Source organism: Paramagnetospirillum marisnigri (assembly GCF_001650715.1).
Taxonomy (GTDB): Bacteria; Pseudomonadota; Alphaproteobacteria; order Rhodospirillales; family Magnetospirillaceae; genus Phaeospirillum; species Phaeospirillum marisnigri.
This window is the reverse complement of the sequence record NZ_LWQT01000109.1, coordinates 114,917-216,460: the sequence shown is the minus strand read 5'-3', so window position 1 is coordinate 216,460 and position 101,544 is coordinate 114,917. Positions and strand designations below refer to the sequence as shown.

The window sequence follows — 101,544 nt, the reverse complement described above, 5'->3', positions numbered from 1 at the left end:
CTCCGTCGCCCCTGGCCAGGCAACATCAACCATGCTTCACTAACATTCGATCTGGAGCCGCCATTGGGGGCCGGTCAACCGTAAGGGGCATCTTGCGGCGCAGGAGGCGGGCCGTCCGGACGGCGATCTGGATGATCGAGGGCCAAACTCCGCCATGGTGATTGCGGGGCGGGGTCATCCAAGGCAACATCGATATCGGCGGCTGGGCGGATCTGGCAGGCCAGCCGCAAGCCCGCCGCGCGCTCATCGGCGGCCAGTTTGATATGTTCGGCCATGGTGAAGGGAAGATCAGGGCCGGCCAGTAGCCTCACCCGACAGGCGCCACAGCCCCCGGTCCCTCCGCAAGCCGCCCGCACACGGGCGTGCGTAAGGTCGAGAAGGTCTCGCACCGACGGACCCGGCGCGAAATCCATCCGCGTCCAGCCCTCCTCAGAACGAACTCGCAGTACCGGCATGCCGTAATCCAGAAATTAGGGCATAAACCCATAAATGGCGTGGTCGCGACACTGGCGTTTTTGGCTTCCGGACAGGCGCCCGGCCCGCCGTGGACTGGCGGTCCACCAGGGGCGGGCAACGTATCCGGGGGCCAAAAACACCGTGTCCGTTCCGGCTGCGGACAAAATGGCGGACTGGTGCGTCGAAACGCTCGTCCATAGTCCCACTATGCCCATCGCGTTTCTCCTGCCATTCCGCCATTTTCTCTAGCAGCGCGTCTCGCGCCATTTATGGGTTTACGCCCTAAATCGTCAATCTTGAACGGGGTCGCCGCGATCCAGTAGGACGGTATGAAACCACCACTCGTCCGCCACCTTGAGGGCGGCGATCATCTCGTCGAGGCCGACGGGCTTGGTCACATAGCTGTTCGCGCCAGCGGCGTAGGAGGCCTTGATATCCTTCTCGGCCTTGGAGGTCGTCAGCATCACCACCGGCAGCGTCACGAAGCGTTCATCGGCGCGCAGGCGGCGTATGCATTCCAATCCGTTCATGCGCGGCATGTTGATGTCCATCATCACCAGGTCAGGACGCGGATTTGCATTCAGGTATTCCAGGGCAGCAACGCCATCGACGACGTGATCAATCTCGGTAGCCGGAGCCGCCTCCGCAAGAGCGATCTTGATCAGGGTCGCGTCGGCAATTTGATCTTCGACGAGAAGAACCTTGTGGGTGATGTCCATTGCTGCCGCCAAATTTCATCCACAGATTATTCGCGAGGCCAATTTGGTTCGACCCATATCTCGCTAATGTCCAGGCCTCCACCGACACCATATCAGCTTGCATCGATCTCTGCGATCACGCCGATATTCCACTGAATGGTCTGGATGGTTGCCGCCCGCCTCTATGCCGGGCAGGGCGTGGATGCGCAGGCGCTGTTGGGGCGGATCAAGTTTCGGCGGAACGATCCTCATGACCTTGCCCTGGAAAAGTGGACACCGGGTTATGCGGCGGTTCGCTCGGCCTGATCCGGGGTGATGTATCCCAGGGCTGAGTGCAGACGCACGCGATTGTAGTAGCTCTCGATGTATACAAAAAGGTCCCGTCTGGCCTCGTCACGGGTGTGGTAGCGCTGTCCGTGGACCAGTTCGGTCTTCAGGCTGCCGAAGAAGCTCTCCATGGGGGCGTTGTCCCAGCAATTGCCCCTGCGGCTCATGGAGGGGGTGATCTTGTGGTTCTCCAGAAGCTTGGTATAGTCGCCGGAGGCGTACTGGCTGCCCAGACCTATCCTGGTGTCGCGGGTCAATCTGTGACCATCACGGACGCTGGTATTGCTGCGGCGGCCCATCGCGAGGGGGCTGACGCGACCCGGAAATATTTGCAACGTCGTGTAAACGGCCGCAAGGCGGATGCGCCGGCCGATCATGACCGTGACAGACGCATCGAGAAGCGGTTGCGGGATTTCGAGAAGGTCCCCTACACTCGCGGAAGTTGGTAGGCCGCGAGGGAAACGACATGGCGCGCAGGTTGCCTTTACTCCTGCTGCTGATGATGCTGCCTTTCTCCGGTCGGGCCGCCGAGGCGTCCGAGCGTGCAGTGGTGTTTAGCTCGGTCGAGACGGCCGAGCAGCGCGCCTTCGTCGACGCCTGGTTGCCGCTCCTGTCAGATGAGACGGCAGAGGCCTGGCGATCCAGACTGGAGCAGGGGCAGGTGCGCTGGGCCGAAATTGACATCGACCGTGACGGCACGCCAGAGCGGTTCGTCATGGGAACCGCTCCGCAGGATTGTGACCGCTACGGTTGCCAGACCTATCTGGTACGGCAGAGTGGAGAGCGCTGGTGGCGGGTTGATTCCGAACACATGTCCGAGGCAGACGTCGCCATCCCCGATGCCCGGCGGGGTCTGTACCATTCGCTGCGGCGAGGAACATTCGCCACCTTCTTTACCCTCGATGTCGGCAATGATGTTGTCTTTCGCCCGCTGGTCAACGAGACCGAGCGCGCTTTTGCCTTCGATTGGCTGACCAGCAACGCCAAGGACGACGAGCGGCCCGCCTTCTGGCGCAAGGCGGTCGACGAGAACCGTATCCGCATCGCCACCCTTGACCTGAACGGCGACGGGGCGGCCGAGCGCCTCCTGATGATCGCCGATCCCGGCTGGTGTGGTTCGGCTGGGTGCGACACTGTCATTCTACGCCCACAGCAAGGGCAATGGGTCAGTATGGGGCGCATCAACATGCACGACACTGTGAGGGTGCTGGAAGAAAAGCGGAATGGTTGGCATCGGCTGAACACCGGCACCGATCTCCTTACCTTCGGCCGTCGGGGCCGCATCACCGAGATCACCGACTTGGCGACAGGCGAGGTAACGCGCTGAGACTGGCCATGCGGCGAAGGTGACGGACGGCCCCGCCGCGCACTATAGTCGCCGGGGAAGACACCGATGAAGCCGCCTATGCGCACCCTTGACGACATCATGACCCAGCTTCGCGTCTTGCAGCCCGATTTGCGCCGCCGCTACCCCATCCGCTCCATGGGGGTGTTCGGGTCCTATGTGCGCGGCGAGCAGCGGGAAGACAGCGACGTGGACGTGCTGGTGGAGTTGGGCGACGGCATGGACCTGATCGCCTATGCCGGGCTTCAGATCGAACTCAGCGATGCCTTGGGCGTTGCCGTCGATCTGGTGGAGCGCGAAGCGTTGCGCCCTCGTTATGCACCGCATGTGCTGTCCGAGATCGTGCCCCTGTGACCGTCTATACGCCATTGACGTAATTACGCTATTGGCGCATGTTTTCGCTATGAGCAGCGCCCTCCACACCGTCGCCGAGATGCCGCAATACCTCAAGGACTGCGCCGCCGTCGGCATGACGGAGGAGGAGCGTAAGGGCATCGTCGATAGCGTGGCGTCCGATACCCCGACAGGGTGTCGAGATTCGGGGCTCGGGCGGGGTGCGCAAGATCAGGGTGGCCGGGCGCGGCAAGGGCAAGAGCGGCGGCTATCGGGTAATGCTGGCCTATATCGCCCCACACGTGCCGGTCTATCTGCTGGCGCTATTGCGCAAGGGGGATCGGGCCAATTTCACGGCGACCGAGATCGCGGGCTTCAAGGCGCTGACCACTTCGATCGGCCAGCATTGGCGGAAAGGACGGGAATAATGGGTAACGCAGCCGAACGGATCATGCAGGGACTGAGCGAGGCCCTGGACCACGCCCAGGGCAAGGCGGTGCCGGACTTGGTGCTGCACATCCCCGCCCAGGTGGACGTCTCGGCCATCCGCCACCGCACCGGCCTGTCCCAGGCTGCCTTCTCGCGGCGTATCGGCGTGTCGCCGGCGACCTTGCGCAATTGGGAACAGGGCCGCCGCACCCCGGAAGGCCCGGCCCGCGTTCTGCTGGCGATGCTGGAACGCAATCCTCGGATCGTCGAAGAAACGCTGGACCGGACATGACGCTGCCGGCCATCGACAACCTGCCGCAAATCCATCCTGATGAAATTCTCCAGGGTGAACTTGAAGCCCTGTCCATGAGTCCCGAGTCATTCGGTAATCCCCCCCGTTTTTTTAGGGGGTTCGAACATAGAACTCACGCGGCCAGTTTCAGTTTCTGGGCGGGTGTGATGCCGCCGATGGCCATATTGGGCCTGTCGTTGTTGTCGGTCCATGGCCAATCCGTGGCGTGATCTTGCACCTCCTGGATGGTTTCGAAGAGGAACTGGCCCAGCCATTCGTGGCGGACCGTGCGGTTATAGCGCTCCACATAGGCGTTCTGCTGAGGCTTGCCGGGCTGGATATGTTGGAGAGCAATCCCTCGTATTTTAGCCCGAATACATCAACGTGCCGCTGATGTATTCGGGCCCGTTGTCGACTCGGATGTCCTTGGGCTTGCCTCGCCATTCGATGATCTGGTTCAGGGTACGCACGACCCGCTCTGCGGGCAGCGAGAAATCTACCTCGATGCCGAGCCCTTCGCGGTTGCAGTCGTCGAGCACAGTTCCGATCCCCTTAATTCCAGGGGGGATTACCGGCTAAGAGATCCCGCCCTGGCGGAAGGGGCCGTCGCGCATCTGTTCGGCGATGTCCTCGGCGATGAGCGGGCGTTCGTGGTCGAGGAAATGAGCCACCGCGTCGCGCAGCCTTGGGTCTCGGATCCAATGCAGGCTGTAGGTGGGGGTGGGCAGATAGCCGCGGCTGACCTTGTGCTCGCCCTGGGCCCCGGCCTCGACCCGGGCCAGGCCATGGGCGATGGCGAAGTCGATGGCGCGGTAGTAGCAGGCTTCGAAATGCAGGAAATCGCGATGGGACCCGGCGCCCCAGGTGCGGCCATAGAGGGTGTCATCCCCCAGCATGTTGAAGGCGGCGCCCAGGGGCTGGCCGTCGCTGTCCTCCGCCCAGACCAGCACCACCTGGTCGGCGACGGCGGAGGCAGACAGCGCCTCGAAGAAGGCGCGGTTGACATAGGCTTTGCCCCATTTGCGGTCGACCACGTCCTGGTAGAAGCGGTGGAACACGTCCCAGTGGCGGGATTTGACATCGGCGCCCACCAGGGTGGACAGGCGGATATCCTGAGCCGCGACCGCCTCGCGCTCCCGGCGCACCGCCTTGCGCTTGCGCGACGATAGCGCCGCCAGGAAGTCCTCGAACGAGCCATAGCCGTCGTTGCGCCAGTGATACTGGCTGCCCAGGCGCTGGAGATAGCCCAGCGGCGCCAGTTGCTCGTATTCCTCGGCGGTGGGGAAGGTGATGTGGACCGAACTGGCGCCGCTCTGCTCGGCAAGCCGGGCCATGGCGGCGGCCAGCAGGGCGCGCAGGCCGGGCCCGTCTTCCCCCGGCCGGACCAGCAGGCGCGGCCCGGTCACCGGGGTGAAGGGAACCGCGCCTTGCAGCTTGGGGTAATAGCTGCCCCCGGCGCGGCGATAGGCATCGGCCCAGCCCCAGTCGAACACATATTCGCCATAGGAATGGCTTTTGAGATAAAGCGGCGCCACCGCCATCAGCCGCCCGTCGGGGTCGCGCACCGCCAAATGGCGGGGCAGCCAGCCGGTCTGGGCCGAGGCGCTGCCCGACTCCTCCAGGGCGCGAAGAAAGGCATGGCTGATGAAGGGATTGGCCGACCCGGCACAGGCATCCCACTCGACCGCCGGGATGTCGGCGATGGCTCCATGGGCGGTGATGGCGGGGGTGTCGGTTCCGTCTGGCATAATCCTAACATGGCAGGGTTGCGAGGGGTTTCAAGACCGGCATCGAAGATGCTATGGTCCGCGCCTTTCCCACCCCCCAATCCGGCGACTCCATAGTGGCGCCCCCAAATCCGGTGACCATGAGCGACACGCCCATCGACTTTTCCGCCCTGCCCCAGGCCGAACTGACCGACGACGGCGGCAAGGCCCTGGCGGCGCGGCTGTGCGCCACCTCCGACATCGCCCATGCGGTGGCCGAGGCGGTGCGCCAGAACTGGGCGGTGATGCCGGCCGGAGGCCTGACCAGCGCCATCGGCTCCTATGACTACACGCCCGAGGATGTGGCCGGTTTCCAGGGCGTGGTTGCCATCCGCCCCAAGGGCGCCCTGAGCGCCGAGATCGTCGATGCCGCGACGCCGCTGGAGGATTTGCGCACCCATCAGGTGGCCATCTCGGCGGAGCAGGGACTGATTTCCGCCGGGGCCGGGCTGACCTTCACCCAGGTCAACGCCGCCCTGGCCGAGATCGCCGGTCCCACCGCCCGGGTGCTGGTGGACCTGACCAGTATCGGCTCCGCCTTCGTCGGCGGTGTCATCGCCACCGGCGGCATGGGGCCGCTCCGGCTGCATCCCTCCAACCTGCTGGATGCGGTGGTGGTGGCCGATGGCGGCGCCCCCCGTCTGGTGAGCGGCGATGCCATCGCCGATATCGAGGGCATGCAGGGCTGGACCGGCATGGTGGCGGCGGTGCGCTTCCGCTTCGTTCTGGTTCCCGCCTCGGAATTCGGTCTGGTGCTGCCGGTGCAGGGCTCGGATACCGATACCATGGCCGGGTTGCTGAAATATCTGCGCCCCTGGACCCGCGTCACCCTGCCCGAGGCCGGGCAGTTGATCAGCGGCGAGGGCGGCGAGACGGTGCTGAACGGCATCGAACTGGTCAGCCGCGACTCGCTGGAAGCCTTCATCGAGCATGCCGAGGAACCGGCGCGGTCCAAGGCCGAAGGCCTGCTGCAATCCTGCGACTATGCCGGTTCCGACATGCTGGCCTGCCTGACCGGCTGGTCGGAACTGTCCATCGACGACGTGCTGATGAGCCTGCTCGACCCCGAGACCGAGACCATCGGCGGCGTCGGCATCGATTTCGGCGTCGGCTTCTCGTCGGGGGCGGAAATGGAGACCTTCCGCGCCATTCGCGAGGGCGCTCCCGATCTGGCCCGCACCAAGGCCCGGGTGGTGCAGCCGGGCAAGCTGAAGCCGTGGAGCACCTCGACCGATATCAACATGGTGCTGCCGGGCGACAGCTCGGCCATCGCCTCGGTGCTGGAGGCCTATGCCGACTACCGCACCGCCATCCGGACCCTGAAGCGGGAACTGGCCGGGGCGGTGGAGGTGGAACTGGCGGCCTATGGCCATCTGTCGCCCGCCGGGATCGATCCCCATCATCGCGTCACCCTGTTCGCCCCGGAAGGGGCCGAGGCGGCCCTGACCGGCGCCCGCCACGCCGTGGCGGCCCATAAGCGCACCCTGATCCATGACCTGCTGTTCGCGGCCCGCAATCACGATTGCGACGTCACCGGGGGCGAGAAGGGGGCTCCGTCCTTGGTGGAGATCGCCCGGGCGGCGGGCGGCGAGGGGCGGCTGCCCGAGGGGCTGAAGGCCCGCTTCCGCCGCGCCCGCGCCGCCGTGATGGCCGCGCCTGCCCATTTCGCCTTCCGCGCGCCGCCGGAGTTGAAGGCGGAATGAGTCTCTCGCTCAACGCCCTGGACTCCGGTCCCGACTCCGCCACGGATCGTCCGCCACTGGTGATCCTGCACGGGCTGCTGGGATCGGCCCGCAATTGGGGAGCGGTGGTCAAAGCCTTGGGCTGCGGCCGCCGGGTGCTGGCGCTGGACCTGCCCAATCACGGTTCCAGCCCCTGGACCGAGGTGATGGATTACCCCTTCATGGCCCGCGAGGTCGCCAAGGTGATCGAGAGCCTGGGCGGCAAGGCGGCGGTGCTGGGCCATTCCATGGGCGGCAAGGCGGCCATGACCCTGGCACTGACCCGGCCCGGCCTGGTGGAGCGGCTGGTGGTGGCCGATATCGCGCCGGTGTCCTACACCCATACCTTCGCCCCCTATGTGCGGGCCATGCGCGCCGTGCCGCTGGGCGAGATCTCCTCGCGCGGGCAGGTGGAGGGCATCCTGGCCGAGCATATTCCCGACCGGGGCGTGCGCGCCTTCCTGATGCAGAATTTGGAAGGCGGTCAGGCGGGCTATCGCTGGCGGCCCAATCTGGCGGTGCTGCAGGCCCATATGGACGACATCTTGGCCTTTCCCCGCTTCGGCGAGGAGTCGCGCTACGAGGGGCCGACCCTGTTTGTGGCGGGCGAGACCTCGGACTATATCCGGCCCGAGCACGAGGATGTCATCGCCGCCCTGTTCCCCAATTCCCGCACCGTGGAAATCGCCGGGGCCGGGCATTGGGTCCATGCCGACAATCCCGCCGCCTTCCTGGACGCGGTCGGCGCGTTCCTTTAAACCGGCGTCACCACATCGGGCAGATTGGCGGCCACCAGTTCGGCGAACAGCCGCAGTTCGGGGGCGCGCACGCTGGTGCGCCGCCAGGTCAGGTCGATGACCCGGCCGGGGGCGGGGGCGTCGAACGGGCGCATGACGATCTGCTCGTCGGCCAGGGCCTCGGCATCCACGTAGAGGGCGGGCAGGCAACTGGCGCCCAGGCCGGTGGCCACCATCTGGCGCAAGGTATCCAGGCTGGTGGCGCGGAAATCGGGATGCTCGCGGCAACCGGCGCGGTGGCAGAGCGCCAGGGCCGGTTCGCGCAGCCCGTCGCCGAATTCCAGCAAGATCAACTGCTCGCCCGCCAGATCGGTGGGGGACAGGCTGGGCTTGGCCGCCAGGGGATGGCCCAGGGGCAGGGCCGCCCACAGGGATTCATGGAACAGCGGTGTCACCGTCAGGTGGCGGTCGTCGCGCGGTGCCCCCGACATCAGCACCAGATCCAGCTGCCCGGCCGCCAGTTCCCCCAGCAGCCGGTCCTCGGGCTCCTCGCGCAGGTAAAGCCGCAGATCGGGATAAAGGCGGCGCATCTCGGGCAGGAAATGGGGCAGCAGATACGGCCCCAGGGTGCGCAGAACGCCAAGCCGCAGCATGCCCGATAGCGGGGCGCGGGCGCCCTGGGCCATCTCCTCCAGGTCGGCGACGCTGCGTAAGATGGCGTTGGCCCGTTCCGCCATGTCGCGGCCCATGGGGGTCAGCAGCACCCGGCGGCGCGACCGTTCCAGCAGGATTACCCCCAGGATGTCCTCCAACTGGGCGATCTGGGCCGATAGGGCGGGCTGGCTGATATGGACCCGTTCGGCCGCCTTGCGGAAATGCAGGGTATCGGCGACGGCGACAAAGCATTGCAGGTGGCGAAGCGTGATCATGGTCTAGGGCGTAAACCCATAAATGGCGTGGTCGCGACACAGGCGATTTTGGTTCCCGGACAGGCGCCCGGCCCGCCGTGGACCGGCGGTCCACCAGGGGCGGGCAACACAGCCGGGGGCCAAAATCGCCGTGTCCGGATCGGCTGCGGACAAAATGGCGGACTGGTGCGTCGAAACGCTCGTCCATAGCCTCACTATGCCCATCGCGTTTCTCCTGCCATTCCGCCACTTTCTCCAGCAGCGCGTCTCGCGTCATTTATGGGCTTACGCCCTTCTTCATGGTCCGGCTGCAGCCGGGGTATCGGTGGCCTGGCCGCCGGTCAGCATCAGCCGGCTGGGATCGACATGGGGCAGCGTCCGCAGATGGTCGGCGCGCCATTCGACATCAAGTCGCGACCCCCAAACCCTCACCCCGACCCTCTCCCGCAAGCGGGAGAGGGAGAAGGCGGACCTTTTGCCTTCGAGCGATTGCCGTGACCAGGCGATCCGCACCATTGAAGCTCTCCGCCGCTCCCTGTATTTCATAACCCTATCGCGTCGCGCCATCCTGTCCCAGCATTTAAACGAAAGTCATCCCATGCCCAATTCCACCCTGCGCTATTTCAAGGGTTCGGCCATCTTCACGGTGGCCTGTCTGGCCGCCGGTTGGGGGCTGGGCTATTCCGGCGAGCAAAGCCACCCGGCGGCGTTGTCCACCGTGTTCATCGTGGCGGTGCTGGCGGTGCTGGAAGTCTCGCTGTCCTTCGATAACGCGGTGGTCAACGCCAAGGTGCTGGCCACCATGGACCCGGTATGGCAGCGGCGGTTCATCACCTGGGGCATCATCATCGCGGTGTTCGGCATGCGCATCGTGTTTCCGCTGCTGATCGTCGGCATCATGGCCGAAATATCGCCGTGGCAGGCGCTGAAGCTGGCGGCCAGCCAGCCCGATGAATATGCCCGGCTGATGACCGAGGCCCATGTCTCCATCGCGGCGTTCGGCGGTTCCTTCCTGGCTATGGTGGGGCTGAAGTACTTTTTCGACGTTCACAAGAACGTCCACTGGGTGCGTGCCGTCGAGGAGCCGCTGACCAAGCTGGGCAAGATCGAGGCGGTGGAAATCGCCCTGGTGCTGGTCACGCTGTACCTGATCACCAAGGCGCTGCCGGACGCGGATGATCTGCCATTCCTGCTGTCTGGCATGCTGGGCATCGTCACCTTCGTGCTGGTGGAAGGCGTCTCGGCCCTGATGGGCGTCGAGGACGAAGGCCCCAAGCTGGTGGGCAAGAGCGGCTTCGCCTCGTTCCTGTATCTGGAGGTGCTGGATGCCAGCTTCTCGTTCGACGGCGTCATCGGCGCCTTCGCCCTGACCAACAATCTGTTCGTCATCGCCCTCGGCCTGGGGGTCGGCGCCATGTTCGTGCGATCCCTCACCATCATGCTGGTGGAAAAAGGCACGCTCACCGAATACCTCTATCTGGAGCACGGTGCCTTCTGGGCCATTCTGGCCCTGGCCGCCATGATGCTGGCGGGCAGCTTCATGCACATTCCGGAAGTGGTCACCGGCCTGATCGGCGCGGTGCTGATCGGCCTGTCCTTCCTCAGCTCGGTCCGGCACAATCGCCAAGAGGTTCTTGATAGGCATTAGCTATCAAACCAAATATCAGGATCGATTGGAGTTATCTATAGCGGACCGCTAGGGTATTGGTCAGTGAAACCAACCCGCAAGGTTTGCCATGACGCTCCCCCTGACTCCTTCCCGCCAGCAGGCTCCCGCCAAGGATGCCATGCTTTCGCTTGAGGACGAGGTCGCCCTGATCCGGGCCTGGCGCGAGACCCGCGACGAAAAAGCCAAATCCCGCCTGATCACCGCCCATCTGCCGCTGGTTCTCAAGGCGGCGGGGCGATTTCGCGGCTATGGCCTGATCGCCGATGATCTGATCGCCGAGGGCAATATGGGTCTCATCCGCGCTCTGGACGGCTTCGAGCCCGAACGCGGCCTGCGTTTCGCCACCTATGCCCAGTGGTGGGTTCGGGCCTGCATGTATGACTATGTGCTGCGCTTCTCGACGCCGGTCAGCTTTTCCATCACCGCCGAGCGCAAGCGCATCTTCTTCAAGCTGAAGGCGCTGAAGGCCAAGCTGCTGGGGGCGCGCGGCGGCCATCTCTCCCCCGATGACGCCGCCTCCATCGCCCGCGACCTCAAGGTCAGCACCAAGACGGTGGCCGAGATGGAGCGTCTGATGTGTCAGCCCGCCCGCTCGCTGGACGCGCCCCTTGCCGCCGGTCAGTCCACCAGCCTGGGTGACATCCTGCCCGACGAGCGCCCCGATGCCGAGACCCTGTTGGGCGATCGCCAGGAATTGACCTTGCGCCGCGACGCCCTGGCCCGGTCCTGGCCCAGCCTGACCGAGCGCGAACAGACCATCCTGGCCGAGCGGACGCTGCGCGAACGGCCTCTGCGCCTGGAAGACCTGGCCCAGCGCTTCAACATTTCGCGCGAACGGGTGCGTCAGATCGAGGGCGAGGCCCTGCGCAAGCTGCGTCGCCTGATGTTGCCGGGCGAGCCAATCCCGGTTTGATTGTGCTGGCAGGATGCCCGCGCTCCGCGATGGGAGCAAGAATTCCGGAGCGCGGCCGTCCCGGCCGCATCCTCGAACTACGGGCGACCGGCCCCGGCGGGGTTGATCACCGATGGGCGGCTCCCGCCGCCAGGGCGCGCAGGATTTCGGCATTGCTGCGCGCCATCTCGGGCGGCAGGTCCTGGCGCGCCATTTTCTCCGCCTGGGCGGCGTCGCCCTTGAGCGCCAGCAGCAGCGCCAGATTTTGACGGATTTGCGCATTGGCGGTGGGCAGGTCGGCGGCCCGGCTCAGGGTCGCCACCGCCTCGTCCAACTTGCCCGACAGCGCCAGCGATAGTCCCAGATTGTTCAGTATCGCCGGATTGTCGGGTGACAGCGCCAAGGCTCGGCCATAGGCGGACTGGGCCTCGTTGGCTTGGCCCTGGGCATCCAGCACCACCGCCAGCGCCATATGGGCATCCCAGCGTCCGGGCTTGACGGCCAGCGCCTGCTCCAGCGCCTTGGCCGCAAGGCCCAGCCGGTCGGCGGCCAGATAGGCCTTGCCCATTTCCACCAAGGTGTCGCCATCGCCGGGAAAGCGGATCAACTGCGCCTGCATCAGGTCGGCGGCCGCCTGGGCCTGGCCGCCATAGCGCAGGTTGCGGGCCAGGGCGACGCCGATGTCGCGGTCGTCCTCGCGCCGTTGGTACAAGGTGGTCAGGTGCTGTACCGCCCCCTTGTAATCGCGATTGGCCTCGGCGGCGGCGGCGGCGGCGCGCAGCGATGGCTCCACCGCCTGGGCGACGCTGCGCTCCTCCTGGCCGAAGCCAGAGGAGCAGGCTGCCAAGGCGAGACAAAGTAGAACGGCGGAACGGATCGGCATGACTGCTCCCGGTCTTTGAAAATTATTCGTAATTGTCCGCAAATTGAATATTTGTTTGTGATTGTGGTGACTGTGTCGTGATTGATCGAAGACTGATTTGCCGCTATCATTGTAGCGGTAAATTTCATCCGATGGAATGGTCGCAAGATGACACGCCCTGGACTTTCCACCTTGCTGGTTGTCGCCGCCCTGGCCTCCGCCCCCGCCTTGGCGGCGGAAAGCGTCGAGGTCGCCCTGGGCGGTGCCACCCAGCTCAAGCTGTCCGCCGCCGCCCGCCAGGTGATCATCGGCAACCCGGCCATCGCCGACGTCACCATGCAAAATGCCCGCAGCCTGACCCTGTTCGGCAAGTATCCCGGCGGCACCAGCCTGTCGGTGCTGGACGGCGCCGGACGGGTGGTGCTGGATGCGGTGGTTGTGGTCACCGCCGGTGGCGCCGAGTCTGTCACCGTGCGCTATGGCACCGGCAAGACCTGGGTTCCCGGCGGTGTCACCACCGTGGTGGACTGTTCACCCCAGCGCTGCGCTCCGGCGGTGTCCCTTCCCAGCGAAAGCCCCTACAAGGCCGGTGCGGCAGCCCCGGCTCCGGCGCCCGCCGCGAAGTAATCCAATGTCAGAGGATTTGACCTCATCTTCAGCGTGAAGATGAGAATACGCCGATTCTTCATTCTTCATCATGGCCTTATTCGCTGATTCTCAGATTGCTGAGCTGCACGGCGATGGCGGTGAAGGCGTTCTTCAGGTCGGTCTGGCTGGGGGCGTCGAAGTATTTGGTGGTGTCGGAGGCGCAGGCCGAATACAGCGCCTTGGTGGAAGCATCGACCGTGCCGGTGAAGACGATGGTATAGACCACGATGCCCTTGGCCTTCATGGCGGTGCATAGCGAAGCCAGCCGATTGTCGACGATGGTCTTGGCTCCGCTGATGGAGGAGGAGCCCACCCGGCCCAACTCGTCCAGTCGGCCATAGGCGGTGTAGTCCGAGTTGACGGCGGTGTTGACCTTGTTGGAGCCCGAGGTGCTGGTCAGCTTGTACACCTGATTGACGCCATCAGTCATCATGATCACCGCCTTGGTCAGGTTGGCGGTGCCCCAGGCGGCGCCCTCGGTGAAGGGAGCTTCCGGCGACAGCACTCGCAAGCCCCAGGCCATGCCGATATCGCCCAGGGTGCCGCCTCGGCTCCAGGCCGCCATGGCACTGATGGCGGTGGTCAGGGTGGACTTCACATTGGTCAGCGGCGTGATGGCGGTCGGGCAGCCCAGATTGGGGCCGGTGCTGGAATTGCCATAGGAGGGATCGGCCTTGATGGTCGAGGCATTGCCCGCCGTATAGGAATTGTCGATGGCGGGCGCCCAGGCATAGCGGGTCCACAAGGCGGTACCCGCCGTTGTGTCCGCATGGGTATTGGGCGAGGCGCGCTCCACCACGCAGCCCTTCCAGCCGGTGACGTCATTCGGCGCGTAGGCGGCGCCGCTTCCCACCAGGGAACTGGCCACCGAGCCGGGGTTGACGGCGGCGGAGTAGGGGACCAGGGCGATCTTCAAGGTCGGGTGGGTGGTATAGCTGCCGAACAGGATGGTGACCAGTTCGTTGGCCGCCTCGCGCAGGGTGGCGATGTTGTCGTTGGTGGTCATGGAGCCGGTATTGTCCAGCACCATGGCCAGTTCCAATCCCTTGATGCGCCGGATCACCTTGCTGCTGGCATCGACGGTCATGGTATCGACGCCGACGGCCTTCATGAACACCGTGGGCAGCGCGGCGGTGGCGGTGGCGGTGATGACGTCGCCACTGACATCCACATGGATGGTGGGGGTCGCCCCCAGGGCGCCGCTGGGATAGTTGGCGTTGAAGAAGTTCTGCGCCATCTGCTGCAACTGGGCATTGGTGCCGGTGCTGGAGCCCACCGCCAGGGCGGCGGCGTCCAGGGCGGCCGACATGCGGCTTTTCACCGCATAGGCGCGGGCGACATCGACGCCGAGGCCGATGCTGGCGACGATGGGCAGCAGGCTGACCGCGAACATGATGGCGACATTGCCCTTGCGGCAGCGAAGCAGGCGGGAGAGGGGATGATCGGTCATGGCGTTTACCCCGTACTGCCGTTGAGGGCGATCTTGCGCACCAGGCGCGGCCGGGAATAGGAAACCTCGCGGAAGGTTTTCTGCGGCACGATGTCGTGGATCAGCGGCACGCAGGTATAGGTCAGGGTGACCATCACCACGCTCTCGCCCATAACTCCCAGTCCCTGGGCACCGCTGAGCGGGCTGGTTTGGGCATTGCCCCAGGCATAGCGCCACAACTGGATCGGTTTATTGGTGGCGTCGAAGCCGACGCTGACTACCTCGACTCCCAAGGTGGTGGCGTCGCTGACCAGGGGATCGAGCACCCGTTGGGCGGCGGCGACGATGCCGGTCATGTCGGCGGTGGTCAGGGTGGCGGACTGGCCTGTCAGGTCGGCGACGGTCTGTGAGGCCGAGACCGTCTTGGAATAGGAATTGACCAGATTGGAAATCTCCACCGTGCCCAGCAGGGCCAGCAGCATGACGGGCATCAGGAAGGCGAATTCGATCACCGCCAGCCCGCGCTGGTCGCGCCACAGGTCACTGATGCGGCGCGGCATCATTGGTAGGGCTCCGTCTTGAACACGGCGGTGGCGGTGACGGGCACGCTGTTGCTGGCGCCGCCACCCATGATCGAGCCCACCAGCGGCGTGCCGAAATTATGGCGATGAATCACCCGCACCGTGGTGACGGTTCCGGCGCCGCCCGGCTGGAACACCGTGTTGCTGGGCATGCCCGCCGCATCGAACTGCACTGTGGGCAAGGAGATCGCGTCGAAACTGGGAAAGGTGCGGACGTCGAAGCGGAAGCCATCGCAATCATAAAGATTGAACAGATTGGCGCAGAAGGTCGTGCGGAAGGTCCCCATGGCGTCGCCGCTGACCTGGGCGGCGCCGGTGCGGATGCGCCGCGCCGCTTCGCGCGTCGCGCCCTCCACCACCGAGCGGTCCAGGGTCATCAAGCCGATCTCCACCATGCCCAGCATCAGCATGAAGGCGGGCAGGGCCACCAGGGCGAATTCCACCATGGTGGCGCCCCTGCGGTCATGTCTCAGTCGATGGAGGAAACTCGGTGCCATGGTCGCGGCCTCAGGTGAAGTCCTGATGCGATCCTAGACTTTGGCATGCGGTCTGTCGGTGGCGGCGCTCACAGATGGCGGCAGGGTCACGGTGACGATGGTTCCCCGGCCGGTTTCCGAGGCCAGGGAGATGGTCCCGCCCAGCAGATCGACAATGCGGCGACAGATGGCCAGGCCCAGGCCGACACCGCGCGCCGGATCGGCCCGAAGGGGATCGACCCGCTGGAAGGGCTCGAAAATGCGCCCCAGCTTGTCCGCCGGGATGCCGCAGCCGCTATCGCGCACCACCACCTGGCCGCCGCCATCGGCGGTGGCGGCGGCCTCCACAGTGATGGAGCCACCGAAATCGGTGTATTTGACGGCATTGGCCAGCAGGTTGATGAGGATCTGGCGTAGCGCCCGCTCGTCGCTATGAATGGTGGCCGTCGCTTCGGCCGATACGGCGAGGTTGATCTCCTTGGCGTTGCATTGCGGCCGCATCATGGCGGCGCATTCCTTGGCCAACTGGCAAAGGTCCATGTCGAACGACGCGATGCGGAAGCTGCCCAATTCGATGCGGCTGATATCGAGCACCTCGTCGATGATGGACAGCAGGTGGCGCCCGCTGGACATGATGGTCTCGACATAGTCGGCATAGACGGGCGGCAATGGGCCGGCGATCTGCACATTCATCATTTCGGCGTAGCCCAGCACGGCGGTCAGCGGTGTGCGGAGTTCGTGGCTCATATGGGACAGGAAGACAGTCTTGGCGCGATTGGCCTCCTCGGCGGCCTGCCAGGCGGCCATGATCTCGGCCTCGGCCTGCTTGCGCGCCGTGATGTCCTCCTTCACCGCCAGATAATGGATGACCTCGCCGCTGGGCGAGCGGATGGGCGAGATGCTGGCCCGTTCCCAGAACATGTCGCCGCTCTTCCTGCGGTTGCGCAGGTCGCCTTCCCAGGTTGCGCCCGAGGTGATGGTCTGCCACAGATCCCTATAGGTGTCGTCTGGCACCTCGCCGGATTTGAGGATGCGGGGATTGAGCCCCTTGACCTCGTCCAGGCCATAGCCGGTGATCTCGACGAATTTTGGATTGACGTATTCGATATTGCCCGCGGGATCGGTGATGACCACCGAAACCGGGCTTTGCTCCACCGCCCGCGACAAGGTGCGCAGATCTTCCTCGGCCCGCTTGGCCTCGGATATGTCGGTATGGGCGATGACGAAGCCGCCCTCGGGCAGTGGATTGACCACCACTTCCAGCACCTTGCCATTGGTCGATATCCGCTGGGACAGATGGGGCTGGTCGCCGGTGAACATGGCCAGGCGTTCCGTCGCCAGGATACCGGGATCGCCGGGGCCGTATTCGCCGCGCCGCGCCAGTTCCAAGAGGACGGCCGCCAGCGGTGTTCCCACCCGCGCCAGGTCCGGCGGCAGCGACAGCAGGTCCGCGAAGTGGCCGTTACAGGCCACCAGCCTCAGATCGGCACCAAACAGGCTGATGCCGTGGCTGACATTCTCCAGGATGGTTTCCAGGGTATTGGATTTGCTTTCCAACTCGCGGCGGCTTTGGTCCAGATCGGCGGTGCGGCTCCGGACCCGGTCTTCCAGGGCGTCATGCGCCTCTGCCAGTGCCCGGCGGGCGGTTTCCCAACGGCCGGCCATATGGCTGGCGATGGCAAAGCCGATGACCCCCACCACCAGCAACAGGCCTGCGGCGATCAGGGAAATGCGCGCGATCTCGGGGCGGGCCTGCTCCAGGAAGGTGGAGCGGCCCCGCGCCAGGGCCATCGCCCAGCCGGATTTCAGCGTCACCAGCGCCGCGACCATCTCGTCGTTGCGGTCCGGGTCCAGCACGGTTCGGATGGTGGCGTGACCGGGCTCGTTGGATTCGGCCTGAAACCGGCGCAAGGCAGCGGCCAGGGAATCCCAGGACGGCGGACGGACGCTGGGGTCGCCCGATCCGGCGATCACCGCGCCCTTGCGATCCACCAGCAAAGCGACATCGAAGCGGTCGGTGACGGTGGTTCCGAACAGCTCGGTCAGTCGCCGCAGATGGATGACTCCGCCCAGATGAAACACCACTTGCCCGGAGTCGTCCAGGCGGGGCACGTCGATGACGACAGCGGGTTCGCCATCGGCGCCGATGAAGGAATCCGACACCGTCGGCAAACCCGTCCTGGCCGCCTCGCGGATATAGGGGCGGTCGGCGAGGTTGAAGCGCGAAAGACGCGTCTGGACGTCGTAGGGATGGCTCAGATAGTGGTCACCATTAGGCTGCAGGATGAACAGGACCGAAAAAGCGCCTTCCTCCAGCACCGTGTCCAGAACCCGGCGTTTTTCCATATCCACGCCCAGCGGGATGCCATTGAGGCGACGCTCGACCCGATTCTGGAAACCCAGGCGGGTCATGGGGGGGGTCGCCACCGCCAGCCGCAAATCGCCGGTCAACTCCTTGATGGTTTTGTCGAGCGCGGTGGCCAGGGAACCGGCATCGGCCAGACGTTCCTGCTGCCACTGCGCGAGAGCCGAGCGTTCCAATGCCCAATGAAGGTAGCCCAAAACCAGGATGGAGGAGGCAAGGCAAATAGTCCCAATCGCCATTGCGATTCGGGGACGCAATCCCAGATGTTCGGCTCCCTCGGTCATGGCCCTAGTTTTCCTAAGGGTTCTTGACCTTGATTTGGCGCCAAGTTTTGTTTTCGCGCAAGTCCCTGCGAGAATGCCGCCCCTGATGCGTAGTCTAGGATTGGCGGACTCCCTGATTGCTTGTCCTATGGACTCAGGTAAGCGGATCGCGTGCTTTGGAGATCATGCGGAACAGCGGAATGTCGATCTCGGCGTCATGCTTGGCCAGTTCGGAATTGAAGGAGCGCAATTGATCCTTGGCGGCTGCCTTGTCACCCTTGGCCATGGCGGCGCGGATCTGGGTCAACAAGCCCAGCAGGCGGGCATGATCCTCGTGCAGGATGGCAGCGGCCTCGGAATCACTTTTCCGCGCCGAGCTTTCCTCCAACTGAAAATGCAGGCGCATCCGCTCATGCAGAATATCCGCGGCCTCCACATCCAGGCCGATACCGGAGTCATTGGCGACGACGGCGTTCAGGGATGCCACCATCTGATTCAGCTTGCGGTGCTCGGCATCCATATCCGGATTGCCACTTTGCCAGTCGGTTTGGTTCCAGATGGTCATGCCGCCCTCCTCGCCGGTGAATGTCCATAGATGGGAAGCGCGAGTGACCGCGTCCAGGGGGGCTAGGACGGCGGTTCATCTTTCGCAATGGTGGAAAGCAGCCTATGATGGCTGCACACCATAAGGCTGGCTTCGCCTTGGCGAAGACACGGCCATCCAGGGACGGCGCGCGCGAGATGCGGGACGATATCGGTTCTGCCGAGCATAAATGGCGGCATCTGATCGAGGCGGTCGAGGAACTCGGCCAGGGCTTCACCGTGTTCGATGGCGACCTCAACCTGATCCTGTGCAATACCCGCTTCCTCGACATGCTGGGCTTTCCCGCCCATCTGGTGCATGAGGGTACGGTTTTCGCCGATTTCATGCGCTATAACGCCCGCCGGGGTGAATACGGCCCCGGCGATATCGAGGCGCTGGTGGACGAGCGGGTGGAGAAGGCCCGGGCGGCCCAACCCCACTGCTTCGAGCGCCAACGCCCCGATGGCACGGTGATCGAGGTCCGGGGCGCGCCGCTGCCCGGCGGCGGCTTCGTCACCACCTATACCGACATCACCATTCGCCGCCAGGCCGAGCGCATGCTGGTCCTGGCCAAGGAACGCGCCGAGGAAAGCGCCCGGGCCAAGGCGGCCTTCCTCGCCACAATGAGCCATGAGATCCGCACACCCATGAACGGCGTGCTGGGCATGCTGCATCTGCTGGCCGACAGCCCGCTCAGCCCCGAGCAGCGCGATCAGGTGGAAACGGCGCAGTCCTCGGCCCGCTCGTTGCTGGCCATCCTCAACGACGTTCTCGACTTCTCGAAACTGGAAGCCGGGCAGTTGAAGATCGAGGCTACAGACTTCAACCTCACCCGCTTGGTGGATGAATGCCTGGCGCTGTTGCGTCCCGGCGCCCAGGAGAAGGGTCTGCATCTGGAAGGCTGGATCGATGCCGCCGTCCCGCGCGAGGTGGTGGGCGACCCCACCCGCCTGCGTCAGGTTTTGTCCAACCTGATCGGCAATGCCATCAAGTTCACCGCCCATGGTGGCGTATCCCTGCGGGTGTCCCTGGGGGATGACGGGGCGTCGCTGGCGCTGCTGCGCTTCGAGGTCACGGATACCGGCATCGGCATCGCCCCCGAGGCCGCCGCGGGGCTGTTCGCCGAATTCGTCCAGGCGGATTCCTCCATCTCGCGGCGCTATGGCGGCACCGGTCTGGGCTTGTCCATCTGCAAGCGGCTGGTGGAAGCCATGGGCGGCGAGATCGGCCTGGACAGTCAGCCCGGCCGGGGCAGCAGCTTCCACTTCACCGTGCGGGTGGGGCTGGCCTCGGTGGCGTCACGGCCCCATGCGGTGGAGGAGACGCCACAGACCGAGCAACTGTCCGTCCTGCTGGCCGAGGATAACCCCGTCAATCAGAAGCTGACCACCACCTTGCTGCGGCGCTGGGGGCACCGGGTCACCTTGGCCACCAACGGGGCCGAGGCCATCGATCGATTGCTGGGCGAGGATTTCGACGTGGTGCTGATGGATGTCCATATGCCCGGCATTGACGGGCTGGAAGCGACACGGCGCATCCGGGCCATGGGCGGTCCCATGGCCTCGGTGCCGGTCATCGCCATGACCGCCGACGTCCTGGACGGCGACGACGACAAATGCCGCGCCGCCGGGATGGATGCCTATGTGTCAAAGCCGGTGGAGCCGCCCCGGCTGCTGGAGGCGCTGGCCCGTGTCGCCAGCGCCCGCCGCATCGGCTGAAGCTATTCCGCCGCCTGGGGCCGGGCCAGGGCGGCACCGGGCCAGTACTTGCCCAGGGCAGCCATGTATTGGGGCGGATAGGCCATCTCGGCCCCCAGTGCCTGGGCGGCATGCCAGACCCAGCGGGGATTGTCGAGGAAGCCGCGCCCGATGGCCACCAGATCGGCCGAGCCCTCGGCCAGGGCGGCCTCGGCCTGGGCAGCGTTGGCGATCAGGCCGACGGTGCGGGTGGGAATGCCCGCTTCCCGGCGGATGCGGCCAGCCAGATGGATCTGATAGCCGGGGCTGATGGGGATCGGCGCCTTGGCCACCACGCCGCCCGACGAGACGCAGACGAAATCGATGCCCAATTGCCTGAATTCCTTGGCATAGGCCACCGAGTCCTCGATGCTCCAGCCGCCGTCGATCCAGTCGGTGGCGGAAATGCGCAGGCCCAGCGGCTTGTCGGCGGGCCAGACGGCCCGCACCGCCTCGATCACTTCCAGCGGAAAGCGCATCCGGTTGTCCAGCGAACCGCCATAGGAATCGGTGCGGCGGTTGGACAGCGGCGACAGGAACTGGTGCAGCAGATAGCCGTGGGCGGAATGCAGCTCGATCAGGTCGAAGCCGATGCGCAGCGCCCGCTGGGCCGCCGCGACGAAGGCCGCCTTGATCCGGGCCAGCCCGGCGGCGTCCAGGGCTTCGGGGGCGGGCCAGCCGTCGTCGAACGGCACATCGGAGGCCGAGACGGTGGGCCAGCCGTCCTTGGCGGGGCCGCCGCCGGTCCAGGGCGGCGCCGAGCCGCCCTTGCGCCCGGCATGACCCAACTGGATGCCGATGGCGCTGGTGCCGAAGCCCTTGAGGGCGGGAATCAGGCGGGCCAGCCCGGCCTCGGTGGCGTCATCGTAAAGCCCCAGGCACAGGGGCGAAATGCGGCCTTCCGGCGCGACGCCGGTGGCTTCCAGCACGATCATGCCGGGGCCGGACGCCGCCATGGCGCCGTAATGCTGCAGGTGCCAGTCCTGGGCGATTCCCTCCCTGGCGCTGTACTGGCACATGGGCGCCACCGCGACACGGTTGGAAAGCGTCAGGCCGCGCAGCGTCAGGGGCTGGAACAGCAGGGGCTGGGTCATGGGGAGTCCTTCTCGCGCAGATGGGAGTCGATGATGGCGTCGGCGGCGGAGGCCACCGCCGGGGTGGGGCCGTCCGGCCCCAAGGTGTTGCCGGAGGAATAGGCGCCTTCCATCAGCAACAGCAATTGGTCGGTCAGCAGGTCGGGACGGGGAACGTTCAGCCCGTCCACCAGGGCGCGCAGGCGCAGGCGCAGTTCGCGCTTGTTGCCCTCGGCCACCGCCCGGCCGGGATGGTTGGGATCGGGAAATTCCACGGCGGTATTGACGAAGGGGCAGCCGCGATAATCGGGGCTGGCCGTCTTCTTCGCCACCGCCTGGAACACGGCGTTCAACTGCTGGCGGGGATGGCCGGGATGTCTGGAAACGACGCCGTCCCACCATTGCCAGTAAATCCTGTCGCGCATCTCCAGGAAGGCGGCGATCAGGTCGTCCTTGGAGGGAAATGCCCGATACAGGCTCATCTTGGCGACGCCCGCCTTCTCGATCACCGTGTCGATGCCGATGGCGCGGATGCCTTCCTTGTAGAACAGCTCGTTGGCGGCGGCCAGGATGCGGTCGCGGGCCGACATTTTGTCAGGAGGCTCGGATGTGGTGATGGGGGCTGTCTTCATCTTGACAATGATACAGACCTGTCTGTACTAATGCAATGAGACAGATTCGTCTCATTGCAAATCCGGAGGGCGCCATGGCGGCATCCCAGGCCAGGACCAAACTGCATTACGGCTGGATCGCCGCCGGGCTGACCTTCGTCACCTTGCTGGTGGCGGCGGGCATCCGTTCGGCGCCCGGCGTGATGATGGTGCCGTTGGAGGCCGAATTCGGTTGGAGCCGCGCCACCATCTCTCTGTCGGTTTCCGTCAACCTGATCCTTTACGGCCTGATGGCGCCCTTCGCCGCCGCCATCATGGACCGCATCGGCGTGCGCCGGACCATGGCGCTGGCGCTGGCGGTGCTGGCGGTGGGCGTTCTCGCCACCACCGCCATGAGCCGCCCCTGGCACATGACCCTGCTGTGGGGAATCGTGGTGGGCGGCGGGTCGGGCACCATCGCCCTGGTGCTGGGCGCCACCGTGGTCAGCCGCTGGTTCGACCTTTATCGCGGCACGGTGATGGGGGTGCTGTCGGCGGCCACCGCCACCGGCCAGCTGATCTTCCTGCCGCAGATGGCCTGGATGGTGGAGCAGTGGGGCTGGCGCGAGGCGGTGCTGCTGATCGCGGGCGCCGCCGCCCTGCTGGCACCGGTCATCTGGTTCCTGATGCGCGACCGCCCGGCCGATCTCGGCCTGTGGCCGGTGGGCGCCACCGAGGCGCCGCCGCCGCCGGTCAAGGCGGGAAATCCCGCCATGGCGGCCTTGCAGGCGCTGCGGGACGGCATGAAGTCGCGCGACTTCTGGCTGTTGGCCGGGACCTTCTATGTCTGCGGCCTGTCAACCAATGGTCTGATCGGCACCCATCTGATCCCCGCCTGTTTCGACCATGGCATTCCCGAGGTCAAGGCGGCGGGGCTACTGGCCGTCATGGGCATCTTCGACATGGTGGGCACCACACTGTCGGGCTGGCTGTCGGATCGCTGGGATTCGCGCAAGCTGCTGTTCTGGTATTACGGGTTGCGCGGCCTGTCGCTGATCTTCCTGGATTGGGCCTTTGGCCCCGACGTGTTCGGGCTGTGGCTGTTCGCGGTGTTCTATGGCCTCGACTGGATCGCCACCGTGCCGCCCACGGTCAAGCTGTGCGCCCAATCCTTCGGCCGCGAACGCGCCGGGGTGATGTTCGGCTGGATTTTCGCCGCCCATCAGGTGGGCGCCGCCACCGCCGCCTATGCCGCCGGATGGATCAGGACCGATCTGGGCGACTATTATCTCGCCTTCCTGTCGGCCGGGTTGATCTGCCTGGTGGCGGCGGTGATGTCGCTGATGGTGGGACGCCAGGATGCGGCGGGCGGCGCCCGTCCGGCGGAGGAAGCGGCCTGAGTTTCCTTGTCCGGCCGGGTGGGCTACACTTCGGCCAACGGATACAGGAGGCTGTCATCGGCTGTCATTGCTGCAATCCCGCTCGTCGGCGCTGGCTGGGCGGCCTGTTGGCCGCCGCCGTGCTTCCGGCTCCCAAGGTTTGGGCCATGGCTCCGGCCGGGTCCGAGGGAGTGGTTCATCGGGCCAAGGGCGTGGTCCGGGTCAATGGCACGGCGGTGGGCGAGGGCGCCAAGGTGAGGGCGGGCGATACCGTCGCCACCGAGGCGGAAGCCGAGGCGGTGTTCAGCCTGGGCGACGATGGCTTCCTGCTGCGCTCGCAAGGGGCGGTGAGTGTCCTGGATCGCGGCACCGACACCGCCACCGGTAAGCCGGTGCGCGAGGTCAATCTGGAGGAGGGGCGGGTGCTGTCGGTGTTCGGGCCGAAGCAGATCACCCTGAAGACTCCCTTCGCCAATGTGGGCATCCGGGGAACCGCCGCCTATCTGGAATGCGGTCGCGACTCCATGAATATCTGCGTCTGCTATGGCCGCGCGGTGATGATTCCAACCGATGCGCCGCAACGGGCCGAGGAGGTGGTGACCCGTCATCACGACGCGCCGCGCCTGATCCGGCCGGGCGTGATGGAACCCTATATGGTCAAGAACCACGCCGATGATGAGTTGGTGATGCTGGAAGCCCTGTTCGGCCGGGTGCCGCCCTTCCTGAGATAGCTGTATCGAGCGGTAAACATGCTCCTCCCGGCCTCCCCCCACCGATGGTGGTGGGAGGCCGGGAGGAGGGCTTGTGTCCGCCGGTATGCTTGCTTCCGCCAGCCCCACCCCAACCCTCCCCCGGCAAAGCCGGGGGAGGGGGAGGTTCGGTAGCGAGTTCTATTCGTCCTTCTTGACCGTGACCGCCTTGGGCTTCCAGGCCGCCACCGCCACCGCCTTGCCGGTCTGCGAGCGCAGCACCCGGGGCTTCACCACCGAATCCACATGGTCGACCTTGCCCGGCGTCTTGGCCGAGCGGGCGGCGGCTTCCTGGGTGTAGTAGGCCACCATCTCGGCGAAGGGGATTTCTTCGTTGATGCCCTTGGCCATGGCCATGGCGACGGGGGCGTGCTCGGCCACCTTCTTGGTCAGCTGGTCGGGGCTGTACTGGCCGAAACGGCGCCAGATGCCGCCCAGGAAGTGATTGACCTGATCGGACAGCGGATTGCCCTCGATCATCAGCGGGCGGCCATAGGCCAGGGTGTGGAACACGGTGGGCTCCACCGGGCCGAAGGCATCGGTGACGAAGGTGGCGGGCATCAGCTTGCGGCCATTATAGGCGACGGCGAAATAGGCCTGCGAGAGATAGAGCAGCCGATGCAGCTTCTGCGGCTGGATGTATTCGCGGTCGTTCAGCGCCTGGTCGGTCAGCCAGAACACCACGTCGAGACTGGATTTCACCGCGATGGGCATGTCTTCTTCCTCATGGTGGGGCGATGATAGCGCCGCTCGCCCCCATTGACCATCGGCCCGTTGGGCCTCACCTTTGAGGGGCGAGGATGGAAGGGGGAGAGATGCGCCTGACGCTCACGGTCAATGGCAAGCCGATCACCGCCGAGGTGGCGCCCACCACCTTGCTGTCGGCGTTCCTGCGCGAAACCCTGGGTCTGACCGGCACCCATCAGGGCTGCGATACCGGCCAGTGCGGCGCCTGCACCGTCCATCTCGACGGCCGCGCCGTGAAGTCCTGCCTGGTGCTGGCGCACCAGGCCGAGGGCCGCGATGTGTTGACCATAGAAGGCGTTGCCGCGGGCGAGACCCTGCATCCGGTCCAGGTCGCCTTCCGCGACCGCCACGCCCTGCAATGTGGTTTCTGTACTCCCGGCATGGTGATGACGGCGCTGGACTTGGCCGACCGGCTGGAAACCGCCGACGAGGACGCCATCCGCCACGGGCTGGACGGCAATCTGTGTCGCTGCACCGGCTATGGCCCCATCGTCGCGGCGGTAGCCGACGCGGTGCGTGGGCGCAAGGGAGAACGGCCATGATGCCGTTCGACTTCCGGCGTCCCGCCAGCCTGGCCGAGGCGCTGATGGCCGGAGAGGGCGCCGCCGAGCCGCGCTATCTCGCCGGAGGCCAAAGCCTGGTGGCGGCGCTGAAGCTGCGTCTGGCCCAGCCCGACCGGTTGATCGACATCACCCGTCTGCCCGAGCTTCGACAGATTCGGCGCGAGCCGGGACGGCTGGTCATCGGTGCCGCCGTCACCCATGCCGAGATGGCGGGGCTGTCCGACTGCGCCGCCTTGGCCGATCTTTCTGGCTCCATCGGCGACTTACAGGTGCGCAACATGGGCACGCTGGGCGGCGCCCTGGCCCATGCCGACCCCGCCAGCGACCACGCGGCGGCGGTGCTCGGCCTGGGAGCGGAAATTCATACCGACCGGCGGGTCATCACGGCCGACGACTTCTTTCTCGGCATGTTCGAGACGGCGCTGGAGCCGGGGGAACTGGTGATCGAGATCGCCTATCCGCTGCCCCTGCAAGCTGCCTATGCAAAGGTGCGGAATCCAGCCTCGGGTTATCCGGTGGTCGGTGTCTTCGTGGCCAGGACGCGGGAATGCATTCGCGTCGCGGTGACCGGGGCGGGAGACTGCGCCTTCCGCCTGTCCGCATTCGAGGCCGCCCTGGCCCGCGACTTCTCCGCCGCCGCCCTGGCCGGTCTGGTGGTTTCGCCCGACGCGCTGAACCGCGATCTGCATGCCAGCGCCGAATACCGCGCCCATCTGGTAGGCGTGCTGGCGGCCCGCGCGGTGGAGGCGGCCCGGTGAGCCGGGTGGCGGGCATCATCCTGGCGGCGGGTCGCGCCAGCCGCATGGGCCGCGACAAATGCCTGATCACCGTGGATGGATTGCCCATGGTCGGGCATGCGCTGCGCGCCGCCCTGGACGGGGGCCTTGATCCGGTGGTGCTGGTGCGCGGGGCCGAGCCGCTGCCCGGCCTTTCTGATCGCCTCATCCAGGTGGTCAATGCCGCGCCCGAGCGGGGAATGGGCTCGTCCCTGGCCCTGGGCGTGGCGGCACTGCCCGACGACGCCGTGGCCGTGGTGGTGCTGTTGGCCGACATGCCCCGGGTGACGGCGGCCCATGTGGAGCGGCTGGCGGCGGCCTTCGATCCCGGCCGGGGCGTCGAGGTCGTGGTGCCGGTCTGCGGTGGTCGGCGGGGCAATCCGGTGCTGCTGGGGCGGCGCCTGTTCGCCGGGATGTCGGCCTTGACCGGTGACAGGGGGGCGAAGGGGCTGATCGAGGGCCATGCCGCCTTGGTTGCCGAGTTGGAGATGGACGCGGCGGTGTTGCAGGATGTGGACAGTCCCGAGGATTTGCAGGCCATGGGGGAGCAATCATGACCATCAAGACCATTCGTTCGGCCTTTCCGGTGCTGGCCCGCGCCCATTTCCACTATCTGGACAATGCCGCCATGGCCCAGGTGCCGGGACAGGTGATCAATGCCGTCGCCGCCCATGACGTGGCGGCCCGGGCCAATGTCCATCGCGGCTTGCACGATCTGGCGCGGCGCGCCGATGCCGCCTATGAAGCCGCGCGGGAGTCGGTGGCGGGTTTCCTGTCCGCCCGGCCCGACGAGGTGGTGTTCACTGGTGGTTGCACCCAGGCCCTCAATCTGGTGGCGGGGGGGCTGGCGGAAAGCCTGGGGCCGCGCGACATGGTGGTGGTCTCGGTGGCCGAGCATCATTCAAACCTGCTGCCCTGGCTGATGCTGGCCAAGCGTCGCGGCTTCCAATTGGCTTCTATTCCAGTGACCTGGGATGGCCGCCTCGACCTGTCCGACCTGTCCATGATCGACGCTCGCTGCAAGGTCGTGGCGGTCACCCATGTCTCCAACGTCACCGGCGCGGTGAGCGATATTCCCCGGCTAGCCGAGGCCGCCCACGCGGTGGGGGCGAAGCTGGTGGTCGACGGCGCCCAGAGGACCCCGCACGGCCCCGTCGATCCCCGGGCCCTGGGGGCGGATTTCTATGCCTTCGCCGGGCACAAGACCTATGGCCCCACCGGGGTGGGGGTGCTGTGGGGCCGCGCCGAGCATCTGGCCCATCTGCCGCCCGCCGCCTGGGGTGGCGGCATGGTGGCGGGACTGGACGGCGAGACGGTCGACTTCCTCGATCCTCCCCGCCGCTTCGAGGCGGGCACGCCGCCGGTGGCGCAGGCGGTGGGGCTGGCCGCCGCCCTGGACTGGATGCGGGGCCTGGACTGGGACAAGGTGCGGCTGCATGAGGCGGGGCTGACGCGTCAGTTGCTGGCCGGTCTGGCTGGTCTGGATGGGATCGAGCTGGTGGGGCCGAATGGGCTGGAGGACCGGCTGCCGGTGGTGTCCTTCACGGTGAAGGGCTGCCATCCCCACGATGTCGCCCATCTGCTGGGCGAGCACGGTGTGGCGGTGCGGGGCGGCGCCCATTGCTCCCAGCCGTTGATGAAGGCGCTGGGGCTGCATGAGGGATGTCTGCGCGTCAGCATGGCGCCCTACAACGATGATTCCGATATCCATGCCTTGCTGCGGGGTCTGGCCGAGGCGGTCCGGGTGCTGCGATGAGCCACGAGGTCTATCAGCAGGCCATCAAGGATCTGGCGGGCCGCGAGGCTGGACGGTTGGTCGCCCCGACCGCGTCGGCGCGGCTGGACAATCCCTTGTGCGGCGACCGCATCGACCTGGACGTGACGGTGGCGGACGGCACGGTAACGGGGTTGGGCCAGGTCACACGGGGCTGTCTGCTGTGCAAGGCCTCGGCGACGGTGGCGGTGGAACAGGCCACGGGGCTGGAGGTGGCGCGGGCGGTGGCCCTGGTCGAGGATGTGCGCGCCATGCTGCGCCAGGGGGCTTCGCCGCCGCTGGCCGGGTTGGCGGCATTTGAAGCGGTGCGCCCGTACAAGAGCCGCCATGAATGCGTGCTGTTGCCGTTCAAGGCCCTCGCCAAGGCCTTGGGCTCCGGTCTACCATAGGGGTCGCCACCAAGACCCTTTCGCCGGGAGAGACCCGTTGAGCGAACACGGCAGACCCATTTCCGTCGGGGTGGCGACTCCCCCCGTCGATCCCCGTTCCGAGGCCCAGATCACCGAGCTGGTCCGCCGCTTCTACGAGATCGGCCGCGCCCATCCGGTGCTGGGGCCGCTGTTCGAGGCCGCCATTCCCGACTGGGAGGGGCATATGGTCATCGTCGCCGATTTCTGGTCCAAGGCGCTGCTGGGCACCGATCGCTATCGCGGCAATGTGTTCAGCTCGCACATGCGGCTGCCGGTGGAGCCCGAGCATTTCGACCAGTGGCTGGAGGTGTTCCAGCAAGCGGCGGGCGAGACCCTGCCGCCGCCGCTGGCGCGCTCCGCCATCGCCCGGGCGAGGCACATGACCGACAGTATCCGGGTCGGGCTGTTCCCCTATCGCGACAAGGACGGCAAGCCCACCCGCAAGCCGCCGTTCTGATCAGGAGCCCCGGCGATTGAGGGGCCATCAACCTGGAGCGAAGCGACTGGGCAGTTGAGGCCCCGCACGCTCATGCGTGCGAAAGCCAAGCGAACGGAGTGAGCGCCCGGCGATTGAGGGGCAACATACTCTACTGCCGCACCCGCTTCAGGAAGCCGTCGGTTTCGCCGGTCAGGCCGTCCACCACCTGGGCCAGGCTCTTGGCGCTCCAGATCACCCGGATGGTTCCGGCGCAGGTCAGGGCCGAGGCCTGGGACAGGTCGCGGACGCTCGACGAGACGGTATCGGCCTGATGTGCCACCTCCTCGATGCTGTCGGCGATATCGTGAGTGACGGCTTCTTGCTGCTGCACGGCACTGGCGATGGCGGAACTGATTTCGTCCAGCTTGCGGATGATATCCACCACTCCGACGATGCGTTCCCCCATGCGCTGGGTGGACTCCTGGATGGCGGCCACATGGCTTGAGATTTCCTCGGTGGCCTTGGCGGTCTGGTTAGCCAGGGTCTTGACCTCACCGGCCACCACGGCGAAGCCCTTGCCCGCCTCGCCCGCCCGGGCGGCCTCGATGGTGGCATTGAGAGCCAGCAGGTTGGTTTGCGAGGCGATATCGTTGATCATCCGGACGATTTCGCCGATGGACTGCACCGAGCTCGACAAGTCGTGCATCTGCCCGGCGGTGGCATTGACATCCTCTACCGTCTGGCGGGCGATGGTGGTGGAGTGGCTGACCTGCTGGGCGATCTCGTTGACGGCCTGGGCCAGCTGCCGGGTGGCATCGGCGGCGGCGGCGGCGCGTTCGGTGGTGATGCGGGCGGCCTCGCCCACGTCCAAGGAGCGGCTTCCGGCCCGTTCCGAGCGTCCAGCCATGGCCTGGGCGGTGGAGCGGATGCCGCCGGTGGCGGTATCCACCTCGACCACTTTCGACTGGACCGAGGCCTCGAAATCGTCGGCCATGGCCAGCAGGGCCTTGGCACGGTCGCGGGCGGCCTGATGGCGCTCCTCCTCCTGCTCAAGGCGAAGGCGTTCGGCCTCGCGCATGGTGTCGCTGAACACCTGGACGGCGCGGGCCATGGCGCCCACCTCGTCGCGGCGGTCCTGGGCGGGAATGGCGACATGGTCATTGCCCGAAGCCAGATCGCCCATGACCCGTGTCATGTGGTTCAGGGGCTGGTAGATGGAACGGGCCAGCAGCCATCCCAGGACGATCACCAGGGCCAGACCGCCCAGGCCGACGGCGTTTCCCAGCAGTTCGGCCCGGCGGGCGAGGGTGGCGGCGCGATCCTGGGCGGCCGTCATCTCGGCCGCGGTCTGGCGGGCCAGATCGTCCAGGGCGGGCTGCAGCACCTCGCGATGGACCTTGATCATCACCCTTTCGGCGGCTTTGGCGGCGGCCTGGGCTTCCTGGGCGGCGCGAAACGCCTTGCCATAGGCCGCCAGCCGGTCCAGCACGGCGGCGGGAAGGTCGGCGGCGCGCACCGCGCGCTCGAACTCTTCCGAGCGCTTGGCCCATTCGGCGGAGATGTCGGTCTGGTGCTTGATCAACAGGTCGCGCTCGGCGCCGCGCATGGCCTGAAGCAGATAAGCCAGCCGGGGGTGTTGGGCGGCGGCGATGCTGTCTTCCATCTCGGCGGCGGCGGCGCGCATCTGCCCCAGGGTCCCGTCGGAATAGCCCAGACCGGCATTGGTCTGGGCCTGCACCAGGGTGCGGAAGCTGTCGCCATAGCGGGTGACGGCGGCGGCGACCTGCTCGACCCGGGCGCGCTTTTCACTCTGTTCGGCGGGCAGCCAGCGGGTCATCTCGGCCAGGGCCTTGGTCATGGCAGCCGAAGCCTGGGCGTGTTCGGCCTGGGATTGCTGGTCATGGCGGATCAGGAAGTTCTTCTCGTGACGGCGGGCCTCCAGCAACCCCACGCCGACATCGGTGACGAGATCCAACAGGCGGCGCTGGCTGGCGGCGGCTTCAAGGCTGGCGGCGGCCTCCATGCGGCTGCCCATCTGGATCAGCGAGGAAAGTCCGAAGACCAGGGCGGCCAGGACCACCAGCAAGCCGATCTGGACGCGAAGGGAAAAGCGGGACAGCAGGGCTTGCATCTCTATCCTCCTGATTGAATAGGACCAGCCAGCACATCGGAAAATAGGATAATACACCTTTAGTCATGCCCGGAGAAGGGCCATATTCTCGGGGCAGCCATGGGGCGGAAATGATCAGCGGTTGCGGTCCAGTTCCTCGTACCAGTCGCGGGGGTAGGCGGCGCGGGCCCGGGCCTCGTGGTTGAAGGGTCCCTTCAACCCGGCGGGGTAGCGCTGGGCCATGACGGCGTGGAAGGCGGCCTTGGCGTCCATGCCCCGCCGGTCCGCCAGGAAGGTGAACCAGCGCACGCCCGCCGCCACATGGTTGATTTCATCGTTGAAGATGATGTCCAGGGCGGGCGGGGTCATGGTGTCGCCGTTGCGGCTCAATTTGTCCATGGTGGCGGGCGTGGTGTCGAGGCCGCGTGCCTCCAGGGTCATGGGCACCACGGCGAGGCGGGCCATCAGGTCGTCGGCGGTCTTTTCCGCCGCCTGCCACAGCCCGTCATGGGCGGGAAGATCGCCATAGGCGGCGCCCAGGCGGCCCATGAGGTCCTGCAGCATCTCGAAATGCCGGGCCTCGTCCAGGGCCACCCGGACCCAGTCGTCATGGAACGCCCTGGGCAGGGCGAGGGCGGTAAAGCGCGCGACGATGTCCCAGCCCAAATCGATGGCATTGAGCTCGATATGGGCCAGGGCGTGGATCAGGCTGACGCGGCCGCGCTCGCCGCCATAGGAACGGCGCGGCATTTCCTTGAACGGCAGCAGGACCGGCCGCTCGGGCCGGGCGGGGCGGTCGGGCGGGGTGGTGTCTCCCAGCTCGGTGATGCGCCCCTCGGCCCAGTCCTTGGCGAAGGCTCGGGTCAGGCGGCACTTCTCCGCCGGGTCGGGGCAGAGCAGGACGGTACAGGCGGCCTGGGACAGGGTGGTCATGATGTTGGCCCCCACTCCGACCCTCCCCCGGCAAAGCCGGGGGAGGGGGAAAGGCAATTCGACCCCCTCCCCCACCTGTGGTGGGGGAGGGATGGGGAGGGGGCATTCGCCATCACAGCGCCTTGGCCGCCGCCAGGACCTCGGCGGCGTGGCCGGTGACCTTGACCTTGCGCCATTCCCGGGCGATGCCGCCGTCCTTGTCGATCAGGAAGGTGGAGCGCTCGATGCCCATGTATTCGCGGCCATACATGCTTTTCTTCTTCCACACGCCATAGGCCTCGCACACCGCGCCATCGGGGTCCGAGCCCAGGCGGAAGGGAAGCTCGTGCTTGGCGCGGAACTTGGCATGGCTGGCCACCGAATCCTTGGAGACGCCCAGGATCGATATCCCGGCGGCGGTGAAGTCGGCGAAGGCGTCGCGAAAGGCCTTGGCCTGGCTGGTGCAGCCCGATGTGTCGTCCTTGGGATAGAAGTACAGCACCAGGATCTTGCCCTGGTAGTCGGCCAGGCTGACCGGGCCGTCGTCGCAGGTCATGGTGAAATCGGGGGCGCTCATGCGGGATTCTCCTGCTTGGGAAGGGCGGCGGCGGGGGTGGCCACCAATCGGGTGAAGACCTCGAAGGCATCGCGGGCGCAATCATCCATGCGATCGGTCAGGGTCTTGAAATCGGTCAGTCCGGCGGCGCGGACCAGCACATCCTTGAGTCCGCGCGGCGCCGTGGCCTCGTCGAAGGCTCCGGCGATGGTCTGGCGCAACACGGTCTGGACCGCCAGCCACAGTCGCAGCGCCTCCACCAGGGCGTCGCGGTCGCCCCGCTCCAACACGCCGCAGGCACAGGCGTTTTCCAGTGCCTGGGCGGTGTTGGTATTCAGGATTTCGGGTCGGGCATGGCCATGGGTCAGTTGCAGATACTGGGCGGTGAATTCGATATCCACCAGGCCGCCGCGTAGATGCTTGACCTCCCAATGGCTGGCGGCCTTGTGCTCCTTGGCCATGCGCTCGCGCATCTCGGCCACGTCGGCCAGCAACCGGGCGGAGTCGCGCTCGCGGGTCAGCACGTTCCTGATCACCGCCTCGACCCGGGCGGCCAGGGCGCTGTCGCCCGCCACCACCCGGGCGCGGGTCAGGGCCATATGCTCCCAGGTCCAGGCCGCCTCGTCGTAATAGCGGGTGAAGCTTTCCAGGCTGGTGGCGATGGGGCCGGAATTGCCCGAGGGCCGCAGCCGCATATCCACCTCGTACAGCGTGCCCTCGCCGGTCTTGGCGGTCAGCGCGCTGACCATGCGCTGGGTGAGGCGCGCGAACCAGGTGGTGGCGGCCAGTGGCCGGGCGCCATCAGACTCCTCGGAGTCCGGAGGAGCGTCATAGACCAGGATCAGGTCGAGATCGGAGGTGGCCGACATCTCGCGGCCGCCCGCCTTGCCCATGGCCAGGATGACCCAGGCGCCACCGGCAACGCGGCCGTGGGCGCGGGCGAATTCCTCCTCCACCCTCGGCCCCAGCCGCGACAGCACGGCCCCCGCGATATCGGACAGCGCCCGGGCGGCCTCGATGGACTCGCTGACACTGCGGAGCGTCAGCACGCCCACCTGGAACTTGCGGTCATTGGCCCAACTGCGCGAGATGTCCAGCATCTGCTGGAAATCGTCGGCCTGGGACAGCGCCTTGTCCAACTCGGCCTCCAGTTCGGACTGCGGCGGCAGCGGCTCGAAGAACTTGGCCTGCAACACCGAATCCAGCAGGGTCGGGCGCCGGGCCAGATGCTCGGCCAGCAGCGGCGCGTCGCCCATGATCTCGGCTACCAGTTCCAGCAGCGACGGATTGGCGTAGAACAGCGAGAACAGCGGCACTCCGGCGGGCAGGCGGCCCAGGAACTCGTCGAAGCGCATGAAGGCGTCGTCGGGCGAGGCGGTGGTGCCCAGTGCGTTCAGCAGTGCCGGAGTCAGCTCGGTCAACAATTCGCGGGCACGGGTGGAGCGGGTGGCCCGCACCCGTCCGTGATGCCAGCCCCGGATGGTGGAACACACCGCCTCGGCGTTGGAAAAGCCCAGGCCGGTGATGGTGTGCACGGTTTCGGGGTCATTCTCGCCGCCGGTGAACACCAGATTGCCACCGGCGCCCAGGGCGGGGGCATCCTCGAACAGATGGGCGTAATGGGTCTCCACCGTCATCAGATGGGCGGTCAGATCGGCGGCGAAGGCGTCGACGCCCGCATAGCCCATGAACGCCGCGATCTCGGCCAGTTGCTCGGGATTGCTCGGCATGGTCTGCGTCTGCTTGTCGTCCACCATCTGCAGCCGGTGTTCCAGCTTGCGCAGATAGTGATAGGCCCGGGTCAGGTCCGCCACCACTTCGGGCGTCACATGACCCGCCGCCGACAGGGCGCCGAGCGCCGCCAGGGTTCCCGAGACCCGCATCTCCGGCTGGCGTCCGCCCCAGATCAATTGCTGGGTCTGGGCGAAGAACTCGATCTCGCGGATGCCGCCCCGGCCCAGCTTGACGTTGTGACCGGCCACCGCGATGGTGCGGCCGCCCTTGTGGGCGTTGATCTGGCGCTTGATGGAATGGATGTCCTGGATGGCGGCGAAATCCAGGGACTTGCGCCAGATGAACGGGCGCAGGAATTTGAGGAAGGCGGCGCCGGTCTCGGTATCGCCCGCCACCTGTCGCGCCTTGATCATGGCGGCGCGTTCCCAGTTCTGGCCGAAGCCCTCGTAATAGGCTTCCGCCGCCACCAGCGCCACGGCGGGCGGGGTGGAGCCGGGATCGGGTCGCAGGCGCAGATCGGTGCGGAAGACATAGCCGTCGGCGGTGCGCTCATCCAGGATGCGTACCAGGTCCTTGGTCAGGGCGATGATGCATTCCTGGATGCTCTTGCGGCCGAGATAGACCAGCTTTTCATGGTCGTAGAACACGATCAGGTCGATATCGCTGGAATAATTTAGCTCGCCCGCCCCCAGCTTGCCCATGCCCAGCACGATCACCCCCGAGTCCCGCTCGGGATCGTCGGGATGGGGCAGTCGCAGATTGCCCCGCTCGACTTCCCGACGCAGCAGGAAGCGGACGGCGAGGCGGATGGCGGTCTCGGCCAGCAGCGACAGCGAGCCCGTCACTTTTTCCAGCGGCCAGGCGCCGCCCAGATCGGCCAGGGCGGCCAACAGGGAACAACGCCGCTTGGCCACGCGCAATTGGGTCGTCAGCCGGGCCAGGTCCGTCTCTTCTCCCAGGTCGCGCTCCAACCCGGCGATCAGGCCGTGCAGCGCCGCATCCGGCCCCACATCCAGGGTATGGCGTAGGAATTCAGGCTCTTTCTCTAGGCAGAGAGTCAGGAAGGGGCTGTTGCCGAACACCCCTTCCAGCAGCAATCCGATGCCGGGACGGCTCGGCAGGGAGCGCATGAAGGCGGCCAGATCGGCGTCATCGAGACCATCGGCGGCCTCGGCCCAGCGGGCCAGACCGACATCGACGCGATTGCGCTCGGCAACTCGGGGGAAGAAAGCTTCGTCTAGCGGAAAACTCACCTTGTGCGACCCCATGGGTTGTGGTTGCTTCACACTGCTGAATAGGGCAGCGAGGGTCAAGCGGTCATGGTCAGGAAGGCGGGTGCGAGTGGTTCACGGCGCCGTTAGGAGTTTGTTCCAATTCATCGGGGCTGTCCTGGCGGTTCTGTTGATTGCTGTCCCTGCGTTCCTGTGGCGTCTGTCCAACGGGCCGGTGGCGCTTGATTTTCTCACCCCCTATATCGAAGGCGGCCTGACCGCCAAGGACGGATCGCTGCGGGTCCGGCTCGACACCACCGTCCTGGCGCTGGGCGGCGCCGAGCGCATGCTGGAAATCCACGCCTACAACGTCCGCGCCTATGTGGGAGAGGGCGGCCAGCCCATCGCCTCGGTGCCGGATATGGGGCTGTCGCTGAGCGGGCGCGCCTTGCTCCAAGGCGTCATCGCGCCCCATTCCATCCGCCTGCACGGCGCCAAGGTGCGGCTGGTGCGCGGCACCGACGGCCAAATCCTGTGGGGCATCGGCTCGGCAACGGCCGAGGAGGATCAGGCTCCCGCCGATGCCGGGGCGGTGGTCGCCGCCATCAAGGACGCCATGCTGGGCGCCCCCGATTCCGCCAAGCCGGGCCGGGCGCTGCAAATCCTGTCCATCCGCAATGCCGACCTGATGGTCGAGGACCAGGGCCGGGGAACCGCCTGGCATGCGCCGGGCGTCGGCCTGGAAATCCGCAGGGTGGCGGACGGGGTGACTGCGCGCGGCAGCGCCAGTCTGGAGCTGTCGGGCGAGGCGGGCGAGATCAGGCTGGAGGCCGCCTATCACAAGGCGGATGGGTCCCTGGACGCCGGTCTGCGCCTGGGGGGAATCCGCCCGGCGGTCTTCGCGAGCTTCGGTGGTCCCTTCGCCCATCTGGGCGTGATCGACATGCCGCTGGCGGGGAGCGTGACCCTGCGCCTGGGCGGCGGTGGTGCCGTCGAGCGGCTGGGATTCGATCTGTCGGGCGGGGCCGGAACCCTGGACCTGCCCGAGCCGTTCCTGACCCGCCACAAAGTCGCCTCGGCCGCCCTGCGCGGCGAGATCAGCCGTGACCTTAGCCGCATTGATCTGGCCGAGGCCAGGATCGACCTGGGCGGCCCGGTCTTCACCCTGGCGGCGGTGGTGGACGGGCTGGGCGGCGAGACCTCGGTCAAGGCCGATGGCGGCTTTCGCGAAGTCCCGGTGGATCAGGTCAAGGATCTGTGGCCCAACGGTCTGGCCCAGAACGCCCGTGACTGGGTGATTCCCAACATCTCGAAGGGAATGCTGCGCGAAGGCTCCATCACCCTGTCGGCCCGCTCGGCTTCGGGGAAATTCGACGATGTGGTGCTGGACCACCTGTCGGGACAGATGCAGGCCGAAGGCGCCAGCGTCGATTACCTGCGCCCCATGCCGCCCGCCCGCAATGTGGCGGCGTCTTGTACGTTCGATGCCGAAAGCTTCCGCATCGCGCTGAAGGCGGGGGATGTCTACGGTCTCAGGCTGAAGGAAGGGTTGGTGGTGCTGTCCGGTCTGGACAAGGAAGACCAGTTCGCCGATATCGACCTGTCCATCAACGGCCCCGCCACCGATGCCCTGAAACTGATCGATAATCCGCCGCTGCGCTATGCAAGGGCGCTGGGGATCGAACCGGCCAAGGTGGGCGGTGCCGCCCTGGCCCGGGTGCGGCTGAAATTCCCGCTGCTCAAGGATTTGCGCCTCGACGATATCGGCATCAAGGCCTCGGCCACCGTCAAGGGCGTGCGCATTCCCAGTGTGATGATGGGGCTGGATCTGGATGACGGCATCCTCAGCCTGGATGTGGACGCCAAGGGCCTGGACGCCAGCGGTCCCATCGTGCTGGCCGGGATTCCCGCCAATCTGGTGTGGCGCGAGAATTTCTCGGCCAAGAACCAGCCGTTCCGCTCGCGCTACCAGTTGAAGGCGCCCGAGGTGCCCGAGGACAAGCGCAAGCTTTTGGGTCTCGACGGCCCACCCTTCGTCGCTCCCTTTATCGCCGGGCCGGTGGCGGCCGATGTGGTGGCCTCGTTCTCTGACGGCGGCAAGGGCGAGATCGACGCCCGGATCGACCTGACGGCCGCCAGCATGCAACTGCCCGGACTGGGCTGGAGCAAGCCGCCAGGCAAGGTCGGCTCCGCCGAGGCCCTGGTGAAGCTGGATCATCGGCTGGTGGGCTCGGTGCCTGGTTTCGCGGTCAAGGCCGGAGACCTGGACGTGCTGGGCTCCGCGAGTTTTGTCGAGGGGCGAGCCCGCAAGGTGGAACTGAACCGTCTGGTCTATGGCCGCACCAATGGCGAGGCGACTTTGTCGCTCCGCTCCGACAAGGGCGGCGGCATGGATGTGGTGTTCAAGGGCGCCAGCTTCGACGCCGAGCCCGCCATCACCCGCGACGAGGCCCAGAAGCGCGGCGAGAAGTCCGACAAACCGCCGCCCATGTCGGTCAACGCCACCGCCAAGAGCCTGTGGGTGTCGGGCAAGGGGGCGCTGAGCAATGCCAGCGTCACCATGCAGCGCGATGCCGAGGAATGGCAGAACATCTCGCTGAAGGGCGGATTGCCCGGTGGCAAGACCTTCAGCGCCGCCATCGCTCCCGGTGGCCCGAAGCGGCGGAATTTCCAGATATCCTCCGGTGATGCCGGGACGGTGTTGCGCACTTTCGACGTCTATGACGACCTGACCGGCGGCGAGCTTTCGGTCGAGGGCCATATCGACGATTCCAAGCCGGAGCAGCCCTTCATCGGCACGGCCCGCATCAGTGATTATCACATCCGCAATGCTCCGGCCCTGGCCCGGCTGCTGACCGTGATCGCCATGGCGGGCATCGTCGACGTGCTTCAGGGTGAAGGTGTCGGCTTCTCGTCGCTGGAAGCTCCGTTCGTCCTGTCAGAGGGTCTGCTTGACATCCGTGACGGCCGCGCCTGGGGACCCGCCCTGGGCCTGACCGCCAAGGGGCAGGTGGATATGGACCGCTCGCAGATGGCGCTGGAAGGCACTGTGGTGCCCGCCTATGTGCTCAATAGCGTGTTGGGCAATATTCCGGTGCTGGGCTGGCTGATCACCGGCGGCGACAAGGGCGGCGGACTTGTGGCCTTCAACTACTCCATGAAGGGGCCGACCAATGATCCCAGCGTCATGGTCAATCCCCTGTCGGCGTTGACCCCGGGCTTCCTGCGTAAGCTGTTCAACATCTTCGACGATGGCAGCGCCACCGACGCCCGCAAGGGGGCGGAGAAGCCCGCCGCCAAATGAAAACGCCCGCCGGGCTTTCCCGGCGGGCGTTTTTTCGTCATGGTTGCCGGACCGGCTTATTCCTCGGCCGGGGCCTCTTCGTGCTGGGCGACGACATCCTCGTGGTGCATGCGGGTACGGCCGGACAGCGCCACCGCCTTCTCCAGGTCGGCTTCCGAGCACATGCCAAGCGTCACCGGATTGCGCGGCTTGATATTGGCGGCGTTCCAGTGGGTCTTGTCGCGCACCGACTGGATGGTCGGCTTGGTGGTGCCGATCAGCTTGGAAATGGCGGCATCCGACATTTCCGGATGGTGCTTGATGATCCAGGCGATGGCGTCGGGACGGTCCTGGCGCTTGGAAACCGGAGTGTAGCGGGCGCCCTTGGGCTTGGCGTTGGACTGCGGAATGTCGGTCACCGTCAGCTTCAGGCGGGCATCGGGATTGGCCTCGCAGCGGTCGATCTCGGCGCGGGTGACCTGGCCATTGGCCACGGGGTCGAGTCCAACGATGCCCACGGCCACCTCGCCATCGGCGATGGCCTGGATTTCCAGCGGATGCAGACCGCAGAAATCAGCGACCTGTTCGAAGGTCAGCGCGGTGTTCTCGACCAGCCAGACGGCGGTCGCCTTGGGCATGAGCGGCAGGGCCATGATACCTCCTTTATCATTATTCACGAAGTCCGCCCCAAGCGATGGTTCGGCGGCTCCGGCGGACTGGCACCCCGCCATCCGTTAAGGACGGGGCGGGTGCCTGCCCGCAAGCTGTACTGACGGTCCGCCGGGTCCCGAAGGCCCCCATGACGGACGGCGACGATCCGTGGAATGTGCCCTAGTTATAGGGAGGAATGCCCCGGCGGTCAAATCCTAGCGCTTTGGCCTGCTCAGCGCTTGACGAACAGTCCCTGGCCGGTGGGCAGTTCCAGCACCGCGTACTGGCCCAGCACCGAATCAATGGCGGACTGGATATCCCGGTAGGGCGCCAGGCAATGCCCGTAATTGCCGAACAGGATGATACCGCCAGGCACCACCCGGTCCAGGAAGGCGGCCAGCAGCTCCCGCTCGATCTGGGCATGGGTCACGTCCAGATGGGCGAAGGCGATGCGCTCGGGGCCGCTGTCCAGGAAGGAGTCCGGCAGGGCGCCCTTGATGATCCGGGCATTGATCCCGGCGAGGCGGCGCTGGACAAAGGCGAAGGCGTCCTCGGGCAGGTCGCCGAAATACTGCTCGTCGGCCTCGAACAGGTCGTAGAGCCACAGGGTGCGGGCCGAGAAAATACCGGGCAGGCAGTCGTTGATCACCAGCGGCGTGGTGCCGAGATGGGTGCCGAATTCCACGAAGTCACCGTCGAGGCCAGCGCAACTTTTCGCCGCCCATACCGAGGTATGGGCCCGCCAGATGGTGGTGCGCTCGGTGACGGACAAGGCATGTTTGTCGACGGCGGCGGTGAAGTCCTGGTTGCCCAAGAATCCTGTCTGGCGGAAGAAGGCCATGACGCCATCTGCGAAGTACAGGGCGCCGCCCGGCAGGTTGAGTCCGGCATGGGCGAAGGCATTGATGAAGCCGGTGAAGCGGTTGATATTGTCCTGGTCCTCGACGACGCCGGAGGGCAGGCAGGCGGGAAGATCGTACAGGGGCTGGGTCATGGATAAGGCCGTCCTCAGAGTGTCAGCACGATCTTGCCGATATGGGCGTTGCTTTCCATCAGGCGATGGGCCTCGGCGGCCTCGGCCAGGGGGAAGGTGGCGTGGATCACCGGCGCGATCCTGTCGGCTTCGATCAGCGGCCAGACAGTCCGTGCCAGCCCTTGGGCCATGCGCGCCTTGGCTTCGTTGGACTGGGGACGCAGCGTCGAGCCGGTCAGGGTCAGGCGCTTCAGCATCACCGGCATCAGGTTGACCTCGGCGCTCGATCCCCGCAGGAAGGCGATGGACACCAGACGGCCATCGGCGGCCAGCGACTTGATGTTGCGCGGGATATAGTCGCCGCCCACCATGTCGAGGATCACATTGACGCCCTTGCCCTTGGTCTCTGCCTTGATCACCTCGACGAAGTCCTCGGCGGTGTAGTCGATGGCGCGGTCGGCGCCCAGATCGGCGCAGGCCTTGCACTTGGTCGCACCGGACGCGGTGGTGAATACCGTGGCGCCCAGGGCTTTGGCCAGTTGGATGGCGGTGGTGCCGATACCGCTGGCGCCGCCATGGACCAGGAAGCTTTCCCCCGCCTTCAACTGGCCGCGTTCCACCACATTGTGCCAGACGGTGAAGAAGGTTTCCGGCAGCGCCGCCGCCCGCACCATGTCATAGCCAGTGGGCAGGGGCAGGCACAGCCGCGCGTCCACCGCCACATATTCAGCATAGCCGCCGCCGGGAACCAGGGCGCAGACCTCGGCGCCCAGGGCAGGGGCGGTGACTCCCTCGCCCAGGGCGGCGATGGTGCCCGCCACTTCCAGGCCGGGCAGGTCCGAGGCGCCGGGCGGCGCCGGATAGGCGCCCTGGCGTTGCAGCACGTCGGGACGGTTGATCCCGGCGGCGGCCACCTTGATCACCACCTCGCCGGTGCGGGGGGTGGGCGTCGGGCGGGTGGCCGGTTTCAGCACCTCGGGCGCGCCGGGGGTGGAAATCTCGACGCAGGTCATGGTCTCGGGCAGCATGGAAGGTTCCCGGATTTGTCGAACTCGGCGCCAATCTGGTACCTTCGACGGGTTAAGGCAAGAGAGGATGGGGCTAGCATGGACGCCGACGATCTGGAGCCGCGCAAGGCGGCCGCCACATTGAAGACTCTCGATCCCATGTCCATCGAGGAATTGCGCGACTATATCGGCGATTTGGAGGCCGAAATCCTCCGCGTCAGGGAGGCCATCAAGCGCAAGGAAGCGGTGAAGCTGGGGGCCGAGGCCTTCTTCAAGCGGTAAATAGGTACTTGATTGCGCAATTGCGCCTTGGTAAGACCAAGAGGAGCGAAGGGAGACAGCCATGTTGAAGGGCAAGACCGCATTGGTCACCGGGTCCACCAGCGGCATCGGCCTGGGAGTGGCCCGCGCGCTGGCGGCCCAAGGCGCCAGCCTGATGCTCAACGGCTTCGGCGAGGCCAGTGCCATCGAGGCGCTGCGGGCCGGGCTGGAACGGGACTTCGGGGTAACGGTGCATTACAATGGTGCCGATTTGTCCAAACCCGATGGAGCCGGCGGTCTGGTGCGCGACGCCGAGGCGCGACTGGGCCGTCTCGACATCCTGGTCAACAATGCGGGCATCCAGCATGTGGCGCCGGTGGAGGAGTTCCCGCTGGAACGCTGGGATGCGGTGATCGCCCTGAACCTCACCGCCGTGTTCCAAGGAATTCGCGCCGCCCTGCCGGGCATGAAGACGCGCGGCTGGGGCCGCATCGTCAATATCGCCTCGGTCCACGGGCTGGTGGCCTCGGTCAACAAGGCCGCCTATGTGGCCGCCAAGCACGGGGTGCTGGGCCTGACCAAGGTGGTGGCGCTGGAAACCGCCGAGATCGACGTGACCTGCAACGCCATCTGCCCCGGCTGGGTGCTGACCCCCCTGGTACAGGCCCAGATCGACGCCCGCGCCGTCCGCGAGGGCGTGTCCATCGAGCAGGCCGGGCGCGACCTGCTGTCGGAAAAGCAGCCATCCAAGTCCTTCACCACCCCCGAGCAGTTGGGCGCCCTGGCGGTGTTCCTGTGTTCTCCCGCCGCCGCCAACATGACCGGTGCCAGCCTGACCGCCGATGGCGGCTGGACGGCGCAGTGAGTCACAAGAAAGAGATCGGCCGCCAGTCCGACTATCCCTATCGGGTGGATATCCAGACCCGCTGGTCGGACAACGACATGTTCGGCCATCTCAACAACGTGGTCTATCAGCGCTTTTTCGAGTTCATCGTGGTGGACTTCCTGCGCGGGCCTTGCGGCATCGACCTGATGAATGCCCCGGTTATTACTTTCGCCGCAGAAAGCACCTGCAAATTCCTGCGGCCGCTGTCCTATCCCACCGGCGTGGTGGCTGGCATCCGTATCGACCAGATGGGCCGCACCAGCGCCCGCTACGGCCTAGCCCTGTTCGAGCAGGGATGCGACGAGGCGGCGGCCGAGGGCCACTGGATCCATGTTTTCGTCGAGCGCGACTCGGGGCGTCCGACTCCCATCCCGGACGACATCCGTGCCGTGTTCGAGCGCTTTCGGAGGATTCCATGACCGGCCTGTGCTACTCGTTCGAGGGAATGGTCCCGGTGGTTCATCCCACCGCCTTTGTCCACCCCACCGCCGTGCTGATCGGCGACGTCCGTATCGGCCCCAATTGCTATATCGGGCCGGGGGCCAGCTTGCGGGCCGATTTCTCCAGCGTTATCATCGGCGCCGGGGTCAACATCCAGGATTACTGCATCCTGCACGGCACGCCGGGGTTCCACACCACGGTGGAAGACAATGGCCATGTGGGCCACGGCTCGGTGGTGCATGGCTGCATCGTGCGGCGCAACGCCCTGATCGGCATGAGCAGTTCCATCTATGACGGCGCCGAGATCGGCGAGAACGCCATCATCGCCGCCATGGCCTTCGTCCCGGCGGGGGCGAAGATCCCCCCCGGCACCCTGGCGGCGGGGATTCCGGCCAAGGTGCTGCGTGAGCTTTCCGCCGAGGAGATTGCCCGCAAGACCCGGGGCACCGAGGCCTATCAGCAACTGGCGAAGAAGTGCCTGGAAAGCTTCAAGCCCTGCCAGCCGCTGTCCGAGCCCGAGCCGGGCCGCGAAACGCTCGACCCCAGCCGCATCTGGCCCGACGACCTGACCCGGCACAAGCCCAAGGGGAAATAAAAAGCCCTCCCCCGCAGGGCGGGGGAGGGTTGGGAGGGGGCGATGGACTCCGCTATTCCGCCGCCTTGGGTTCCTTGGCCTCGGTTTCCTCGACCCAGACGGAATGGTGCAGGCTCGCCCATTTCCGATCCACATAGCCGGTGGTCACCGCTGTGCTGGCACCTTCCATGCCGATGGTGCCGATATAGATATGGCCCAGGATGGCCATGACCATCAGCACCGCCAGGGCGGCATGGATCAGGTGCATCACCTGCATGCCCGCCATATCCGCGAAAGTGAAGGGGAACAGCAGGCTGACACCGGTCGAGGACACCAGCGTGCCGATGACGATCACCATCCAGAACTGGGTCTTCTGGCCGAAGTTGAACTTGGCGGCAGGGGGATGGTCGCCTTTCTTGAGCAAGCCGCCGCCATGCAGAATCCAGCCCAGGTCGTAGCGGTCCCACAGATTGTCCTTGGCCCACAGCACGAAGATCACCACCAGCCCGGCGATGAAGACGAAGCCCGACAGGTTGTGCAGCCACTTGCCCGCCCAGGCCAGCCAGGAGAATAGGGTCTTGCCGATGATGGGTTCCAGCAGCCAGCGCCCGAACATCAGGTTCAGGCCGGTGACGGCCAGCACCAGGAAGGACCCGGCGGTCAGCCAGTGGCCGATGCGCTCCATCTTGTTGAAACGGAGAATCTGGCGTCCCGACGGGCCGCCCTCGATCATGATCTTGCCTCGGATCAGATAGAAGGCGCCGATGGCCAGGACCACGCCCACCAGGGCCAGCCCGCCATACCAGGCCAGCTTGCCGTTACGGGCGGCACGCCAGGCTTCGCCTTCCGACTGGATCAACTGGCCCCGTTGTTCGGGCTGGCCGGAGATGAATCCGGCCTCGCCCTGGCGGATGGCCCGCCAAGTGTCGGTGTCGGTGATACGGCCCGATTGGGCCGAGGTGGGAACGTCGCCATCGGAGGATGCCGCGGTGGCCGGAAGGCTCCAGCAGCCCAAGGCGATCATCAACACGGCCAAGAGGGTGGTCCAGCGCATGGCGTTCCTCCGCCTCAGAATCTCTGTCCGGCGATGCGGCCGGTGGCCTGGGCCTCGCCGGTGGGAATCAGGCCGCCGCCCTGGGCGGTGACCGCCCGGGACGAGCCCTCGCTTTGCCAAGCCTGACGAGCCCGCAGCGCGTCGCGGGTGGCGTCGGAGATGGCGGTGTCCGCCATCCCCTTATAGCCGCCCTTGTCGAGCCGCACCACATGGCCACGCTCCTCGGCATTGCAGCCGACAAGGAGAATGACAACGGCGACCAGCCAGACTCCCCTCGCCCGCATGCGGGAGAGGGAGGGGCCCGCCGCCCTTGGGCGGTGGGAGGGTGAGGGCGCGAGCATCTGCCAGCCCTCACCCGGCTCGCGATGCTCGCCACCCTCTCCCGCATGCGGGAGAGGGAAGGAGGAGGGGGCGGCCTTGGCCATGATCTCAGCCCTTCTTGCCGTAGGCGTGGCCCCATCCGGCGGCGCCGGAGCCGAAGCCGCGCGCCATCACCCGTTCGCGATAGATGGTCGACACCATGTCGCCGTCGCCCGCCAGCAGGGCCTTGGTGGCGCACATCTCGGCGCAGAGCGGCAGCTTGCCCTCGGCGATGCGGTTGCGGCCGTACTTTTCTAACTCGGCCTTGGAGTGATCCTCCTCGGGGCCGCCGGCACAGAAGGTGCACTTGTCCATCTTGCCGCGTCCGCCGAAATTGCCGGTGGACGGGTATTGTGGCGCGCCGAACGGACAGGCGTAGAAGCAGTAGCCGCAGCCGATGCACAGATCCTTGTTGTGCAGCACGATGCCGTCATTGGTCTGGTAGAAGCAGTCCACCGGGCAGACCGCCATGCAGGGCGCGTCCGAGCAGTGCATGCAGGCCACCGACAGCGAGCGCTGCCCCGGCTTGCCGTCATTGATGGTGACCACCCGGCGGCGGTTGATGCCCCAGGGCACCTCGTGCTCGTTCTTGCAGGCGGTGACGCAGCCGCTGCAGTGGATGCAACGCTCGGCGTCGCAGAGGAATTTCATGCGGGCCATGATCTATCTCCCTCTCACGCCTGGGCTTTTTCGATGCGGCACAGGGTGACTTTCGTCTCCTGCATGCCGGTCACCGCGTCATAGCCATAGGTCTGGGCGGTGTTGGTGCTTTCACCCAGCACGATGGGATCGGAGCCCTGCGGGTATTTGGACCGCAGGTCCTTACCCTGGAAATGGCCGCCGAAATGGAAGGGCATGAAGGCGACGCCGCGTCCCACCCGTTCGGTGATGCGGGCCTTGACCCGGACCTTGCCGCCCTCGGGGCCGAAGATCCACACCATGTCGCCATTGCGGATGCCCGCGTTGTTGGCGTCGAAGGTGTTGATTTCGGCGTACATCTCGGGCGCCAGCTCGGCCAGCCAGGGGTTGGAGCGGGTCTCGTCGCCGCCACCCTCGTATTCCACCATGCGGCCCGAGGTCAGGATGATGGGGAACTCCTTGGAGACATCCCGGTCCTGGACGGACTTATAGAGGAAGGGCAGTCGCATCATCTTCTTGTCGGCATAGGTGGGGTACTTCTCCACCAGATCGCGGCGCGGTGTGTAGAGCGGTTCTCGATGGATCGGCACCGGGTCGGGGAAGTTCCACACCACGGCGCGGGCCTTGCCGTTGCCGAAGGGCGCGATGCCATGCTTGACGGCGACGCGCTGGATGCCGCCCGACATGTCCACGGTCCAGGCGACGTCGTCCACCTTCTCGCCGCCGATTTTCTGGATGACGGCCAGTTCCTCCGGCGTGAAGTCGGCCTCGAAGCCCAGCTTCTTCAGCATGCCGAAGGTGACGCCGGGATGGCCCGCCGGAAGCTCGGAGCCCTCGGGGAAGGAATCCACCGCCAGCAGGCTCTCGCCCTTGTATTCGGGGAACAGGGCGCGGAAGTTCAATCCGCCATCCTTGACCGGCTTGGAGGTGTCGTAGAGGTTGGGGGTGCCGGGATGCTTGGCGGAGGCGTTGCCCCAGCACGGCCAGGGCAGGCCGTAATAATCGCCGTCGCACGGGCCGCCCACCGCCTTCAAGGTAGTCTTGTCGAAGGTCTGCTGATGCTGCATGTGCAGCTTCAGGCGTTCCGGCGACTGGCCGGTATAGGCGATGGTCCAGGCGCCCTTGTTGATCTCGCGCAGGATGTCCTCGATCACCGGGACGTTGTTCTCGACCTTGATGTTCTTGGTCAGCTCGGCGCCGTAGCCGAACTTGTTGGCGAACAACTGCATGATCTCGTGATCGGCCTTGCACTCGAACATCGGCTTGATCACCCGCTCGCTCCACTGGATGGAGCGGTTCGAGGCGGTGCGGGTACCGTCCACCTCGTATTGGGTGGCGGCGGGTAGCAGATAGACCCCGTCGGTACGATCGTGCAACACCGCCGATACCGTGGGATAGGGATCGATGATCACCAGGGTGTCCAGCTTCTCCATGGCCTTCTTCAGCTCGGGCTGGCGTACCTGGGAATTGGGGGCGTGGCCCCAATAGACCATGGCCTTGATGGTATCGGGCTGGGCGACGTTTTCCTTGGCCTCGTTGACGCCGTCATACCAGCGCGACACCGGGATGCCGGGGGCTTCCATCAGTTCCGGGGTCTTGAAGCGGGCCTTGACCCATTCGTAGTCCAGGCCCCAGACGCGGCACCAGTGCTTCCAGGCCGGGGCGGCAAGGCCGTAATAGGCGGGGAGCGTGGTGACGTCCAGGCCCATATCGGTGGCGCCCTGGACATTGTCGTGGCCGCGGAAGATGTTGGTGCCGCCGCCCGAAACGCCGATATTGCCCAGCGCCAGTTGCAAGATGCAGTAGGCGCGGACATTGTTGTTGCCCACGGTGTGCTGGGTGCCGCCCATGCACCACACCACGGTGGCGGGGCGGTTCTTGGCCAGCATCTCGGCGACGCGCCTGACCTGGGCGCCGGGAACGCCGGTCACCTTCTCGGTCTCTTCCGGAGTCCATTTGGCGACCTCGGCCCGGACCTGCTCCATGCCCCAGACGCGCTTGCGGATGTATTCCTTGTCTTCCCAGCCGTTCTCGAAGATGTGGTACAGGATGCCCCAGATCAGCGGCACGTCGGTGCCGGGACGCAGGCGGACATATTCGTCGGCATGGGCGGCGGTGCGGGTGAAACGGGGGTCGCAGACGATGAGCGGCGCCTTGTTCTGCTCCTTGGCCTTGAGGATATGGAGCATGGACACCGGATGGGCCTCGGCGGCATTGGAGCCGATGAAGAACATCGCCTTGGCGTTGTGGATGTCGTTGTAGGAATTGGTCATGGCGCCATAGCCCCAGGTCTGGGCGACGCCCGCGACCGTGGTGGAATGGCAGATGCGGGCCTGGTGGTCGACATTGTTGGTGCCCCACAGCGCCGCGAACTTGCGCATCAGATAGGCCTGTTCATTGGAGAACTTGGCCGATCCCAGCCAGTAGACCGAATCGGGGCCGCTGGTCTCCCTGATCTTCAGCAGCCGGTCGCCCACCTCGGTGATGGCCTGGTCCCAGCTGATGCGGGTGTATTTGCCGTTCACCAGCTTCATGGGGTATTTCAGGCGGCGGTCGCCATGGGCATGCTCGCGCACCGCCGCGCCCTTGGCGCAGTGGCTGCCCAGGTTCAGCGGGCTGTCGAAGGCCGGTTCCTGGCCGGTCCACACGCCGTTGGAGACCTCGGCATTGACGGTGCAGCCCACCGAACAGTGGGTGCAGATGCTTTTCTTGATCTCGGCCTTGGCGTCGGGGGCGGCAGGCGCCGCCTCGGCCCGGCGCACCGTGCCCGCAGCCATGCTTCCGGCCAGGGCGGCGCCACCGGCGGTGAGGCCCGATCGCTTGAGGAAGGTGCGGCGGTCCACCGAACCGGCGGAGACCGAGGCCAGGGTTTCGGACAGACGGCTTTGGCTGGCGGAGCCTTCGCGCTTCTTGATCAGCATGGCGTTTCCCCTCTCTAGAAGCCAGCGGCTTCGTAGGCGCGACGGACGTGTTCGGTTTCGCGATAGCCCGCTCCCTGGCGGCTTTCCGTTCCCGCCTTGGCATCGGCATTGCTGGACCCGACGGCCATCGCCGCCGCTCCGGCGGCTCCGGCCGAAAGGCCGACCCCGCGCAGGAAGGCGCGGCGATCCAGGACGGACTTGGACTTTTCAGGGCGTTCGGTCATCGCATGCTCCATGGGCATCAGAGGGTGGCGATCAGTCCACCATGGCGAAGGCTTGGGTTTCGATATCAAGGAAGACACGGCCGACCTGGGCCACGGCGCGGTAGAAGCGGGCGGACTCCGCCCGTTCCAGATCGGTCATGAACCGGGGTATCCAGGGCGCCATATGGGTATCGAAGAACCGTTTCTGCTCGGCGGGCGACAGCGGTTCGCCGACCAGGCCGGTGATCAGTCCCTGCATCATTTCCAGCAGCGAGGCGACATGGTCCTCGGGTTCGGAGGTGCCGGGCGAAGCCTCGAGGCCCAGACGGACCATGTCGGCGCGCAACTCGGCCAGGGGCTTCTCATGCAGGAAGCCGGTCAGGTACCACGACCCATAGGGAACCAGCTCGCCGCCGGTAACGCCGATGAACAGGGCCTGATATTCTTCGGCGACCGCGTCGGCCTCGGCCCCTGCGGCGGCGCGGGCCAGCTCGCCCAGGGCGGTGCCCAGAGATGTGGCATCGGGTTCAAGGTGGGCGAGGCGGGCCAGCAGATCATCGGGCGGCGGTGCCGCCAGCAAGGTGGACAGCAAGCCGTAGAAGCGGGCGCGCAGGAAATCTTCTTCCGCGATGGATCTGGCGGTATTGCCGACCTGCATTTCGTCTCCCATGGGTTCGGATCTGGCGCCGAAGCCTTGGCCGCGCAAAGCACGACCGGGAGATCATCCTCTCTTTTGGTCTGACCAGTCAAGGATAAGCCAAGAATAGATGGGCAATGGAGGCGACGTGATACAGATGCCTGAAAGTGAAGCAAAAACCTGAGATATGATATTTACAGTGATGTATTTATTTTTCGAATCGACTGAGTAAAAAACATAAATTCACACATCGTCGGGCTGCTGGGGCGCGGTGGCGGCCTGGGCTGCCTGCTTCTCCTCCTCGGCCAGTTCGGCGGCGTCCAGCACTCCCTTGCCCAATCGCCAGGCGGTCTTGACCACTTCGGCGACCACCGGCGATGTGTAATCGCCCATATGGAGGTCCATCACCTCGGGCGCCATCAGTCCGGGGTCGCTGGCCCACAGCCTTTGCAGCGCCTGCTGACGCAGGTCGGGTGGCACGCCTTGTTTCAGGAAGGCGGAGTAGTCCGAACTGGCATCCAGCGACTCGATGGCGGGAAGCTCGGGAACGGGAAGCTCGGAAGGAGGAGGCGGCTCCTCCGGGTCTGGAGGCGTGGCGTCGGGCGCAGGCGCGGGCGTCTCTTCCGTCTTGGCGGCCTGCTTCTTGCGCGACCAGCGCGACAGGAAGGGCTCGGTCACGGCCGACCGCCCTTGCCAGCGAAGGCGGCCTCGGCATCCTTGGTGTCGCGCTTGCGCTTGCGCATGGGTTCGTCGGGGGGATGGCAGGCGCAGAACAGTTCCACCCAGTCGCGCAGCGGGGCGGGCATGGGCAGGCCGTCCACCATGTCCTCGCCGCTTTCGCTGGCGGCTTGGGCCTCGTCGGGGGCGGCGGTGACCAGGACGACCCGCACCGGTGTGGGGGCGTCCGCGTCCTGGCGCAGCACCACGTAAAGGCGAGGTTCGGCGCCGCCCAGATTGTAGCGATAGCTGGCGAGATCGGATCGGTGCAGCCGGAGCGGCACGCCGCTGGCGAGATAGTGCTCGAAGCCGTCGTCCCGGCGCAACATCAGCCAGGGCTGGGCGGCGGCGGGCGGTTCGGCCAGGACCTCCACCGGCCGCCAACTCTCCTTGATCCACTCGCTGGCGCCGTCGCGCCGTTCCACCACCACCGCCAGTTCGGTCTCGGCCATCAGCGGCGGCTCGGCGGGGAAGCTGCCGTCCAGCAGCAGCCGCAGCCGCACCACGTCCTCGGGGGTATTGACGTTGAAGAACGGGTCCACCGGCTTGGGTTGCCAGCGGATATGAGCCACCTTGTAGCGTGCGGTCCAGGCGTCGATCTTACGCATGTCCTCGCCCACCACGGCGGCGCGCAGCGCGGCGGCCAGACGCTTGGGCCACAGGGCGAAGACGGGATGGGGCTGGTCATCGGTACAGGCCACGGCGATGTCGGCGCCCTGCTCGACCACGGCGGCGTAAAGCCGTTGCACCAGATCCTCGGGGAACAGGGGCGTATCGGCGGCGACGCTGACCATCCAGTCGGTGTCCAGGGTGTGGTCGTCCAGCCATTCCAGCCCGGTCAGCACACCCACCAGCGGCCCGCCAAAACCCGCCACCACATCGGGCACCACCGGCAGGGTGAAGGAGGCGAAGCGGTCGGGATCGCCATTGGCGTTGAGGATCATCTGTCCGACCTGGGGCCGCAGCCGGTCGATCACCCGGTCCAGCAGGCTTTGGCCGTCCACCTCGATCAGGGCCTTGTCGCCGCCGCCCATGCGCCGCGACAGCCCGCCCGCCAGGATCAGTCCGGCGATGGGGGGAAGGGGAGACGTCATCGGGCCATACTCCTGAACTCCCATCCCCGGTCCGGCCGGGGGAGGGGACTCTGGGCAATCGGGTGAAGGATGCTATCCCCTCGCCCGCCTGCGGGAGAGGGTGGCGAGGCGTAGCCGAGACGGGTGAGGGCGCGCGCGTCGGCGCGCCAATCAGCATCGACTCGCGGCCACCAAGCCCTCACCCCGGCCCTCTCCCGCAAGCGGGAGAGGGAGAAGGCGGACATTTCGCACCTTGGGAGGGGAAGGGCGTCGGCGGAATTCCTACTCGTCATCACGGCTGCCCTTGCGCGAGAGGTGGCCGGGCTCGTCATGGGCCTGGGTAGGGTCGGCATCGAACACGATGCGCTCGGTTCCGGCCAGGGCGACGAAGCGCTTGCCCTTGGCGCGGCCGATCAGGGTCAGCCCCGCCTTGCGCGCCAGGTCGACGCCCCAGGCGGTGAAGCCCGAGCGCGACAGCAGCACCGGGATGCCCATCTGCACCGTCTTGATCACCATCTCGCTGGTCAGCCGCCCGGTGGTATAGAGGCTCTTGCCCGTGGTCGTCAGGCCGTGGCGGAACATGTATCCGGCGATCTTGTCCATGGCGTTGTGACGGCCGACATCCTCCATATAGATCAGCGGCCGGTCCTGCTCGCACAGCACGCAGCCGTGGATGGCGCCGGTCTTGAGATAGAGCGACGGCATGGTGTTGATGGCCTTTTGCAGGCCATAGAGCCACGACGTGTGGAAGCGGGCCTGGGAGTCCAGGGTGACGGTCTCGAACTTTTCCATCACATCGCCGAACACCGTGCCCATGGCGCAGCCCGAGGTCTGGATCTTCTTCTTCAGCTTCTCCTCGTAATCGGTCTGGCGGGTGGTGCGCACCACCACCGTCTCGATCTCGGCGTCATAGTCGACGGCGCGGACCTCGTCGTCGGGGCGCAGCATGTTCTGGTTCAGCAGATAGCCCAGCGCCAGGTATTCCGGGTGGTCGCCGATGGTCATGGCGGTGACGATCTCGCGGCCGTTGAGGAAGATGGTCAGCGGGCGTTCGTTGATCACCGCCGCCTCCACCGGTTTTCCCTCGTGGTCGATGCCGCCCACCACCTGATACAGACGCCCGTCCTCGGGATCGGGCTTCACCAACATCTCTTGATCTATCATCGGGGCCTCCTGAGCTTTAGAGTAGGCGTCCCCCGGATGGCGGGCAATGGGAGAGCGATCAATGAAAGTGGCGGGTCGGCGGGTTCTGTTGTGTTCGTGTGAAAACTCCATGCCGCTGGACGCCAAGGCCCTGGCCAAGGGTTTGGGGACCGAGCCGCCGGGCCGCGTCTTCACCCAGTTGTGCCGCGCCCAGGTGGAGGCCTATCGCACCGCCCTGGCCGAGGGCGAGCCGCTGCTGGTGGCCTGCGGCCAGGAAGCGCCGCTGTTCCAGGAACTGGCCCGCATGGCGGGGGCGCAAGAGCCGCTTTGCGTCGATATCCGCGACCGGGCGGGCTGGTCCGACACGGCGGCCGAGGCGGCGCCCAAGATGGCGGCGCTGCTGGCCGAATCCGTGCTGGACATCGAGCCGACGCCCTCGGTCACCCTGACCTCGGAAGGCCGGGTTCTGGTTCTGGGCAACCGCCAATCGGCGCTGGACGCGGCAAAACGGCTGGGAACTGAGAGGGCGGTGACTTGCCTGCTGCTCCCCGGCCGCGAGGCCGACCTGATTCCGCCCTCGGTGCGTGCCCTGGGCCTGTTCGCGGGCAAGCCGGTTAAGGCCTCGGGCCATCTCGGCGCCTTTTCCGTCACCGTCGCCGGTCTGGCCGGGGCCTCGCCCTCGGCGCGGGGCGTGCTGGCCTTCGAGGCGCCGGTGGGCGAGCGTGCCCTGTCGGCCGATATCGTGCTCGACCTGTCGGGCGGCCCCGCCCTGGTCTCGCCCCGCGACGGCTGGGTGGTGGTTGATCCCCGCGATGCCGTGGCGCTGGAAAAGGCCCTGGCCGATATCCTGGGGCTGGTGGGCGAGTTCGAGAAGCCGCGTTGGATCAAGGTCGCCGCCGATCTGTGCGCCCATTCCCGCAACGGCCAGATCGCCTGCACCCGCTGCCTCGACCTCTGTCCCTCGGGGGCGCTGGCGCCCAAGGGCGACGCCATCGCCGTCGATGCCCATGCCTGCGACGGCCACGGGCTGTGCGCCTCCGCCTGTCCCACCGGCGCCATCCGCTTCGATGTTCCGGCGGGCAATGGCCTCTATCGCCGCTTGGCCGCCCTGCTGGAAACCCATGCCGCGATGGGCGGTACCCGGCCGGTTCTGCTGCTGCACGAGGCCGGGCATGGTGCCGAACTGATGGCGGCGCTGGCCCGCTTCGGCTCCGGCCTGCCCGCCTGGGTATTGCCGCTGGCGGTGGCGGGGGTGGCAGCACTGGGGCCTGACCTGCTGCTGACCGCCCTGGCCAAGGGAGTCTCGAAGGTGGTGGTGCTGGCCGATCCGGCCCGGCGCGACGATCTGGGCCCGGTCAAGGCCGCCGCCGATCTGAGCAACCGGGTGGCGGCGGCCCTGGGCTGGGCTTCGCGGGTGGAGGTGGCGGCCGAGGCCGACCCCGCCGCCCTGGGGGCTTTGCTGGCGGGCGAACGGGCCAGGGGTGTCGAACCGGCGGCCGAATTCCTGGTGCTGGGCGGCAAGCGCCAGACCCTGGCCCTGGCGCTTGCCCATCTCCACCGCCATGCGCCGACGCCGGTGGACTGCCTGCCTCTGGACCCCGGCGATCCCTTCGGCGCCATCACCGTCGACCAGGAGAAGTGCACCCTATGCATGGCCTGTATCGGTGCCTGCCCGGCCAAGGCGCTGTCGGGGCATCCCGACAAGCCGTCGCTGGGCCTGTTGGAGGCCAATTGCGTTCAGTGCGGCCTGTGCCGGGTCACCTGTCCCGAAAAAGCCATCGCCCTGGTGCCGCGCCTGAGTTTTGGCGCCTCGGCCAAGCTCCGTCAGGTGCTGAAGGAGGAGGAGCCCTATGGCTGTATCCGCTGCGGCAAGCCCTTCGCCTCGACATCGGCGGTGGAGCGCATGGTCGAGCGCATGAGCGGCCATTCCATGTTCGCCCAGCCCGGGCGGCTGGATCTGATCCGCATGTGCGAGGATTGCCGGGTGGTCGCCCAGTATGAGTTGGAAGAGAAGGCACGGCCCATGGCCGCCGCTCCGCCGCGCCTGACCCGGACCACCGACGATTATTTGCGCGAGCGCGAGGACGGGAAAGGCGGCAATGGGGGCGAGGGAGGCGGGGGCTGATCCGGCGCTGTCTCGATCTTCCTGGGGGGCCGGGAAGCCTGCTTGGTGCCGCAGTCCAGGCAAAGTTGGGCGCGGGCCCGGCGGCAGCGGTCCTTGACGGTGCAGTGCTCGGGCGGTTCGGCGCGGGTGGGCTTGTCCGATCGGGCCAATTAGTGTTTCGCCCCGCCCTCGGGCTTCTTCTTGTCGCCCTTGGCCGGGGCGGCAGCCGCCCCGGGAATCTGGCCGGGACGGACGAAGACCTTCATGGGCTTCAGCCATTCCGAGGCGTCGGTGGGACGCTCGGCCACGGCGGCGCGGCCGTCGCTGGATGAGGTCAGCAGGGCGCTGACGGCGGCCAGGGCCTTGCGGTTGGCCTCGGAGTCGCTGCCCTCGGCCCGCACCGCGAAGACGGCGCGCACCGGAATGGCGGCATCCTCGCCACTGGGGCGCAGCGATACCATCCAACCGGCCTTGCGGCTGCCCGGCTCCAACACGCCTTCTCGCATCAGCACCACCTGGTCGGCGATGATCAGCCCGGCGGAATAGCGCATCACCGGGCCATCGGCCGGGGCGGTCAGGCTGAGCCCCAGCGGCAGCGGACTGTTGCCGCGCACTACCATCTCGCCCTCCACTGCATAGGCGATGCCGTCGGCATTGCGCAGGCGGGAAAGCTCGCTGGAAAAGGCGATGGTGGCGTCATTGGATCGCGACCAGCCCACGGCCACCTCCTTGCGCTGCAAGAACCGCTCGACGGTGCGGCGCAGGGTGTAGAAATGCTCGTCCTCGGTGGGGGTGAAGTTCTCGCGCTTCCTTGGCGCGGGCAGCAGGCCGGTGGCCTCGATGGAAAAGGGTGAGAAGCCGTTGCGCACCGGGGCGCGTTCCACCAGGGCATAGTTCTCCACCGATACCGAAGCCTGGACCGGGCCGGACGGTGTCGCCGGGGTGGGCGAGGGGGATGGGGCGGGGGCAGCCGCCCAACTGGGGCTCGCGGTGGCGGCAAGGACGGTCAGGGCCAGGGAAAACGCGAGAATCTTCATGTGCTGCCTTCCTGTATCCACCGTGGCCATTGTGGCGGCGGACGATGACGGGTTTCAACCCTGAACCGCAAGCACTACCTTAGGGGCAGGACCAGAGCGACGTGGAAACGAGGATCAGCATGGCCGAGGAGACCCAAGCCCCGGAGACGGGAGGGCCGGTGACGGTGACCGTCGCCCGACGGATCAAGCCGGGCTGCGAAGCCCGCTACGAGGAATGGGTGGCGGGTGTCACCGCCGAGGCCGCGACCTGGCCCGGCTATCTGGGGGTCAGCGCCCTGCGGCCGGCTCCGGCCACCGACGACGCCTATGTCACCATCTATCGCTTCCGCGATTATCACAACTGCCACGCCTGGGAAGTGTCCGAGGCGCGCCAGCGCTGGCTGGATCGCCTGGGCGACATCGTCGAGGGCGAAGCGGCGGTGAAGAAGGTCACCGGCCTTGAATTCTGGTTCGACCTGCCCGAGGTTCCGGTCAGCGCCAGCCCGTCGCCCCACAAGATGGCCCTGGTCATCACAATGGTGGCCTACACGGTGGTGATGGGTCTCAACCTCGCCTTCGGGCCGCTGGTGGCGGGGTGGCCCCTGTGGCTGAAGGCCCTGGCTTTCGTCTCGGCCCAGGTGTTGGTGATGACCTATGTCCTGATGCCCCGGGTGACGCGGCTGCTGCGCCCCTGGCTTTATGGAAGCTGAGACTCCGACCAGGCGCCGGGCAGCAGGCGCCGCGCCCGGGCGGCGGCGGCGGGTTCCAAGTCGGCCCAGGCGGAGAACTCGATCAGCGAGGCCTCGTCCTCCATGATCACGTCCAGAACCGAGCCCAGCAGCAGCGGGTCATTGGCGCGGCGCCGCAGGGATGTCGCGTCGCAGCCGCTGGCGGTCAGGAAGCGAAGGGCGCGGTCCTCGTCGGACATCAGCCAGGCGAGGGCGCGCAGGGCGACGATCTCGGCCTGGGTGGCGGCCCCGCCCTGCGGGGCGCTGCCCTGTTTGGCGGTAACCCCGATCACGGCGCGGGGACTCCCATGGCCTCGATCCGGTTGAGGACCAATAGCTGGGTGTCCTGGGCGCGCCAGTCACCGCGTCGGGCCAGTTCACGGGCGCGATCGGCGACGATCCGTCCTGCGGCGTCGCCAAAGCGGATCATCATCCGTCGCGCGGTGATATCAAGGGTGTCGTCCATGCGAGCCTCCGTCAATGCGAGAACATAGTAAAAACAAAAAAGAACAAAAAGGCAATAGCCTTGAGTCGGGACGGTCTTGGCCTTGGTCGGGTTCGGCGATGGGCGACGGCTGGATTTTCTGAGCGGGGAAGGGTGTTATTCCCTGCGATCTATCCCATATGACGCCTGTGTCACCATGTGGCATTCTGATGTGACGACGAGGTCATGCCAAAGCTGCGGGGACGTGGTATTTCCACCTCTGTCATACCGATGTCAGCATGGGATGGTGGACGTGGGGGCGTGGTTGGAATAAGAATGAGGCAAGAAAAGATAAAATTCGGGGGGGACTGCATCGCGGCGTGATATGGAAGTGATGGGTATCTGATAATGAGAATGAGTGTCAATAAGAGCGATGAAAGCGCCCTGCCGCTGATCGGCGTCTATGAGATCAGCAAGATTCTCGGGGCGACTCTCGACCTTAACAAGGCCCTCCACGAAGTTCTCAATATCCTTTCCGCCTATCTGAATATGCGTCACGGGGCGGTTCTGCTGAACGACGAGAACGGCAAGGCCAATCTGGTCGCCGTGACCGGAATGTCGCTGCAGATGGCCCGTTCCGGCGGCATCAAATACCCCTTTACCGCCGCCGAGAAAGTGATTTCCACCGGCATTCCCATGGTGGCGGCCAATGCCGCCGACGAGCCCCTGCTGTCCGAATACATCGCCGCCAATGTGGCGCTGGAAGGCGAGGACGTCTCGTTCTTCTGTGTTCCCATCAAGACCACGGAAAAGGCGTTCGGCGCCCTGTCGGTGGAGCGGGTGTGGGACGGCAGCCCCCAATACACCTTCGAGCACGATTTACGCTTCCTGACCATGGTCGCCACCCTGATCGGTCAGACCGCCGCCCTCCACCGCAAGATCGCCAACGACCGCTCCACCTTGATGGCCGACACCACCCGCCTGCAGAAGCAGATGGCCGATGTGGGGCCGAGCCTGCCCATCCAGGGACTGGAGGATGTGGTCGGCAATTCCGAGGCCATGACCCGGGTATTCGCCCAGGTGCAGCAGGCGGCCTCCACCAAGGCCACCATCTTGTTGCGCGGCGAAAGCGGCACCGGCAAGGAACTGGTGGCCCGTGCCGTCCATATCCTGTCGCCCCGGGCGCAAAAGCCCTTCATCAAGGTCAATTGCGCGGCGCTGTCTGAGAGTGTGCTGGAATCCGAGCTGTTCGGCCACGAGAAGGGTTCGTTCACCGGCGCGGTGGCCGATCGCAAGGGCCGGTTCGAGCTGGCCCATACCGGCACCTTGTTCCTGGACGAGATCGGCGAGATTTCGTCCAATTTCCAGGCCAAGCTGTTGCGGGTGCTGCAGGAAGGCGAGTTCGAGCGCGTCGGCGGCACCAAGACCGTCAAGGTCGATGTCCGACTGGTGGCCGCCACCAACCGCGACCTGGAAAAGGCGGTAAGCGAGGGCAGCTTCCGCTCCGACCTCTATTTCCGCCTCAACGTGGTGCCCATCTTCCTGCCGCCGCTGCGCGAGCGCCAGGGCGACATCCCGCTGCTGGCCATGTATTTCCTGAAGCAGTTCAACACCGAGAACGGCCGCAAGCTCACCTTCTCGCACAATGCCCTCGAGGCGCTGCAGCGCTGTTATTTCCCCGGCAATGTGCGCGAGCTGGAAAACTGCGTCTATCGCACCGCCACCATGACCCGGGGCCAGGTGATCGACCAGATGGACCTGTCGTGCAACCGCGACACCTGTCTGTCGTCGAGCCTGTGGAGCAAGGAGGCGCAGCCGGTGGTGAACCAGCGCTCCAATCCGGTGCCGGTGCCCACCGGCCCGCTGGTGCCGCCTCAGTCGCACTCCCATCCCCATCCCGTCGCCCCGTCCGTGGCCGATGCCCCGGCGGCGCAAAGCGAGGCGGGGATGCCCGCCGAGCTGGGAGACGACGCCTCGGAACGCGACCGTCTGGTCCAGGCCATGGAAAAATGCGGCTGGGTCCAGGCCAAGGCCGCCCGTCTGCTGGGGCTGACCCCGCGCCAGATCGGCTACGCCCTGAAGAAACACAACATCGAAGTCCGCCAGTTGTAGCATCCGCGACGCTCTGTCGCACATGCGACAGAGGCCTGAATCGCGGAAATCCGCCGTTTTTCGGCGCTGCACAATCTGGCATCGGCATTGCAATAGCCTTCTCGTGATCCCTTTGACGAGGAGACTGCCGGTGTCCAGCAACGTCGTACCCCTGACCAGCATCACGCGGTCCCGCCCGGTTTCCGAAGTCGCGCCCGCTGTCGGCGGCGGCTGTTCCTCGAGCTCCTGCGGCTCGTCCGATGCCCAGGGCGACATGCCCGCCCATATCTGGGAGAAGGTGAAGGACCATCCCTGCTATTCCGAGCAGGCCCATCACTACTTCGCCCGCATGCATGTGGCGGTCGCCCCAGCCTGCAACATCCAGTGCAACTACTGTAACCGCAAGTATGACTGCGCCAACGAATCGCGCCCCGGCGTCACCAGCGAGAAGCTGACCCCGGAACAGGCGGCGCGCAAGGTGGTGGCGGTGGCCAACAAGGTGCCGCAGCTTTCGGTGCTGGGCATTGCCGGTCCCGGCGACTCCATGTTCGATTGGCGCCATACCTCGGCCACCTTCCGCGAAGTGTCCAAGGTGCTGCCCGACCTGAAATTCTGCGTCTCCACCAATGGCCTGGCGCTGCCCGACCATGTGGATGAGCTGGCCGAGCACAATATCGACCACGTCACCATCACCATCAACATGGTGGACCCCGAGATCGGCGCGCTGATCTATCCCTGGATCTACTTCAAGGGCAAGCGCTACACCGGCGTCGAGGGCGCCCGCATCCTGCACGAGCGGCAGATGGAAGGCCTCGAGCGCCTGACCGAGAAGGGCATCCTGACCAAGATCAACTCGGTGATGATCCCCGGCATCAATGATCAGCATCTGCTGGAGGTCAACGCCGCCATCAAGGCGCGCGGCGCCTTCTTGCACAATGTGATGCCGCTGATTTCCGACGCTGCACACGGTACCGCCTTCGGCCTGTCGGGCCAGCGCGGCCCCAAGCCCGCCGAGTTGAAGGATATTCAGGACAAGCTGGCGGGCGGCGCCAATCTGATGCGCCACTGCCGCCAGTGTCGCGCCGACGCGGTGGGCATGCTGGGCGAGGACCTGTCCCAGGACTTCACCCTGGACAAGATCCCCGAGATGCCGAGCTACGATCCCGAGCCCCGTCGCCTGTACCGCGAAGTGGTGGAGCGCGAGCGCGCCGACCATAACAAGGCGGTGGCGGTGGCCGAGGCCGAACTGGCCGAGACCGTGGAAGAGGCCCCGCGCAAGCTGGTCGCCATCTGCACCAAGGGCGGCGGCCGCATCAACCAGCATTTCGGCCATGCCCAGGAATTCCAGATTTTCGAGGTGGACGCCAAGGGCGTGCGCTTCTCGGGCCATCGCAAGGCCGACAACTACTGTGTCGGCGGCTATGGCGACGACGACAAGCTGGATGTGGTCCTGGCGGCGCTGGAAGGCATCGACACCGTCTTCGTGGCCAAGATCGGCCGCTGCCCCAAGGATGACCTGAAGAAAGCGGGGATCGAGGCCGTCGACCTCTACCCGTTCGAATATATCGAGACCGCGGTCGCGGCCTGGTACGCCGAACGGTTCGGCACCAGGACCGAGTCCGCGTCCATCGCCTGACCGGCCCCAAAGCGGCCCGCCCGGCTTAGAGAAGGAAGGAGAACATCATGGCTCTCAAGATCATCGCTGACGAGTGCACCTCCTGTGGTGCGTGTGAATTCGAATGCCCCAATGCCGCCATCAGCAGCAAGGGCGGCACCTATGTGATCAAGGCCTCGGCCTGCACCGAATGCGACGGCGACGCCACCAAGTGCCAGGCGGTCTGCCCGGTCGAGGGCTGCATCGTCCAGGGCTGACGCCCGACCGAAGGCGGCGGGCCGCGCCAAGGCGGCCCGTCGGCAATCCGAGGATAGGAGTGGCCCATGAGCGACGCGGCGGAAGAAGTCTTCGAACTGTGGGAACCGCCCACGTTCGAGCGCGGCGATCAGGTCGTCTCGCTGCGGGATGTCCGTAACGACGGGACCTATCCCGGTGCCAAGATGGGCGAGGTCCTGATCCGCAAGGGCGAGGTCGGCTATGTCCACAATGTGGGCACCTATCTCAACCGTTTCTACATCTACGCGGTCGAATTCGTCGATGCCGAGCGTCTGGTGGGAATGCGGGCTCACGAATTGGAGGGAATGCCGTCATGAAGGTCATGGTCCGCAAGAAGGGTGAAGTCTACGAGATCTATGTCCCCAAGAAGGACCTGGAAGAGAACGTGGTCGAGATGGAAAAGGAAGGACTGTGGGGCGGTTGGGCGAAGATCGCCAACGGCTGGACCTTCGCCATGCCCGAGATGCCGGCCGACACCCGGCTGCCCATCACGGTGGAGGCCCGCAAGATCGGCGGCGGCGAGGAGTGACCATGCTGGACTCCCCCACGTCTCTCCTGGCCGGAATCGGTGGCGAAATCGCCGCGGGCAATCTGATCCCTTTCCTGGGGCCGGATGTTCTGCTGGTGGATGGCGCTTCGCCGGTGCCGTCGGGAGCGCGCGAGCTGTCGCTGCTGATGGCGAGCAAGGTCGGGGTTCCCGGCCGTATCAAACAGAATCTGTGGCACGCCGCCCAGTATATCGAGACCCATAAGCACCGGGTCACCGTCGACCGCATGATGGCGGACATCTTCAAGACGGTCCCCGAGCCCAATGCCCTGCACCGCTGGCTGGCCGGGCTGCCCAAGCTGCCGCTGATCGTCGACACCTGGTATGACGGCGCCATGCGTGAAGCGCTGAACGCCGCCGGTCGCACCGACTGGGGCATCATCCAGGGCGCCTCCAAGGCACGGCGCATCGACGGCGGCGTCTGGACCCGGGCGGTCACCCCCGATGGTGCCATCGTCGCCGACGATCAGGCCGACAACTGGGGCACCGTGCTCTACAAGCCCCACGGGGCGGCGCAGCCCACCGGCGACGTGCTGGTGTCGGACTCCGACTATGTGGAGGTGCTGACCGATATCGACATCCAGACCCCCATTCCCGAGGCGGTGAAGACCCGCCGGGCGGGCAGGGGCTTCGTCTTCCTGGGCTGTCGCTTCTACGACCAGATCCTGCGGACCTTCGCCCGCCAGATCTGCAAGCGCTCCGGCGGCCCACGCTATGCCGTTGTTCCCGAGGACCTGACCCGCAACGAGTACAAGTTCCTGGAACTGGAAGGCATCAAGCCCGTGACCATGCCGCTGTCCGAGGCGGTTGCCACCCTGACCGCGGCCAACTGAGCCACCCAAACCTTGGAGAGGACCAAAAGACCATGGCCAATGTAACCTTCAGCGCGCCCACCCTGGAAAAGGACATCACCGTCTATGCGGTGGCGGGCGACAACAAGACCCTGCTGGGCGTCGCCAAGCAGCATGGCGTTGCCATTCCCTGCCAGTGCCAGGACGGCCAGTGCGGCTCCTGCCTGATCAAGGTCACCATCCTGGACGACAAGCGTCCGTCGGGCATCCATCTGACCGACAAGGAAAAGGTGACCCTGTCGGTGAACGGCAAGCTGACCAAGGCCCAACTGGCCGATGCCGAAACCAACGACATGCCCCCGCCCTACCGGCTGGCCTGTCAGTACATCGTCCGCAACGAGGATATCCTGGTGGAATTCTCGGGTGAGCCGGGCGTCGAGATCGATCTGCGGCGGTAAGGTGGCGGAAGCTCGCAGATCGACGAAGGGGCGTCCCGCGAGGGGCGCCCCTTCAACTTTGCCGCCCCTTCAACTTTGCCGCCCCTTCAACTTTGTATGAGTGCTACGACGCGTCCGCCAGCTTCAGCAATCCGTTGACCTGGGTGCGGATGTCCGAGGCCACCTTCTTGTCCAGCTTGCTCAGCCATGGCGCCGGGATGTCCTGCACCCCATAGGTGGCACCGGCCAGCATGCCGACGATGGCGCCGGTGGTGTCGGCGTCGCCGCCCTGGTTGACCACTTCGATCAGGCAGTTCCGGAAAGAGTCGGTGATGAAATAGTAGTGCAGCACCGTCTGCATGGTGTCGACGATATAGGCGGTGGACTGGAAGCGGACCGATTCGAAGCGGAAGCTCTTGTGTTTGTCCACCAGCTTGCCCGCCTCCTCGCGCGCCGCCTTCATGCCGTTGCCCAGCACCAGTTCCTGCACCATGCGTCCCAGGGTCACCGAGGCGTCGTCCGATAGCGGGTGGTGGTGGGTGATGTGGCATTGGGCCAGGGTCCACTGTTCCATCAGTTCGGGTTTGCCCAGGGTCGCCAGCGCCACCGGCAGATTGCGCATGGCGGCGCCGTTGCCGCCATCGCCCTCGCAATAGGGGCCTTCAACGCTGCCATGGGTCATGTAACGGCGGATGCCGCGGCGACAGGTGTTGCCCACATCCACCGGTCCGGTCTTCAGCCACTCGGCGAATTCGTCGCAGACATCCTTGGCATCCAGGGTTCCCTTGTTGATCAGGGAGCGGCCCAGGCAGAGCGTCATCTCGGTGTCGTCGGTGATCTGGCCCGGCGCCAGATGCAGCCAGCCGCCGCCGATCATCTTGCGGTGGACGCCGTACTTTTCCTGGATTTCGCCTTTTGTCAGGAATTCGACAGTGGCGCCCAGTGCGTCGCCGACGGCGAAGCCGAGATAGGCGCCCAGGGCACGATCAAACAGGGACGGAACGCTCATGATCGGACTCTTTCTCTTTAAAAATAGGAGGCGGAGACGCGGTAATCGCCCCCGACCACTAGGTACTCGCCCTCGCCCTTCAGCGGGTGAATGGGGAGCAGGGTGTTGAAGAAGACGATTTTCACCAGCGGCACCGACACCGTCAGGATGGTGTCGCCGAAACAGTCGGCCACGGTGCGGTCGCTGGAAAAGGACGCCAGGTTGTTGAGGCGCATCACCACGGTCTTCTTGTCGATGCGCTCGACGATCTGGTGCTCGTCGAAGGAGTTGATGCCCCGGTACAGGGTGACATGGCGCTTTCCCACCGCCACATGGCGGGTCAGCGCCCACTGACAGAACTCGTAGAGCATGTCGAGCTGGCAGTAGATGGAATTGTTGTGGAAGCGCGAGGACATCTTCTCTTCCACATAGGCCATCCAGCCAGCCGTGGAAAAACGGGTGATCATCTCCTTATGATAGGTGGGGAACAGGCCAAAGCGGCTTTCCACCCATCCTTTCAGGACGGCGCCCTCGGGGCCGTTGGAATCATAACCCCAGCCCTTCAGCAGCCGCAGGAAGCTGGACCGGTAGCGCCTGACATTCCGCTTGCCGTCCTTACCCTTGGCCTCGGCTTCGGCCTCGTGCTGCTCGGGATCGATGCCGAACATGGCCATCATGTATTTATAGAAGGCGTCGCCCGCATCCTCCAGGCTGTCCGACTGCTCCAGCATCTCGAACATGGTGGGGTTCATCTCGCGCACGCCCGAGATGTGCAGGTCATGCGGATCGTCATTGAAGCTGGTGCTGCCCAGGAAATTGGTGGACAGGCCCATCAGGTTGGTGCTGTGGCCAAGGCGCGGAAGCTGCTTTTCGGTCATGGTTCCTGTGGTTCCCCCCGGATGTCACCAAAACCGCATGCAAGAAACATACCCGTCATGAACCCCACATTCGGCCCCAGAGTCCTGGCCGCTGTTGGGCTTGGAACACTCTGTCGCGGCTTTGTCGGGTTCCGTACAGACGCCTAAAAACCGTGCATCTGCCTGATCGGCATGGTCAACGCATTGAAAAACATAATGAAAAAGTTTTTTGCGGTGCAGCGGCGGAGTTGGCACGCCGGTTGCGATGAGGAAGGCGTGGCAGAGGTTGGGTCCTCCGCCGACAAGTTTCTAAGGTCAAACCCGCGAAAGGAACCCTCACATGTCTCTTCGTCAGATCGCGTTCTATGGCAAGGGCGGTATCGGCAAGTCCACCACCTCGCAGAACACCCTCGCGGCCCTGGTTGAAATGGGCCAGAAGATCCTGATCGTCGGCTGCGATCCCAAGGCTGACTCCACCCGTCTGATCCTGGGCTGCAAGCTGCAGGACACCGTTCTTCATCTGGCCGCCCAGGCCGGCTCGGTGGAAGACCTCGAGCTCGAGGACGTCATGAAGATCGGCTACAAGGGCATCAAGTGCACCGAGTCCGGTGGTCCCGAGCCGGGTGTCGGCTGCGCCGGCCGTGGCGTCATCACCGCCATCAACTTTCTGGAAGAAAACGGCGCCTATGACGACGTGGACTACGTGTCCTACGACGTGCTGGGCGACGTGGTGTGTGGCGGCTTCGCCATGCCGATCCGCGAGAACAAGGCCCAGGAAATCTACATCGTCATGTCGGGCGAGATGATGGCGCTGTTCGCCGCCAACAACATCTCCAAGGGCATTCTGAAGTATGCCGGTTCCGGCGGCGTGCGCCTCGGCGGCCTGATCTGCAACGAGCGTCAGACCGACCGTGAAGTCGAGCTGGCCGAAGCCCTGGCCAAGCGCCTGAACACCCAGCTCATCCATTTCGTGCCGCGCGCCAACATCGTGCAGCATGCCGAGCTGCGTCGCCAGACCGTCATCGAATACGCCCCCGACTCGGCCCAGGCCGAAGAGTATCGTCAGCTGGCCCAGAAGATCCATGCCAATGCGGGCAAGGGCACCATCCCGACCCCGATCACCATGGAAGAGCTGGAAGACATGCTGATCGAGTTCGGCATCATGAAGACCGACGAGCAGGCTCTGGCCGAGTTGCAGGCTAAGGAAGCCTCGCTCTGCTCCGCTGGCTGAGGATCTGGTGAACGGTGAGCCCTCCTAAAGGATGGAGGGCTCATTCCCCAAAGACGAAGGAGAGGGCCATGAGCCTCGATTATACCAATGATTCCGCCGCCGCCGAGGCGCTGATCAAGGAAGTCCTTGACGCGTATCCGGAAAAGTCCGGCAAGCGCCGCGCCAAGCATCTCGCGGTGGCCAAGCCCACCGACGAAGCCGGCACCACCGGCTGTGGCGTGAAGTCCAACATCAAGTCGATCCCCGGTGTCATGACCATCCGTGGCTGTGCCTATGCCGGTTCCAAGGGCGTGGTGTGGGGTCCCGTGAAGGACATGGTCCATATCAGCCATGGCCCGGTCGGCTGCGGTCAGTATTCCTGGTCCCAGCGCCGGAACTACTTCAACGGCACCGTCGGCATCGACAGCTTCGTCACCATGCAGGTGACCTCGGACTTCCAGGAACGCGACATCGTGTTCGGTGGCGACAAGAACCTGGACGCCATGATCGACGAACTGGACGTGATGTTCCCCCTCAACAAGGGCATCTCCATCCAGTCCGAGTGCCCGATCGGCCTGATCGGCGACGATATCGAGGCCGTCGCCAAGAAGAAGCACAAGGAAACCGGCAAGACCATCGTTCCGGTGCGTTGCGAAGGCTTCCGTGGCGTGTCCCAGTCGCTGGGCCACCACATCGCCAATGACGCCATCCGGGATTGGGTCTTCGAGAAGGGCGTGCCCGAGTTCGAGACCGGCCCCTATGACGTCAACCTGATCGCCGACTACAACATCGGTGGCGACGCCTGGCCGTCCCGCAAGTTGCTGGAAGAGATGGGCCTGCGCGTCATCGGCATGTGGTCGGGCGACGCCACCCTGGCGGAAATGGCTCGGGCCCCCAAGGCCAAGCTGAACCTCATCCACTGCTACCGGTCGATGAACTACATCTGCCGCCACATGGAAGAGAAGTACGGCATCAGCTGGGTTGAATACAACTTCTTCGGCCCGACCCAGATCGCCGCTTCCCTGCGCAAGATCGCGGCGCAGTTCGACGAGACCATCCAGGCCAATGCCGAGAAGGTCATCGCCAAGTACCAGGGCCTGGTCGACTCCATCGTCGCCAAGTACAAGCCGCGGCTCGATGGCAAGCAGGTGATGCTGTATGTGGGCGGCCTGCGCCCCCGTCACGTCGCCAATGCCTACGAGGACCTGGGCATGAAGATCGTCGGTACCGGCTACGAATTCGGCCACAACGACGACTATCAGCGCACCGGCCACTACGTCAAGGAAGGCACGTTGATCTATGACGACGTGACCGGCTACGAACTGGAGAAGTTCATCGAGAAGATCCGTCCCGACCTGGTCGGCTCGGGCATCAAGGAGAAGTACGCGACCCAGAAGATGGGCGTGCCCTTCCGCCAGATGCACTCGTGGGATTACTCCGGTCCGTATCACGGCTATGACGGCTTCGCCATCTTCGCCCGTGACATGGACATGGCCATCAACAGCCCGGTTTGGAGCAAGTTCAAGGCCCCCTGGAAGGCCGCCTGAACTCCTATCCAAGCTAACTAACTGGTTGTTTCCGTTTAACTCCTCCCCGCGCATCGCCCAATACCCGGGGGCGCGGGGAGTTGAGAAGGAGAGAAGTCATGCCTCAGAGCGCTGAAAAGACCAAGGACCACGTCTCCCTGTTCAAGGAGCCCGAATACACGGAGATGTTCGCGGACAAGAAGGCCAAGTTCGAGTGCCGTCCGTCCGACGAAGCCGTGGCCGCCCAGGCCGAATACACCAAGACCTGGGAATATCGCGAAAAGAATTTCGCTCGCGAGAAGGCCGTCATCAACCCGGCCAAGGCCTGCCAGCCTCTGGGTGCGGTGTTCGCCGCCCAGGGCTTCGAAGAGACCATGCCCTATGTGCACGGCTCGCAGGGCTGTGTCGCTTACTTCCGTTCGCATCTGGCCCGTCACTTCAAGGAAGCGGTGCCTTGCGTCTCCGACTCCATGACCGAAGACGCGGCGGTGTTCGGCGGCCTGACCAACATCGTTGACGGCCTGCAGAACTCCTACACCCTCTACAAGCCCAAGATGATCGCCGTCTCCACCACCTGCATGGCGGAAGTCATCGGTGACGACCTTTCGGCCTTCATCGCCACCGCCAAGGAAAAGGAATCGGTTCCGGCCGATTTCGCGGTTCCCTTCGCTCACACCCCCTCCTTCGTCGGCAGCCACACCACCGGCTACGACAACATGATCAAGGGCGTGCTGAACTACTTCTGGGATCGCGAGAAGGGCGAACTGAAGGCTGGCGCCACCAACGGCAAGATCAACATCATCCCCGGCTTCGACGGGTATGCGGTGGCCAACAACCGCGAGCTGAAGCGTTACCTCGACACCATGGGCGTCGACTACACCTTCATCTCCGACGTGTCGGACATCTACGACACTCCTTCCGACGGCACCTACCGCATGTATGACGGCGGCACCAAGCTCGATGACGTCCGCGACGCCATCAATGCCAAGGCCACCATCGGCCTGCAGCACTACTGCTCGGAAAAGTCGCTGGAATACATCGGCACCAAGGGCCAGGCCACCACGTCGTTCCACTACCCCATGGGCGTGGGCGCCACCGACGCGCTGCTGATGAAGATCTCCGAGCTCTCCGGCAAGGCGATCCCCGACAGCATCGAGAAGGAGCGTGGCCGTCTGGTCGACGCCATGGCCGACAGCCAGGCTTATCTGCACGGCAAAAAGGTCGCCGTGTTCGGTGATCCCGACTTCGTTTACGCCATGGCCACTTTCCTGCTGGAAATGGGCTGCGAGCCGACCCACTGCCTGTCCACCAACGGTGGCAAGGACTGGGCCGCCAAGATGGAAGCCCTGTTCGCCACCTCGCCGTTCGGCGCCGGTTGCAAGGCCTATGCTGGCAAGGATCTGTGGCACATGCGGTCCCTGCTGTTCACCGAGCCCACCGATCTGCTGATCGGCAGCTCCTACGGCAAGTACCTGGAGAAGGACACCGGTATCCCCCTGATCCGTCTGACCTTCCCCATCTTCGACCGTCACCACCATCACCGCTTCCCGACCATGGGCTACCAGGGCGCGCTGCGGGTTCTGGTGGAAATCCTGGATCGTATCTTCGAAGTCACCGATGCGGCCAGCGACATCTCCTATGACCTGACGCGCTAACCAACCTCCCAGGCGCAAGGGTCAATTCCCCCGGAGCGGCAACGCTCCGGGGGTTTTGCTTCTCCAAAGGTCATGTCTGATTAAATTTTGAACAAATTTAGTTCTATGCCCGTTGAATGTCCGCCTGCCCCCTTGGCCTCGGCATTGCAAGGCGGTAAGAGATAAGTATGTGGATAACCCTAGGGGGGGAGCCCGATGTCGGGAAAGAAGTCGGCCTTCGATGAGATGCATGGCAAGGGGGGCAAGATGCGCCCGCCCTATGCGGACTACTCAAATTGGCTGCACGCCATGTCCATCGACGAGTTGGACCGCCGCCACAAATCCGCCGACTCCATATTCCGCCGCTCGGGCATCACCTTTAACGTCTATGGCGCCGAGGGTGGGGTCGAGCGTCTGATTCCCTTCGACATCGTGCCCCGCATCCTGGCGGCCGCCGAATGGGACAAGGTGGCGCTCGGCGTCTGCCAGCGGGTGCGCGCCCTCAATGCCTTTCTCGATGACGTCTACAACGACCAGAACATCCTGCGCGCCGGGATCATTCCCGCCGATCTGGTGCTGACCAACGAGGCCTTCTGCCCCCAGATGCTGGGCATGAAGGTGCCCAAGCGGGTCTATGCCCATGTGGCGGGAATCGACGTGGTCCGTGTCGACGAGGACACCTTTTACGTGCTGGAGGACAACGCCCGCACGCCGTCCGGCGTCTCCTACATGCTGGAAAACCGCCAGGCCATGATGCGTCTGTTCCCGGAGCTGTTCGCCAGCCAGCGCGTCGCCCCGGTCAACCACTATCCCGAACTGTTGCTGGAGACCTTGCGCGCCGTGGCGCCCGGGGGCGTGGACGAGCCCAAGGTGGTTCTGATGACTCCGGGCCAGTACAACAGCGCCTATTTCGAGCACGCCTTCCTGGCCCAGGAAATGGGAATCGATCTGGTGGAGGGCTCCGACCTCTATGTGGACGACGCCACCGTCTATATGCGCACCACCAAGGGGCCAAGGCGGGTGGATGTGATCTATCGCCGCATCGATGACGATTTCCTCGACCCGCTGGCCTTCAATCCCGGCTCCATGCTGGGAGTGCCGGGCCTGTTGGCGGCCTATCGCCTGGGGAAGGTGACCATCTGCAACGCGGTGGGTGGCGGCGTCGCCGACGACAAGTCGGTCTATGTCTATGTGCCCGACTTCATCCGCTTCTATCTGGGCGAGGAGCCGATCCTGTCCAACGTGCCCACCTGGCAGTTGCGCAAGCCCGACGACCTGGCCTATGCCCTGGCCCATCTGCCGGAACTGGTGGTCAAGGAGGTCCATGGCTCGGGCGGTTACGGCATGCTGGTGGGACCGGCGGCGTCCAAGGCGGAACTGGCCGAGTTCAAGGCCAAGATCAAGTCCTCGCCGGAAAGCTTCATCGCCCAGCCGACCCTGTCCCTGTCCACGGTGCCGACCTTCGTCGACAAGGGCATCGCGCCCCGCCATGTGGATTTGCGGCCCTATGTCCTGACCGGACGGGAAACGGTGGTGGTGCCGGGCGGTTTGACCCGCGTCGCCATGCGCGAGGGCTCGCTGGTGGTAAATTCGTCCCAGGGCGGCGGCACCAAGGATACCTGGGTGCTGGAAGATGCTGGCAAGGAGGCTGGCCATGCTCGCGCGCGCCGCTAATAACATTTTCTGGATGGCCCGCTATGTGGAGCGGGCGGAAGCCCTGGCCCGGCTGCTGGACGCCAGCTTGCGCAGCGCCCTGTTGCCCGCCACCGGCGAGCAGCGGCTGTCGGACTGGCATACGCCGCTGCTGGTGACCGGCCGCTACGAGGCATTCCGCGAGGAGAACGAGGCGGTGACCGAGGGCCGCGTTCTCTCCTATGCCATCCTGGGGCGCAACAACCCGGTCAGCATCAAGGCGTCCCTGGGCAATGCCCGCGAGAATGCGCGCGCCACGCGGCACATGCTGACCACCGATCTGTGGGAGGGGCTCAACCAGACCTGGCTCGGTGTCGCCGATCTGGGCTGGAAGGACCTCCAGCGCCAGGGCATCGTCACCCATCTGGAATGGGTGCGGACCCGCTCGCATGTCTTCCGGGGTTGCCTGTACGGTTCCATGCGCCGGGGCGAGGCCTTCTGGTTCGCCCGCCTGGGCGGCGCCATCGAGCGCGCCGATGCCACCGCCCGTCTGTTGCGGGTGAAATGGCCGTCGCTGCAGGGCTCGGACTACAGCGCGGGCCAGCACGATGCCAACGCCTATTACCGGCGCATGGTGCTGCTGGACGCGCTGTCGGCCCACAAGGCCTATCGCGAGATCTATGCCGACAACCTGCAGGTTCACCGCATTGCCGACCTGCTGCTGCTGCGTCCCGATATGCCGCGTTCGCTGGCGGCGGTGGCCGACGAGATCATCCTGGGACTGGAGAAACTCGAGGCGGGAGAGGGCTCGCTGAAGCGGGCGCGGCTGCTGCGCCACCGTATCGGCTCGGCCCAGGTGGGCGACCTGATGCGCACCGGCCTCGACGTATTCCTGGGCGGCGTCATCGACGAGGTGGCGGACCTGTCCAACGTGCTTCAAACCGAATTCATGATGGTGCCATGAGACTGCGCATTCGCCACGAGACCCGCTATCGGCTGGCGGAACCCGCCCGCCGCGCCGTTCAGTATCTGCGTCTGACGCCGCGCCAGGACCGCTGCCAGCGGGTGCTGTCCTGGTCGGTATCGGGGCCGCCCAGCCTGGTGCCCTGGACCGATGGCTTCGGCAACCGCGCCCATGTGGCCAGCGAGGTCGAAGCCCATGACGCCCTGACCATCCTGGTGGAGGGCGAGATCGAGACCAACGACACCTGGGGCATCCTGCCCCTGGATGACGGCCTGCCGCCGCCCATGTTCCTGCGTCCGACGCCGCTGACCCTGGCGGATGACGCCATTCGCGACCTAGCCAAGCCCTTCGCCGCGTCCTGTGTCGGCACCGGCACGGTTCCGACCCTGCACCAGATGACCGGCGCCATCGCCGAGAGGGTGGTCTATGCCACCGGCTCCACCGACGTCACCAGTACGGCGGCCGAGGCCTTGGCATCGGGCAAGGGGGTCTGCCAGGACCACGCCCATCTGTTCATCGCTTGTTGCCGGGTGCTGGGATTGCCCGCGCGCTATGTCTCGGGCTATCTCCATTCCGAGCGCTCCGAGATGGCCAGCCATGCCTGGGCCGAGGCCTTCGTCGAGGGGCTGGGCTGGGTCAGCTTCGACCCGGCCAATTGCCAGTCGGCCACCGATGCCTATGTCCGGCTTGCCGTCGGCTTCGATTATGCCGGGGCGGCGCCGGTGGTGGGACTGCGTTCGGGCGGCAAGGGCGAGGACCTCTCGGTCGATCTGTCGGTGGAGCAGGTGCAGTCCCAGTCGCAGTCGCAGCAATAGGGGGGGGCGGGGGCGCCCGCGCTCCAATTCGCCGCCCGGCAATTGAGGGGGGACATAGAATGAGCTATTGCCTGGGCATGCGCCTGAAGGCCGGAATGGTGTTCGTCTCGGATTCCCGAACCAATGCCGGGGTGGACAGCGTTGCCACCTTCCGCAAGAGCTTCGTCTTCGACGGTGCCCCCGACCGGGTGATCGTCATCCTGACGGCGGGTAATCTGGCCATCACCCAGTCGGTGATCAGCCTGCTGGAGGAGCGGCTGGGGTCCAAGGCGGCCAGCCGCAGCCTGTACAAGGCCAAGTCCATGTATGACGTGGCCCGCATGGTCGGCCAGACCCTGCGCGAGGTGTTCGAGATGGACGGCGCCCATCTCAAGAGCCACGGCGCCGACTTCGTGGCGTCGCTGATCGTCGGCGGACAGATCAAGGATCGCCGCATGCGGTTGTTCAACGTCTATGCGGCAGGCAATTTCATCGAGGCCACCGACGAAACCCCCTATTTCCAGATCGGCGAGACCAAATACGGCAAGCCCATCATCGAGCGGGTGATCACGCCCGAGACCTCGCTGGAAGAGGCGGTGAAATGCGCCCTGGTGTCCTTCGACTCCACCATCAAAAGCAACATCTCAGTGGCGCTGCCCATCGATGTGGTCGTGGTTCCGGCCGATGGTTGCCGCGCCTCCATCCGCTATCGCGTCACCGACGAGGACCCTTATTTCAAGTCGTTGCGGCGCACCTGGGGCGAAGGTCTGCGCAAGATCTTCTCGCAGCTGCCCGAGCCGGAATGGGTGCTGAATCCGACGAAGGATTGAATGTCGGACATACGACAAAGGCGATGATTGTCGGTTGAAAGGCCTGTATTTCCGCCGTTTTTCTTCCTGGCACGACGTTTGCGAGACTGATCGGTGAACCGCACCGGGAGGTCTTCAGATGCTCAAGCACAAGATTCAGGAGCTGATGAACGAACCGGGCTGCGCCACCAATCAGGCGAAGTCCGACAAGGAGCGCAAGAAGGGCTGTGGCAAGTCGCTGGTGCCCGGGGCCGCCGCCGGTGGCTGCGCCTTCGACGGCGCCAAGATCGCGCTTCAGCCCATCACCGATGTGGTGCATCTGGTTCACGGTCCCATCGCCTGCGAGGGCAATTCCTGGGACGGCCGCAATTCCTGGAGCACCGGCTCCGACCTCTACCGCCGCGGCTTCACCACCGACATGACCAATCTGGACATCGTCAATGGTGGCGAGAAGAAGCTGTACAGGGCCATCAAGCAGGCCATCGCTCGCTACAATCCCGCCGCCGTCTTCGTCTACCAGACCTGCGTCGGCTCCCTGATCGGCGACGATGTCGAGGCGGTGTGCCGCGCCGCCACCGAGCGGCTGGGCACGCCGGTGGTGCCGGTCAACGCGCCGGGCTTCGCCGGATCGAAGAATCTGGGCAACCGCCTGGGCGGCGAGGCCCTGTTCGAGCATGTCATCGGCACGGTGGAACCCGACGATGTCGGCCCCACCGACATCAACATCCTGGGCGAATACAATGTGGCGGGCGAGCTGGACCAGTTCCGGCCGCTGCTGGCCAGGCTGGGCATCCGCCTGCGCGCCTCCATCACTGGCGACGCCCGTTATCGCGAGGTGGCGGCCTGCCACACCGCCCGGGCCAACATGGTGCTGTGTTCCCAGGCGTTGATCACCCTGGCGCGCAAGATGAAGGAGACCTGGGGCATCCCCTATTTCGAGGGGTCGTTCTACGGCATTTCCGACACGTCCGAGGCGCTGCGCAATATCGCCCGCATGCTGGTGGAGCGGGGCGCCGATCCCAGCCTGACCGAGCGCACCGAGGCGCTGATCGCCGAGGAAGAGGCCAAGGCCTGGGCCCGGCTGGAGCAGTACAAGCCCCGGCTGGCGGGCAAGAAGGTCCTGCTCTATACCGGCGGCGTCAAGAGCTGGTCGGTGATCCAGGCCCTGCAGGAAGTGGGCATGGAGGTGGTGGGCTCCTCCGTGCGCAAGGCCACCGAGGCCGACAAGAAGAAGGCCCTGGAGCGCCTGGGCGGCGACGAGGAGAAGCTGGCCGACGCCATCACGCCCAAGGACATGTACGCCATGTTCAAGGACGGCCGGGCCGACATGATGCTGTCGGGCGGGCGCTCGCAATTCGTGGCGCTTAAGGCCCGCACGCCCTGGATCGACATCAACCAGGAACGCCACCACGGCTTCGCCGCCTATGACGGCATGGTCGCCCTGGTGCGCGAGATCGACCTGTCCATCAACAACCCCATCTGGGCGCAGGTTCGCGCCCCGGCCCCCTGGGAGCAGGAATAGCGCCATGGCCCTCATCGTCGACCATAACAAGGCCTTGTCCACCAGTCCGCTCAAGATCAGCGCGCCGCTGGGCGCCGCCCTCGCCTTCATGGGGATGAAGGGCTGCCTGCCCATGTTCCACGGCAGCCAGGGCTGCACCGCCTTCGCCCTGGTGATGATGGTCCGCCACTTCCGCGAGGCCATTCCGCTGCAGACCACCGCCATGAACGAGATCAGCACCATCCTCGGCGGCATGGATCAGGTGGAGCAGGGGCTGCTGAACATCGCCAAGCGGGCCAAGCCGGAAATCATCGGCCTGATTTCAACGGCGCTGACCGAGACCCGGGGCGAGGACATGGCGGGCGACGTCAAGATGATCCGCGCCCGCAACAAGGAGCTGCACGACATCGCCGTGGTCGACGTCTCGGCCCCCGATTTCTCGGGCTCGCTGGAAACCGGCTGGGGCAAGGCGGTCACCGCCATGATCCGCCAACTGGCGCCCGCTCCGGGCAATCAGGCCAAGCTGAACCGGGTCAACCTGTTGCCCGGCTGCCATCTCACCCCCGGCGATGTCGAGGCCCTGAAGGACATCATCGCCGATTTCGGCCTGGAATGCGTGGTGCTGCCCGATCTGTCGGACTCGCTGGACGGTCATGTGCCGGACTCCTACACCCCCACCACGCTCGGCGGCACCAGCGTGTCGCAGTTGCGCGAACTGGGCCGCTCGCGCCTGACCATCGCCATCGGCGAGCACATGCGCATCGCCGCCAAGACCCTGGAGGAAAAGACCGGGGTTCCCTTCGTGCTGCTGGATCGGGTGACGGGCCTGGAGGCGGTGGACCGCCTGATGGTGTCGCTGTCCACAGTGGCCGGGGTGCCGGTTCCCGCCCGCCAGCGCCGCGCCCGCTCGCAACTGGTGGACGCCATGCTGGACGGCCACTTCTATTTCGGCGGCCGTCATGTCGCCATCGCGGGCGAACCCTCGCTGGTCTGGACCTATGGCAAGCTGGTGGCCGATATGGGCGGCATCGTCGCCGCCGCCGTGACCACCCAGGCCCAGCCGCTGCTGGCCGAGCTCTCCGCCGAGCGGGTGATCGTCGGCGATTTCGAGGACCTGGAGGACCAGATCCTCGAAGCGGGCGGCTGCGACCTGATCATCGCCAATTCCAACGCAAGGCAGGTTTCGGCCCGCCACGGCATTCCGCTGTTTCGGGCGGGGTTCCCGGTGTTCGACCGCCTGGGCGCCGCCCATCTGGTCAGCGCGGGCTATCGCGGCACCCGCGACCTGATCACCCAACTCGGCAATATCCTGATGGAACGGCCGGGCCACGCCCATTCGGAGCACGACCATGACCACAAGGCGGCTGCGGCTGGTTGATCCGGCCGAGGATGACAGCGGCCGCCCGCCGCCACTCAAAGGAGGTCACATGAGAATCGCCGTCGCCACCCAGGATCGTCAGCGCGTTGACGCCCATTTCGCCAGCGCCAAGACTTTCATGTTCTACGACATCGGCCCCGAGGGGCACACCTTCCTGGAAGCCGTCCAGTTCGACAATGTCAGCAACGAGGACGGCAATCACAAGGAAGATGGCGAGGATCGCCTGGCCGCCAAGATCAACGCCCTGGAAGGCTCGTCGCTGCTGTTCTGCCGCGCCATCGGCGGCCCGGCGGCGGCCCGCGTGGTCCGCGCCAAGGTCCATCCCATCAAGCTGCCCGTGGACGAATCCATCGCCGATGTGATCGAGAGGGTACGCACCATGCTGAAGGGCAACCCGCCGCCCTGGCTCAGGAAGGCCATGCGCGGCGCCGATGCCGGTGACGAACGCTTCATCGACGAAGACTGAACAATAACGAGGAGAACACCCCATGTCCGCCACCGGTTACGACCACCCCTTCATCAAGACGCTGCTGATGTTCATCCGCGCCCATGATTCCAGCGGCGCCTGGGAGACCATGCCCGACGAGGCCATCATGGCCCCCTTCATCATGACCAAGGCGCAGCGCCGCGAGATTCCGCTGTTCGGTGATCCTGATCCCGACATCCTGTGGCGGCTCGACCAGTACTTCAACGCCATCGCCATGGCGGTGGAGAACCGCAGCGGCGTCGCCGTGGCGCCCATCATGAAGATTCATCACGAGGGTTGGGGCCGCATGCTGCTGACCGCCGGCAAGCTGGTGGCGGTCAACAACTATGTGCGCGAGTTGCACCGTTGGAGCTTCGACAGCGTCGAGGACATGATCACCAAGGCCGAGAAGATCATCGAAGAAGGTGTGGCCACCATCGCCAAGTTCCCCGAAGTCGCCGCCGCCTGACACACAACCCGAAAGAGGGAGAGTTTCCATGTCGTTTCGCCAGTTCATCACCCGTGACGGAAGCCCCTGGGTTCCGAAATACCTCACCGCCATCAGCGACGAGCTGTGCATCGGCTGTGGCCGTTGCTTCAAGGTCTGCACCCAGGCCGTCATGAAGCTGATGGGCATCAACGAAGACGATGAGATGTGCGATCCCTTCGACGACGGCGAGGAGATCGTGCGCAAGGTCATGGTCCTGGACAAGGCGGGAAGCTGCATCGGCTGCGGCTCGTGTCAGGCGGTCTGTGGCACCAACGCCCAGACCCACGAGGCCGTGCCGGCCTGATCCTGGCCGGGAAGGAGAAAATGCGATGGCCAAGCATATCTATTCCCGCCTGATGGCGGGGACCGGCAGCGGCGACCCGTTCGACCGCCATCTGTTCGCCTGTGCCATCGCCATCACCCTGGGGGAAAGCCGACGACCCCTGACCGCCGGTCTGGGGCTGTCGGCCTTCAACCTCGCCGCCCTGGTCGGGCGCTATTTCCCTTCGGCCCCCGGCCTGCTGGCCGGGCTGTCGGACGAGGATGATGAATGCCTGGCCCCCGAGGAACCCGATCTGCGCGCCCTGCTGATCGAGCATCGGACTCGCGGTCTGGTGGAGGAGGAATGGCTGGCCCATGTGATTGCCCGCCGGTCACTGGGGGCCAACCATCTGTGGCAGGACCTGGGACTGACCGGTCGCGCCGATCTGTCGGGGCTGATGCGCCGCCATTTCGTCGGTCTGGCCGAGCTCAACAGCCGTGACATGAAGTGGAAGAAGTTCTTCTACCGCGAACTCTGCCAGCGCGAAGGTGTCATCATCTGCAAGTCGCCCAATTGCGAGGTCTGCACCGACTTCGCCATCTGCTTCGGCGCCGAGGATGGGGCATCGCTGCTGTCGGCCACCCCCCTGTCGCAAAGCCGACATTGTCTGGTCGTTGTCTGAGTTTTTCCTGAAAAACAGTATGAAAACATAGCGTTATAAGTTGGCATCTTCCTTGCTCAGCAATAGGGCAGGGTTTCAGTTACCTCAAGGAGGATGCCGTCATGTTGACCCTCACCGACAAGGCCGTCGACGTTATCCGCGACGTGTGCAAGGGCGAGTACCAGGGCCTTCGCATCATGGTCCAAAAGGGATGTTCCGGGTTCTCCTATAATATGGGCCTGGAAGATGCCGCCGCCGATGACGATCAGGTTCTCGAATTCTCCGACGTGAAAGTGTTCGTCGATCCCGGCTCCGCCTTGTGGCTGGTGGGGGCGACCATGGATTATGTGGATAATTCCTCCATGGGTTCGGGCTTCGTGTTCGACAATCCCAACACGCCGCCCCCCGCCGCGTCGGGTGGTGGTGGCTGCTCCTGCGCCGTCAAGAGCTGCGGCTGACCGACGAGCCGGTGACCCCGTCACCGGCGAGGAGTTGCGACCAAGGGTCGGCGCCGCTGATGCGGCGCCCGGCGCCTGAGAGGCAAGTCCGGACTCGGATGTCGAGTTGGATCTAGGGAGAAGAGCATGGCCGGGCGGATCGTCGTCAACGATACCACGCTCAGGGATGGCGAGCAGACCGCCGGGGTGGCCTTCCGCCTCGACGAGAAGCTGGCCATCGCCAGCGCCCTGGCCGCGGCCGGGGTGCCCGAGATCGAGGTGGGCATTCCCGCCATGGGCGAGGAGGAACAGGCCGGAATCCGGGCGGTGGCCGCCCTTGGCCTGTCGTCCCGCCTGATCGCCTGGTGTCGCATGCGCGACGATGACCTGGAGGCCGCCGCCCGCTGCGGTCTCGATTCGGTCAATCTGTCCTTGCCGGTTTCCGACCTGCAATTGGCGGCCAAGCTGGGGCGTGATCGCGCCTGGGCGCTCGAGCATCTTGATCTGATGATCCGCAAGGCCCGCGACATGGGTTTCGCGGTGCTGGTGGGGGGCGAGGATTCGTCACGCGCCGATCCCGATTTCCTCTGTCGAGTTGTCGAGGCCTGCGAACGGGCGGGCGCCCAGCGCTTCCGCTTCGCCGACACCATGGGCATCATGGATCCCTTCGGCATCCATGACCGCTTCCGCCAGTTGCGGGCCGCCACCGGTATCGAGCTCGAGGTGCACGCCCATGACGACCTCGGCCTGGCCAATGCCAATTCCCTGGCGGCGGTCAAGGGCGGGGCCAGCCATGTCAGCACCACCGTCAACGGCCTCGGCGAGCGGGCGGGCAACGCGCCGCTGGAGGAAGTGGTGGTGGCGCTGGAGCACCTCTATGGCCTGGAGACCGGCATCGACAAGACGGCGCTGTCCGGGGTGTCCAAGCTGGTGGCCGATGCCTCCGGCCGCCCGGTGCCGGTGGACAAGAGCATCGTCGGCGCCAATATCTTCACCCATGAATCCGGCATTCATGTCAGCGGCTTGCTGCGCGATCGCCGCACCTACGAGGCGCTGGACCCGGCCGAACTGGGCCGCGACCATCGGGTGGTGCTGGGCAAGCATTCCGGCCTGACCTCGGTGCTGCATGCCTGCCGCGAGATCGGCTTGTCGGTCTCGACCCCCGAGGCCCGTCACTTGCTAGCCCAGGTCCGCAGCCATGCCGCCCGTACCAAGACCACCCCCACCGCCGACGACCTGCGTCGCTTCCATACGGAAGCGGCGGAATGCTCGCTCGGTCTGGTTTAGGAGTCCGCCGCCATGTCCATTCAGGAAAAGCTTGCCGGTTTGTCCTCGGCCGAACAGTTCTTCGAGGCCCTGGACGTTCCCTTTGACCAGCAGGTGGTCAATGTCAGTCGCCTGCACATCCTGAAGCGGTTCCGCGAACTGCTGCGCGACAAGGGGCCGGAGGCCGACGAGACCCAGTATCGCGAGGCACTGGCCGCCGCCCATGCCGAATTTGCCGAAGGGCGCGGCGCCAAGACCTTCAAGGTGTTCAAGGATTCCATGCCCGGCTTCGTCTCGCTGAACGATCTGCGGCCGGTGGGCGGGGCCTGAGGGGGCCTCCGCTACACCATCTCGATGACGTCCACGGCGACGTGCACCTGGTGGTCGCCGCCGCCCAGCACCACGCCGCGCAGCGGGCTGACATCGTCATAGTCGCGGCCCCAGGCCACCACCACATGGTCGTGGCCCGCCGCGATATTGTTGGTGGGATCGACATCCAGCCAGCCCCAGCCGGGCTGATAGACCGACAGCCAGGCATGGGAGGCGTCGGCGCCCACCAGCTTTTCCTTGCCCGGCGGCGCGATGGTGCGGATATAGCCGCTGACATAGCGCGCCGCCAGCCCCATGGCCCGGACACAGGCGATGCCCACATGGGCGAAGTCCTGGCAGACGCCGCGCCGATCCTCGAACACGGCCAACAGCGGCGTGCCGACGCTGGTGGCCTCGGGGTCGAAGGTGAAGTCTTCGTGGATGCGCCCGATCAGGTCCATCACCGCCTCGGTCAGGGGGCGGCCGGGCGGGAAACTGGGCAGGGCGTATTCCGTCGCCTCGGCCAGCATGGGCACCTGGGGCGAGGCGAAGACGAAATCCATCACCGATTCGTCCAGGCCGCGCCCGCCGGGCCAGGTATCCAGCCGGATGTCGTCCCAGGCCGGTACCGCGATCTGGGGCAGGGGGGGCTGGCTGCTGGTTTCCACCTCGAAACAGGCATCGATCTGCAAGGTTGAATGGGGGTCCTGGATCGTGAAGAAGGTGGTGGGATTACCGAAATAATCCTGGCCGCCATCATGCAGAACCGCCGGTTCGGGGCGGATGGAGACGCTGACCTTGCCCACCTGCTGCCCCGGCACCTCGCGCGGGCGCAGATGGGCGGCGTGGTGGGACAACTGTACCGGCTCGGTATAGCGATAGGTGGTGAGGTGGCGGACGCGGTATTTCACGGCATCACCTCCATGCGGGCCACCGGCAGGCGCCACTGGGCATGGGTGAAGTAGCTGCGCGAGAGCTGCTCGGACAGTTCCCAAAGTCGCGACCGCAGGAAATCCAGCAGCCGCTCGGCGTCGTGATAGCCCGCGTCGCGCTCGTAGCGGGCCAGGACGGTGACATCGGTGGTGCGGATGGTGCCCGACAGGATGGTCATCAGTTTCTGTTCCGGCTTGTAGAAGCCGCTGTCCTCGCCGATGCCGGCCAAGCTGTCCACATGGCGCGACAAGGTGCCGACCTGGAAGCCCAGCGAACGCGGATTGCTTTCGTCGCACAGCAGCAGGTCCAGCACGCCCGCCAGACGGGGCGAGGCCAGATAGCGGGAGCGGTAGGTCATGACGCTGTCCCAGATTTCCAGCAACAGGTCCAGGGCGATGGCGTCCTCGCTCTCCACATCGGTCAGGGCGCCGCTCAGATTGTCGACGATGGCGATGGCGCGTTCCAGGCGGCGGCCCGAATCCAGGAACAGCCATTGCGGCCCCCGGGTCATGTTCTCCATGGCCAGGCCGCTGATGCCCTGCATGGTCAGCACCACCGAATTCAGTCGCCCGATGATGTCGCCATCCAGGCTTTCGGCCTCCAGCAGGCCGACCTCGTCCCGCAGCCGCTGCACCGCGCGCCAGGTGTCGGTGGACAAGCGGTCGCGCAGATTGGTCACCACCCGGATCAGCCTGTCCACGGAATTAGCCAGGCCGGTGGTGGACTCATCCACATGGAACTGGGTCAGGCGGTAGGGCAGATTCTCGGGGTTATCCTCTTCCAGGATGTCGGCGGGCATCTCCATGCCCAGCAGGCCCATGGTGTGCAAGGTGGCGCGGGCCTGCTCGCCATCGTCCTGGGCCAGGCTGTCCTCCATATGGCCCAGCGCGGCGCGCAGCAGCCGGGTGGTGGCCTCGCAGCGCTCGAGATAGCGGCCCAGCCAGAACATGTTGTCGGCCACCCGCGACGGCAGGTCGCGGTTGTCACGGGTCAGGCGGACCGCCGGGGCCCGCAGCTTGGCCGGTGTCTGAAGATCACGCCGACCGGCGGCGATCCAGATATCCTTGCTGCCGCCGCCGCCAGCCTGCAGGCGGGTGGTCAGCAATTCGCGCTCGGCCGACAGGCGGGCCAGACCACCGGGCAGGGCCTGCCAGCCGCGTTCGGTGGCCACCGCGAAGACGCGCAGCACGCAATGCTGCGGCTCCAGATGGCCGCCAGTCCAGACCGGTACGGTGGAGGTGCCCTCGATCTCCTGCGCCACCCAGTCCCAGGGATGGGCCGCGATGGCGGTGCGCAGGGAATTGGCCTCGGATTCGGTGAGGGCCGAACCCACCACCGGCTGGTCGCGATTGGCGAAGGCGGGGCGGATGATCAGCCGTTCCAGATTGGCCAGCACATGGCGACAGGACTCGGGCTCGCCGCACCACCATGTCGCCACCGAGGGCAGGGCCAGTTGCTCGCCCAGCAGGTCGCGGGCCAGGGCGGGCAGGAAGCCCATGAGCGAGGCGCCATCCAGCAGGCCGGTGCCCACCGCGTTGGCCAGGGCGACATTGCCCGCCCGGGCCGATTGCAGCAGGCCCGCCACCCCCAAGGTGGAATCGCCGCGCAGTTCCAGCGGATCACACCAGACGCCGCCGGTGCGGCGGAAGATCACGTCGACCCGCTGCAAGCCGGTCAGGGCCTTGAGGTAGACATTGTTGTCGCGCACGGTCAGGTCCTCGCCCTGGACCAGGGTGATGCCCAATTGCCGTGCCAGGAAGGCATGCTCGAAATAGGTGGCGTTGTAGGGGCCGGGGGTCAGCAGCACGACGCGGGGGTCGTCCTTGTGCCGGGGCGACAGCATCTGCAACTGGCGGCGCAGGGTATCGAAGAACGGCCCCAGACGTTCCACCTGCAGCGAGCGGTGAAGCTCGGGCAGGACGCGGCTGACGATGGAGCGGTTTTCCAGGGCATAGCCCGAGCCCGAGGGGCTTTCGGTGCGGTCGCCCACCACCCGCCAATGCCCGTTGCTGCCACGGGCCAGATCGGCGGCATAGACATGCATGCGGCGCTTGCCGGCGGGCAGCCAGCCATGGCAGGGCCTCAGGAACCCTGGATTGGCGTGCAGCAGCGAGGACGGGATCAGGCCGCGCGACAGCAGGGTGCGCTTGCCGTAAAGGTCGGACAGGATGGTTTCGAGAAGGGTGGCGCGCTGCTCGATTCCGGCGGCGATCATGTGCCATTCGTCTTGCGACAGCACCACCGGCAAGGGGTCCAGCCGCCACGGGCGGTCCAGTCCCTCGGGGTCGCCATACACATTGTAGGTGACGCCGTTGTCGCGCAGCAGACGCTGCCCCATGTCCCAGCGTCGGCGCATCTCCTCGGGCTCGAAGCGCATCAGCCCTTCGGTGAATTGCCGCCAATGGGGGCGAATCTCGCCGTCCTCGCCCAGCACCTCGTCATAGGTGCCGGGAAGCGGCCGATAGACGCTTTGGAGCGACACCGTCGGGTTGCCCTGCCGGATCTTCAGTCGCCGTTGTATCTTCGCCTCCCCCTCCAGCACCACCTGGGCGTCCTTCACTGCAGTCTCAGATCCAGGGTATTGGGATAATCGGGATGAATCACCGGCCCGTCCACCCTGATCGGACCATGGGTATGGCCGAAGGGGAAGAATCTGGCCCGCCTGCGGGCCTCGGCCTCGTAGGAGTTGACCGGGAAGCTGTCATAGCTGCGCCCACCGGGATGGGCGACGTGGTAGGTGCAGCCCGCCACCGCCTGGCCGGTCCAGGTGTCGACCAGATCGAACAGCAGCGGCGTATGGATGCCGATGGTGGGATGCAGGCAAGACGCGGGTGCCCAGGCGCGATAGCGTACCCCCGCCACCAGCTCGCCACGGATGCCGGTGGGGGCCAGGGGCACCGGACGGCCGTTGCAGGTGACGACGTAGCGGTCGCCTTCCAGGTTGGAGACCTTGACCTGGACCCGCTCCACCGAGGAATCCACATAGCGGACGGTACCGCCCGCGCCGGGCTCCTCGCCCATGACATGCCAGGGCTCCAGCGCATTGCGCAGTTCCAGGCGGATGCCGTGATGGGTGATGGCGCCGATCATGGGGAAGCGGAATTCCAGATGGGGGGCGAACCAGGCGCGGTCGAAGTCGTAGCCGCCTGCCCGCAGCCATTCCAGCACCGTGTCGAAATCCTTCTCGACCCAGTGGGGCAGCATGAAGCGGTCGCGCAAGCTCGACCCGAAGCGGATCAGCTTCTCTGTATAGGGGTCTTCCCAGAACCGGGCCACCAGGGCGCGCAGCAGCAATTGCTGCACCAGGCTCATGCGGGGATGGGGCGGCATCTCGAAGGCGCGGAATTCCACCAGCCCCAGCCGTCCGGTGGGGCCATCGGGAGAATACAGCTTGTCGATGCACAGCTCGGTGCGGTGGGTATTGCCCGAGGCGTCGATCAGCACGTTGCGCAAGACCCGGTCCACCACCCAGGGCGCCACATTGGTGCCGGGCGGCGGCAACTGGCTGAGCGCAATCTCCAACTCGTACAGGGTATCGTCGCGGGCCTCGTCGACGCGGGGATGCTGGCTGGTGGGGCCGATGAACAGGCCCGAGAACAGGTATGACAGCGCCGGGTGGTTCTGCCAGAAGCGGATCAGGCTGCCCAGCAGGTCGGGGCGGCGCAGGAAGGGGCTGTCGGCGGGGGTCCAGCCGCCCAGCACCATGTGATTGCCGCCGCCGGTTCCCACATGGCGGCCATCGACCATGAATTTCTCGGTGCCCAGGCGGGTCTGGTGGGCTTCCTGGTACAGGGTCTCGGTGGTTTCCACCAGGTCGCGCCAGTTGTCCACCGGGTTGACGTTGACCTCGATGACGCCGGGATCGGGCGTGATCTTGATGATCTTCAGGCGGGGATCGTTGGGCGGCGGATAGCCTTCCACATGCACCGGGGTTCCCACTTCGGCGGCGGCGCATTCGACCGCGTCGATCAGGTCCAGATACTGCTCGGCGGTTTCCACCGGCGGCAGGAAGACGTTGATGCGGCCGTCGCGGGGTTGGACGCACAGCGCGGTGCGCACATTCTCCGACACCAAGCCGTTGGCGGTCTCGCGCGGGCGCAGGTCCACCGGCACCTGCTGGGTCACCACGCCCTTGGCGGCGCCGGAGCCGGGCACCCGCTCGGTCTGGGTGGTCTGGCGGCGCTTGGGCGGCGGCAGATAGGGGCGCGGCTCGAAGGGGTCGCGTTCATTGTGATAGGGATAGTCGTCGGACGGAATCCACGGCAGCGATTCCAGCGGCAGCCGGAAGCCCAGCGGCGAATCGCCGGGAATGGTGATCAGCTTGCCGTCGCGGGTGGGCCAGGGGCCGGTGATCCAGCGGAAGGTGTCCTTGGCCTGCCAGGGCTGCAACGGCAGCACATAGCCGGTGGGCGTGCCGAGGCCGCGGCGGAACACCTGGGCCAGCCGGGCGCGTTCCTCGGGATTTTCCAGCTTGCTGTCGATGGGATCCACATTGATGGGAAGGGCCTGTTCCCGCAGCAGGTAATAGGCGGGGTCTTCCCAGGCGGGCAGGGCGAAGGCGGAATCCACCCCCAGATGCCGGGTCAGCGCCATGGAGAAGTCGCGGGCCTGTTCGTGGGTCGGCTGGTGGTCGTCCTTTTCCAGGGCGATCAGTTCGGGATTGCGCCAGACCGCCTCGTCATCCTCGCGCCAGATCAGGGAAAAGGCCCAGCGTGGCAGGCTTTCGCCGGGATACCACTTGCCCTGGCCATAGGCGATCAGGGCGCCGGGAGCATAGCGGTCGCGCAGGCGGCGGATCAGGGTGTCGGCATAGGTGCGCTTGGTGGGGCCGACGGCGGAGGTATTCCACTCCTCGCCATCCATGTCCTCGGTGGACACGAAGGTGGGTTCGCCGCCCTGGGTCAGGCGCACATCGCCCTTGGCCAGATGCTGGTCCACCACCTCGCCCAGGGACAGGACCGCCTGCCATTGCTCCTCGGTATAGGGCTTGGTGACGCGGGGCGTTTCCAGGACCCTGGTGACGTCCATGTGATGCTCGAAGGTGACTTCGCACATCTCCACCGCGCCGGTGATGGGGGCGGCGCTGGTGGGATCGGGCGAGGCCGCCAGGGGGATATGCCCCTCGCCGGTCAGCAGGCCCGAGGTGGGGTCAAGGCCGATCCAGCCGGCGCCGGGCAGATAGACCTCGGTCCAGGCGTGCAGATCGGTGAAATCGTGCTCGGCCCCGGTGGGGCCGTCCAGCGCCTTGACGTCGGGAACCAACTGGATCAGGTAGCCCGAAACGAAACGGGCGGCGAGGCCCAGGCGGCGCAGGATCTGCACCAGCAGCCAGGCGGAATCGCGACACGAGCCGCTTCGCAGGGTCAGGGTCTGCTCCGGCGTCTGGACGCCCGGTTCCATGCGGATGGTGTAGCTGATATCCGATTGCAGGCGCTGGTTCAGCGCCACCAGGAAATTGGTGGTCTGGGTCGGCTTGGAAATATCGATGGAAGCGACATAATCCCGCAGCTTCGGCCCGGCTTCCTCGCACAGCAGGAACGGCTTCAGCTCGTGGTCGAGCCCCTTGTCGTAGGAAAAGGGGAAATGCTCTGACTCGGGCTCCAGGAAGAAGTCGAAGGGATTGACGATGGACATGTCGGCCACAAGGTCCACATCCACCGTGAACCCATTGACCTTTTCCGGAAACACCAGCCGCGCCAGCCAATTGCCCTGGGGGTCCTGCTGCCAGTTGATGAAATGGGTCTTGGGCTCGATATCCAGGGAATAGGACAGGACCGGCGTGCGCGAATGGGGGGCGGGGCGCAGCCGAACCACCTGGGGCGACAGGGTGACGGGACGATCGTAGCGGTAGCGGGTGGTGTGCCTGAGCTTGACGTTGATGGCCATCGGTTCATCGGTTCCTGGGCGAAATGGGCTGAAAGGGTAGCACAAGCATAGGCATCCCGCCGTCAAAAAAGCCTTGGATTCCGGCATGGCTGCACCGCTGCCTGGAATTTGAACAAATCCCTGCCGGGTGCTACCCTCGATACGTTTGATACCGTCAGGGAGACTAGGCGATGCAGCAGGAACAGGGAGCCCCGCCCATCCAGGGCCTGTTGGCGCGCTATGATCGGGGTCCGTATTTCTGTGAGATGACCTCTTTTCGCCCCGACGGCCATGCCGAGCTTGCAGCGCTTTACCAGCGACTGGACGGGTTGGACGAGGATTCCTTGCGTCTGCGCCTGGCGGCGGCGGAGAAGGAGCTGTTCGACCTTGGCATCACCTTCACCGTCTATTCGGACAAGGACGCCATCGACCGTATCCTGCCGTTCGACGTGATGCCCCGGGTGATCACCGCCTCGGAATGGCAGCGCCTGGAAGCCGGCATCATCCAGCGGGTCACCGCCATCAACCTGTTCCTGGACGATCTCTATCATGGGCGGCGCATCCTGGCCGACAAGGTGGTGCCTGCCGATCTGGTCCTGGGCAACGCCAACTACCACGAGTTCATGCGTGACCTGAAGGTTCCCTGTGGCGCCTATTCCCATGTTTGCGGCATCGACCTGATCCGGGATCAGCAAGGCGAGTTCCGGGTGCTGGAAGACAATGCCCGCACGCCGTCGGGCGTGTCCTATGTGGTGGAAAACCGCAATCTGATGCTGCAGTCCTTCCCCGACCTGATGGAAGGCATCGGGGTGCGGCCGGTGGACAATTACGGCCTGATGCTGCGCCGGGCCCTGGAGGAGATTTCGCCCGTGGGCGTGGACGAGCCCCGCATCGTGCTGTTGTCGCCGGGAATCTTCAACTCGGCCTTCTTCGAGCATGTGTTCCTGGCGCGCGAGATGGGGGTGCCGCTGGTGGAGGGCCGCGACCTGGTGGTGGAAAACGACCGGGTCTACATGCTGACCACCGCCGGACGGGCTCCGGTGGATTGCATCTATCGCCGCATCGATGATGCCTTCCTGGACCCCAAGGTCTTCCGCCCCGATTCCATGTTGGGGGTGCCCGGACTGATGGACGCCTACCGCAAGGGCAATGTGGCCATTGCCAACGCACCGGGAACCGGCGTCGCCGACGACAAGGCGGTCTATGCCTATATGCCGCGTATCGTGAAATACTATTTGGGCGAGGAGGCCATCCTGCCCAATGTGGAGACCTTCATCTGCCGTGAGAAGGAAGGCCTGGATTACACCCTTGAGAATCTGGATGAGCTTGTGGTTAAACCTGTTGGAGAATCAGGTGGTTACGGCATGATCATCGGGCCAAGGGCGAGCCAGTCCGAGCGTGACGAGTTCAGGGCCAAGTTGAAGGCTGATCCCGCCAATTACATCAGCCAGCCCATGATCGGCCTGTCTGTCAGTCCGACCCTGACCGACATGGGAGTCCAGCCGCGCCATGTGGATTTGCGCCCCTTCGCGGTGACCGGGGCGCGGACCTCGGTGCTGTCGGGCGGCCTGACCCGGGTAGCGCTGAAGGAGGGATCGCTGGTGGTCAATTCGTCCCAGGGGGGCGGCTCCAAGGATACCTGGGTGCTGGAGGAAAGATCATGAGCGAACTTCTCGCCCGCAATGCCGGCAGTATCATCTGGCTGGCCCGCTACATGGAGCGGATCGAGAATCTGGCCCGTATCCTAGGGGTGGCCGAGACCTTCGCCCGCGACCGGGCCGGGCGCAACTGGCTGCCGGTGGTGCAGATCAACGCCGACGAGGAACGCTTCTTCGCCCGTCACCGGGTGGCCGATGCCCGCACAGTGCCCCATTTCTATGTGCTTGACCGCGACAATCCGACCTCGATCATCTCGTCGCTGCGCTCGGCGCGCGAGAACGCGCGCAGCTTGCGGCCGCTGATCTCCATCGAGATGTGGCGTCAGCTCAACCGCATGACCAGCTGGATGTCATCCCTGAGCGACAATGCGACGGCCCAGGCCAATCTGAACGCGCTGTGCACCGAGATCAAGGAGGCCTGCCAGCTGCATGCGGGCATTACCGAGGGCACCTTCTACCGCGATCAGGCGCATTATTTCTACATGCTGGGCAAGGCGCTGGAGCGCGCCGATCAGACCACCCGGCTGCTGGACATCAAGTATCACACCCTGCTGCCCCGGCCCGAGGATGTGGGCTCGGCGCTGGACACCAGCCATTGGAACGCGCTGCTGAAGGCGGCGGCGGGCTATCAGGCCTCGCGCCGGGTATTGCTGGGCTCCATCACGCCGCGATCGGTGGCGGCCTTCCTGCTGTTCTCGGATTCGTTCCCGCGCTCGGTGATTCTGTGCGTGCGTCAGATGGACTGGCTGCTGACCCAGCTGCGGACCCGCTATTCCCTGCGGGGCGGCGCCAGGGCGCTGGAACTGCTGGACGAATTGCGCGCGTCGCTGACCGAACGCAGCATCGACGACGTGATCAACCACGGCCTGCACGAATTCATCGACTGGATTCAGCAGCACCTGATCCTGATCTTCGCCGAAATCCACCAGACCTTCTGCACCTCACGCTGAAGGCGGGATAGGAGGACTGGCGGGGCGGGGCAGGGTGAATTTCACCGTGGTGCCGCCTTGGGGGTTGCCCTCGATCCAGATGCGCCCGCCCAGATCCTCGACAATGCGACGGCACTGCGCCAGGCCGGTGCCAGTGCCGCCGGTCTGGTCGGTCGGGGTCAGGCGGCGGAACAGACTGAACAGATTGTCGCGATATTCCGCGGGGATGCCGACGCCGTTATCGCTGAGGGCCAAGAGGGCCATGCCGTGGTCGGATACGGCGCCGAGGGAGATGGCGGGAGCAATGCCGGGGCGGCGGAATTTCAGGGCGTTGGACAACAGGTTCAGCAGCAGCAGGTGTAGTTTGGCCCGCTGTCCGCGGACCACGCCCAGGCCGCCGCCGGAAATCTCGCCGCCAGTGGCGGAAAGCTCCGAGGCCAGCGACCAGCGGACATCATCGAGAATCTCATCCAGGTCGAGGCTTTCCACCATTTCGGCGGAGCGGAAGGTTTCGCTATAGGCCGCCAGGTCGCGGACCATGTCGCGCATTTTCAAGGCGTCGCGGATGATGAAATCCAGGTAGGAGCTGGTTTCTTCGTCCAGGTTGTCTCCCAACCGACGTTTCAGCAGTTGGGCGAAAAGGACCTGGCGCCGGGTGGGCTCCTGCAGATCATGGGCGGCAACCTGGGCGAAACGCTCCAACTCGGCGTTGCTGCTGGTCAATTCACCGATGGTGTGCTGGATCTGCCGTTCCTGCTCCCGCGACTGGCTGAGGTCGTAAAGCGACAGGACCAAGCTGTCGATTTGCCCGGCCGGGTCACGGGTGGGGACCAGCCGCAGTTCCAGCGGCCGTCCGGACGGATTGCCGCAACTGTCGGATTCCAGCACCATTTGTGCCGTTTCCCGTTTCGCCAGGAACTCGCATAGCGGGCAGTCGGGGCTGCTTGTATCCCTTTCGCACAGGCAATGGAGTCTCTTGCCCAACCGGGACTGGGAGCTTTCGGTCAGGGCGAAGAAGGCGCTGTTGGCCCGCAGCAGTCGCTGGTCGCCGTCGATCACCGCGATGCCACCCTGGAATCCATCCATGGCGACACTCCAGTGGCGGGCGGTCTGGGCCAGTTCCCGGGCCATGTCGCGCTGGGCCTGTTCCGAGCGGACCCAGTTGACGATGTCCATGGCGATCACCGCCAACTCGGACGTGATATCCAGGTCGTCCTGGTCGTAGTCCTCGGCCTTGTTGCCGACGCCGATCACCGCCGTGAAACCCTGATCCCCGGCGATGGGGACCGTCAGCATGCGGTTGACCGGGGCATGGCCGGCCGGCATGCCCCGCTTGTTGGGCAGGATGGCGTAGTCGTTGTAGATCAATGGCTTGCCCTGGCGCAGGCACTCGGCCCAGACCCCTGCCTCCATGATCGGATAATGCAGGCCCTTGCCCTCGGCGGAGCACATATGGGCCAGGGTGTTGCTGGACCAGGCCTGCAAGGTGAGGGTCTGCTGGTCGGCATCGACGAAATGGAAGAAGCCGATGGTGCTGGCGGTCAGACGCTCGGCGGCGTCCAACACCTCGGTCATCAGCCGGTCCACATCGCCGGTGCGTCCCGCCTCGGACAAGTGCAGGCGGGTCTTCAGCAGCGTATCGGCGCGGCGGCGGCGGCGCAGGTCGCGCAGGAAGGCGAACATGCGCCCGCCCTCGATATCGGAATAGACGGTATTGACCTCCACGTCCCAGATGGAACCGTCCTTGCGACGATGTTGGCTTTCGAACGTCAAGCTCTTGTTCTGGCGGATCAGCTCGATGCGGTTCCAGGTCTCGCCGGGGGTCTCGATGGCTTCCAGGTCGGGGACGCGCATGGTGCGCAATTCCTCGATGGAATAGCCGGACTGGTGGGCATAGGCCGAATTGACGTCCAGGATGCGTCCATCCGCGGCCACCAGCCAGAAGCCGTCGGAGGTTGCCTCGATGGAGGCGCGGTAGAAGGCCTCGCGCTCCAGCAGCCTGCGTTCGATCTCCCGGCGCAGGGTGACGTCGCGAATGGAGCCGACGATAAAGTCCTCGCCGTCATGATTGGCGCGGCTGGCCGAGATTTCCACCGGCACCATCTGGCCATCGGAGCGCAAGAGATCGGTATGGACCACGACGGGGGTGTCGGAGGACTGGATATCGCCCCAGATCTCCTCTCGCCGTTCCGGACTCATGGTTGGGTCGAAGCGCGATACCGGCTGGCCGATCACCTCGGGCTTGGCCAGACCCAGCAACTCGCAAATCGCATCATTGGCATGGGTCAGAATGAAACCGCGGCTTGGGCTGATGGCGTAGATGGGGTCGCGGCAGCGCTCCACCAGGGCTCCGAGGAACTGGACTTCGCCTCGCAGCTGCGCCTGGTCGGTGATGTCGCGGCTGATGCCGAGCAGGCCAAGCAAGCCGCCCTGGGAATCGCGGAACGGAACCTTCAGGGTATCGAGCAGCACCCGGTGCCCATCGGGATAGGTCACCCATTCCTCGTTGCGGCGTGCCTGGCCCGACTGGAACATGGCGATGTCGTGGCTGCGGAAGAACTGGGCCACGTCCGGGGGGAAAATCTGGAAGTCGTCGCGGCCGATCAGTTCCTGCTCGGTATGGCCGATGAACTCCTCGAACGGCTTGTTGCAGCCGGTATAGCGGAAGGTGGAATTCTTGATGAAGACCAGATCGGGAATGGTGTCCATGATCGCCCGCAGCCGGACCTGATCATCGGACAGACGGCGTTGCTGCCTGACTTCGTCGGTGACATCGCGGGCGACGGCGAAGATCAGTCCGTCGTCCTCGGTGGGGGTGGAACGCCACGACAGGTAACGATAGTCACCGGAGCGGGTGCGATAGCGATTGGTGAAATTGATGATGCGCCGCCCGGTCAACTGGCGATCCATGGCGATCAGGGTGGCGGCGCGGTCGTCGGGATGGACCAGATCCATGAAGGCCTGGCCAATCAGCTCCTTGAGCTCGAAGCCCAGCAACTGGTTCCAGGAATTGGACAATCGCTGGAAGTAGCCCTGGGCGTCCACGACACAGAGAAGGTCGGAACTCAGTTCAAAAAACCGCTCGATCCCCAGGATATCCGAAGACCGTCGAAACGGCTGACTCATCTCGGCCATGCGCATCTTCCCATCCAGCGCATGGCTTTCCCTCGGCCAGTCCGGACTGATACTAAGTATATATCCGGACTGGCCCGAGAGACAGTATCAAAAGGTAACGGTCTGCTTCAGCTATACGGCGAAGCGCTTGACGTAGCGTCCGGCGATATCGGCGGCGTTGACCACCACCAGCACGTCGGTGGTGTTGAACTGGTGATCGATGACGGCACCGTCGCCGATGGCGCCACCGAGGCGCAGATATCCCTTGAGCAGCGGCGGCAGCGAAGCCAGCACCTTGCGGGCATCCCAGGCGGCGGTGATATCGGCGAAGTCCACCCGGTCCTGATGGGGCAGGGCGCGGCCGCGCAGATGGGGCGGTGCCAAGTGGTTGTCGCGCAAATACGCCAGTTGCGGCGCCAGCAGGTCGGGCTCAGTTCCGGGGAGCGAGCCGCAACCGAACAGCACCTGTACCCGATGCTCGACCATATAGGCGGCCAGTCCCTGCCACAGCATCTGCAGCGTGCCACGATGACGCCAGCGGGCGTCGACGCAGGAACGGCCCAGTTCCAGGATCTCGCCGGGCGTGTCGATGAAGGCGGAAATGTCGAACTCGCCCGCCGTGTAGAACCGGCCAACCTGATAGGCGGCATGGCGCCGGATCAGGCGATAGGTGCCCACCACCTCGCCCTCGGCCAGGACCAGCAGGTGGTCGCAGACCTCGTCATAGTCGTCGAAATCCAGCTCCAGGGCGGCCATCGCCGCAGTGGGCTTGGCCCCCATTTCCTCATAGAATACCCGGTAGCGGATGCGCTGGGCGGCGGCGATTTCGGCCCGGCTTTCGGCCAAGCGCACCTCGATGCCATCGGCGGAAAGCGGAACAAGGGCGTGCACGGCCACGGTCTGGTGGGTCATGACTCACCTCTGCGGATGAAGGAATGGATAATAGCGGAGAAAAGGGAGAAACTTGCCAGATCAGCCGTGTACGAAGTCACGGGACTGTTGCGATCCGACGAACCTTTGACAAGGTGGGTTTCTTGGCCTCTCATGCGATGTCATATAACTTAAAGACTTGTTCGCACGGGGTGAAACAATTATTACATCTGTTTCATGTCGACGTTTGCAGAATTAAGACAGTAATAGCGGGGTGGGGTCATGAGTGAGGGGCGTATCGCCTTCGTGGAAGGCTATCAGCTTTCCTTCCATCGCCAACAGGCGGAAAGCCCGCCGCGCAAGGTGCAGAACCGCTGGGTGCTGCAGGATTGGGTCTGCCAGGTGGATTACGGCGGCGAGTGGATGACCTTCATCCTGCACGAATTCAACGACGGCATGTTCGAGCCCGCCTCGGTCCAAGGCGTGTTCACCGATTTCGCCGGAGCGGCGGCGGTGGAAGTCACCACCAGTTGGCTGATGCATCGCCTGGAGGAAAAGGACGCCCGCAACCGAAGCCAGCGCACGCTCTATCTCAGCGGCATGGCGCTGGTGGCCGCCCTGGGACTGGCGGTGGTGGCGTTCAGGTAGGTCGGACTCAATCGCCCGGCTGGGGTTCGCCCCAGCGGCGGATGGTGCCGCAATCGAGCCCGAACAGGTCGAGCATGCGCCCCGCCGTGTGCTCCACCATGTCGTCCAGGCTTTGCGGCCGGGCGTAGAAGGCGGGGACCGGTGGCGCGATCACCGCGCCCATCTCCGAAAGCTGCAGCATGCTGCGCAGATGGCCGGTGTGCAGCGGTGTCTCGCGCACCATCAGCACCAGACGGCGGCGCTCCTTCAAGGTGACGTCGGCGGCCCGGGTCAGCAGTGAGGTGGTGACCCCGGTGGCGATTTCGCTCATGGAGCGGATCGAGCACGGCGCGACAATCATTCCCAGGCCACGGAACGAGCCGGAAGCCGGGGCGGCGGCGATATCCTCGGGCCGATGCCAATGATTGGCCATGGCCCGGACCCCGGCCAGTTTCAGGCTGCTTTCATGGGCCAGGGTGATCTCGGCGGCATGGCTCATGATCAGGTGAGATTCAATTCCTAATCTCCGGAGCATCTCCAGGACTCTGATGCCATAGATCACACCGGATGCGCCGCTGATTCCTACGATGAGGCGGTCTGGAGGGGTGGCCAAGGTCGGTTGTCCTGCATGGTGGCGCCGCCCGGGCGGGCGCGACAGAAAAGCTTAGCCCCAGTCGGGGGGCAAGGGCAATTTCCCTGCTGACAAGTCGGTCGCCCGAGGAATAAGCTTTTCTGGTCACCCATCCAAGAGGGAGGACCCTGATGAGCCTTCATGACCGTATTGAGTCCTTGAAAGCCAAACACGCGGATCTCGAATCGGCGATCGAATCGCAAATCCGCAGCACCAGCCCCGACACCGCCCGCATCAACGACCTGAAACGCAAGAAATTGCGGATCAAGGACGAACTGACGCGCATCAGTACCGTCCCTCATTAAGCCAGGCCTTTTGACGGCGAAGGACCCGGTCGCCCGCTATCTGCGTGCAAGAGCCGTTGTTAAGCACGGCTCCACCGGGTCCGTTGTCTCATCACGCTATCCATGCTTGCTCCCTACCCGCTGGGGGAGAGGGAGACCTGTTACCGACTTCGCTGAAGCGGTGCCGTGGGGCGCGAAATCGCTCGCTTCCTGCCCGGTCAAACGACCTTTGCAAAATTTGCTGAGTTGCGGCATTCTCCCCACTCACTCGGAGGGGCGGCCGGATGCCATGGCGTCCGCAACGCTTCCCAAGGGGAAGACAAAAGCAGAGGAATCCGTCCGTCATGACCAACGCATACCAGCAAGCCTATGAGACGTCGCTGAAAGATCCCGAGGGATTCTGGGGGGAGGCCGCGCAGGCTATCCACTGGTACAAGTCCTGGGACAAGGTCCTCGACGACAGCAAGAAGCCCTTCTATCGCTGGTTCGTGGGGGCGGAGACCAACACCTGTTACAATGCCGTCGACCGGCATGTGAAGGATGGACGCGGGCCTCAGGCCGCCATCATCTATGACAGCCCGGTCACCAATACCGCGCGCACCATCAGCTATGACGAACTGCTGGACCAGGTGTCGCGGCTGGCGGGCGCCATGGCGGCGCTGGGCGTGACCAAGGGCGACCGCGTCCTGCTCTACATGCCCATGATCCCGGAAGCCGTGGTCGGCATGCTGGCCGTCGCCCGCCTGGGCGCCATCCATTCCGTGGTGTTCGGCGGTTTCGCCCCGTCCGAACTGGCGGTGCGCATCAATGACGCCCAGCCCAAGCTGATCCTGTCGGCGTCGTGCGGCATCGAAGGCTCCAAGGTGCTGCCCTACAAGCCCATGCTGGACGAGGCCATCGCCATGTCCGAGCATAAGCCCTCGCACACCATCATGTACCAGCGTCCCCAGGCCAAGGCCGAGATGACGGCGCCGCGCGACCTGGACTGGGTCGAGGCCGCCGCCAAGGCCCAGCCCGCCGACTGCGTGCCGGTCAAGGCCACCGATCCGCTCTACATCCTCTACACCTCTGGCACCACCGGCCAGCCCAAGGGCGTGGTCCGCGACAATGGCGGCCACATGGTGGCGCTGATGTGGTCCATGAAATACGTCTACAACATCAAGCCGGGCGAGGTGTTCTGGGCCGCGTCCGACGTGGGTTGGGTGGTCGGCCATTCCTATATCTGCTACGGCCCGCTGCTGAACGGTTCCACCACCGGTGGTCTACGAGGGCAAGCCGGTGGGCACCCCCGACGCCGGTGCCTTCTGGCGCATGATCAGCCAGTACAAGATCACCTCGCTGTTCACCGCGCCGACGGCCTTCCGCGCCATCAAGCGCGAAGATCCCAATGCCGAGCTGCTGAAGAAGTATGACCTGGCCGGGTTCCGCGCCCTGTTCCTGGCGGGCGAGCGCTCGGACCCCGACACCATCAACTGGGCGGTCAATCACCTGAAGGTGCCGGTGGTGGATCACTGGTGGCAGACCGAAACCGGCTGGGCCATCGCCGCCAACTGCCTGGGCCTGCATGAATTCCCCATCAAGCCGGGTTCGCCCACCAAGCCGGTGCCCGGCTGGGGCCTGGAAGTGCTGGACGAAGGGCATCAGCCCTGCGAGGCCGGCAAGGTCGGCTCGCTGGTGGTCCGCCTGCCGCTGCCCCCCGGTGCCTTGCTGACCCTGTGGAACGCCGACCAGCGCTGCATCGACAGCTACTATTCGGAATTCCCCGGCTGCTACAAGACCGCCGATGCCGGCATGATCGACGAGGACGGCTATGCCTATGTCATGAGCCGTACCGACGACATCATCAATGTCGCCGGTCACCGCCTGTCCACCGGCGGCATGGAAGAAGTGCTGGCCAGCCATCCCGATGTGGCGGAATGCGCCGTGATCGGCGTGGCCGACCAGTTGAAGGGCCAGTTGCCGCTGGGCTTCATCTGCCTGAAGGCTGGCGTCACCAAGCCCGACGAGCAGGTCATCGCCGAGGTGGTCAAGCTGGTGCGCGAGAAGATCGGCCCGGTGGCCGCCTTCAAGACCTGCACCGTGGTCAAGCGTCTGCCCAAGACCCGGTCGGGCAAGATTCTGCGTGGCACCATGCAGAAGATCGCCGACAACCAGGACTTTAAGATGCCCGCCACCATCGATGATCCCTCCATCCTGGAGGAGATTGAGGTGTCGCTGGAAGGTGTCGGCTACGCCAAGGCCCGCAAGGAATCGGCCGAATAATCTGGTCGACTTGGTCAAGGACGGAACGGCCCCCGGATCACTCCGGGGGCCGTTTGCATTAGGGCGGGTCAGGGGACGGGGCTATGTCGGCTGCGCCAGCAGGGCGGCGATGGCAGCCAGACGCCGGTCGCAGTCATCGCGGTCGTGGCAGAGCGAGCGCTGGGCGCATTCCAGGGCCACCGCGGCGGTCTGGCGGGCGACTTCCGGGTCGGAGCCTCGGCCGACCCATTTCAGGGCCAGCTCCAGACCGGCAAGGCAGGTAGGGAGAGGTTGCGACGCCATTCACCATGCTCGAACGCTATCACATCGACTCAGGCTAGCGTGGTTGCCGATAGGGGCGCAACTAAAAAAGTGCAAGCGCATATTGTGTACACGCGCAAATAATATATGGGGAGGTCGGTATTATTCAACCTCGGGTGTCGCAGAGACTAGGGGCGAAAAAAACCGCCCACAGGGTGGGCGGTATGGAGGCTGCTTAGAGAGGGAGGCTGATCTCGGGGAGATCAACATCTGGAATAAGACTAACAAGCACTATATGGGTGGTCAATCACCAAATTGACGCGGTGCAAAATTTCGCCCGACATGGTGAGGGGGGCTGCCCCCTAAACCGGTACATCGGGCGGAAACGCTCTGCTATGATCCGCCCGCGATTGGCGAGGAAGTGGCGATGGCCCTGGAGTTCTGGCAGGCAATAGGGTTTCTGGGGGCGGCGGTGCTGGTGACGCTGTCGCCGGGGCCCGACAATCTGATGATCCTGGGGCTGGGGATGTCGCGAGGGCGGCGCCAAGGCATGGCCTTCGGTTTTGGCTGTGCCCTTGGCTGCCTCAGTCACACTGTCTTGGCGGCGCTGGGGATCAGTGCCCTGATCGCCGCTTCCGCCTGGGCCTTCCTGGCACTGAAGATCATGGGTGGGATGTATTTGTTGTGGCTCGGCATTCAGGCGCTCCGGTCATCGGGACGCATTCGCGTCGATGGGATGTCGGAGGCTTCGCCCGAACGCCTGTTGCCCCTGTTCGCCAAGGGTCTGGTGGCCAATGCGGTCAATCCCAAGGTGGTGCTGTTCTTCCTGGCCTTCCTGCCCCAGTTCGTGGTGGAGGGGACGCTGTCGGCCGGCTGGCAGATCGGCGCCCTGGGGCTGTTGTTCTCCGCCCAGGCGGTGCTGCTGTTCGGTCTGATCGGCTACGGTTCCGGCTGGATCGGGCAGCGACTGGTTCGGGCTCCCCGGGCGGGACTCTGGCTGGATCGGTTGGCGGGCGGGGTGTTCATCGGGCTTGGTGTCAAGTTGATGGCGGCCCCATGACCAGGATCGGAACCATCGGACAGGGGATCGGTTGGCGGCTGTTGCTGGCCATCGTCCTGTTCAGTTCGTTCGTGACCCTGAGTCTGACGGCGCTCCAGCTCTATCTGGATTATCGCAGCGAGATCCAGGATATCCGTGACCGTCTTTCCGAGATCGGGAAAAGCTATCTCGGGGGGTTGGGGGGCAGCCTGTGGAGCCTGGACGAGGAGCAGATCCAGCTTCAGATCGAGGGTATCAAGCATCTGCCGGACATCCAATACGTGGAGGTGCGCGAGGTCGGGCGGCCGCACAAGCGCCAATTGGCAAGATCGGTGGGGGTGAGGGCGACGGAGCAGGTCATCAGCCATGACTTTCCCGTCCATTATGCGCCGAGCCGCGACCGGAACGACCTGCTGACCATCGGGGTGCTGCATGTGGAGGCATCGCTGCTGGGGGTCTATGGCCGCATTGCCGATCGGGCTGCCGCCATCCTGATCAGCCAGGGTGTGAAGACCTTCCTGGTGTCCGCTTTCATCCTGTTCATCGTTCACCGGCTGGTCACCCGCCATCTGGTCTCCATCAGCGCCTTTCTGCGCAACTATCGCCTCGGGGCGCCGGTTCGGCCGGTGGAATTGACGCGGACGCCGCCGAATCCACCGGACGAGCTGGACGACATGACCTCGGCCATTAATTCCATGTCGGCCAGCCTGGCCGACAGCCTGGGCGAACGCGAGGCGGCCCTGCGGCGGTTGCGGCAACAGGAGGCGGCGCTGGACCGGGCGTACCGCCATTTTTCCACCCTGGAGACCGCCGCCAAGCTGGCCCACGAGATCAAGCAGCCGCTGGCCTGTGTCTCGACTTATGTCCAGGGGGTGCAAGCCCAATTGCGGACCGGCTCCCTGGACCAGCAGGAATTGCCCGGCCTGATGGATCGCATCGGGCGTGAAGTGCAGCGGGTCCGCGATATCATCTCGACCAGCCAGTCGCGGGTCGCCGCGTCTGGGGGAGAGAACGAATCCCTGTTCCTGGGCGATGTGCTGCGCGACGTGCTGCCCCTGGTGCGCCAGACCTGCGACGATGCCGTGGTGGCGGCTTGGCTGGATGTGGCCTCCCCGGGGCCGGTGGTGCTTGGGAACCGGACCTCGCTGCAGCAGGTGGTGGTCAATCTGGTGCGCAATGCCTGCGAGGCCATGGCTGATTTGCCCAGGCACCGCCGCCGCCTTCGCCTGTTATTGATCGATGAACCGGGGCCGCGGATATCCTTTACCGTCCAGGACAGCGGCCTGGGATTCCCGCGCGACATCATCCAGACCGGGCATGCCCTGTTCTCGTCTTCGAAGCCGGTGGGCAGTGGCTTTGGACTGCCCATCGCCGCCGCCATCATGGCGGCGCACGGCGGGGGACTGGAAATAGCCAATGACGAAAATGGCGGCGGCCGGGTAACATGCTGGTTGCCGAGGTTGGAGAAAAGGAGGGAATAGGTGCAATACGTGGTTGCGCTTGTTGACGACGACGCCGGCTTCAGGGAGGCTCTGCAATGGCTGCTGAGTTCCTCGGGGTATGACGTCCGTTGTTACGGGGCCCTGGCAACCTTCATCGACGGCCACGATCCCTCCCTGGTGGGCTGTGCCCTGATTGATCTCCGGTTGGGGGAGGAAAGCGGCATTGATGCCCTGAGGAAGGCCCGCCTCAAGGGCCATGACGCGCCTGCGCTGATGATTTCCGCCTATGGCGACATTCCGACCGCGGTCATGGCGGTGCGTTTGGGGGCCCATGGCTTCATCGAGAAGCCCACCGATAACGACAAGCTGCTGGTCGCCGTGGCCGAGGCCTGCGAGCGCCATTCCCAGATTCGTGCCGCCCATGGGGCCGCCACCGATGCCATTACCCGGTATCAAAGGCTGACCGACCGCGAGGCCGATGTCTATTGGTTGCTGGTGGGCGGCGCCGCCACCAAGGAGTTCGCCGCTCGGCTGTGCATCAGTACACGTACGGCGGAAACACATCGAGGGCGGGTATTCGAAAAAATGGAGGCCCGCGGCCTGGATGATTTGGTGCAAAGCTCCTTTCATCTCAAGGGCTTGTTCCGTCCAGACAGCGTCTGAGTCACGGCATCAGGGCACTTATCTTATTTATTGATCAAGAAGGGTGGCGGGCTGGCCTCTTGTATACAGTTGTGTCCGTATTTGTAGAGTAAATAGATCAGGTTCTTTCATTCAGATTAAAGCCTGTCATTGCCGGCATACCCTTGGTCCTTGCGCATGCGTAGTTTCTACGCATCTTCAGGCTCGTTCACGAGTGCTACGATCCGCCCCATCGAAGCCTTGTGGAGGGTTGCATGATCACCGAGCAGTTCACGACGGATGGAACCGATGACCGCCGTGCTCGCCGCGTGGTTTCAACCCCCAATCCGACAGATTTGCATGTGGGTGAGCGGACCCGTCTTCGGCGCCAGGAACTGGGGATGACCCAGACCGAACTGGGCCGGGCGCTGGGACTGACCTTGCAGCAGATTCAGAAATACGAGCGCGGCATCAACCGGGTCAGCAGTTCGCGGCTTTACGATTTGTCGCGGGCGCTTCATGTCTCGGTGTCGTATTTCTTCGAGGGACTGCCGGACGCGCGAACCACCCCGACCGACAGCCGGTTGGATGCGGACAGTGACGGGCAGTCGGATTCCGCCGAGGCCCGCGAGTTGGTCCGGGCCTATTACGGCATCACCGATCCCAATCTGCGCTTCCAGGTGTGGCAGTTGGCCAAGGCCTTGGCCCCATCGGCCTGATAGGCGAAGCCTAGCCGGTCTCGTCCAGGGCCAGCACTCCTTTCAGCAAGTCCTCCACCGCTCGCCGGTCCAGATCGCGGGTGATGAACACGATGCGGGTCCGATGGTCGTCGTCGGGCCAGCAGGGCAGCGGCGTGGGCGGATGGAAGACATGCTGCACCCCATGGATGGCCAGGGGAACATCATGCTCGCGGGCATTGATGATGCCCTTGATGCGCAGCAGATTCTCGCCCTTTGAGGCGATCATCAGTTCCAGGGCGAAACCGAGGGATGTCCAGGACACCGGCTCGGTGGCGGTGAAGACGAAGGCCTGGATATGGGCGTCGTGGCGATTGGGATCGTGGTGGTGGTGGTCGTGTCCCAGCCGGGCGAGGTCATGGGCGCGATAGGCCTCCTCGTTCAGCCAGCGGTCCACGTCGGGAATTTTCGCATCCTTGTTGAACAGTCCGGCGTCCAGGATATCTTCGGGGGCAACCCGTCCCATGGCCACGGCGATGATGGGGGCGGCCGGGTTCAGCATCCGCAGGCGTTCGCATAGCAGTTCCACCTTGGTGGGGTCGGCGATATCGGCCTTGGTCAGGATCAGCCGGTCGGCCACCGCCGCCTGCTTCACCGCTTCGGCCTGGGCGTTCAGGGTGCGCTCGCCATTGACCGCGTCCACGGTGGTGACGATGCCGTCGAGCTTGTAGCGGCTGGCGATCAGCGGATCGGTCATCAGGGTGTGGATAATGGGGGCGGGATCGGCCAGTCCGGTGG

General features: G+C 65.4%; 100 protein-coding genes and 3 pseudogenes (1 of these 103 running past the window's edge). 58 read left to right on the top strand and 45 right to left on the bottom strand.

Features of this window, described 5'->3' with window-relative positions:
- Positions 1–74: 74 nt before the first annotated feature.
- The 3 genes and pseudogenes from A6A04_RS23640 to A6A04_RS19460 all read right to left on the bottom strand — a co-directional run.
- Positions 75–413: a 2Fe-2S iron-sulfur cluster-binding protein gene (locus tag A6A04_RS23640; protein ID WP_172822828.1), complete on the bottom strand. Its 339-nt coding sequence runs from the start codon at positions 411–413 to the stop codon at positions 75–77.
- A gap of 333 nt (positions 414–746) precedes the next feature.
- Positions 747–1,175, bottom strand: a complete 429-nt coding sequence (locus A6A04_RS19465; protein WP_068495670.1) for a response regulator — start codon at positions 1,173–1,175, stop codon at positions 747–749.
- A gap of 260 nt (positions 1,176–1,435) precedes the next feature.
- A pseudogene (locus A6A04_RS19460) lies at positions 1,436–1,711 on the bottom strand (integrase core domain-containing protein); the annotation flags it as partial.
- Positions 1,712–1,947: 236 nt separating this feature from the next.
- Here A6A04_RS19460 and A6A04_RS19455 point away from each other — a divergent pair.
- The 5 genes from A6A04_RS19455 to A6A04_RS22775 all read left to right on the top strand — a co-directional run bounded on the left by A6A04_RS19455 (position 1,948) and on the right by A6A04_RS22775 (position 4,110).
- Positions 1,948–2,808 carry a hypothetical protein gene (locus tag A6A04_RS19455; RefSeq protein WP_068495668.1) on the top strand — a complete coding sequence of 287 codons (861 nt, stop codon included), beginning with the start codon at positions 1,948–1,950 and terminating at the stop codon, positions 2,806–2,808.
- A 66-nt stretch (positions 2,809–2,874) separates the two neighbouring features.
- Complete coding sequence (locus A6A04_RS19450; RefSeq protein ID WP_245651309.1) at positions 2,875–3,180, top strand: nucleotidyltransferase family protein; 306 nt, start codon at positions 2,875–2,877, stop codon at positions 3,178–3,180.
- Between the two features lie 200 nt (positions 3,181–3,380).
- Complete coding sequence (locus A6A04_RS19445; protein WP_172822826.1) at positions 3,381–3,587, top strand: type II toxin-antitoxin system RelE/ParE family toxin; 207 nt, start codon at positions 3,381–3,383, stop codon at positions 3,585–3,587.
- Complete coding sequence (locus tag A6A04_RS19440; protein ID WP_068495666.1) at positions 3,587–3,880, top strand: helix-turn-helix domain-containing protein; 294 nt, start codon at positions 3,587–3,589, stop codon at positions 3,878–3,880. Before A6A04_RS19445 ends, A6A04_RS19440 begins: the two co-directional genes overlap by 1 nt.
- Positions 3,877–4,110, top strand: coding sequence for a hypothetical protein (locus A6A04_RS22775; RefSeq protein WP_172822819.1), 234 nt, complete (start codon positions 3,877–3,879; stop codon positions 4,108–4,110). Before A6A04_RS19440 ends, A6A04_RS22775 begins: the two co-directional genes overlap by 4 nt.
- On the opposite strand, the pseudogene A6A04_RS22770 reads toward A6A04_RS22775, so the two are convergent.
- Both A6A04_RS22770 and A6A04_RS22765 read right to left on the bottom strand, forming a co-directional pair.
- Positions 4,014–4,419 (bottom strand): annotated as a pseudogene (locus tag A6A04_RS22770) (integrase core domain-containing protein); the annotation flags it as partial. The gene A6A04_RS22775 and the pseudogene A6A04_RS22770 sit on opposite strands and share 97 nt — an antisense overlap.
- 36 nt (positions 4,420–4,455) lie before the next feature.
- Positions 4,456–5,628 carry a GNAT family N-acetyltransferase gene (locus tag A6A04_RS22765; RefSeq protein ID WP_068495665.1) on the bottom strand — a complete coding sequence of 391 codons (1,173 nt, stop codon included), beginning with the start codon at positions 5,626–5,628 and terminating at the stop codon, positions 4,456–4,458.
- 119 nt (positions 5,629–5,747) lie between these two features.
- Between A6A04_RS22765 and A6A04_RS19425 the strand changes: the two genes are divergently transcribed.
- Together A6A04_RS19425 and A6A04_RS19420 are read left to right on the top strand one after the other, a co-directional pair.
- Entirely contained in the window at positions 5,748–7,349 is a 1,602-nt protein-coding gene (locus A6A04_RS19425) for an FAD-binding oxidoreductase (protein ID WP_068495692.1), read from the top strand.
- Positions 7,346–8,125, top strand: coding sequence for an alpha/beta fold hydrolase (locus tag A6A04_RS19420; RefSeq protein WP_068495664.1), 780 nt, complete (start codon positions 7,346–7,348; stop codon positions 8,123–8,125). The genes A6A04_RS19425 and A6A04_RS19420 overlap by 4 nt, the downstream gene beginning before the upstream one ends.
- Here A6A04_RS19420 and A6A04_RS19415 read toward each other — a convergent pair.
- Positions 8,122–9,033, bottom strand: coding sequence for a LysR substrate-binding domain-containing protein (locus A6A04_RS19415; protein WP_068495663.1), 912 nt, complete (start codon positions 9,031–9,033; stop codon positions 8,122–8,124). The genes A6A04_RS19420 and A6A04_RS19415 overlap by 4 nt on opposite strands.
- A 276-nt stretch (positions 9,034–9,309) precedes the next feature.
- Positions 9,310–9,528, bottom strand: coding sequence for a hypothetical protein (locus A6A04_RS19410; protein WP_068495662.1), 219 nt, complete (start codon positions 9,526–9,528; stop codon positions 9,310–9,312).
- Positions 9,529–9,610: 82 nt separating this feature from the next.
- Between A6A04_RS19410 and A6A04_RS19405 the strand changes: the two genes are divergently transcribed.
- Positions 9,611–10,660 carry a DUF475 domain-containing protein gene (locus tag A6A04_RS19405; RefSeq protein ID WP_068495661.1) on the top strand — a complete coding sequence of 350 codons (1,050 nt, stop codon included), beginning with the start codon at positions 9,611–9,613 and terminating at the stop codon, positions 10,658–10,660.
- A gap of 139 nt (positions 10,661–10,799) precedes the next feature.
- Entirely contained in the window at positions 10,800–11,594 is a 795-nt protein-coding gene (locus tag A6A04_RS19400) for a sigma-70 family RNA polymerase sigma factor (protein ID WP_172822825.1), read from the top strand.
- A gap of 106 nt (positions 11,595–11,700) precedes the next feature.
- Here A6A04_RS19400 and A6A04_RS19395 read toward each other — a convergent pair whose 3' ends face one another.
- Positions 11,701–12,456: a tetratricopeptide repeat protein gene (locus tag A6A04_RS19395; protein ID WP_068495659.1), complete on the bottom strand. Its 756-nt coding sequence runs from the start codon at positions 12,454–12,456 to the stop codon at positions 11,701–11,703.
- A 147-nt stretch (positions 12,457–12,603) separates the two neighbouring features.
- On the opposite strand from A6A04_RS19395, the gene A6A04_RS19390 reads away from it, so the two are divergent.
- A complete protein-coding gene (locus A6A04_RS19390; RefSeq protein WP_068495658.1) occupies positions 12,604–13,062 on the top strand; it encodes a pilus assembly protein N-terminal domain-containing protein in 459 nt (152 codons plus the stop codon).
- Positions 13,063–13,138: 76 nt separating this feature from the next.
- On the opposite strand, the gene A6A04_RS19385 is transcribed toward A6A04_RS19390, so the two are convergent.
- The 5 genes from A6A04_RS19385 to A6A04_RS19365 form a co-directional block, all read right to left on the bottom strand.
- On the bottom strand, positions 13,139–14,533 hold the full coding sequence (locus A6A04_RS19385; RefSeq protein ID WP_068495657.1) for a TadE/TadG family type IV pilus assembly protein: 1,395 nt from the start codon (positions 14,531–14,533) through the stop codon (positions 13,139–13,141).
- Between the two features lie 5 nt (positions 14,534–14,538).
- Entirely contained in the window at positions 14,539–15,075 is a 537-nt protein-coding gene (locus A6A04_RS19380) for a TadE/TadG family type IV pilus assembly protein (RefSeq protein WP_068495656.1), read from the bottom strand.
- Entirely contained in the window at positions 15,072–15,539 is a 468-nt protein-coding gene (locus tag A6A04_RS19375) for a TadE family protein (RefSeq protein ID WP_245651308.1), read from the bottom strand. The genes A6A04_RS19380 and A6A04_RS19375 overlap by 4 nt, the downstream gene beginning before the upstream one ends.
- 84 nt (positions 15,540–15,623) lie before the next feature.
- The gene (locus tag A6A04_RS19370) at positions 15,624–18,218 is read right to left on the bottom strand and encodes a PAS-domain containing protein (RefSeq protein ID WP_068495654.1); all 2,595 of its coding nucleotides are present in this window, start codon (positions 18,216–18,218) and stop codon (positions 15,624–15,626) included.
- A 133-nt stretch (positions 18,219–18,351) separates the two neighbouring features.
- Complete coding sequence (locus tag A6A04_RS19365) at positions 18,352–18,762, bottom strand: hemerythrin domain-containing protein (RefSeq protein ID WP_068495653.1); 411 nt, start codon at positions 18,760–18,762, stop codon at positions 18,352–18,354.
- A gap of 104 nt (positions 18,763–18,866) precedes the next feature.
- Here A6A04_RS19365 and A6A04_RS19360 point away from each other — a divergent pair, with 104 nt between their 5' ends.
- Complete coding sequence (locus tag A6A04_RS19360; protein ID WP_245651307.1) at positions 18,867–20,498, top strand: PAS-domain containing protein; 1,632 nt, start codon at positions 18,867–18,869, stop codon at positions 20,496–20,498.
- Positions 20,499–20,500: 2 nt separating this feature from the next.
- Here A6A04_RS19360 and A6A04_RS19355 read toward each other — a convergent pair whose 3' ends face one another.
- Together A6A04_RS19355 and A6A04_RS19350 are read right to left on the bottom strand one after the other, a co-directional pair.
- Positions 20,501–21,610, bottom strand: a complete 1,110-nt coding sequence (locus tag A6A04_RS19355) for an NADH:flavin oxidoreductase/NADH oxidase (protein ID WP_068495651.1) — start codon at positions 21,608–21,610, stop codon at positions 20,501–20,503.
- The gene (locus tag A6A04_RS19350; protein WP_245651306.1) at positions 21,607–22,179 is read right to left on the bottom strand and encodes a TetR/AcrR family transcriptional regulator; all 573 of its coding nucleotides are present in this window, start codon (positions 22,177–22,179) and stop codon (positions 21,607–21,609) included. Before A6A04_RS19350 ends, A6A04_RS19355 begins: the two co-directional genes overlap by 4 nt.
- Before the next feature lie 116 nt (positions 22,180–22,295).
- On the opposite strand from A6A04_RS19350, the gene A6A04_RS19345 reads away from it, so the two are divergent.
- A complete protein-coding gene (locus A6A04_RS19345) occupies positions 22,296–23,579 on the top strand; it encodes an MFS transporter (RefSeq protein WP_068495649.1) in 1,284 nt (427 codons plus the stop codon).
- Positions 23,580–23,686: 107 nt separating this feature from the next.
- On the top strand, positions 23,687–24,289 hold the full coding sequence (locus A6A04_RS19340) for a FecR family protein (protein ID WP_245651305.1): 603 nt from the start codon (positions 23,687–23,689) through the stop codon (positions 24,287–24,289).
- Between the two features lie 159 nt (positions 24,290–24,448).
- On the opposite strand, the gene A6A04_RS19335 is transcribed toward A6A04_RS19340, so the two are convergent.
- Positions 24,449–25,021, bottom strand: coding sequence for a Panacea domain-containing protein (locus tag A6A04_RS19335; RefSeq protein ID WP_068495648.1), 573 nt, complete (start codon positions 25,019–25,021; stop codon positions 24,449–24,451).
- Positions 25,022–25,122: 101 nt separating this feature from the next.
- On the opposite strand from A6A04_RS19335, the gene A6A04_RS19330 reads away from it, so the two are divergent.
- Genes A6A04_RS19330 through A6A04_RS19305 form a run of 6 tightly spaced genes read left to right on the top strand, consistent with a single transcriptional unit; the run spans position 25,123 to position 29,034 of the window.
- A complete protein-coding gene (locus A6A04_RS19330; protein WP_068495647.1) occupies positions 25,123–25,596 on the top strand; it encodes a (2Fe-2S)-binding protein in 474 nt (157 codons plus the stop codon).
- Positions 25,593–26,375 carry an FAD binding domain-containing protein gene (locus A6A04_RS19325; RefSeq protein ID WP_068495646.1) on the top strand — a complete coding sequence of 261 codons (783 nt, stop codon included), beginning with the start codon at positions 25,593–25,595 and terminating at the stop codon, positions 26,373–26,375. The genes A6A04_RS19330 and A6A04_RS19325 overlap by 4 nt, the downstream gene beginning before the upstream one ends.
- Complete coding sequence (locus A6A04_RS19320; protein ID WP_245651304.1) at positions 26,372–26,950, top strand: nucleotidyltransferase family protein; 579 nt, start codon at positions 26,372–26,374, stop codon at positions 26,948–26,950. The genes A6A04_RS19325 and A6A04_RS19320 overlap by 4 nt, the downstream gene beginning before the upstream one ends.
- Entirely contained in the window at positions 26,947–28,149 is a 1,203-nt protein-coding gene (locus A6A04_RS19315; protein ID WP_068495645.1) for an aminotransferase class V-fold PLP-dependent enzyme, read from the top strand. The genes A6A04_RS19320 and A6A04_RS19315 overlap by 4 nt, the downstream gene beginning before the upstream one ends.
- The gene (locus tag A6A04_RS19310) at positions 28,146–28,556 is read left to right on the top strand and encodes an iron-sulfur cluster assembly scaffold protein (protein ID WP_068495644.1); all 411 of its coding nucleotides are present in this window, start codon (positions 28,146–28,148) and stop codon (positions 28,554–28,556) included. Before A6A04_RS19315 ends, A6A04_RS19310 begins: the two co-directional genes overlap by 4 nt.
- A 37-nt stretch (positions 28,557–28,593) precedes the next feature.
- Complete coding sequence (locus tag A6A04_RS19305) at positions 28,594–29,034, top strand: group III truncated hemoglobin (protein WP_068495643.1); 441 nt, start codon at positions 28,594–28,596, stop codon at positions 29,032–29,034.
- A gap of 130 nt (positions 29,035–29,164) precedes the next feature.
- Here A6A04_RS19305 and A6A04_RS19300 read toward each other — a convergent pair whose 3' ends face one another.
- The 4 genes from A6A04_RS19300 to A6A04_RS19285 all read right to left on the bottom strand — a co-directional run bounded on the left by A6A04_RS19300 (position 29,165) and on the right by A6A04_RS19285 (position 35,575).
- Entirely contained in the window at positions 29,165–31,126 is a 1,962-nt protein-coding gene (locus tag A6A04_RS19300) for a methyl-accepting chemotaxis protein (protein WP_068495642.1), read from the bottom strand.
- A gap of 114 nt (positions 31,127–31,240) precedes the next feature.
- Positions 31,241–32,038 (bottom strand): ferritin-like domain-containing protein, encoded by a 798-nt coding sequence (locus A6A04_RS19295; protein WP_068495689.1) that lies wholly within the window; start codon positions 32,036–32,038, stop codon positions 31,241–31,243.
- Positions 32,039–32,150: 112 nt separating this feature from the next.
- On the bottom strand, positions 32,151–32,594 hold the full coding sequence (locus A6A04_RS19290) for a peroxiredoxin (RefSeq protein WP_068495641.1): 444 nt from the start codon (positions 32,592–32,594) through the stop codon (positions 32,151–32,153).
- Positions 32,591–35,575 carry a bifunctional [glutamine synthetase] adenylyltransferase/[glutamine synthetase]-adenylyl-L-tyrosine phosphorylase gene (locus A6A04_RS19285; protein WP_068495640.1) on the bottom strand — a complete coding sequence of 995 codons (2,985 nt, stop codon included), beginning with the start codon at positions 35,573–35,575 and terminating at the stop codon, positions 32,591–32,593. The genes A6A04_RS19290 and A6A04_RS19285 overlap by 4 nt, the downstream gene beginning before the upstream one ends.
- Before the next feature lie 133 nt (positions 35,576–35,708).
- On the opposite strand from A6A04_RS19285, the gene A6A04_RS19280 reads away from it, so the two are divergent.
- Entirely contained in the window at positions 35,709–38,822 is a 3,114-nt protein-coding gene (locus A6A04_RS19280; RefSeq protein WP_245651302.1) for a YhdP family protein, read from the top strand.
- Positions 38,823–38,878: 56 nt separating this feature from the next.
- On the opposite strand, the gene A6A04_RS19275 is transcribed toward A6A04_RS19280, so the two are convergent.
- The 3 genes from A6A04_RS19275 to A6A04_RS19265 form a co-directional block, all read right to left on the bottom strand.
- Positions 38,879–39,454 carry a DUF1013 domain-containing protein gene (locus A6A04_RS19275; RefSeq protein WP_068495638.1) on the bottom strand — a complete coding sequence of 192 codons (576 nt, stop codon included), beginning with the start codon at positions 39,452–39,454 and terminating at the stop codon, positions 38,879–38,881.
- A 230-nt stretch (positions 39,455–39,684) separates the two neighbouring features.
- Positions 39,685–40,446 (bottom strand): class I SAM-dependent methyltransferase, encoded by a 762-nt coding sequence (locus tag A6A04_RS19270; RefSeq protein ID WP_068495637.1) that lies wholly within the window; start codon positions 40,444–40,446, stop codon positions 39,685–39,687.
- Positions 40,447–40,460: 14 nt separating this feature from the next.
- Positions 40,461–41,453: an NAD(P)H-quinone oxidoreductase gene (locus tag A6A04_RS19265; protein ID WP_068495636.1), complete on the bottom strand. Its 993-nt coding sequence runs from the start codon at positions 41,451–41,453 to the stop codon at positions 40,461–40,463.
- Between the two features lie 78 nt (positions 41,454–41,531).
- On the opposite strand from A6A04_RS19265, the gene A6A04_RS19260 reads away from it, so the two are divergent.
- The 4 genes from A6A04_RS19260 to A6A04_RS19245 all read left to right on the top strand — a co-directional run bounded on the left by A6A04_RS19260 (position 41,532) and on the right by A6A04_RS19245 (position 43,615).
- Positions 41,532–41,714: a DUF1192 domain-containing protein gene (locus A6A04_RS19260; protein ID WP_068495635.1), complete on the top strand. Its 183-nt coding sequence runs from the start codon at positions 41,532–41,534 to the stop codon at positions 41,712–41,714.
- A 61-nt stretch (positions 41,715–41,775) separates the two neighbouring features.
- Positions 41,776–42,558, top strand: a complete 783-nt coding sequence (locus A6A04_RS19255; protein WP_068495634.1) for a 3-hydroxybutyrate dehydrogenase — start codon at positions 41,776–41,778, stop codon at positions 42,556–42,558.
- Positions 42,555–42,998, top strand: coding sequence for an acyl-CoA thioesterase (locus A6A04_RS19250; RefSeq protein WP_068495633.1), 444 nt, complete (start codon positions 42,555–42,557; stop codon positions 42,996–42,998). Before A6A04_RS19255 ends, A6A04_RS19250 begins: the two co-directional genes overlap by 4 nt.
- On the top strand, positions 42,995–43,615 hold the full coding sequence (locus A6A04_RS19245; protein ID WP_068495632.1) for an acyltransferase: 621 nt from the start codon (positions 42,995–42,997) through the stop codon (positions 43,613–43,615). The genes A6A04_RS19250 and A6A04_RS19245 overlap by 4 nt, the downstream gene beginning before the upstream one ends.
- Before the next feature lie 52 nt (positions 43,616–43,667).
- Here A6A04_RS19245 and A6A04_RS19240 read toward each other — a convergent pair whose 3' ends face one another.
- From A6A04_RS19240 to fdhD, 9 genes are all read right to left on the bottom strand, one after another.
- Entirely contained in the window at positions 43,668–44,648 is a 981-nt protein-coding gene (locus A6A04_RS19240) for a formate dehydrogenase subunit gamma (RefSeq protein WP_068495631.1), read from the bottom strand.
- A 14-nt stretch (positions 44,649–44,662) separates the two neighbouring features.
- The gene (locus A6A04_RS19235; protein ID WP_068495630.1) at positions 44,663–44,932 is read right to left on the bottom strand and encodes a hypothetical protein; all 270 of its coding nucleotides are present in this window, start codon (positions 44,930–44,932) and stop codon (positions 44,663–44,665) included.
- Positions 44,933–45,077: 145 nt separating this feature from the next.
- Positions 45,078–45,668: a formate dehydrogenase FDH3 subunit beta gene (fdh3B, locus tag A6A04_RS19230; RefSeq protein ID WP_068495629.1), complete on the bottom strand. Its 591-nt coding sequence runs from the start codon at positions 45,666–45,668 to the stop codon at positions 45,078–45,080.
- A gap of 14 nt (positions 45,669–45,682) precedes the next feature.
- The gene (locus A6A04_RS19225) at positions 45,683–48,568 is read right to left on the bottom strand and encodes a molybdopterin-dependent oxidoreductase (RefSeq protein WP_068495628.1); all 2,886 of its coding nucleotides are present in this window, start codon (positions 48,566–48,568) and stop codon (positions 45,683–45,685) included.
- A gap of 14 nt (positions 48,569–48,582) precedes the next feature.
- Positions 48,583–48,792, bottom strand: coding sequence for a twin-arginine translocation signal domain-containing protein (locus tag A6A04_RS19220; protein WP_245651301.1), 210 nt, complete (start codon positions 48,790–48,792; stop codon positions 48,583–48,585).
- Positions 48,793–48,823: 31 nt separating this feature from the next.
- Entirely contained in the window at positions 48,824–49,429 is a 606-nt protein-coding gene (locus A6A04_RS19215) for a TorD/DmsD family molecular chaperone (protein WP_068495687.1), read from the bottom strand.
- Between the two features lie 222 nt (positions 49,430–49,651).
- Positions 49,652–50,086 carry a DUF3306 domain-containing protein gene (locus tag A6A04_RS19210; protein ID WP_068495627.1) on the bottom strand — a complete coding sequence of 145 codons (435 nt, stop codon included), beginning with the start codon at positions 50,084–50,086 and terminating at the stop codon, positions 49,652–49,654.
- Positions 50,083–51,219, bottom strand: a complete 1,137-nt coding sequence (mobA, locus tag A6A04_RS23550; protein ID WP_068495626.1) for a molybdenum cofactor guanylyltransferase MobA — start codon at positions 51,217–51,219, stop codon at positions 50,083–50,085. The genes A6A04_RS19210 and mobA overlap by 4 nt, the downstream gene beginning before the upstream one ends.
- 261 nt (positions 51,220–51,480) lie before the next feature.
- The gene (gene fdhD / locus A6A04_RS19200) at positions 51,481–52,362 is read right to left on the bottom strand and encodes a formate dehydrogenase accessory sulfurtransferase FdhD (RefSeq protein ID WP_068495625.1); all 882 of its coding nucleotides are present in this window, start codon (positions 52,360–52,362) and stop codon (positions 51,481–51,483) included.
- A gap of 109 nt (positions 52,363–52,471) precedes the next feature.
- Here fdhD and A6A04_RS19195 point away from each other — a divergent pair, with 109 nt between their 5' ends.
- The gene (locus A6A04_RS19195; protein WP_245651300.1) at positions 52,472–54,466 is read left to right on the top strand and encodes a 4Fe-4S binding protein; all 1,995 of its coding nucleotides are present in this window, start codon (positions 52,472–52,474) and stop codon (positions 54,464–54,466) included.
- Between the two features lie 149 nt (positions 54,467–54,615).
- On the opposite strand, the gene A6A04_RS19190 is transcribed toward A6A04_RS19195, so the two are convergent.
- Entirely contained in the window at positions 54,616–55,482 is an 867-nt protein-coding gene (locus A6A04_RS19190) for a hypothetical protein (protein WP_068495623.1), read from the bottom strand.
- A gap of 119 nt (positions 55,483–55,601) precedes the next feature.
- On the opposite strand from A6A04_RS19190, the gene A6A04_RS19185 reads away from it, so the two are divergent.
- The gene (locus tag A6A04_RS19185) at positions 55,602–56,171 is read left to right on the top strand and encodes an antibiotic biosynthesis monooxygenase (protein ID WP_068495622.1); all 570 of its coding nucleotides are present in this window, start codon (positions 55,602–55,604) and stop codon (positions 56,169–56,171) included.
- On the opposite strand, the gene A6A04_RS19180 is transcribed toward A6A04_RS19185, so the two are convergent.
- Positions 56,159–56,482, bottom strand: a complete 324-nt coding sequence (locus A6A04_RS19180) for a DUF3572 domain-containing protein (protein ID WP_245651299.1) — start codon at positions 56,480–56,482, stop codon at positions 56,159–56,161. The genes A6A04_RS19185 and A6A04_RS19180 overlap by 13 nt on opposite strands.
- A complete protein-coding gene (locus A6A04_RS22540; RefSeq protein WP_156612695.1) occupies positions 56,479–56,655 on the bottom strand; it encodes a hypothetical protein in 177 nt (58 codons plus the stop codon). Before A6A04_RS22540 ends, A6A04_RS19180 begins: the two co-directional genes overlap by 4 nt.
- 372 nt (positions 56,656–57,027) lie before the next feature.
- Here A6A04_RS22540 and nifA point away from each other — a divergent pair, with 372 nt between their 5' ends.
- The 7 genes from nifA to A6A04_RS19145 all read left to right on the top strand — a co-directional run bounded on the left by nifA (position 57,028) and on the right by A6A04_RS19145 (position 62,391).
- Positions 57,028–58,725: a nif-specific transcriptional activator NifA gene (nifA, locus tag A6A04_RS19175; protein WP_082915071.1), complete on the top strand. Its 1,698-nt coding sequence runs from the start codon at positions 57,028–57,030 to the stop codon at positions 58,723–58,725.
- Positions 58,726–58,855: 130 nt separating this feature from the next.
- Positions 58,856–60,340, top strand: a complete 1,485-nt coding sequence (gene nifB, locus A6A04_RS19170; RefSeq protein ID WP_068495620.1) for a nitrogenase cofactor biosynthesis protein NifB — start codon at positions 58,856–58,858, stop codon at positions 60,338–60,340.
- Positions 60,341–60,387: 47 nt separating this feature from the next.
- Complete coding sequence (locus A6A04_RS19165) at positions 60,388–60,576, top strand: 4Fe-4S binding protein (protein WP_068495619.1); 189 nt, start codon at positions 60,388–60,390, stop codon at positions 60,574–60,576.
- Positions 60,577–60,642: 66 nt separating this feature from the next.
- Positions 60,643–60,912: a nitrogen fixation protein NifZ gene (locus A6A04_RS19160; RefSeq protein ID WP_068495618.1), complete on the top strand. Its 270-nt coding sequence runs from the start codon at positions 60,643–60,645 to the stop codon at positions 60,910–60,912.
- Positions 60,909–61,124 carry a putative nitrogen fixation protein NifT gene (gene nifT / locus A6A04_RS19155; protein ID WP_068495617.1) on the top strand — a complete coding sequence of 72 codons (216 nt, stop codon included), beginning with the start codon at positions 60,909–60,911 and terminating at the stop codon, positions 61,122–61,124. Before A6A04_RS19160 ends, nifT begins: the two co-directional genes overlap by 4 nt.
- A 2-nt stretch (positions 61,125–61,126) precedes the next feature.
- Positions 61,127–61,975 (top strand): SIR2 family NAD-dependent protein deacylase, encoded by an 849-nt coding sequence (locus A6A04_RS19150; protein WP_068495616.1) that lies wholly within the window; start codon positions 61,127–61,129, stop codon positions 61,973–61,975.
- Positions 61,976–62,007: 32 nt separating this feature from the next.
- The gene (locus tag A6A04_RS19145) at positions 62,008–62,391 is read left to right on the top strand and encodes a 2Fe-2S iron-sulfur cluster-binding protein (protein WP_068495615.1); all 384 of its coding nucleotides are present in this window, start codon (positions 62,008–62,010) and stop codon (positions 62,389–62,391) included.
- 103 nt (positions 62,392–62,494) lie between these two features.
- On the opposite strand, the gene draG is transcribed toward A6A04_RS19145, so the two are convergent.
- Both draG and A6A04_RS19135 read right to left on the bottom strand, forming a co-directional pair.
- Positions 62,495–63,379: an ADP-ribosyl-[dinitrogen reductase] hydrolase gene (gene draG, locus A6A04_RS19140; RefSeq protein WP_068495614.1), complete on the bottom strand. Its 885-nt coding sequence runs from the start codon at positions 63,377–63,379 to the stop codon at positions 62,495–62,497.
- 17 nt (positions 63,380–63,396) lie between these two features.
- Positions 63,397–64,236, bottom strand: a complete 840-nt coding sequence (locus A6A04_RS19135; protein ID WP_068495613.1) for an NAD(+)--dinitrogen-reductase ADP-D-ribosyltransferase — start codon at positions 64,234–64,236, stop codon at positions 63,397–63,399.
- Between the two features lie 319 nt (positions 64,237–64,555).
- On the opposite strand from A6A04_RS19135, the gene nifH reads away from it, so the two are divergent.
- The 16 genes from nifH (at position 64,556) to A6A04_RS19055 (ending at position 79,575) form a co-directional block, all read left to right on the top strand.
- Positions 64,556–65,446, top strand: coding sequence for a nitrogenase iron protein (gene nifH / locus A6A04_RS19130; RefSeq protein ID WP_068495612.1), 891 nt, complete (start codon positions 64,556–64,558; stop codon positions 65,444–65,446).
- 68 nt (positions 65,447–65,514) lie between these two features.
- Positions 65,515–66,972, top strand: a complete 1,458-nt coding sequence (gene nifD, locus A6A04_RS19125) for a nitrogenase molybdenum-iron protein alpha chain (protein ID WP_068495611.1) — start codon at positions 65,515–65,517, stop codon at positions 66,970–66,972.
- Between the two features lie 98 nt (positions 66,973–67,070).
- A complete protein-coding gene (gene nifK / locus A6A04_RS19120; RefSeq protein ID WP_068495610.1) occupies positions 67,071–68,606 on the top strand; it encodes a nitrogenase molybdenum-iron protein subunit beta in 1,536 nt (511 codons plus the stop codon).
- A 195-nt stretch (positions 68,607–68,801) separates the two neighbouring features.
- Positions 68,802–70,259: a circularly permuted type 2 ATP-grasp protein gene (locus tag A6A04_RS19115; protein ID WP_068495609.1), complete on the top strand. Its 1,458-nt coding sequence runs from the start codon at positions 68,802–68,804 to the stop codon at positions 70,257–70,259.
- Positions 70,240–71,181, top strand: coding sequence for an alpha-E domain-containing protein (locus tag A6A04_RS19110; RefSeq protein WP_068495608.1), 942 nt, complete (start codon positions 70,240–70,242; stop codon positions 71,179–71,181). The genes A6A04_RS19115 and A6A04_RS19110 overlap by 20 nt, the downstream gene beginning before the upstream one ends.
- Positions 71,178–71,996 (top strand): transglutaminase family protein, encoded by an 819-nt coding sequence (locus A6A04_RS19105; protein WP_068495607.1) that lies wholly within the window; start codon positions 71,178–71,180, stop codon positions 71,994–71,996. The genes A6A04_RS19110 and A6A04_RS19105 overlap by 4 nt, the downstream gene beginning before the upstream one ends.
- A 59-nt stretch (positions 71,997–72,055) precedes the next feature.
- Positions 72,056–72,805 (top strand): proteasome-type protease, encoded by a 750-nt coding sequence (locus tag A6A04_RS19100; protein ID WP_068495606.1) that lies wholly within the window; start codon positions 72,056–72,058, stop codon positions 72,803–72,805.
- A gap of 118 nt (positions 72,806–72,923) precedes the next feature.
- A complete protein-coding gene (gene nifE / locus A6A04_RS19095) occupies positions 72,924–74,306 on the top strand; it encodes a nitrogenase iron-molybdenum cofactor biosynthesis protein NifE (protein WP_068495605.1) in 1,383 nt (460 codons plus the stop codon).
- A gap of 4 nt (positions 74,307–74,310) precedes the next feature.
- A complete protein-coding gene (nifN, locus tag A6A04_RS19090) occupies positions 74,311–75,663 on the top strand; it encodes a nitrogenase iron-molybdenum cofactor biosynthesis protein NifN (RefSeq protein WP_068495604.1) in 1,353 nt (450 codons plus the stop codon).
- A gap of 49 nt (positions 75,664–75,712) precedes the next feature.
- Entirely contained in the window at positions 75,713–76,129 is a 417-nt protein-coding gene (gene nifX, locus A6A04_RS19085; RefSeq protein ID WP_156612694.1) for a nitrogen fixation protein NifX, read from the top strand.
- A 22-nt stretch (positions 76,130–76,151) separates the two neighbouring features.
- Positions 76,152–76,598 carry a NifX-associated nitrogen fixation protein gene (locus tag A6A04_RS19080; RefSeq protein WP_068495602.1) on the top strand — a complete coding sequence of 149 codons (447 nt, stop codon included), beginning with the start codon at positions 76,152–76,154 and terminating at the stop codon, positions 76,596–76,598.
- Between the two features lie 28 nt (positions 76,599–76,626).
- Positions 76,627–76,923: a ferredoxin III, nif-specific gene (gene fdxB / locus A6A04_RS19075; RefSeq protein WP_068495601.1), complete on the top strand. Its 297-nt coding sequence runs from the start codon at positions 76,627–76,629 to the stop codon at positions 76,921–76,923.
- A gap of 25 nt (positions 76,924–76,948) precedes the next feature.
- The gene (locus A6A04_RS19070) at positions 76,949–77,563 is read left to right on the top strand and encodes a nitrogen fixation protein NifQ (protein ID WP_068495600.1); all 615 of its coding nucleotides are present in this window, start codon (positions 76,949–76,951) and stop codon (positions 77,561–77,563) included.
- Between the two features lie 101 nt (positions 77,564–77,664).
- Entirely contained in the window at positions 77,665–78,000 is a 336-nt protein-coding gene (locus A6A04_RS19065) for a HesB/IscA family protein (protein WP_068495599.1), read from the top strand.
- Between the two features lie 126 nt (positions 78,001–78,126).
- Positions 78,127–79,266 carry a homocitrate synthase gene (gene nifV / locus A6A04_RS19060; RefSeq protein ID WP_068495598.1) on the top strand — a complete coding sequence of 380 codons (1,140 nt, stop codon included), beginning with the start codon at positions 78,127–78,129 and terminating at the stop codon, positions 79,264–79,266.
- Positions 79,267–79,278: 12 nt separating this feature from the next.
- A complete protein-coding gene (locus tag A6A04_RS19055; RefSeq protein WP_068495597.1) occupies positions 79,279–79,575 on the top strand; it encodes a nitrogenase-stabilizing/protective protein NifW in 297 nt (98 codons plus the stop codon).
- Between the two features lie 11 nt (positions 79,576–79,586).
- Here A6A04_RS19055 and A6A04_RS19050 read toward each other — a convergent pair whose 3' ends face one another.
- From A6A04_RS19050 to A6A04_RS19040, 3 genes are read right to left on the bottom strand one after another with little or no spacing between them, the layout of a single operon-like run.
- Positions 79,587–80,465 carry a transglutaminase family protein gene (locus A6A04_RS19050; protein WP_068495596.1) on the bottom strand — a complete coding sequence of 293 codons (879 nt, stop codon included), beginning with the start codon at positions 80,463–80,465 and terminating at the stop codon, positions 79,587–79,589.
- On the bottom strand, positions 80,462–83,047 hold the full coding sequence (locus A6A04_RS19045; protein WP_245651298.1) for a circularly permuted type 2 ATP-grasp protein: 2,586 nt from the start codon (positions 83,045–83,047) through the stop codon (positions 80,462–80,464). Before A6A04_RS19045 ends, A6A04_RS19050 begins: the two co-directional genes overlap by 4 nt.
- Positions 83,044–86,373, bottom strand: coding sequence for a transglutaminase family protein (locus A6A04_RS19040; RefSeq protein WP_068495595.1), 3,330 nt, complete (start codon positions 86,371–86,373; stop codon positions 83,044–83,046). The genes A6A04_RS19045 and A6A04_RS19040 overlap by 4 nt, the downstream gene beginning before the upstream one ends.
- Positions 86,374–86,543: 170 nt before the next feature.
- On the opposite strand from A6A04_RS19040, the gene A6A04_RS19035 reads away from it, so the two are divergent.
- Both A6A04_RS19035 and A6A04_RS19030 read left to right on the top strand, forming a co-directional pair.
- Positions 86,544–88,016: a circularly permuted type 2 ATP-grasp protein gene (locus A6A04_RS19035; RefSeq protein WP_068495594.1), complete on the top strand. Its 1,473-nt coding sequence runs from the start codon at positions 86,544–86,546 to the stop codon at positions 88,014–88,016.
- A complete protein-coding gene (locus A6A04_RS19030; protein ID WP_068495593.1) occupies positions 88,013–88,960 on the top strand; it encodes an alpha-E domain-containing protein in 948 nt (315 codons plus the stop codon). The genes A6A04_RS19035 and A6A04_RS19030 overlap by 4 nt, the downstream gene beginning before the upstream one ends.
- On the opposite strand, the gene A6A04_RS19025 is transcribed toward A6A04_RS19030, so the two are convergent.
- Positions 88,952–92,074: a PAS domain S-box protein gene (locus A6A04_RS19025; protein ID WP_172822824.1), complete on the bottom strand. Its 3,123-nt coding sequence runs from the start codon at positions 92,072–92,074 to the stop codon at positions 88,952–88,954. The genes A6A04_RS19030 and A6A04_RS19025 overlap by 9 nt on opposite strands.
- Positions 92,075–92,185: 111 nt before the next feature.
- Positions 92,186–92,965 carry a GNAT family N-acetyltransferase gene (locus tag A6A04_RS19020; RefSeq protein ID WP_068495591.1) on the bottom strand — a complete coding sequence of 260 codons (780 nt, stop codon included), beginning with the start codon at positions 92,963–92,965 and terminating at the stop codon, positions 92,186–92,188.
- Between the two features lie 240 nt (positions 92,966–93,205).
- Between A6A04_RS19020 and A6A04_RS19015 the strand changes: the two genes are divergently transcribed.
- Positions 93,206–93,571, top strand: a complete 366-nt coding sequence (locus A6A04_RS19015) for a hypothetical protein (protein ID WP_068495590.1) — start codon at positions 93,206–93,208, stop codon at positions 93,569–93,571.
- Between the two features lie 7 nt (positions 93,572–93,578).
- Here A6A04_RS19015 and A6A04_RS19010 read toward each other — a convergent pair whose 3' ends face one another.
- Positions 93,579–94,163, bottom strand: a complete 585-nt coding sequence (locus A6A04_RS19010; RefSeq protein WP_068495589.1) for a UbiX family flavin prenyltransferase — start codon at positions 94,161–94,163, stop codon at positions 93,579–93,581.
- Between the two features lie 149 nt (positions 94,164–94,312).
- On the opposite strand from A6A04_RS19010, the gene A6A04_RS22005 reads away from it, so the two are divergent.
- Together A6A04_RS22005 and A6A04_RS19005 are read left to right on the top strand one after the other, a co-directional pair.
- A complete protein-coding gene (locus A6A04_RS22005) occupies positions 94,313–94,486 on the top strand; it encodes a YdcH family protein (RefSeq protein WP_082915069.1) in 174 nt (57 codons plus the stop codon).
- 323 nt (positions 94,487–94,809) lie between these two features.
- Positions 94,810–96,727 (top strand): annotated as a pseudogene (locus A6A04_RS19005) (propionyl-CoA synthetase).
- A gap of 81 nt (positions 96,728–96,808) precedes the next feature.
- Here A6A04_RS19005 and A6A04_RS19000 read toward each other — a convergent pair.
- Entirely contained in the window at positions 96,809–97,009 is a 201-nt protein-coding gene (locus tag A6A04_RS19000; protein ID WP_068495588.1) for a hypothetical protein, read from the bottom strand.
- A gap of 385 nt (positions 97,010–97,394) precedes the next feature.
- Here A6A04_RS19000 and A6A04_RS18995 point away from each other — a divergent pair, with 385 nt between their 5' ends.
- The 4 genes from A6A04_RS18995 (at position 97,395) to A6A04_RS18980 (ending at position 100,788) form a co-directional block, all read left to right on the top strand.
- Positions 97,395–98,027 (top strand): LysE family translocator, encoded by a 633-nt coding sequence (locus A6A04_RS18995; protein ID WP_068495587.1) that lies wholly within the window; start codon positions 97,395–97,397, stop codon positions 98,025–98,027.
- Positions 98,024–99,487 carry a sensor histidine kinase gene (locus A6A04_RS18990; RefSeq protein WP_068495586.1) on the top strand — a complete coding sequence of 488 codons (1,464 nt, stop codon included), beginning with the start codon at positions 98,024–98,026 and terminating at the stop codon, positions 99,485–99,487. Before A6A04_RS18995 ends, A6A04_RS18990 begins: the two co-directional genes overlap by 4 nt.
- Complete coding sequence (locus tag A6A04_RS18985) at positions 99,488–100,111, top strand: response regulator transcription factor (RefSeq protein ID WP_068495585.1); 624 nt, start codon at positions 99,488–99,490, stop codon at positions 100,109–100,111.
- A 233-nt stretch (positions 100,112–100,344) separates the two neighbouring features.
- Entirely contained in the window at positions 100,345–100,788 is a 444-nt protein-coding gene (locus tag A6A04_RS18980; RefSeq protein ID WP_082915068.1) for a helix-turn-helix domain-containing protein, read from the top strand.
- A 10-nt stretch (positions 100,789–100,798) separates the two neighbouring features.
- Here A6A04_RS18980 and A6A04_RS18975 read toward each other — a convergent pair whose 3' ends face one another.
- Positions 100,799–101,544, bottom strand: partial view of a CobW family GTP-binding protein gene (locus A6A04_RS18975; RefSeq protein ID WP_068495584.1) — the 3' portion only. 295 nt of this gene lie beyond the right edge of the window; 746 of the gene's 1,041 nt are visible here — the last part of the coding sequence; its start codon lies off the right edge, out of view; its stop codon occupies positions 100,799–100,801.

What these genes read in the sequence shown, in the direction of transcription:
- A6A04_RS19105 (WP_068495607.1), top strand. Translation starts at nt 71,178, where the DNA reads ATGAGACTGCGCATTCGCCACGAGACCCGCTATCGGCTGGCGGAACCC.
- A6A04_RS19290 (WP_068495641.1), bottom strand. Translation starts at nt 32,594, where the DNA reads ATGAGCGCCCCCGATTTCACCATGACCTGCGACGACGGCCCGGTCAGC.
- A6A04_RS19235 (WP_068495630.1), bottom strand. Translation starts at nt 44,932, where the DNA reads ATGCGGGCGAGGGGAGTCTGGCTGGTCGCCGTTGTCATTCTCCTTGTC.
- A6A04_RS19325 (WP_068495646.1), top strand. Translation starts at nt 25,593, where the DNA reads ATGATGCCGTTCGACTTCCGGCGTCCCGCCAGCCTGGCCGAGGCGCTG.
- nifA (WP_082915071.1), top strand. Translation starts at nt 57,028, where the DNA reads ATGAGTGTCAATAAGAGCGATGAAAGCGCCCTGCCGCTGATCGGCGTC.
- A6A04_RS22005 (WP_082915069.1), top strand. Translation starts at nt 94,313, where the DNA reads ATGAGCCTTCATGACCGTATTGAGTCCTTGAAAGCCAAACACGCGGAT.
- A6A04_RS19135 (WP_068495613.1), bottom strand. Translation starts at nt 64,236, where the DNA reads ATGACCGAAAAGCAGCTTCCGCGCCTTGGCCACAGCACCAACCTGATG.
- A6A04_RS19030 (WP_068495593.1), top strand. Translation starts at nt 88,013, where the DNA reads ATGAGCGAACTTCTCGCCCGCAATGCCGGCAGTATCATCTGGCTGGCC.
- nifK (WP_068495610.1), top strand. Translation starts at nt 67,071, where the DNA reads ATGCCTCAGAGCGCTGAAAAGACCAAGGACCACGTCTCCCTGTTCAAG.
- A6A04_RS19335 (WP_068495648.1), bottom strand. Translation starts at nt 25,021, where the DNA reads ATGCCCATCGCGGTGAAATCCAGTCTCGACGTGGTGTTCTGGCTGACC.
- A6A04_RS18990 (WP_068495586.1), top strand. Translation starts at nt 98,024, where the DNA reads ATGACCAGGATCGGAACCATCGGACAGGGGATCGGTTGGCGGCTGTTG.
- fdhD (WP_068495625.1), bottom strand. Translation starts at nt 52,362, where the DNA reads ATGATAGATCAAGAGATGTTGGTGAAGCCCGATCCCGAGGACGGGCGT.
- A6A04_RS18995 (WP_068495587.1), top strand. Translation starts at nt 97,395, where the DNA reads ATGGCCCTGGAGTTCTGGCAGGCAATAGGGTTTCTGGGGGCGGCGGTG.
- A6A04_RS19295 (WP_068495689.1), bottom strand. Translation starts at nt 32,038, where the DNA reads ATGACCACCCTGTCCCAGGCCGCCTGTACCGTCCTGCTCTGCCCCGAC.
- A6A04_RS19450 (WP_245651309.1), top strand. Translation starts at nt 2,875, where the DNA reads ATGAAGCCGCCTATGCGCACCCTTGACGACATCATGACCCAGCTTCGC.
- A6A04_RS19065 (WP_068495599.1), top strand. Translation starts at nt 77,665, where the DNA reads ATGTTGACCCTCACCGACAAGGCCGTCGACGTTATCCGCGACGTGTGC.
- A6A04_RS22775 (WP_172822819.1), top strand. Translation starts at nt 3,877, where the DNA reads ATGACGCTGCCGGCCATCGACAACCTGCCGCAAATCCATCCTGATGAA.
- A6A04_RS19115 (WP_068495609.1), top strand. Translation starts at nt 68,802, where the DNA reads ATGTCGGGAAAGAAGTCGGCCTTCGATGAGATGCATGGCAAGGGGGGC.
- A6A04_RS19150 (WP_068495616.1), top strand. Translation starts at nt 61,127, where the DNA reads ATGCTGGACTCCCCCACGTCTCTCCTGGCCGGAATCGGTGGCGAAATC.
- mobA (WP_068495626.1), bottom strand. Translation starts at nt 51,219, where the DNA reads ATGACGTCTCCCCTTCCCCCCATCGCCGGACTGATCCTGGCGGGCGGG.
- A6A04_RS19165 (WP_068495619.1), top strand. Translation starts at nt 60,388, where the DNA reads ATGGCTCTCAAGATCATCGCTGACGAGTGCACCTCCTGTGGTGCGTGT.
- A6A04_RS19410 (WP_068495662.1), bottom strand. Translation starts at nt 9,528, where the DNA reads ATGGTGCGGATCGCCTGGTCACGGCAATCGCTCGAAGGCAAAAGGTCC.
- A6A04_RS19350 (WP_245651306.1), bottom strand. Translation starts at nt 22,179, where the DNA reads ATGTCGGCCCGCGACCGCATCCTGGCCGCCGCCAACGAGCTGTTCTAC.
- A6A04_RS19270 (WP_068495637.1), bottom strand. Translation starts at nt 40,446, where the DNA reads ATGACCCAGCCCCTGTACGATCTTCCCGCCTGCCTGCCCTCCGGCGTC.
- A6A04_RS19395 (WP_068495659.1), bottom strand. Translation starts at nt 12,456, where the DNA reads ATGCCGATCCGTTCCGCCGTTCTACTTTGTCTCGCCTTGGCAGCCTGC.
- nifD (WP_068495611.1), top strand. Translation starts at nt 65,515, where the DNA reads ATGAGCCTCGATTATACCAATGATTCCGCCGCCGCCGAGGCGCTGATC.
- A6A04_RS19275 (WP_068495638.1), bottom strand. Translation starts at nt 39,454, where the DNA reads ATGGCCCTGCCGCTCATGCCCAAGGCGACCGCCGTCTGGCTGGTCGAG.
- A6A04_RS19040 (WP_068495595.1), bottom strand. Translation starts at nt 86,373, where the DNA reads ATGGCCATCAACGTCAAGCTCAGGCACACCACCCGCTACCGCTACGAT.
- A6A04_RS19375 (WP_245651308.1), bottom strand. Translation starts at nt 15,539, where the DNA reads ATGGTGGAATTCGCCCTGGTGGCCCTGCCCGCCTTCATGCTGATGCTG.
- A6A04_RS19160 (WP_068495618.1), top strand. Translation starts at nt 60,643, where the DNA reads ATGAGCGACGCGGCGGAAGAAGTCTTCGAACTGTGGGAACCGCCCACG.
- A6A04_RS19405 (WP_068495661.1), top strand. Translation starts at nt 9,611, where the DNA reads ATGCCCAATTCCACCCTGCGCTATTTCAAGGGTTCGGCCATCTTCACG.
- A6A04_RS19285 (WP_068495640.1), bottom strand. Translation starts at nt 35,575, where the DNA reads ATGGGGTCGCACAAGGTGAGTTTTCCGCTAGACGAAGCTTTCTTCCCC.
- A6A04_RS22765 (WP_068495665.1), bottom strand. Translation starts at nt 5,628, where the DNA reads ATGCCAGACGGAACCGACACCCCCGCCATCACCGCCCATGGAGCCATC.
- A6A04_RS19220 (WP_245651301.1), bottom strand. Translation starts at nt 48,792, where the DNA reads ATGACCGAACGCCCTGAAAAGTCCAAGTCCGTCCTGGATCGCCGCGCC.
- nifV (WP_068495598.1), top strand. Translation starts at nt 78,127, where the DNA reads ATGGCCGGGCGGATCGTCGTCAACGATACCACGCTCAGGGATGGCGAG.
- A6A04_RS19020 (WP_068495591.1), bottom strand. Translation starts at nt 92,965, where the DNA reads ATGACCCACCAGACCGTGGCCGTGCACGCCCTTGTTCCGCTTTCCGCC.
- A6A04_RS19225 (WP_068495628.1), bottom strand. Translation starts at nt 48,568, where the DNA reads ATGCTGATCAAGAAGCGCGAAGGCTCCGCCAGCCAAAGCCGTCTGTCC.
- A6A04_RS19300 (WP_068495642.1), bottom strand. Translation starts at nt 31,126, where the DNA reads ATGCAAGCCCTGCTGTCCCGCTTTTCCCTTCGCGTCCAGATCGGCTTG.
- A6A04_RS19315 (WP_068495645.1), top strand. Translation starts at nt 26,947, where the DNA reads ATGACCATCAAGACCATTCGTTCGGCCTTTCCGGTGCTGGCCCGCGCC.
- nifX (WP_156612694.1), top strand. Translation starts at nt 75,713, where the DNA reads ATGAGAATCGCCGTCGCCACCCAGGATCGTCAGCGCGTTGACGCCCAT.
- A6A04_RS19455 (WP_068495668.1), top strand. Translation starts at nt 1,948, where the DNA reads ATGGCGCGCAGGTTGCCTTTACTCCTGCTGCTGATGATGCTGCCTTTC.
- A6A04_RS19380 (WP_068495656.1), bottom strand. Translation starts at nt 15,075, where the DNA reads ATGATGCCGCGCCGCATCAGTGACCTGTGGCGCGACCAGCGCGGGCTG.
- A6A04_RS19360 (WP_245651307.1), top strand. Translation starts at nt 18,867, where the DNA reads ATGATGGCTGCACACCATAAGGCTGGCTTCGCCTTGGCGAAGACACGG.
- fdxB (WP_068495601.1), top strand. Translation starts at nt 76,627, where the DNA reads ATGTCGTTTCGCCAGTTCATCACCCGTGACGGAAGCCCCTGGGTTCCG.
- A6A04_RS19215 (WP_068495687.1), bottom strand. Translation starts at nt 49,429, where the DNA reads ATGCAGGTCGGCAATACCGCCAGATCCATCGCGGAAGAAGATTTCCTG.
- A6A04_RS19110 (WP_068495608.1), top strand. Translation starts at nt 70,240, where the DNA reads ATGCTCGCGCGCGCCGCTAATAACATTTTCTGGATGGCCCGCTATGTG.
- A6A04_RS19100 (WP_068495606.1), top strand. Translation starts at nt 72,056, where the DNA reads ATGAGCTATTGCCTGGGCATGCGCCTGAAGGCCGGAATGGTGTTCGTC.
- A6A04_RS19000 (WP_068495588.1), bottom strand. Translation starts at nt 97,009, where the DNA reads ATGGCGTCGCAACCTCTCCCTACCTGCCTTGCCGGTCTGGAGCTGGCC.
- A6A04_RS19025 (WP_172822824.1), bottom strand. Translation starts at nt 92,074, where the DNA reads ATGGCCGAGATGAGTCAGCCGTTTCGACGGTCTTCGGATATCCTGGGG.
- A6A04_RS19310 (WP_068495644.1), top strand. Translation starts at nt 28,146, where the DNA reads ATGAGCCACGAGGTCTATCAGCAGGCCATCAAGGATCTGGCGGGCCGC.
- A6A04_RS19195 (WP_245651300.1), top strand. Translation starts at nt 52,472, where the DNA reads ATGCCGCTGGACGCCAAGGCCCTGGCCAAGGGTTTGGGGACCGAGCCG.
- A6A04_RS19265 (WP_068495636.1), bottom strand. Translation starts at nt 41,453, where the DNA reads ATGCTGCCCGAGACCATGACCTGCGTCGAGATTTCCACCCCCGGCGCG.
- A6A04_RS19425 (WP_068495692.1), top strand. Translation starts at nt 5,748, where the DNA reads ATGAGCGACACGCCCATCGACTTTTCCGCCCTGCCCCAGGCCGAACTG.
- A6A04_RS18980 (WP_082915068.1), top strand. Translation starts at nt 100,345, where the DNA reads ATGATCACCGAGCAGTTCACGACGGATGGAACCGATGACCGCCGTGCT.
- A6A04_RS19260 (WP_068495635.1), top strand. Translation starts at nt 41,532, where the DNA reads ATGGACGCCGACGATCTGGAGCCGCGCAAGGCGGCCGCCACATTGAAG.
- A6A04_RS19055 (WP_068495597.1), top strand. Translation starts at nt 79,279, where the DNA reads ATGTCCATTCAGGAAAAGCTTGCCGGTTTGTCCTCGGCCGAACAGTTC.
- nifH (WP_068495612.1), top strand. Translation starts at nt 64,556, where the DNA reads ATGTCTCTTCGTCAGATCGCGTTCTATGGCAAGGGCGGTATCGGCAAG.
- A6A04_RS19255 (WP_068495634.1), top strand. Translation starts at nt 41,776, where the DNA reads ATGTTGAAGGGCAAGACCGCATTGGTCACCGGGTCCACCAGCGGCATC.
- A6A04_RS19035 (WP_068495594.1), top strand. Translation starts at nt 86,544, where the DNA reads ATGCAGCAGGAACAGGGAGCCCCGCCCATCCAGGGCCTGTTGGCGCGC.
- A6A04_RS19190 (WP_068495623.1), bottom strand. Translation starts at nt 55,482, where the DNA reads ATGAAGATTCTCGCGTTTTCCCTGGCCCTGACCGTCCTTGCCGCCACC.
- A6A04_RS19355 (WP_068495651.1), bottom strand. Translation starts at nt 21,610, where the DNA reads ATGACCCAGCCCCTGCTGTTCCAGCCCCTGACGCTGCGCGGCCTGACG.
- nifN (WP_068495604.1), top strand. Translation starts at nt 74,311, where the DNA reads ATGGCCCTCATCGTCGACCATAACAAGGCCTTGTCCACCAGTCCGCTC.
- A6A04_RS19390 (WP_068495658.1), top strand. Translation starts at nt 12,604, where the DNA reads ATGACACGCCCTGGACTTTCCACCTTGCTGGTTGTCGCCGCCCTGGCC.
- A6A04_RS19240 (WP_068495631.1), bottom strand. Translation starts at nt 44,648, where the DNA reads ATGCGCTGGACCACCCTCTTGGCCGTGTTGATGATCGCCTTGGGCTGC.
- A6A04_RS19345 (WP_068495649.1), top strand. Translation starts at nt 22,296, where the DNA reads ATGGCGGCATCCCAGGCCAGGACCAAACTGCATTACGGCTGGATCGCC.
- A6A04_RS19145 (WP_068495615.1), top strand. Translation starts at nt 62,008, where the DNA reads ATGGCCAATGTAACCTTCAGCGCGCCCACCCTGGAAAAGGACATCACC.
- nifT (WP_068495617.1), top strand. Translation starts at nt 60,909, where the DNA reads ATGAAGGTCATGGTCCGCAAGAAGGGTGAAGTCTACGAGATCTATGTC.
- A6A04_RS19440 (WP_068495666.1), top strand. Translation starts at nt 3,587, where the DNA reads ATGGGTAACGCAGCCGAACGGATCATGCAGGGACTGAGCGAGGCCCTG.
- A6A04_RS19185 (WP_068495622.1), top strand. Translation starts at nt 55,602, where the DNA reads ATGGCCGAGGAGACCCAAGCCCCGGAGACGGGAGGGCCGGTGACGGTG.
- A6A04_RS19080 (WP_068495602.1), top strand. Translation starts at nt 76,152, where the DNA reads ATGTCCGCCACCGGTTACGACCACCCCTTCATCAAGACGCTGCTGATG.
- A6A04_RS19015 (WP_068495590.1), top strand. Translation starts at nt 93,206, where the DNA reads ATGAGTGAGGGGCGTATCGCCTTCGTGGAAGGCTATCAGCTTTCCTTC.
- nifE (WP_068495605.1), top strand. Translation starts at nt 72,924, where the DNA reads ATGCTCAAGCACAAGATTCAGGAGCTGATGAACGAACCGGGCTGCGCC.
- A6A04_RS19385 (WP_068495657.1), bottom strand. Translation starts at nt 14,533, where the DNA reads ATGACCGATCATCCCCTCTCCCGCCTGCTTCGCTGCCGCAAGGGCAAT.
- A6A04_RS23640 (WP_172822828.1), bottom strand. Translation starts at nt 413, where the DNA reads ATGGATTTCGCGCCGGGTCCGTCGGTGCGAGACCTTCTCGACCTTACG.
- A6A04_RS19465 (WP_068495670.1), bottom strand. Translation starts at nt 1,175, where the DNA reads ATGGACATCACCCACAAGGTTCTTCTCGTCGAAGATCAAATTGCCGAC.
- A6A04_RS19400 (WP_172822825.1), top strand. Translation starts at nt 10,800, where the DNA reads ATGCTTTCGCTTGAGGACGAGGTCGCCCTGATCCGGGCCTGGCGCGAG.
- fdh3B (WP_068495629.1), bottom strand. Translation starts at nt 45,668, where the DNA reads ATGGCCCGCATGAAATTCCTCTGCGACGCCGAGCGTTGCATCCACTGC.
- A6A04_RS19415 (WP_068495663.1), bottom strand. Translation starts at nt 9,033, where the DNA reads ATGATCACGCTTCGCCACCTGCAATGCTTTGTCGCCGTCGCCGATACC.
- A6A04_RS19245 (WP_068495632.1), top strand. Translation starts at nt 42,995, where the DNA reads ATGACCGGCCTGTGCTACTCGTTCGAGGGAATGGTCCCGGTGGTTCAT.
- A6A04_RS19365 (WP_068495653.1), bottom strand. Translation starts at nt 18,762, where the DNA reads ATGACCATCTGGAACCAAACCGACTGGCAAAGTGGCAATCCGGATATG.
- A6A04_RS22540 (WP_156612695.1), bottom strand. Translation starts at nt 56,655, where the DNA reads ATGGACGACACCCTTGATATCACCGCGCGACGGATGATGATCCGCTTT.
- A6A04_RS19370 (WP_068495654.1), bottom strand. Translation starts at nt 18,218, where the DNA reads ATGACCGAGGGAGCCGAACATCTGGGATTGCGTCCCCGAATCGCAATG.
- A6A04_RS19070 (WP_068495600.1), top strand. Translation starts at nt 76,949, where the DNA reads ATGGCCAAGCATATCTATTCCCGCCTGATGGCGGGGACCGGCAGCGGC.
- A6A04_RS19420 (WP_068495664.1), top strand. Translation starts at nt 7,346, where the DNA reads ATGAGTCTCTCGCTCAACGCCCTGGACTCCGGTCCCGACTCCGCCACG.
- A6A04_RS19330 (WP_068495647.1), top strand. Translation starts at nt 25,123, where the DNA reads ATGCGCCTGACGCTCACGGTCAATGGCAAGCCGATCACCGCCGAGGTG.
- draG (WP_068495614.1), bottom strand. Translation starts at nt 63,379, where the DNA reads ATGAGCGTTCCGTCCCTGTTTGATCGTGCCCTGGGCGCCTATCTCGGC.